Below are 115,343 nucleotides of genomic sequence, written 5' to 3'. Positions count from 1 at the left end.
CGCGCCATCGCGCTGTGCAACATCCGCCAGTTCATTGAAAATCAGGAATAGCTGGAAAGGATTGATACTGCCGGAATCCAGATCATCGTCGCCGTATTTGCTGTCGTTGAAATGGAAGCCACCCAGTTTGCCGAATTGCGCAAGGCGGGCGACGATCATTTCGATGTTCGTATTCGGTGCGTGGTGGCCCAGATCGACCAGACATTTTGCTTGCGGTCCCAACTCGGTGGCGCAGGCAAAGCTGGTGCCCCAGTCCGCGATGGTGGTGGCATAGAATGCCGGCTCAAACAGTTTGTGTTCGATATAGACGGACCAGTCCGCTGGCAACGCGCTGTAGATGTCGCGCATACTTTCCAAATAGCGCTCCAGCGCACCCCGTAGATTATGCTGACCGGGGAAATTCGCACCGTCGCCGATCCAGACCGTCAGCGCCTTCGAACCCAGCGCCTGACCTTGTTCGATGCAATCGATATTGTGCGCCACCGCTTGGGCACGGACTGCTGCGCTCATGGCGGTCAGGCTGCCATTTTTGTACGAAAGCGCTTGCCCCTGCTGATCCTGAAAAGTATTCGAATTAACGGTATCGAACCCCAGCCCGTAGCCGCTGGCGATTTCGCGCAATGCCATCGGATCGGTGGTGCTGTCCCAAGGGAAATGCATTGATACGGTTGGCGTGGCGCGTGTCAGTTGCTGGACTACAGCGCAGTCTTCGAGTTTCTCAAATACATTGCGTGGTTCGCCTATGCCGGGGAAGCGTGCAAAACGTGTGCCGCCGGTTCCTGCGCCCCAGCTTGGCAACGCCACCGCAAAAGTCTGTGCCAATGCCGTCAATTGCTCGATATCCTGACCACGGCGGGCCAGCATGCCGCCCAGTGCTGCGTAGTCGGCTTCAAGATTGGCGTGAAGTTTGGCATTGTGTTCGGCCACCATGCCGCTATCGAGAACTGTGCTCATGTTGTGTCTCCTTTTTCAGCAACATGGCACTATGGCCTGTTGCTGGTTTAATTATATTGTTTGGGTACGTTCTTTTGGTATTAGCTTAACGGGTAAACGCCGCCGCATTGCCTGCATCGACATTGATGATGTTGCCGGTGCTTTTGGCGGATTTATCGCTGGCCAGAAAATACACCGCCTCGGCGATATCTTCCGGCAGCACGCTGCGTTTCAACATGCTGCGTTGGCGATAGAATTCTTCGATATCGTCGGAATCGATTTTGTTCGACGCGGCGCGTTCTTCTTTCCATTTGCCATCCCAGATGCGCGAGCCACGGATTACAGCATCCGGATTGACGACATTGACGCGGATGCCGTGCTCGGCACCTTCTAGTGCAATACAGCGCGCCAGATGAATTTCTGCTGCTTTGGCGGTGCAATAGGCGGAGGCACCGGCGGAGGCGACCAGACCGTTTTTGCTGGCAACGAAGACCATGCTGCCGCCCATTTTTTGCTGCTTCATGATGCGGAAGGCACCGCGACTGACCAGGAAATAACCGGTTACCAGGATCGATTGATTGCGTTCCCAGATTTCCAGCGTGGTGTCTTCCAGTGGTGCAGAAGAGGCAATCCCGGCGTTGGAAATCAGCAGGTCGACGCCGCCAAAGCTTAGCGCCGTCGCGTTCAGGATCGCGTCGACATCTTGTTCGCTGGTGATGTTGGCACGGATGGTGGCGACGTTATCGCGTCCGGCGACTTTGACCAGACTTTGCTGCGCCTGCTCCAGTGCCTCTGCATCGATATCGGTCAGCATCACGCATGCACCTTCTTGCAATAGCTGACGCGCTACCGCTTGACCAATTCCGCCGCCACCGCCGGTGACCAGCGCAATCCGGCCTGCCAGACTTTTCGGTTTTGGCATCCGTTGCAGCTTGGCTTCTTCCAGCAACCAGTATTCGATATCGAAAGCTTCTTGTTCCGGTAAACCGACATAGGTATCGACACCATTGGCACCGCGCATGACGTTGATGGCGTTGACATAGAATTCGCCCGCAATCCGCGCAGTTGCTTTGTCCTTGGCAAACGACAGCATGCCGACGCCGGGAATCAGATAAATGATCGGATTGGCATCGCGCACGGCGGGGCTGTTGTCGCGTTTGCAGCGGGTGTGATAGGCGATGTAGTCGGCACGATAAGCGCTGAGCGCATCGTCCAGAACGGCGATCAGGCGATCAAAATCTGGATTGGCGGGATCGAAATCGATGACGAACGGACGAATTTTTGTGCGCAGAAAGTGATCCGGGCAAGATGTGCCTAATGCGGCCAGCGGCAGTAAGTCGGCGCTGCAAACGAAATCGAGCACCGTGGCGCTATCGTCGAAATGGCCCAGTTTATATTCATCTTTGCTGATTTTTCCACGTAACAGCGGCATCAGACGGGCAGCCAGCGCCGCACGTTCTGGCGCGGGCAGCGGCGTGAATTTGCTGCCGCCAAAGGCTGGTTGACGGCTATTCGCTGCTATCCAGTCTTCTGCGCGTTTGATAATCATCAATGTGATTTCATAGCAGGATTTGGCAGTGTCGCCCCAGGTAAACAGGCCGTGACCTTCGAGGATGATGCCCTTTAATTGCGGTTGCGCTTTTGACAGGGCTTCCAGTTTCAGTCCCAGATCGTAGCCGGGACGTTGCCACGGCAACCAGCCCAGATCGCCTTCAAATACTTTCTGCGTCAGCGCTTCGCTGTTGGCGCAGGCAGCAATCGCGATCACCGCGTCTGGATGCATATGATCGACGTGTTTGCGATCAATATAGGCGTGCAATGGCGTATCGATGCTGGCCGCACGCGGGTTCAGGTTGAAGGTGCAATGCGGCAGATACGCGACCATTTCATCTTCTAGCGCTAATCCGCGATAACGTTTTTTCAGCGATTGCAGCTTGTCCATATACAGTGTCGAAAAGCCATCTATCTTGATGCTGCCGAGATCGCCGCCGGAACCTTTGACCCACAGAACTTCGACTTGCTCGCCGGTCAGGTTGTCGGTCATATCGATCTTGGCTGAGGTATTGCCGCCACCGAAATTGGTAATGCGCATGTCCGAACCCAGCAGGTTAGAGCGGTATAGCAATAACTCTGGCTCACTTAATCTGGCAGCAACGGCATCATCCCACAGCGAGTTGATGGGTTCTTGTTTGGTGTCAATTATTATTGTCATACAGTCTCCGTTATCGATTTCTAAAGCCATTTTGCTCAGTTCGGATCATCTTTGATCAGTTGCGATCAGTCTTCGGCTGGCGCTGGCGGCATCGGATGCGATGGCCTCGCAGCTTTGAGGAAGCTTGACAAGTAGAAAGCAGCCAGCAATGAGTGTCAATCCGAATACGGTCAAAACGCTGACCGAAATGCAAATAATCATCATGTTGATCAGTCTGCGATCAGCTATTTGATTGCAGCGCAAATAATCATCGAGTTGATTGATTGATGATTGACTTCTCTTTCTCAAATGCTTAGTCTGTTTTACCGATATAGAGGTCGTCCGACAAGGATTGCAGGCATGTGCAGCAATCCGAAGAGATGATCCAACGAGGAGACAAAACATGGTGAATGCGTGGTGAATCACAAGCGCCGTAAGGGCTTGCTTAAGTTACTGGCTGAACACACTACGGCGAGTGTGGAGCAAATGGTCGATTGGCTTAATGCCTCACCGGCGACGGTGCGACGCGATATAGCCTGGCTGGCTGAGCGCAATCTGCTGATTCGGACCCGCGGCGGTGCAGAAAATTTGCAGCAAAAAAAACGCACCTTTACGCTCACCGGCGAAACCTTCCAAAACAATATCGAACGCAATGCGACGCAAAAACGCGCCATCGCCAGACAGGCCAGCAGCATGTGCGCGGATGGCGAAACGATCATCATCAATGGCGGTACAACGACCTACATGATGGTGGAGTTTCTGGCTGAAAAGCGCCTGAAAATTCTGACCAATTCTTTCATGATGGCAGAGCGTTTGTTGATGTCTAGCGAGAATGAAATCATCCTGCCCGGCGGCACGGTATATCGCGAGCAAAACGTGATTCTCAGCCCCTTCGACAATGACATTACACAACACCATTACGCCGCCAAGATGTTCATGGGCGTGTTCGGCCTATCGATGCTGGGTTTGATGGAGGCCGATCCCTTGTTGATTCAGGCCGAAAAGCGCTTGATCAGTCAGGCAGAAGAATTAATTGTGCTGGTCGACAGTGCAAAGTTTGCGAAGAAAGCCGGTCTGATTTTGTGTGGCCTGAATCGCGTTTCTTGCGTGATTACCGACACAGGCGTATCGGATGCGGCGGTGCAGATGCTTGAGCAAGCTGGCGTAAAAGTGATCGCGGTCGCGCCGGAAACGCTACCCAAAGACAGGTAACACCACACCTTTTAACAAGGCTGTGGGGCATTCGCTCTACGGTCGCATTCCCTAAGGAGACACCGCAATGAAACTACAAAAAATATTGCTCGCAGCATTGACCGTCAGCATGATCGGCGGCCTGGTGAGCAGCGCACAAGCGGCTGAAAAAATGAAAATTGCGATGGTGGTGAAAAGCCTGGGTAATGGCTTTTTCGATGCTGCCCATCAAGGCGCGAAGGAAGCGGCGAAAGAGCTTGGCGATGTCGATGTGATTTATACCGGCCCGACCACACCGACCGCAGAAGGCCAGATCGAAATCATTAATTCGTTGATTAGTCAAAAAGTGAGCGCGATTGTGATCTCGGCAAATGATGCAAATGCATTAGTGCCGATTACCAAAAAAGCGATGCAGCGTGGCATTAAAGTACTGTCGTTCGATAGCGGCATTGCCAAAGAAGGTCGATTGATGCAACTCAATCCTTCTAATGCGCAACTGATTGGGCTGAAACAAATTCAGATGGCGTCGGATGCGATTTCCGGTACTGGAGAGGTGGCGATTTTGTCTGCGACTGCGCAAGCGACCAATCAGAATATCTGGATCGGTGAAATGAAGAAGGCGTTGCTGAAGCCAGAATTTTCGAAGATGAAATTGGTGGCGACAGTGTACGGCGACGATCAATCCGATAAAAGTTATCGCGAAGCAATCGGCCTGTTGCGCAGCAATCCAAACCTGAAAGTCATCATTGCACCGACCACAGTCGGCATCAACGCCGCCAGCAAAGCGGTGGTGGATGAACATCTGGTCGGCAAGGTCTATGTCACCGGTCTGGGCTTGCCTTCTGAAATGGCGGGGCACGTGAAGAGCGGCGCGGTGAAAAGCTTTGCTATCTGGAATCCGATTGATCTGGGTTACGCCGTGACTTACGCAGCGCATGAATTCGTCAAGGGCAAGGCGACTGGCAAAGCGGGTGAAAGCGTCGCGGTAGGACGGATGGGCAAGATCACATTGGATGCTGATGGTGAAGCGGCATTAGCGCCACCGTTTACGTACAACAAGGATAACGTCGATAAGTTTGCGAAAATTTTCTAAGACGCGATTTAGAGCGATTTAATACTTTAAATGCAGCACTCTTGCAGAGAACACTGGCGATAACGCTGAAGTGGGTTCTCTGCAAGCCAGCGTTGTACCTTTATTTTTTGCAGCCATCGCGCCGCCATAGCAGGTTATTTCCGCACGGGTCAGCCTGTGACTGCCTAACTTTTGCCCATCATCATTGCTTCTAAAACCACCATGTCCCAGCCTACCGCGCCCAGCATTTCCCAAGATTCTCCCCCGGCATTGACGCTGTCTGGCATCTGTAAACGTTTTCAGGGCGTCATCGCGCTGGATGATGTTCACTTGACGGTTCACGCCGGTGAAGTGATGGCATTGATTGGCGAAAACGGTGCAGGAAAATCGACATTGGTGAAGACACTGACCGGCATTTATCAGGCGGATGGCGGCACCATTTATATGGCGGGAAAACAGGTTTCTTTTGCCAGCCCGCAAGCTGCTATGCAGGCTGGGATTACCGCCGTCCATCAAGAAACCGTCATGTTCGATGAGCTGACGGTAGCCGAAAATATCTACATCGGTCGCCAGCCGCAACGCGGTTTTCCACCGCGCATCGACTGGGCCTTTATTGAAGCCGAGGCAGAAAAATTATTTGCCCGGCTAGAAGTGTCGCTGCCGGTGCGCGCCAAGGTCAAAGACCTCAGCGTAGCGCAACGTCATTTTGTTGAAATCGCGCGTGCGCTGTCGCAAAACGCCCGCGTGGTGATCATGGATGAGCCGACCGCATCATTGTCGCAACGCGAAATCCATGAGCTGTATCGCATCATCGGCCAGCTGCGTGCTGCCGGTACGGCGGTGATTTTTATTTCACATAAATTTGATGAGATATTTGCCGTTGCCGATAGTTATACAGTGCTGCGCGATGGTCATTTTGTGGCGACGGGCGCGCTGTCGGATATCACGGAGTTGGATTTGGTATCGCTGATGGTGGGGCGGGCGATTCATCAGGTATTTCCAAAGGTCGAAATTACGCTCGGCCCGACTTTGCTGGAAGTAGAAAACTTTTGTCATCCAACTGAATTCGATGATATTAGTTTTTCTGTGCGACAAGGCGAAATTGTTGGGTTTTATGGTCTGGTCGGTGCTGGTCGCTCGGAAGTGATGCAGGCGCTGTTTGGGCTGACCAGTGAGGTAAGCGGTTCCGTCAAACTGAACGGTAAGCCCATTTCAATTACTTCCGCTAGCGACGCTATCGCGCATGGCATCGCTTACGTGCCGGAAGATCGCCAACATCAGGGCGCGCATTTGTCGCTGCCGATTGTGCATAACATCACGCTGCCGATTCTGGCCAATATCGGTTTTTTCCTGCTCGGGCGCCGTGCCAAAGAAACCGCTATCGCACGTCATTTCAGCGAGCAGCTTGAATTGAAGGCCAGTCACTTTACGCAGATGGTGTCGGAGTTGTCCGGCGGCAATCAGCAAAAGGTGGTGCTGGCGAAATGGCTGGCGACTGACCCCAAAGTCATCATTCTTGATGAGCCGACCAAGGGCATCGATATCGGCTCGAAGGCTGCGGTGCATCGCTTTATCAGCGAACTGGTGGCTAAGGGTTTGTCGGTGATTCTGGTGTCGTCCGAATTGCCGGAAGTGCTGGGCATGTCGGATCGCATCGTGGTGATGCATCAGGGCCACATCAAAAGAATCTTTTCGCGGGCGCAAGCAACCCCTGAAAACGTGGTTGCGGCAGCTTCTGGCAGCGGTGTATCTTTAAAGGAAACTGCATGAATTTTTTGAAACAACGCGAGGCATTGCTGGCCCTGCTAATCGTGCTGTTAATCGGTCTGGTAGGACTGCGGGCACCGGTATTTTTGAGTATGTCGAGCATGTCTAATCTGCTGACCGATAGCACCTTGCTGATCATGCTGGCGCTGACACAAATGTTCGTGATCATCACGCGCGGGATTGATTTGTCGGTGGCGTCTAATCTGGCGTTATCGGGGATGATGTCGGCGTTGCTGGCGGTTAAATTTCCTGCAATACCGGTGGGGGTCATCATTTTGGTGGCGCTTGGCATCGGCCTATTTCTTGGACTGATCAACGGTTGGTTAATCGGCGCGTTGAATTTGCCACCTATTGTTGTAACGCTGGGCACCATGAGTGTGTATCGCGGATTGGTGTTTGTGCTGTCGGGCGGTGCATGGGTATCCTCGCATCAAATGCCGGCGGCGTTCATTGCTTTTCCGCTGACGCGATTGCTGGGTGTGACGTATCTGGTCTGGATTGCGGCGGCTGCGATCTTGGTGACATGGTTTATTGCGCGCTACACCCGTTTCGGCAGGGATTTATATGCGATTGGTAACCAGCCGGTGGCGGCGCGTTACGTCGGCATTCCGACTTTTCAGCGGCTGCTCTGGACGTATGGTCTATCGGGCATGATGGCTGGGCTATGCGGTTATTTATGGGTCGCGCGCTATGCCGTGGCCTACACCGAAATCGCGTATGGATTTGAGTTTACGGTGATCGCTGCCTGCGTCATTGGCGGCATCAGCATTGCCGGTGGCGTCGGGTCGGTGGGTGGCGCAGTGTTGGGTGCATTGTTTCTATCGGTGATTAATAATGCGTTGCCAATCGTGAAGATATCGCCGTTCTGGCAAAGTGCGCTGACCGGCATCGTGATTCTGACCGCTGTGGTGATCAACGCACGCGGGAATAAAAAGAGCGGCAGGCAGATATTGCCGTTGCACCTGGTGAAACCGTCCGCGAAAAGGAGCGCTGCATGAATACGACCTCCCTGACCGCAACAGCCGAGACGATCAAGACTTCTCGCTACATCATCGGTGACCGCGAAGGCTTTCGCATGCGGACCTTAATGGGGCGCTGGGAAACCCTGCTAGCCCTGTTATTTATCGTCGTGTTTGTTGGCAATAGTTTGTTTCTGCCGAATTTCTTTGATTTTTATAATCTTGCCGACAGCACTTTCAATTTCAGTGAAAAGGCGATGATCGCGCTGCCGATGGCGTTGCTGATTATTTGTCGCGAAATCGATATCTCAGTCTCTGGCATTCTTGCGCTGTCTTCCGTGGCGATGGGCATGGCTAATCACTATGGCGTGCCGCCGCAAGGATTGTTGTTTGTGGCGCTGGCGACAGGAACGGCTTGCGGCTTTTTAAATGGGTTTTTGGTGACACGTTTTGCGTTGCCGTCGATTGTAGTGACGATTGGGACCGTGTCGCTATTTCGGGGTTTGTCGAGCGTGATTCTGGGCGATCAGGCATTTACCGGCTATCCACAATTGCTGGTGGATTGGGGCCAGGGTTACTTCTTTGAAGTGATTCCGCGGGAATTTGTGGTGATGATTGTATTTGCTATTCTGTTTGCGTTTTTGTTGCACGGCACCAGTTGGGGCAGACGGATTTATGCGATTGGGAACAATCCGGTAGCAGCACGGTTTTCTGGAATTCCGGTAAATCGTTATCGTCTGGCGTTGTTTATGCTGACCGGCGCAATGGCGGGATTGGCGGGCTATTTTTTGACCGGGCGCATCGGCAGCACACGCCCTAACATCGCCATGGGCTGGGAGCTGGAAGTCATCACGATGGTGATCCTTGGCGGGGTCAGTATTGCAGGCGGCGCGGGCAGCATTGGCGGGGTATTGCTGGCGGTTCTGACGTTGGGCATGGTGACGTATGGATTGGCGCTGGTGAATATCCCCGGCATCATCATGACGATCGTAGTTGGTGTGCTGCTGTTGATCACGATTGCATTGCCGCGATTGTTGCGCGGCAAGTACGCACAAAAATGAGCACTCTCGACTAAGGCAGACAAAAATAATGGAACAAATCGCCTTCAAAATGCAACTCAAAGCAGGTAATGTCGCCAAGTACAAACAGCGCCACGATGCGATCTGGCCGGAGTTGGTCGCGTTGTTACACGATGTGGGTGTAAGCGACTACAGCATTTTTCTTGATGAGACGAACAATGCATTGTTTGCGTTTTTGCGACGCAGCGATGACCATCGCATGGAGGGCTTGTCGCAGCATCCGGTCATGCAACGCTGGTGGACTTCGATGGCAGATATGATGGAAACCGATGCACATCTTGCGCCGCTGACGATGCCGCTGTTGCCGATGTTTCATCTGGATTAACCATGACATCGATGGCATTTACCCCGAATGCAACTGCGGTTCTGGACATCGGTAAAACCAATGTCAAACTGACGTTGCTGGATGCCGACGGCAAGACGTTGGCTGAACAGCGCCGCCCGAACGCGGTCGTCAATCAAGGCCTATATACGCATCACGATACCGAGGGGATTTGGGATTGGTTGCTGGCGACGTTGAAGGCGTTTTCGCAAAAGGCGAATATCGTCGCCATCGTGCCGGTCACGCATGGCGCCACCGCTGCGCTGGTCGATGATGATGGCTTGGTGCTGCCGGTGCTGGATTATGAATCCACGTTGCCGCAAACGCTGGACCGCGCTTATGAAACGCTGCGGCCACCATTTTCTGTCTCTTTTTCGCCGGATTTACCTGCGGGGCTGAACCTCGGTCGCCAATTGCACTGGCTGGCGTATCGCTTCCCAACTGAATTTAGCCGTGCGCGACATATCCTGACTTATCCGCAATACTGGGCCTGGCGACTGTCGGGCATCGCGGCTAGCGAAATAACTTCGCTCGGCTGCCACACTGATTTATGGCAACCGCTTCAAAAGACCTATTCTTCATTAGTCGAACGTATGGGTTGGGAAAGTCTTTTTCCACCGTTGCAGTCGGCCTGGAACGCACTCGGGCCAGTGCGTCCTGCGTTGTTGGTGCAATCTGGCTTATCGCCGGATTGTCAGATTTTATGCGGTATTCATGACAGCAATGCTTCGTTGCTGCGCTATCTCGGCAACGATGCTGATGCGATGCCGCGCACGGTGTTATCGACCGGCACCTGGCTGATCGCTGCGGCGTTTGGGACGCCGCTAGCCCGATTAGATGAGCAGTCCGACATGTTGGCCAACGTGAATGCCCGTGGCGAACCGGTGGCCTGTATGCGCTTTATGGGCGGGCGTGAATTTGCGACCCTTGCCGGTCCTGATCCAAAAGCCTGTGATGCGGCTGACTTGCAACGTTTAATCGATCAAAACACGCTGGCACTGCCTTGTTTTGCGGAGTCCGGTGGGTTTTTTTTTGGACAGGCGGGGACCATTGCAGGACCTGCAACGCAAACCGCAGAAGAGCGCTATGCGCTTGCCACGTTGTACTGCGTATTAATGACCGATTATTGTCTGACGATGCTGGATGCGGTGGGATCGATTGTGGTGGAAGGCAGCTTTACAGACAATCCTTACTTTTCAGGCTTGCTGGCGGCGTTGCGCACGCAGCAGACGGTGGCGATTTCGGATGATGCCAGCGGCACGACTTGCGGCGGCTGGATGCTGCATCACTGGGGCCGAACACCGCCGACCCATTGCAGATCGGCAGTGCCGCTGGTTTTGGACGGATGGGATGCTTACCGGGGTCGTTGGCTTGCGCTGGTTCACCCACGCTAACTGACTTTATTGGCTCAGCGTGGCTGTGGAATGCAAGTATTTATCGCAGTGAGTTGGCGATTTCTGGGCGCAGCGTTTCGCTTATTTGCTGTGCCAGACGATTAACACCTTTCGGGGTGATCTTTTTTTGCTGCCCTTTGATTTCAACCGAATAGATTTCAACTAATTGTTTGGTTTTTGTATTGATCAACTGCGCCTTCAAATAGACAAACAAAAAGCTTGCCTTATGAATCCGGCCAACGACGATCCAGTCGGCGCCGACGCTTTGCCCCAGCTCAGCGGCAACGTCATTGTGGTCATAAAGATAACCAAATGCAGCGTTTGCCTTCTCCTGAGTTTTCAAATCGATATCGATGATTTTGTAACCGCCTTTGGCTTCCAATGCCTTTTGCAGCAGTGCTTTAATCGATGCTGTGCGGTCTACTTCTTCCGGATTGACCGGATTAGCGGTCAGATTCAGCGTCAGGTCATTTAGCTCAAAATCGAGAATGGCGATGGATAGCTCTTCGGCGAAAGCGTGCGTGGCGGGAAGTAACCCCAGCACTATCACCAGCGATATATTTCTGAACCGGGCAAAGATAGAAGGCATAAGTGTTCGTTCTTTCTGCTCAAAAAATCGATTATGGGGGATCGATCGGGACGAATCTATCAACTATTCTACGAATATTACACATTATTTAAAATAAACATTATGCGCGAAGTGGTGATGTGTGATCGATACTGCTATTGGCAGTGCTATTGTTTTCGAGCCGAAAACATGCAAAAGTACGCTACGATTTACAGCCCAAAGGCGCTCGGTCTGAAATATCCAAAGAACAAGATCCAAAGACGACAACCAGTTATTTTAATCGGTCTCACAGTCCCCTCGGATTGACGATCTGACTTGATCACAACACGCATTACTTTACGCAAAAGGACGTCCAGTCTTATGAAAATTCATGCCGCAGTGCTGTATCAACTTAACGCCTCGCGCCCCTTCGCTAGCAGCCAGCCACTGGTTATTGAAGAGCTGGCGCTGGATAATCCCGGACCGGGTGAAGTGCTAATCAAAATGTTGGCAGCGGGTTTGTGCCATTCCGATCTATCGGTCATCACTGGCGTGCGCGCACGTCCAACGCCTATGGCGCTGGGACATGAGGCCTCCGGCAGGGTGGTCGAAGTCGGGCCCGGCGTGACTGATTTAAAGCCGGGCGATTTGGTGGTGATGGTGTTCGTGCCCAGCTGCGGCCATTGCGTGCCGTGCATGGAAGGCCGCCCGGCATTGTGCGAACCGGGTGCGGAAGCGAACGGCAAAGGAACGCTGCTTAGCGGTGAACGGCGGCTGCATCACGGTGCAACATCGATCAATCACCATCTTGGCGTATCCGCATTTGCGGACCATGCCGTGATCTCGCGCCGTTCCTGCGTCAAGGTCGAGGCGGCGATTGATCCGGTGGAGGCGGCGTTATTCGGATGCGCCGTGCTGACCGGCGTTGGTGCGGTCATCAATACTGCGCGGGTGCAGGCCGGGACCACGACCGCCGTGCTCGGTCTGGGCGGCGTCGGTTTGTGCGCGTTGCTGGGTGCGATTGCAGCCGGTGCGCGTGAAGTAATCGCGATCGATTTGCATGACAGCAAATTGGCGATTGCGCGCTCGTTAGGCGCGACGGCGACTTTCAATGCCAACGATCCGGACCTGGTCGAAAAGGTCAAAGCCATGACGCAGGGCGGGGTGGATTACGGGTTTGAAATGGCTGGGTCGGTACAGGCAATGGACGCCGCCTATCGTATGACGCGGCGCGGTGGTACGACGGTGACAGCAGGTCTGCCGCATCCCGACCATAAATGGCCGTTGCAGCAAGTCAGTTTAGTGGCGGAAGAGCGCACCGTTAAAGGCAGCTATGTCGGTTCTTGCGTGCCTAGCCGCGATATCCCGCGCTACATCGGGATGTACCTTGCAGGGAAGTTACCGGTTGATCTGCTGATCGGGGAACGACTGGGGTTGCAAGATATTAATCGTGGCTTTGACCGGTTGGCTACTGGCGAAAGTTTGCGGGATTTGATTGTATTTGACTGATCCGGATTATCATCCAGATTCGCCGCATTCGCGTTATTACGCTGAATGCGGGCGATTGTTTTTAGCCTATTAAGCTATCGTGGATTTCGCATCGCGCATCTGCGTCAACGACACGCGCTGCTTCCCTTCTGCATCGAAATTATCCGCTGCCAGCCATCTTTCAAATGCTGCCCGCAGCGCTGGCCACTCGCCATCAATGATAGAAAACCACGCTGTATCGCGGGTCCGCCCTTTGTAGACGATCGCCTGACGAAATATGCCTTCGAAGTGAAAGCCAAGGCGCGCCGCCGCCGCGCGTGACGGTGCATTCAAACTATCGCATTTCCATTCATAGCGCCGATAGCCGAGTTTTTCAAAAGCATATTTCATCAACAGGTATTGGGCTTCGGTAGACACCGGCGTGCGCTTCAGAAGAGGCGAGAATGCGACGTGGCCGACTTCGATGACACCATTAGCGGGATCGATCCGCATCAGGGATAAGGTGCCGACTGCGCGTCCCGTCTTGCCTTCGATGACTGCGTAGTGCCGTGGATCGGTGCTGGCTGCAGCACGCTCTGCATACTCGCGGTAGCTCGCTGCATCGGAAAATGGGCCGCCCGACATATAGGTCCAGTCGCGGCCATCCGGGGCTTGGCTGTAAGCCGCGTAAAGGTCTGAGGCGTGGCGCTCGGGGTCGAGTGGCTCCAGGTAGCAGTATTGCCCTTCAATTAAGCTCCACGATGGCTGCGGACGGGCGGTCCAGTTGGGCAAAGGTGCGCCAATTGGCTGCTGGTATTGATTCAAAACGTTCGGCATAAATATTTCCTTGCTATCTGGTATTCGATGGGTGATGGGCATATGCTAAAGTATGTTTTTCGTGGCTCTTAAAAAAGTACCACCTATGCTCTATTTGATGGTGCCACGATATCAATTCACCCCATTTTGACTGTTTCATGACGACTAATTCCACCGTTTTGATGCCGCAGATGTTGCTCGAAGCACCTCTAGCGAGAGACGCTGGCGCTGCGCCCATGCAGCGCCAACTGCATAGTCGCATCAAGGACGCGATTTTGAACGGTCGGCTGACGCCCGGTAGCCGTCTGCCGGGTTCCCGCGCATTGGCGGAGTCGCTGTCGATTTCGCGCAACACGGTGACGGCTACCTATGACCTTCTCGCTGCTGAGGGTTATGTGCAACCGGATCGGCAAGGAACCAGAGTGGCGCTGTTAGCTGGCCCGACATCGCCCGGGGTGAACGAGATAGCCGGGGCGAGACCAAGGGGCCGCAAGGTAGACTCTGTGCCGATCATCGCACAACATCTGGCACGCATCCAACCCACTGCGCCACGCTCTGAAGCCAGCGCTCCGTTGCGCCCGGGCATGCCCGCTTTATCTCATTTTCCTCTGACTGCATGGCGGTGCGGCATCGACCGCGCTATCCGTCGGGCGGGCCCATCGGCGTTAGGCTATGGCGATCCTTTGGGTGAGCCAATCTTGCGCACTTCAATTGCGCGGCATTTGAGTATTGCGCGCGGCGTGCGTTGCAATCCAGCGCAGATTGTCATTACCGAAGGCGCGCAAGAAGCGCTCTCGCTATGCGTGCGGTTGTTAAGCAATCCCGGCGACACGGCCTGGATCGAAGATCCCGGCTATCGCGGTGCCAAGGCCGCGATGCACGCAGGCGACTTGCGCGTGGTGCCAATGCGCCTCGACGCCGATGGATTGATCGTCAGCGAAAGTGATTGGCAATCTCAGCCGCCGCGTCTGATTTACACGACCCCTTCGCATCAGTATCCAACCGGCGCAGTGTTGACCGTGGCACGCCGTCTGGCGTTAATTGCGCAAGCGCGGCAACACGGCGCGTGGATTATCGAAGACGACTACGATAGCGAATTCCGCCATGCGGGCGAGTCCATCAGTTCCATGCAAGGATTGGTGGCACAAGCGCCGGTGCTGTACGTTGGCACTTTCAGCAAGACGATGTTTCCATCACTGCGGCTGGGTTTTCTGGTCTTGCCGGAGGCATTGCTTGCAGAGATGAAGACGCCGCTGGAGGAGATGCTGCGCGGCGGCCACCGCTATGAACAGCTGGCGCTGGCAGATTTTATTGAAAGCGGTCAGCTCAGCCGCCATCTGGGCCGCATGCGACGCTTATACCGTGACCGCCAGCATGCGCTGCGGTCGGCGTTGACGCAATATCTGCAAGCGCCTCACGAAATTGAAGGCGGTTATTGTGGCATGCACTTAACTGTGCGACTGCCAGCCTGTTACCCGGATCAAAAGATTGCCGAGATGGCGCTGAGTGCTGGCATCGCGCCTGCCCCGCTATCTGGCTTTGCGCTCAAGCCACTGCCGGAGGACAACGGCTTGGTGTTGGGATACGGAAATACGCCAGCAGAATTGTTCGCGCCGTTAGTGCGTCGGCTGTCAAAATTGATCGAGGCGGCGAAGATTTCCTAACTTTCTTGCGTGTTTGTATTTTAGTAGCAAACAATGCCGTTCCAAACGCCCCCCGCACTCAAAACTACAGTAATTCACGTTCAGACTTCAATTATCGAAAAATCCGTTTTAGCCGGATGGATTTTGCGCGTCAAACTGACATTTTTCCACGATACGGAAATTTGATTCCACATTATGGAATATGCGCCTGAAGAAAATCAGAAAATTCTTACCATTTTTTTGAAAATACGTTTCATATCGCAAAAAATAGTACATAAGTTATTGAAAATAAACAGTTTAATTTAAGTCATATGTCTTATATAAGACATGCTGGATGCAGAAAAAATAGGCTATTATTCTTCCATGCAGTTTTTCTTCTCTTTCCCGCCGGATGTTGGCATGAAGTGAAGAGTGCTCCCAAGATTCAAACGGTTTTCTTAATCTTACTTCACTATTTTTAGGATATTCACATGTCACAATATCAAGACGATATCAACGCTATTGCAGGCCTGAAAGACAAAGAAGGTAGCGCCTGGAACGCAATTAATCCTGAGTCTGCAGCACGTATGCGCGCCCAGAACAAATTCAAAACTGGTCTGGATATCGCAAGATACACCGCCAAAATCATGCGCGATGACATGGCGAACTACGACGCTGATTCGTCTAAGTACACGCAGTCGTTGGGTTGCTGGCACGGTTTTATCGGTCAACAGAAGATGATTTCTATCAAGAAACATTTCAATAACACCGATCGTCGCTATTTGTATTTGTCTGGCTGGATGGTTGCTGCGCTACGTTCGGAGTTTGGCCCGTTGCCGGATCAATCCATGCACGAAAAAACTGCCGTCGCCGATTTGATCAGAGAGCTTTACACTTTCTTGCGTCAAGCTGATGCACGTGAGCTGGGTGGTTTATTCCGTCAATTGGACGGTGCACAAGGCGCTGCCAAGCAAGCGATTCAGGACAAAATCGACGGCCATATCACGCACGTTGTGCCTATCATTGCCGATATCGATGCTGGCTTCGGGAATGCTGAAGCGACTTACCTGATGGCTAAGCAAATGATCGAAGCGGGTGCTTGCTGCATCCAGATCGAAAATCAAGTTTCGGATGAAAAGCAATGCGGCCATCAAGACGGTAAAGTTACTGTGCCGCATGAAGACTTCCTCGCTAAGATCCGCGCTGTCCGTTACGCGTTCCTGGAACTGGGTGTCGACGATGGCGTCATCGTTGCCCGTACCGATTCATTGGGTGCTGGCTTGACCAAGCAAATCGCGGTAACGCGTGAGCCGGGCGATTTGGGCGATCTATACAACTCTTTCCTCGACGTTGAAGAAGTGTCGACTGAATCGATGCGCAACGGTGACGTTGTCATAAAGCGCGACGGAAAATTGGTTCGTCCTATTCGTTTGGCTAGCAACTTGTTCCAGTTCCGCGCTGGTACGGGTGAAGAGCGTTGCGTATTGGATTGCATCACATCGCTGCAAAACGGTGCTGACTTGCTGTGGATCGAAACTGAGAAGCCACATATCGCGCAGATCGGTGGCATGGTCGATGCGATTCGTAAAGTTATTCCAAATGCCAAGCTGGTCTATAACAACAGCCCATCATTCAACTGGACATTGAACTTCCGCCAGCAAATTTTTGACCTGATGAAAAGCGAAGGCAAAGACGTTTCTTCTTACGATCGCGCCGGGCTGATGAGTGTTGAATACGATGCTACTGAATTGGCAATTGCTGCAGACGAAAAAATCCGCACTTTCCAAGCTGATTCAGCGCGCCAAGCAGGTATTTTCCATCACCTGATTACATTGCCGACGTATCACACTGCTGCACTGTCGACTGACAATCTGGCGAAAGATTACTTCGGTGACCAAGGTATGCTGGGTTATGTTGCTGGCGTTCAGCGCAAAGAAATCCGTCAGGGTGTCGCTTGCGTTAAGCATCAAAACATGGCTGGTTCAGACCTCGGCGATGATCACAAAGATTACTTCAGTGGCGAGGCTGCACTGAAAGCATCTGGCAAAGACAACACGATGAATCAGTTTTAATCACTGCGTTTAGTGTGAAAAAAGCGCGCTTCGGCGCGCTTTTTTTCGTTAGCATAAGGGCATGGTGGCTGGCCTTTATGCTCATCATTCCGCCGTCACAGATGAGGCTAAGCGCCGATCATCAGGCGCTAGCAAATTTGAAACCTTATACGTTTTTCGCGCACTGATCAGGCAGGTGCGCGAGCAGGGCATACGCTGTTATGAGTGCTCACCGAGGAACGTGAGTGTGCGGCCGTGTGCCAGTGCCGATGCGTGCTGATTGTACGATGCGCGATCGGTGCAGTTGAAGCCGTGATCAGCACCGGGGTAGCGGTAGAGTTCGGCATCTTTGCCAGCGAAGCGCTGCTCAACTGCATCGACAGCATCGGCAGGGATATGAGCATCGAGTTCGGCGTAATGGAATAGGATCGGAACATTGACCTTGTCGGCCTGATCCAGCTGGGTGTGAATGCCGCCGCCGTAGTAGGCGACCGCGATATCGAGAGCACCTTGCGCGGCAGACAAATACGCGAGCCGACCGCCGAGACAGTATCCGACTGCGGCGACCTTGCCCGTGACTTCGGGCAAACCGCGCAATGCGGCTGCGGCGGCACCGACATCGGCCACTGCGTGCGCCAAATCGAATTTGCCTAACAGTTCCATCGCCTTAGCACGATCCGCATCGTCATAACCGAGCTCTACGCGTGGTTGTAAACGCCAAAATATGTCTGGGGCGAGCGCCACGTAACCGTCGGCGGCGTACTGATCGGCTATAGCACGAATGTGTGAATTTACACCGAAAATTTCCTGAATGATTACGACAGCGGGTCCTTTACCAGACTTAGGTAAAGCGAGGTAGCCCTGGAAGCTGTCGCCGTTGGTGGGAATGTCGATCCATCGTGATGAAACGGTCATATTAAAGCTCCTGACGCAATATGTAATTGGGGAATTTGGAATGAAACGGGAAGTTAGTGTGCCATGAATTAGTGCGGCTTGCTGGCGGCGGTGCTGGCGGGAATGCGTATCGTAAATCAGGTCGACGACAACTGCAGAGGTTCTATTTTTTGATCTGTCGCGGTAATTGAAATCGGTCCGCAGACAGCAGACACTCTTTCTTTACGGCCGGATTTACGGCTGGAAAGAGTCTGAGCATGGCCTCTCAGGGCAACAGCTTACACGTCTCCGCAGTGCTGATGTCGTACACATGCCCGAATGCAGGCGCAATCTTGGCGATGTCACTGGCCGAAACGCCTGAGCACGCGAACGAGACCTTCCATTCGCGCATTACGCGCCAGACTTACCAAGTTGTCAGCAGGCAGCAGCAGCTTGCCCTTTACGGATTCTGGTCCACCGATAGCCAGCCTAACCGGATCAACTTCAGGGCATCGGCGCGATTTTTGGTCAGTATGGGAGAGGTTCTGCAAGTGATGAAGGACTTGGCGAAAGATGGGATGACCATGATGTGCGTCACGCATGAAATGAATTTTGCGCGGGAAGTAGCCGACACGGTATGGTTCATGGATCACGGAAAACTGATTGAGACCGGACGGCCCGAATCATTCTTTGAAAAACCTCAGAGTGATCGTGCTCGGAAATTTCTGACGGACCTTCATTCTCACTAGAGTTCTTATGCGCGCGCTATTGCTGATGTGCGTGATTTATTCGCCGCGTCAGAACGGGCTGAGGATGATGCGGCGCGATTTGGTACGCTAAGAGTTGATCGGCAGCGCAGTTTTGTACTTCACCTGCTTCAATGCGAAGCTGGAGCGGATATTTTTGATGCCCGGAATTTTGGTCAGATGATCCAGAATAAATCGCTCTAGCGCCTGGATATCCGGCACCACGATACGCAGGAGATAATCCTCGTCGCCGGTCATCAGATACACCTCCAACACTTCCTCGAAGCGACTCACCGCTTGCTCAAAACGCGCCAGCGTGGCGGACTCTTGTTTCTCCAGACTGATCTGGATGAATACATTCATTTTGAGGCCGAGCGCTTGCGGATCAACCAGCGCGACGTAACGCGAAATCACTTTTTCGGCTTCCAGGTTCTTGACCCGCGCCAACGTCGGCGAGGCTGATAAATTGATTTTTTTCGCCAAGTCGATATTGCTGATATGGGAATCATCCTGCAGCGCCTTCAGGATACGCAAATCCGTCGAATCCAGTTCCATATGCGGTTTAACTATCTTGTGTGTGAGTAATTACAGCATTTTATGCTGAATTTTTATATTTCAACAGCCAATTTCGGTTACCTATGCTGTCTGGTTGCCGGTAAATTATAGTGTCTTAACGCGCTAGGAATAGGGTCATGGAAATGTCATCTGCCAACAGTTTAAACAGTCAATTCGACAGCGATGTCCAGGAAACGAGTGAATGGATTGATGCGCTGCAAGGCGTGATCCATGCCGCCGGTCCCGAACGCGCGCGTTATCTGCTATCGCGTCTAAGCGCTGCCGCGCAGCAATCTGGCATCAAATGGCGCGATGCACGCAATACGCCCTACATCAATACGATTCGGCTTGAGGACGAACCTGCGTTTCCGGGTGGCTCCGATGCATTGGCGACCGAGCAACATCTGGGCAGTCTGATCCGTTGGAATGCGCTGGCGATGGTGGTGCGAGCGAATCGCGCCTATGGGGAATTGGGTGGTCATATTGCCAGTTATGCCTCGGCGGCGGATTTATTTGAAGTCGGCTTTAACCATTTCTTCCGCGCGCGTACCGATGATTTTGGCGGCGACCTAGTCTACTTTCAGGCCCATTCCGCGCCCGGAATTTATGCCCGCGCATTTCTGGAAGGCACGTTGTCCGAAAAGGAATTATCGTTTTACCGGCAAGAAATTGAAGGTAAGAAACAAGGTGCACAGGGTTTGTCATCGTATCCGCATCCGTGGCTGATGGAGAATTTCTGGCAGTTTCCGACTGGCTCAATGGGACTGGGGCCCATCAGCGCGATTTATCATGCGCGCTTCATGCGCTATATGGAAAATCGTGGCTTGTTGGCACCGCAGGATCGCAAGGTGTGGGGCGTGTTTGGCGATGGCGAGATGGACGAGCCGGAATCGCTGGCCGCGTTGAGTCTTGCTTCGCGGGAAACCTTGGACAATTTGGTATTCGTCGTCAATTGCAATTTGCAACGACTGGACGGGCCGGTGCGCGGCAACGGGCATATCGTCGACGAATTGGAAACGTTGTTTGCCGGCGCAGGCTGGAATGTCATTAAATTACTCTGGGGATCAGACTGGGACCCATTGTTTGCCCGCGATAAATCGGGGGAGTTGGTGAATGCGTTAAACGAAACCGTCGATGGTCAATTACAGACTTTTGCTGCCAACGATGGTGCCTTTAATCGCGCCCATTTCTTTGGTCAAAATCCGGCGTTGCAGGCAATCGGCGCAACGTTGACAGATGACGAAATAGACCGCTTGCGGCGCGGCGGCCACGATATGAAAAAAATCCATGCAGCGTATCAGGCGGCGGCCCGGCATAGCGGGCAGCCGACGGTGATTTTGGCGCAAACAAAAAAAGGGTTTGGCATGGGCACGGCGGGGCAGGGCAAGATGACCACGCATCAGCAGAAGAAACTCGACGCCAGTGATTTAATTGCCTTTCGTGATCGTTTCCGTCTGCCGATTTCGGATGCTGATTGCGAGGCGCTGGCGTTTTACAAGCCTGCCGCAGATAGTGCCGAGATGCGCCATTTGCTGGACCGTCGGGCCGCGTTAGGCGGTTTTATGCCGCGTCGAAATACGACGCAGACCAAGCTGGCAGTACCAGAAATCGGTAGCTATGCGAAATTTGCGCTGGAAGCCGATAACAAAGAGATGTCGACCACGATGGCGCTGGTGCGGATGATGGGCGGTTTGTTGAAAGATGCCGCGATTGGCAAACATATCGTGCCGATTGTGGCCGACGAAGCGCGTACTTTCGGGATGGCAAATCTGTTCCGTCAGGTGGGGATTTATTCGGCGCAGGGGCAGTTGTATGAGCCGGAAGATATCGGTTCGATCCTGTCGTATCGCGAAGCAAAAGACGGGCAGATTCTGGAAGAGGGAATTACCGAAGCGGGCGCGATTTCATCCTGGACGGCTGCGGCAACCAGCTATTCGGTGCATGGTTTGCCGATGCTGCCGTTTTATATTTATTACTCGATGTTCGGCTTTCAGCGTATCGGCGATTTAATCTGGGCGGCGGCGGATCAACGTGCACGCGGCTTCTTGATCGGCGCGACATCGGGACGCACGACGTTGGCCGGAGAAGGCTTGCAGCATCAGGATGGATCCAGCCATGTGATGGCAGCGATGGTGCCGAATTGCGTGTCTTACGATCCGGCGTATGCGTACGAATTGGCGGTAATTGTGCAAGACGGGATGCAGCGCATGCTGGATCAAAATGAGGATGTTTTCTATTACGTCACAGCCACCAACGAGAACGAAGCGCAGCCGAGCATGCCGTCCGGTGCCGAAGAGGGCATCAAACGCGGGATGTATTGCCTGCAAGCACAAAATCATCCGGAGGTGCGTTTGCTCGGCGCTGGCCCGATTCTGAAAGAAGCCATCGGTGCAGCAGCATTGTTGAAAGAGAAATTTGGCATCAGCGCCGAAGTTTGGAGCGTGACCAGTTACACCGAGCTCGCACGCGACGGCATTGCAGCAGAACGCAATCAGCGCCTGTCCAACGCATCCACAGAGGCCTACGTCACGCAACAACTCGGGCACAGCGATGCACCGGTGATTGCGGCCAGCGATTATGTGCGCGGCATCCCCGAAAGTATTCGGGCTTACGTACCAGCAAGTTACGTCACGTTGGGAACGGATGGCTTTGGCCGCAGCGACACCCGTGCCAATTTGCGTGACTTTTTTGAAGTCGATGCTAAGTGGATTGCGTTTGCCGCGTTGCGTGAATTACCGGTCGGAAAGGATCCCTTGCAATTGGCTAGCATTGCCAAGGTGCTGGGACTAGATTTGACCAAGCCTTTATCAACGACGGTTTAAGGGCTGGTTCCGTCGCATTAACCGGTATCCAGTAAATTCTGGGCGAGTGATTTCGCTGGTCGTTGAAACTAGACGGACTTATGCTGCCAGAGCGTAAAATTGTTCCGCAAACGACATCGGATTTTCTTGTGCAACGATCATCTGCCCTTTACGAATCATGTGCATGAGTTCGATGCCGGCCAGGACGTTTTTGGCGGACTGAAATGATTTGAAATTGAGTATTGGCCTGGTCACGCGCTTAATGGCACGATGGTCCTGCTCTACGATGTTGTTGAGATATTTGACCTGACGAACCACGCTCGGGATTTCCCTGCCGGCATTGATCTCATCGATCGCTGCTTTGTTGGGACCGCTTTTATCCATCGTAATTTTTTCAGGGACATCGTTGTCGCGCAAGGCCTTGTCAAAAAATCGCCTGGCAGCAGCCTTGTCGCGCTTCGCCGTCAAGAGAAAGTCGACTGTCTTACCCTCCTTATCAACAGCACGATAGAGATATTTCCAGACGGCTTTCACTTTTATATACGTCTCGTCCATCTGCCAGCTACCGCCAACCGGACGCTTGTGCTTGCGGAAAGCCTTTTCAAGTAACGGCAGAAACCGGATCGCCCAGCGATTGATTGATGAATGATCGACACACACGCCGCGCTCCTCCATGATTTCTTCACGATGTCGGTAACTCAGCGGATATGCTGCATACCAGCGGATGCATACCAGAATCACGTCGATTGGGAATCGCATCCTTTTGCCTTTTGATATCGAGCATCTCATTTCACACCATCACTGAAAAGATGATCAGCATAGATGAACATCCGGCTCGATGGTTAATGCGACATAACCTTCGATTGTCTTATTGATATCTCTTTCAATCGTTGCAGCGCAGGTACGATTTCGTTTGCGACCGATCCTGACTTCGATATCGACGCGCATTTTGTCCTCCAAAACTCGTTCGTTGAATCGAAATCCTGCCACTAATTTGCACGGTCAGCAACCTTAGCTAGCCCCCGATTTCGTCCGCTCTCTCGTGACTTTGTTCGTATTCTCGGTACCACCTCTTGAATGCATTCTTTGTCTGATAGCCCAACTGCCGAATGGTCGGACCGGTGCGCTTTCCGAACTTAATATAAAGCTTGACTGCGCGAATGCGGTCTTCGTATGAGTACATGAACTACCTCCAAGTAGTCCAAGTTTTACGCTACATCCCCCTTCGAAGCATGAATCGCTTAAATATGTTTGCATAATAATTAAATATGTCAACACTTACAAGTTTTAAGTAACTAATTATGTTTACTTTGCTTATTTTGTGTGATTCAATAATCTTGAAGTGCAAACAGTTATAAAATTATTGTTGGCTTTTGATTTTTGCTTATACGTTGCACCATGGGAATTTCCCATGCTAGCAAATAAATTCCTAGAAATCGCTCATCGCAAACTTACGGCCAAAGCAGCCACTTTAATAAATCAAAGGAGACATTGTGAAAAACCTATCCCGTCGCGCTTTCCTGCAAACCGTTGGAACCGTTTCATCTGTTGCCGCCGCCAGCACGGTGTTGCCGCGCTTGGCATTCGCTCAGACAGCGGAATTTACGCTCAAGTACGGAAATAACACCCTGGCTAGCCACCCGACCAATATTCGCGCGAAGGAAGCGGCTGAAGCCATTAGGCGCGATACGAAGGGGAGGGTGGATCTGCAAGTGTTCCCAAATGGGCAACTAGGCGGTGACTCCGACATGTTGTCTCAGGTGCGCTCCGGCGCGCTCGATTTCACCACACAAGGCGGCACCGTGCTTTCGCCGCTGGTTCCAGTCGCCGCGATCAATGGCATCGGCTTTGCGTTCAAAGATTACAACCAGGTATGGGCAGCCATGGACGGCGACCTTGGCAAGCATGTGCGTCAGGCCTTGGCCAAGGTCGGCCTGGTAGCGATGGATAAATGCTGGGACAATGGCTTTCGCCATATCACGAGTTCCGATAAGCCGATCATCACCCCAGCGGATTTGAAAGGCTTCAAGATCAGGGTGCCGATTAGCCCGTTGTGGGTATCGATGTTCAAGGCGTTCGGCGCTGCCCCGACCGGCATCAATTTCAGCGAAGTATATTCGGCGCTCCAGACCAAGGTCGTCAATGGCCAGGAAAATCCGCTCGCGCTGATCAACAATTCGCGCATGTATGAAGTTCAGAAATATTGTTCAATGACGGGTCATATATGGGATGGCCTCTGGTTCATTGCCAGCGCCAAGACCTGGTCGAAGCTGCCTAAGGACTTGCAGGAGATCGTTGCCAAGCATCTCAACGCCGCTGCTATTGCGCAGCGTGAGGATTTGGCTAAACTCAATACCCAGTTGGAAACTGACTTGTCGGCCAAGGGCCTGGTCCTCAATCGACCAGACACCGCGCCGTTCCGCGAGATGCTGAAAAAAAACCGGATTCTACGCAGACTGGCACAAGAAATATGGCGACGAGGCATGGTCTCTCCTGGAGAAATACACTAGCAAGCTGGCCTGACGCGCCAAGCGATTTAGGAAAAACTCATGACTTTTTTGACTGAAACAACAGGCGCTCCGCCGATTTCTTCGTCTTGCGAGATAGCCGGTGCCCAACGATTCGGCTATCTGCTGGAAGGTTGCGTGAAATGGTTCACCGAACTCACCGCTGCTTTTCTGCTGGTGATGGAAATCTGTCTGCTGCTGACGAATGTATTCTTCCGGTATGTGTTGCATGACCCGCTGACCTGGGGGGATGAGCTTGCATCCCTGCTCTTCATCTGGCTCGCGATGCTGGGCGCAGTGATTGCATTACGCCGCAACGAACATATGCGCCTAACCACATTCCTGGCCAATATGCCGACCGAAAAACGCATTTTCTTCGAGACATTCGGCAATGTGGTCATTCTGTCGTTCATGTTTCTCCTGATCGGACCGGCCTGGGAGTACGCCCATGACGAGTGGCTGGTCACTACGCCTGCTTTGGAGATTCATAATTCATTCCGGGTTGGCGCAATCCTGGTGGGCGCTGTATTAATGCTGGTTATCATCGTGTCGCGTCTGATGGAGAAGGCGAAGCTGTCGCATTTCCTCATTTCTGCTATGACGGTCGGAGGCTTAGCCACGCTGCTGTTGCTAGGCAAACCGATGTTCATGCAGATGGGCAACCTGAGCCTGATCTTGTTTTTTGTTATTTGTGTCAGTTTTCTGGTGGCGATTGCGGTGCCCATCATGGTAGCGTTCGGCATGTCGACGATCGCCTACCTTGTGACTATGACGGGCGCTCCACTGGTGATTGTGGTGGGACGCATGGATGAAGGGATGTCGAACCTGATTCTGCTAGCAGTGCCTCTATTCGTGATGCTGGGCGCGCTGATCGAGGCGATGGGCATGGCGGCAGCTATGATTCGTTTCCTGACCACGCTGGTTGGCCATGTGCGCGGCGGACTTTCCTATGTGCTGATTGGCGCAATCTACCTGGTGTCCGGCATTTCCGGCTCGAAGATCGCGGACTTTGCTGCGGTTGCTCCTGCGCTGTTTCCGGAGATGAAAAAACGCGGGGCCGACGAAGGTGAACTGGTAGCGATGCTGAGCGCGTCCGGCGCGATGTCGGAAACGATTCCTCCCAGCCTGGTATTGATCACCATCGGCTCGGTAACGGGCGTATCGATTGCAGCACTGTTTACAGGTGGTTTTATGCCGGCGGTGGTTGGTGCCATTGCGATGGCCTTCGTTATTTTTTTCAAGAGCCGCGGCGAAAACGTGCAAGGCGTGAAGAAAGCATCCCGCCAAGATATCTTCAAGGCGCTGATATATGCGTTGCCGGCGATTGCCTTACCGTTCGTGATCCGCACTGCGGTGGTCGAAGGCGCTGCGACCGCTACCGAAGTCTCGACGATCGGCGTTGCCTACACCTTCATCATAGGGCTCCTGGTTTATCGCAAGTTTGAATGGAGTCGACTGTATCCAATTTTAGTCGAGAGCGCATCACTCTCGGGTGCGATTCTGATTATCATCGGCGCGGCTACCGCTATGGCGTGGGCACTGACCCAGTCCGGTTTCTCCGGTCAGCTTGCCGAATTGATGACGGCGATGCCAGGTGGGAAGGTCGGTTTCATGGCGGTGTCGGTATTGGCCTTCATCCTCCTTGGCAGCTTTTTGGAAGGCATCCCGGCGATCGTGCTGTTCGGACCGTTGCTGTTCCCAATTGCGCGCGCAGTCGGCATCAACGAAGTCCATTACGCAATGGTCGTGATTTTCGCGATGGGACTAGGATTGTTCGCACCACCGTTCGGAGTCGGTTTCTATGCCGCCTGCGCGATTGGTAAGGTGAATCCGGGGCTCGCAGTACGTCGTGTCTGGCCTTATCTCGGCGCGCTTGTCGTGGCACTGGTGGTCATTGCCAGCGTGCCCTGGATTTCGACTGGCTTCCTTTAAAAATAAGCGGCGGCCGAGCGACAGGTTTTGTCGCGATAGCGCAATGAGACGAAACATCTCTACGGAATCGGCGGCGATCAGAATGCCAGTGAGTAGAACTGAGTGGCTGCCGACGAAGTTGGGTCTTTGATGTCTGCGAGTTGACCCTTGCGAATCATATGCATGGATTCAATCCCCGCGATGATAATTCGGGCGCAGCGAAAGGTCTTGAAACCGAGCATCGGTCGCGTGACGCGTTTGACGGCCCGGTGGTCTTGCTCGACGATATTGTTGAGGTACTTTGATTGGCGCGCAGCAGAAAATCAACGGTATCGCCGGTCTTGTCAACGGCCCGGTAAAGGTATTTCCACTGACCCGCGACCTTTATGTAAGTTTCGTCCATTCTCCAGCTCGTGCCGACCGGACGCTTGCGCCGACGGCAAATAGCGGCGAGCACGGGCAGCATTTTGATGGCCCACCGGTGAATGTTCGAATGATCGACCGCTACGCCACGTTCGGCCATCATCTCTTCCAGATGTCGCAAGCTCAGCGGGTACGCCACGTACCAGCGCACGCAAACCAGCATCACTTCAATCGGATAGTGCAGCCGCTTGAAAACACGGCACAGAGTTTAGTTCATCGGTTTTTGATCAGTGCGCATCGAACAAGCCTAACATGGCTGCCGTATTGCGACAAAACCATAGAACCTGCCGGACGGACAAACTCCGTCCACAATTAAAGCATAGCCCCTTGAAACTCTTTTGAAAAGCGGGGCCTTAACTAGAACGATATCCGTGCAACAACACCCCTTTGTTTGCAGATTTACTGCGATTGATGTCAGAGTACGTTTTTCCTGCGCACACGATGGGCGCGTTTTTGGGCATTCAGAATGTGTGCCTTAATGTCACGACTGGCTGCTTCCGGATCTTTTGCCTTTAATGAGACGACAATGGAGCGATGTTCGGCGACGACGGATCGATGGTTCGTCTCCGGAGTATCAAGAAATGCAATGTTTTTGCTCTCGGTCATGACCATGTTAAATGTATCAAGGATTTCCAGCAACAATGGGTTACCTGACAGTTCAGCCAGTTTGCGATGGAATTGACTGTCAGCCTTGATCATCGCTGGCAGGTCACTGTCATCGACCGCAGCTTCGAGTTGATTGACCAGCGTATCTAGGCAATTGATTTTTGCGAGTGGTACTTTTACTGCAATAAGTTGTACCGACAGCGATTCCAGCGCGGTGCGCACTGCATAGACGTCCTCGATTGTGTATTGGGAAGCAAAGCGCCAGCGTGAGCCTGATGCTTCTGGTTCGACTACGAACATGCCTCGCCCCGCTTCCACCGTAAGGTAACCCAATCCTTCCAGTGCTGAGATGGCTTCCCGGATTGCCTGTCTGCCGACTCCTAATTCTTTCGCTAGTACGCGTTGCCCAGGCAGCGCCTGTCCAACCGGATACGTTCCTGTTTTAATACCTTCTTGAATTATTTCTACCGTGTGTTGTGCCACGGTCTGCTTAACGAGTTTCATTATTTTATATTCTGATCGACAGTTGCTGTATTTTAGCTTACGCAAAGGCTGGGTGGCCCCAAATACTAACTGCACCCATGGCAATTGCTCAAACTAAACATGTACGCCAAGCACTTTATTTACGCAACGTTTCTTAAAGGAAGCGAGATCATGTTTCTTTGCCACCGTCAACCTACGTGATGCGGTCACCTTTAACAAATTCATGAGATTTTTTCTGAGGGCGTTGAAACTCCCGGCGGCGTTGCCAGTGCGGAAGCGACAAGCGTCTTCATTGAACGTCACGTCAAGGCACCAATGTAATCGATTTTTTAATGCCAAAGTGAAAGCGAATTGCGTCCGATATTGAACATGAATCGGGCGGCGTCGAACTAAGCTCGCAATACTTTTAAATAAGTGTATATTACTGGTATGACCGGTAGTACCATATGAGAAGAGCGCATGTCAGAATTCTTTAGCATGTTTGAGGTGCCCGGCGGCGTAACGCCTGTGCTTGTCCAATTCGAATTTTTGCTTATTGTAAAAATTGTGGCCAGCGTATCGCCAACAGGACAATTTTATAATTTTAATGGACGAATCATTAATAATGAAACTATGTAGATATGGTCGTATTGGCAAAGAGCAGCCAGGACTGATCGGCCCCGATGGTGAGCTACGCGATTTATCTGGCCTGATCGCAGATTTGACCCCAGACCAACTTGCTGGAGACAAGCTGGCCGTACTGGCTAAACTCGATCCCCGTTCATTGCCTTTAGTCGAGGGCAGGCCACGATTGGGTGCGCCGGTGCGGGATATCCCAAAATTCATCGCGATTGGTCTGAACTATCTTGATCATGCAGAAGAGGCCGGTTTGGCGATTCCTACGGAGCCGATCATCTTTTTGAAGGCTACCAGCTGCATCAGCGGACCCAACGACGATATTGTCGAGCCCCTAGACTCTACCAAGCTCGATTGGGAAGTCGAATTGGGAATCATTATCGGCACGCAGGCACGTAATGTTTTGGAGGCTGAGGCGCTTGATTATGTGGCTGGCTATTGCGTAGTCAACGATGTATCTGAGCGTGCCTTCCAATTCCAGTCATCACAATGGGACAAGGGTAAAGGTTGCGACTCATTTGGGCCGGTCGGTCCGTGGCTGGTCACAAAAGATGAAGTCATAGATCCGCAGAATCTTGATTTGTGGCTGGATGTAAATGGCAAGCGCATGCAAACGGGCAATACATCGAAGATGATTTTTAGTGTTAGACAAATCATCTCCTATTGCAGCCGATACATGACACTGCAGCCGGGCGATGTGATCATTACTGGCACGCCACCGGGTGTTGGAATGGGCATTAAACCGGTGCCAGTCTGGCTCAAACCAAGCGATATCGTGCAACTGGGGATCACTGGCCTTGGTTCACAACGCCAGCGCATCGTGGCAACGGAGGTATCTGTCCATGATTGACACTGCCTGAAAATACAGCCTGTTTAACCGCGCACCGTACATGGGCCGAACTAGCTATGCAATACCTGAGCATACGAGCGGTAACTGTTATGGCATGCACCACAGATTAGTAATAACAATATAAAAATTCGAGACAAAAATGAGCGCTATCCTAGATCTTCCCTTACAAAAGCAATCGCATTATACGACTGACGAAGTTGCGCAGACATACCGCAAGGTAAATTGGCGCTTGATCTTATTCCTGTTCATCTGCTACATGATGGCGTACCTGGATCGGATCAACGTTGGCTTTGCCCAATTGCAGATGAAGGGGGATTTGGGTTTTAGTGATGCCGTCTATGGCCTCGGTGCCGGGATTTTTTTTGCCGGCTATTTTTTATTTGAAGTTCCGAGTAATCTGATTCTGGTCAAAATTGGTGTGCGCAAAACCATGATGCGCATCATGATTTGCTGGGGCCTGATCTCCATGTCGATGCTATTTGTATCGACCCCGATGATTTTCTATATTCTGCGTTTCTTGCTCGGCGCATTCGAAGCAGGATTTTTACCAGGTATTATTTTTTATCTGACGTTGTGGTATCCAGGCTCGCGTCGGGCCCGTATTATTGCGGTCTTCATGAGCGCGGTGCCGGTCGCTGGCGTACTCGGTGGTCCAATTTCTGGCTGGATCATGAATGACATGGAGGGGATGCTTGGAATGCACGGGTGGCAGTGGATGTTCCTGCTGCAAGGAGCACCAACGGTTCTTCTGGGCTTGCTGGTTCCAGTGTTTTTGGTTGACAAACCAGAGAATGCATCGTGGCTGAGCGCTCGTCAAAAGGGAGTCATCAATCACATGCTAGCCTTGGATCGCGTCATCAAGGCAGGGCAGTCCGAACGCTCTTTTAACCAAGCACTTAAGGATCCGCGTGTCTATCTGTTTTCCTTTATTTATTTTACTATCATCTGCGGCGTTTACGCCGTCAGTTTTTGGCTACCTACGATTATCAAGGGCACTGGCGTAACCGACAGCCTTTCGATTGGCCTTTATTCGATGATCCCCTATGGTTTTGGTGCCGCAGGCATGGTCCTCATTGGCCGACATTCTGACTTGAAGATGGAGCGACGTTGGCACCTCGCTTTCTGCACCATTGTAGGTGGCTGCGGTCTGATCATGATCGCCCTCACCACGAACAACTTGATCCTGTCGCTTGCAGCCCTGTCCTTGGCAACCGCCACGATATTTGCCGGCATGCCGGTATTCTGGGCGATTCCGACATCGTATCTTTCCAGTTCAGCCGCCGCCGGCGGCATTGCAATGATCAACAGTCTGGCGCTCCTCGGCGGTTTCGTTAGCCCGACCCTGATGGGATGGGCCAAGACGAGTACTGGCAACTTTACCAGCGGTCTATACCTAATGGCTGGGTTGCTTTTTGCAGGCGGTATTGCAGTGCTAGTCGGCACCTCTAAGTCGATGTTTAATGAGTCTAGGGCAGAAGATTTATTGCTCCAAACAGCCTCCAAATAACCTGTCAAAAAAATGTCAATCATTACCAGCATTGAAGATCTCCGTGTCCTCGCGAAGGAACGTGTGCCACGCATGTTTTATGACTATGTCGATTCCGGTTCCTGGACTGAGTCGACATACCGAGCCAATACGACGGATTTCTCCGGCATTCAATTCCGGCAGCGGGTCGCGGTCAATATCGCCAATCGCTCACTCAAATCGAGCATGGTCGGGCAGGCGGTAACGATGCCGGTTGCCCTGGCGCCAACAGGATTGGCTGGCATGCAGCATGCCGATGGTGAGATTTTGGCAGCAAGGGCGGCAGAGCGTTTCGGGGTTCCGTTCACATTGTCGACGGTCAGTATTTGCTCGATCGAGGAAGTTGCCGCGCACACCAGCAAGCCATTCTGGTTCCAGCTCTACATTATGCGCAATCGTAAATTCATCGTGCAGTTACTTGAACGTGCGAAAGCGGCGCATTGCGCTGCGCTGGTACTGACCCTGGACTTGCAAATACAGGGACAGCGGCACAAAGACTTAAAGAATCAGCTTTCGGCGCCACCCCGGCTAACTGCGGCCAACGTGTGCAACATGATGACCAAGCCCCGTTGGTGCATGGGCATGCTGCGCACCAAGCGTCGCGGCTTTGGAAATATCATCGGCCATGTTGATGGTATTGCAGATATGTCCTCCTTTGCTGCCTGGGTTTCGGATCAATTCGACCCCTCGCTGTCCTGGGACGATGTCAAGTGGCTAAGACGGCTCTGGCATGGAAAACTCATCCTCAAGGGCATTATGGACGTCGATGATGCGCGCATGGCAGCCGATTGCGGTGCCGACGCCGTGATCGTATCCAATCATGGCGGCCGCCAGCTTGATGGTGCGCCATCGGCGATTACGGTATTGCCCGATATCGTGGCATCGGTTGGTCATCGTATTGAAGTACACATGGATAGCGGCATCCGGACAGGCCAGGATATTCTCAAGGCATTGGCCCTTGGCGCAAAGGGTGTTTACGTTGGTCGCTCCTATCTCTATGGCCTGGGTGCAATGGGCGAAAAAGGTGTGGCAAAAAGTCTCTCTATCCTACGCAATGAACTGGATTTGACCATGGCGTTTTGTGGCGTCTCGGATGTGAAAAAAGTTAATCAAGATCTGCTGATGCCAGGTACGTTTCCGGTCAGTAGAAAATTGTAAAATCCAATGGAGAATGCTATGTCAAGCGCCAATATCAGCTTTAATAGTTTCGAGCTACCGGCGGGTCACGCTATAAGTGCTGGCAACATCAGCCCCGAAGAACGGCAAGTTCGTATCGATTTGGCCGCAGCCTATCGCTTGTGTGCGATGTTTGGCTGGGATGATCTGATCTACAGCCATATCTCAGCCCGTGTTCCAGGACCTGAACATCATTTTCTCATTAACCCACTCGGCTTGGCGTTCGATGAGATCACTGCCTCTAATCTAGTCAAGATTGATCTGGACGGTAATTTGATCGGTGAAAGTTTTTATCGACCCAACGCACCTGGTTTTGTCATTCTTGGAGCCATTCATATGGCGCGTGAAGATGCGGGAGCTATCCTGCACCTGCATACCGAGGCAGGAATGGCGCTTTCAATGTGCCAGGATGGTCTGTTGCCAATGACTCAGCATGCAATGCGTTTCCATGGCCGAATTGGTTACCATGATTACGAAGGCATTGCCCTATCGACGGAAGAGCGCAATCGCATCGTCGTCAATCTCAAACAACATGCGGCGCTCATCTTCCGCAATCACGGTACGTTGACAGTCGGAAAGACAGTTGGCCATGCTTTCGTCGAAATGTTTTACCTGGAAAAGTCGGCGCGTAGCCAACTACTGGCACAAGCTAGCGGACAGCGCCTGTCAATTTCCACGGCGGAAGTTGCTATATTAACTAATGCACAATGGGTCAATGATCTTAAAAATCCTGTTGCGCGCGAATGGCCTTCACTGCTACGCAAGTTGGATCGACTTGATCTTTCATATCGCGACTAGTTCTACTGTGTTATTGAAGTTTCATAATTATTTCTGGTTCTGTTGCATTAACACGCGAGAGGTAAGGTTAGGTCGCCGCTGGTTGGCCTTGGCGGGTTAATCGCCTGCATCAAGGTGAACGGGTAGACTTCTGGTCTTTCAATGATGGTCAGCCGACAGGTTTTGTCGCAATACGGCAGCCATGTTAGGCTTGTTCGATGCGCACTGATCAAAAACCGATGAGCCAAACTCTGTGCCGTGTTTTCAAGCGGCTGCACTATCCGATTGAAGTGATGCTGGTTTGCGTGCGCTGGTACGTGGCGTACCCGCTGAGCTTGCGACATCTGGAAGAGATGATGGCCGAACGTGGCGTAGCGGTCGATCATTCGAACACTCACCGGTGGGCCATCAAAATGCTGCCCGTGCTCGCCGCTATTTGCCGTCGGCGCAAGCGTCCGGTCGGCACGAGCTGGAGAATGGACGAAACTTACATAAAGGTCGCGGGTCAGTGGAAATACCTTTACCGGGCCGTTGACAAGACCGGCGATACCGTTGATTTTCTGCTGCGCGCCAATCAAAGTACCTCAACAATATCGTCGAGCAAGACCACCGGGCCGTCAAACGCGTCACGCGACCGATGCTCGGTTTCAAGACCTTTCGCTGCGCCCGAATTATCATCGCGGGGATTGAAACCATGCATATGATTCGCAAGGGTCAACTCGCAGACATCAAAGACGCAACTTCGTCGGCAGCCACTCAGTTCTACTCACTGGCATTCTGATCGCCGCCGATTCCGTAGAGATGTTTCGTCTCATTGCGCTATCGCGACAAAACTACCCCTGCAGCATATGAGTAACGACGTAGTTGAGCCAATTTTGATTCTTCATAACGACTATCACGTTACAGTAAAACTCCTGCGTGCTCTATTCAGAACGGATTGAGCAGGTTCGGTGGTTGCTGTCCGGTCAGAGAGGCAATCAGGTTATCGGCGGCGCAATTGGCCATCGCGCGCCGCGTCGATTCTGAAGCGCTAGCGATATGCGGCGTCAATACCACGTTGGACAACGTCAGGAAGTCTGGATGGAAGGCTGGTTCATTCTCGAACACATCCAGTCCGGCCGCGGCGATCCGGCGATGCTTTAATACATTGATCAACGCCGCGTCATCGACGATGCCGCCGCGTGCGATATTGATTAATGTCGCAGTCGGCTTCATCTGGGCCAACTCCCGAGCGCCTATGGTATGGTGCGACGTCACCGAATGCGGCAGCGCCAGAATCACATGATCAGAGATGCTCAGCAATTCCTCCTTGCTGACATAAAACGCGTTATTTGCACCCTGCTCAAGGTCCGTACTGACGCGGGAGCGATTGTGATAAATCACCTTCATGTTGAAGCCCAGCGATCGTCGCGCAATGGCCTGTCCTATACGTCCCATGCCGATGATGCCGAGCGTCGAGCCGTGCACATCGGTGCCGAGGAAACCGTCGTACTGCCATTTCTTCCACTTGCCGGCCCGCAACCAATGTTCGGACTCGGAGACACGACGCGCGGTCGCCATCAGCAAGGCCCAGGCGAAGTCCGCGGTGGTTTCGTTCAGTACATCAGGAGTATTGGTCACCATCACCCGGGCGGCGCTTGCGGCCGCGATATCTATATTATTGAAGCCGACCGCCATATTGCAGATCGCCTTCAGGTGCGGGCTTGACGCAATAGTGGCGGCCCCGATGCGCTCGCTAGCGGTGGCGATTACCGCCCACTTGTCGCGCATCCTTGCGGCCAGCTCGGCCTCTGAAAAGATAGTATCTTGTTGATTGCTTTCGACTTCGAAATGCTGTGCCAGTTTTTCCAAAACCTCGGGAAACACTGCCCGCGCTACAAGTATTTTTATCATGATGACGATTCAGGTTGGTGATCAGGATTGCTGCCAGCGCGGTGCGCGCTTTTCAAAAAATGCCAGGTTCCCTTCGTGCGCCGCCGGCAATTGATACGCCTGTACAAACAATTCCAGCTCATAGCGCAGATGCACGCGGAAATTTTCCAGATATCGGTGGTCGAGCAAAGTGGAAATTGCACGGATCGAACTGGCAGGCTGGGCCGCCAGTACCCGCGCAAATTCCATTACGCGCCGTTCCAGCAAGTCGGGAGGAACAACCTGATCCAACAGCCCGATTTTCTGCGCCGCCCCGCTGTCGAGCATGTCACCGGTCAGCAGCAGGCGGCGCGCCTGCGAAGAGCCGACCAGACGTTCCAGCAGAAAAATGCCGCCAGTGCCAGGCCAGACGCCGCGCTTGATTTCCGGCAGCGCAAATTTGGCGGCGGATGACGCGATGCGGAAGCCGCACCCAAGCGCAAGCTCCAAGCCGCCACCCATGCAATTTCCTGCGAGTGCTGCGATCGTCGGCTTGGTTAAAGACGCCAAAGCCATTATCATCCGGTGCGCGTTTTCGCCATGGACGCGCGCCACCTGAGGATCGAAACGCAGCGGAAATTCCTTTAAGTCGGCGCCGGCGCAAAAGTGCGTTTCCGTGCTGCCAAAGATCACCACCCTCACCTGCGAATCGTGTTCCAGCTGAAGAAAAAGAGCGCCCAACTCCCGCCGCACGTTCTGCGTCAGCAGATTCAACGGCGGACGCTTGATCTCGACGCGGAAAATGCCTTCCTCCGACTGCTCGCAATTGATATCCTGAAAATCCCCCTGCACTATCAGCTTTGGTCGCTCGAATGCGAGTTATTGCGCGGTTGGCTACCTGTGGTATCCAGCATCCGCTGCTTGCCAGTCAACACATGCTTTTCAAACGCTTCGGCGGCAAATTCAGGCTCACCGCTAACAATAGCTTCCAGGATTTTGCGGTGCTCGAGCTGAGACGTGCGCATCTGAGCTAGGGTATAGACGCCTTGGCGCAGATACAGTTGCAGCTCGGATTCGAGCGCATCGTTGACGCTGACCAAACGCGGGTTCTTGGTGATCTGCATCAGGGTCCGGTGAAACGCCTCGTTAAGTTGATGATATTCGTGGTTATCGCGTTTCTCGACCGCCTTACCCATGCTATCTATTAGTGCGATGAGTTCTCGCTCTTCCTCGGTGGTGATGCGTAATGCAATCAGCCGGCCGCTGGTGCGCGCCAGCCCGGCACGGATATCGTATAAATGCAGCGCATCTTCTAGAGAAACCTTGCGCACTTCAGCGCCACGATTGGGTACGATCGTGACCAATCCGGATTGTTCCAGTGAGCGTAAAGCATCGCGCGCAGCATTCCGGCTGACGCCAAGCTGCCCGGCCAGCGCTTGCTCATTAACGCGTTCGCCGGCTTTAAGTTTTCCACTCTGAATTAGCAGCCGAATTTTGTCCCGTATGTCGTCAAGCCGAAAGGCAATTGCCTCTGGATTGCGCATCAGGGCTTTTGTCATCTCCCGCGCCATAAAATAAGTCCTATAAGCTAATACAGTTGAATTGCACGGCACCATTGACTTTGGCAGCAAATTTAACATCGGTTGCTTCGACAAATGGCAACTATCTTCCGGCCTTGGAGACCCACGCGCAACCGTTCATTTGGGAAACATTTACCCAACACAGTTAAGTGTTCCCTCGCTTCCTGCCAGAATAATCGCAAATTAACCAATATTCAACAATAATTATAATCTTGTTGACACTTATAAAATATATATTCATTAAAAATTTGTAGTTTGCAACGATTTTTACTTAAGTGTTGACACTTAATGTTTTAATGTGTTCACATATACCGACTGCTTGAACAATTTAACCCGCGACATTGAAACTCATCGGAGAATAATGATGTTACAAAGGCATTATGCAGAACATGGTTTATTATTAGGAGGCGCTTGGCGAACTGCGTCCGATGGTGCCACGCTGGCATCGATCAATCCCGCAACTGAAGAGCATCTGGGCGTCATTCCGCAGGCCAGTGCGACCGATGTTTCGGAAGCCATCTCTTGCGCCGCATCGGGTTTCGATAAAATGCGCGCGCTGACAGCTTGGGAGCGTTCTGCGTTACTGCGCCGTGTGGCTAACCTGGTTCGTGACCGCGCCGACATCCTGGGTCGCCTGGTGGCGCTGGAAACCGGCAAGCCGATCGCACAGTCGGTTGGCGAAGCGATCGCCTCGGCCGAATCGCTGGACTGGTTCGCTGATGAGGCGCGCCGCATTTTCGGCCTATCTTATGAGAGCCGGGTCAAGGGTAATCGATATCTAGTACATTTCGAACCGATCGGCGTCGTGGCGGCATTCACCCCATGGAATTTTCCGCTACTTCTGCTGGCCCGCAAGATGGCGCCAGCGCTGGCCGCGGGCAATAGCGTGATCGTCCGTCCGTCTGTGGAAGCGGCCGGAGCGACGATGGCGCTAGTGCGTTGCTTCACCGATGCCGGTTTCCCCGACGGGTCTGTGAATCTGCTGGTCGGCAAGGCCAATACCATCACGCCAGTGATCATGGACGATCGCCGCGTCGCCAAAATCAGCTTTACCGGATCGGTTGCGATCGGCCGGCAAATCGTCGAGCAATCGGCCAAGACGTTGAAGCGGGTGACAATGGAACTCGGCGGACATGCCCCGGTCATCGTGCACAGCGATGCCGATATCGATGCATTTGCAGCTCAGGCCGCGCTAGCGAAATTCCGCAACGCAGGACAGGTGTGCGCATCACCTACCCGTTTTTATATCCATGAATCGATTTTCGACAAGGCGGCGGCGGCATTGGTTGAGCGCACCAAAAGCCTAAAGATGGGTGACCCGATGAACCAGGCAACTGACCTTGGCCCGCTGACCACCGGCCGCCGGCGTGAAGCGATCGAGCGCCTGATCGACGAAGCGGTCGGCGACGGCGCAAAAATTCTGACCGGCGGCATGCGCTCAACATCGCTGCCTCGCGGTTATTACTACGAACCGACGCTGGTAGCAAATCCAGGCGCGCATACCGGTCTGATGAATGATGAGCCGTTCGGTCCGGTCGGTACCCTGACGCCGTTCTCGACCATGGATGAAGTGATCACCGAAGCCAATCGCCTGCCGTTCGCGCTGGCCGCTTATGTGTTCACCCGTTCGCTGCGTAAGACGCATGAAACCACCGAACGGCTGCAGGCCGGTGTGATCGGCGTCAACACTTTCGTCGCCGCGACCGCGGAAACCCCATTCGGCGGCAGCAAGGACAGCGGTTTCGGACGCGAAGGCGGACCGACTGCGATTCGCGAGTACCTCGATACCAAATTTCTGAACATCGCCCTACCCGACGAAAATTAATGCTAGCAGGTCCCAGGACCAGAGGAGAACACACAATGCAAGTTACCAAAAATCATGCCAAAATCCGGCTAGAAAATGGCGAGCTGGCGCTCGGTATGGGCATCCGCCAAGCCCGCACTGTCGATATCGTGCATATCGCCAAAACCGCTGGTTTCGACTGGCTGTTCATCGATATGGAACATAATTCGATGAGTGTTGATACTGCGGCCCAGCTTTGCGCCGCCGCGCTGACTGCCGGCATTGCACCGATGATCCGGGTGCCCGGCCACGAGCCCTTTCATGCGACCCGGCTGCTGGATGCCGGTGCCACCGGTATCGTGGTACCGCATGTAAGCACCAAGGAAGAGGCGGAAAACGTGGTGCGCTCATGCCGCTTCCCGCCGCTGGGAAAACGCTCGATTCCCGGTTTGTTGCCGCAGGTGATGTTTGAAAGCTATCCGGTGGCGGACGTGGTGGAAGCGATTAATCGCGAAACCTTGCTGGTAGCAATGATCGAAACTGAGGAAGGTTTGCGAAATGTCGATGAGATCGCAGCGGTGCCGGGCATCGATGCGCTGCTGGTTGGTTGCACCGATCTGGCCGCTGAGCTCGGGGTCACCGGCCAGCTCGGCCATTCGCGCGTCGCAGAAGCGATCGACGCGGTGTGCGCTGCTTGCAAGAAACATGGCAAATTCGCCGGCATAGGCGGCGTCTATGATGAAGCCATCATGGCCGCGTATGTGCAAAAAGGCGCGCGGCTGATTCTGAGCGGATCCGACCTGGCCTTCCTGATGGCAGGTGGCCGCGCCCGCACCAGCATGCTGCGTTCGGTGTCGCTGAGCCCCGCATTACCATCGATAACCGCTTAATCAAGGAAAGAATTGTGAATCCTGAATACGCTGCCAATCTCGTCAACCGCCGAGACCTAAAACCTTATCTGTCTGCCGACCAGTTTGAATTCCGCGACTCGGTGCACCGCACGCTGGCGCGACATGCGCCGCCCGAATACTGGCGCGAAGCCGATGAACACAAACGTTTTCCGGCGGAAATCATCGAGATCGGTGGGAAGCAGGGCTGGTTTGGCCTGACCTTGCCGGAGCAGTATGGCGGTATCGGCGGTTATCTGGACATGGCGGCGTTTCTTGAAATCGCTGCCTACCATAGCATTGCGCTGTCGCGCTTCTGGAATGCTAATGTCAACATGGTCGGCGGCGCAATCGCCCGCTTCGCTTCCGAAGAGATCAAGCAAATGACTCTGCCTGCGCTGGCCGAAGGCAAAAGCTGGCTGGCGTTCGCGCTGAGCGAAAACGGTTCTGGGTCGGATGCCGCGTCGCTCGCTACCCGCGCGGTCGCCGACGGCGATGACTACGTGATCGATGGAACCAAGATGTGGATCACCGGCGCAGTCCAGGCCTCGTATATCTTGACGGCCGTACGCACCGACCCGACCGCCAAGAAGCATGACGGCATCAGCCTGTTCCTGGTGCCCAAGGACAGCGCGGGCGTGCAAGTCAATCCGATCGACATGCTGGGCGGCCATGCGATCCGCACCTGCGAAGTCAATTATCAGGGCGTTCATGTGCCGAAAAACCTGATGGTGGGCGACCTGCATGTCGGCTGGAAACGCCTTACCACGGTGCTGTCCAAGGAACGGATTGCTCTGGCGGCAATGTGCACCGGCGCCGCCCAAGCCGCGGTCGATCTGGCGCGCTGGTATGCGCATGACCGGCGCCAGTTTGGCCAGCCCATCAGCGACTTTCAGGCAGTATCCCACATGCTGGTCGAAATGCAGACCAAGGTCGATGCCTCCCGCATGATGGCGTTCCGTGCCGCCAAGCTGCTGGACGATGGTGAAAACTGCGACATGGAATCGTCGCAAGCCAAATACTTTGCGTCGGATGCGTATGTACAGATCGCCACTGACGGCGTGCAGATCATGGGCGCCAACGGCTATTCGATGGAATACGCAATGCAGCGCCATTTCCGCGAAGCAAAGATGTTCCAGATTTTCGGCGGCACCAATCAAATTCAGCGCAACATCATCGGCCGCGCATTGCGGTCATAAGCAGGAGACATTGATGGATTTAGTAAAAACGCTCGAACGGCTTGGCTTTCAGGTCGATGTCGCGCACACAGACGTGGTGGTGGTCGGCGGCGGCGGCGCCGCCAGTCGAGCGGCGGTATCTGCAGCACAGGCAGGCGCCAAGGTGTTGGTGCTGGCCAAGATGCCAGTTGGCAAAGGCGGAAGCACTGTCCACGGCGCAAGCGAAATCATGAGCATGGGATCGTCGGGTTACGGCAGCCCACAAGACAGCGCGGATGTGCATTACCGTGACACCATGCAGGCAGCCGCCGGCTTCATCGACCCGGCACTGGTACGGGTGTTGGCGGAAGATGCGCCAGCCCGCATCCGGGATTTGATCAACCTCGGCGTACCCTTTGATCGCACCATACAGGATCAATACAAGCTGATTCAAAGCGATTTCGGCAGTTATCCGCGCGCTTTGGGCGTGGCCGGCAAGACCGGCAAAGCGTTCGTGCATGCGTTGGCGGATCAGGCGCAGGCGCTGGCCGTAGAGACCCGCACCCCGGTAGCGCTGGTTGATCTGCTGCGCAACCAGGCTGGCGAAGTCAACGGCGTGATCGGCATTGACCTCGATACCAAACGCCTGCTGATCGTGCATGCGCGTGCAGTGGTGTTGGGCACCGGCGGCGCACACGGCCTATTCTCGCAGCAGGTGTCGACCGCCGAAATGATCGGCGACGGCCAAGCGATCTGCTTCCGCCATGGCGCGGAACTGGTCAACATGGAATTCCACCAGTTCGGACCGGCACTGATCCATCCATATGTGCAGCTGTTCAGCAAATCCTGTTTTGTGCTACATCCGAAGATGACCAACCGGTTCGGCCAGGAATTCCTTCAGAACTACCTGCCGGCAGGCGTTTCGCAGAAAGAAGTGATGAATGAAAAAGTATTCCCTTTCACCATTTCGAACCCGTCACGCTACATCGATATTTCGATGGCGTCCGAGATCGCGCAAGGCCGCGGCAGCGAGCGTGGCGCGGTCTATTTTTCATTCGAGCATGTGTCGCCGGAAAAGCTGGCCGCGACCATTCCCAACACCATGCGCTGGATGGCGGCCAAGGGCATTGACCCGCGCCGCGACCCGCTGGAAGTGGGCATCGCGTTCCAGTGCCTGAACGGCGGCGTACGCATGACCGATACAGATGCGAGTGCCACCATTCCCGGCCTGTTTGTGATAGGCGAACTCGCCGGCGGCGTGCGCGGTCCGGATCGTCCGGGGGGCAACTCGCTAGCGGAGGGTCAAGTCTTCGGGCATCGCGCCGGCAGTGGCGCCGCCCGTTATGCAGCATCGCGCGCCGACATAGGCACACCTGACGGCGAACCGTTCGCTGAGCGCCTAGTGCAGGCGCTTCGCCCCGGCGTCAGCATCGCCGTAACCGCGCTGGCGAACGACTTGCGGCGCGCAATGCAGACACACTGCCTTGTAGAAAAAAATGCGACTGGCATGACGCAGGCGCTGACCACCGTGCGCCAGATCCGTGCGCAGCTGGCGCACGGCGGCGGCGCTACTCCGGCGAACGTGCTGGACACGCTGTCGCTGGACAATATGGCGACCACCGCCGACCTTATCCTGGCCGCCTGCCTGCGGCGCCAGGAATCGCGCAGCAGCCACTACCGGACCGACTTCCCGCAGGGCGATGACGTCGGCAGCGCCCATTCGGTCGTGCAGCAACGCGACGGTGACGGAATTCGCTTTTCCGCGCTCGACTATCCCCACTCGGACAAACTACATTAAAGGCAGATTGATCATGAACAGCAGAACACTTCCTCTTACCGGTTATCGTGTACTTGACTTGAGCGTAATGACTGCGGGACCGGTGGGTACCGTGCTTCTCGGCGATCTTGGAGCCGACGTGATTAAGATCGAAGAGCCGAAACAAGGCGATCTCGCGCGTAACCTGGGCAATCAGTTTGTCAGCGGCGAAAGCGTGCAATTCCTTTCGCAAAACCGCAACAAGCGAAGCATGCGCCTGGACCTGAAATCCAAGTCCGGACAGGAAGTATTTTTGCGCATGGTTGAGCAGGCCGATGTGGTGGTCGAGAATTTTCGGCCGGGCACGGTCGATCGGCTCGGGATCGGGTACGACGCGGCGAAAGCGCGCAACCCCAAGATTATCTATGCCAGCGTGTCGGCCTTTGGCCAGAGCGGTCCATACTCCGGCTGGCCTGCAAATGACCCGATCGTGCAGGCGGTCACCGGATTAATGGACATGACCGGCGAAAGCGACGGCGATCCGGTGCGTGTCGGTGCGCCGCTGCCGGACTTCGGCGCGGCAGCGCTGATTGCGTTCGGCATCGTCACCGCGCTACTGCACCGCGAGCGCCATGGCGAGGGACAGAAGATCGACACCTCGTTGCTGTCGGCTGCCCTGCTCAGCACGATTCCGCGCGATGGTGAGACCCTACGCAGCGGCCGGTCGCCCCAGCGCCTTGGCAGCGGCCATCCGACTATGGTTCCTTACCGAAATTATAAAGGCGCTGACGGTAAGTATTTTTTCACCGCCTGCTTCACTGAAAAATTTTGGCGCAATCTGTGCAATACATTAGGCCGTCCGGAGCTGTTGACTGATCCGCGCTTTGTCGACAATACCGCGCGCACCGCCAACCGTGAGGCGCTGGACGCAATCCTGGAGCAGGAATTCGTGCTCCATCCGACCGACCACTGGGTCGGCATCCTGACCTCGGCCGACGTACCTTGCGCCAAGGTGCAGGACTATTACACCGCACTGACAACCGACCCGCAGATCTGCCATGTCGGCTCGGTGATCAAACTCGACCATCCTTCGGTCGGCTCGATGACCAATATCGCTAGCCCGGTCAATTTCCATGGCAGCCCGGTTGCGTATAACCGTCCGCCCCCGCTGCTGGGCGAGCACACGATCGAAGTTCTGGGCGAGTTCGGCTTCTCGGACTGCGAGGTCAGCGAACTCATCGGTAGCGGCACTGTTTTGCCGGTCGGGGAGAAACAATGAGCGCTTTCACCGCGGATTACATCATCATCGGCGCCGGCACTGCGGGCTGCGTGTTGGCCAACCGGCTTTCGGCCGACCCATCTGTATCGGTGCTGCTGATTGAGGCCGGCGGAGCAGACCGCCATCCGATGATTCATGTGCCGGCCGGCTTCGTTCGGCTGCTCGACCATCCCGATATCACTTGGCAGTACAAGACCAAGGCCGAGTCCGGTACCGCCTTGCGCGAGATCCTGTTCCCGCGGGGCCGGGTGTTGGGCGGCTCCAGCTCGATCAATGGCTTGCTGTATGTGCGTCCGTTCAGGGAAGACCTGGACGAATGGGCGCGACTATCTGACGATTCATGGCGCTACGATAAGGTACTGCCGTTTTACAAAAAGTCCGAAACCTGGATGGGCGAATCGTCGCCGGAGCGCGGCACTGACGGTTATATCCGGGTAGACAGGATTAAGGAACCGCCTGAGATCTGTCATGCGGCGGTGCAGGCCGGCATCCAAGCGGGGCTGCAGTTCGAGGATGATCCGAATCAAGCGCATGAGCATGGTTCGATCTGGTACTACCAACAGACCCGTGACGGCCGGGTGCGATCCAGCGCGGCGCGCGCATATCTATATCCGGCACGGAAGCGTCCGAACCTGACCGTATGGACCGATTGCCAGATCGCACGCCTGCTGGTGCAAAACGGCGAATGCCGCGGCGCGGTGGTGAATTTAGCCAACGGCCAACAAAAAGAAGTGCATGTAAAGCGCGAAGTGATTCTGTCGGCCGGCGTGATCGGTACGCCGCAAGTGCTGCAATTGTCAGGTATCGGCCCCGCCGACGTGCTGGAAGAACTCGGCATTCGCCAGGAGGCTCGACTGGAGGGCGTCGGCCGCAACTTCCAGGACCATTATGTCGCACGCCTATGCTATCGTCTGAAGGATACGGTGACCGCCAACGAGCGCAGCCAGGGTATGCGCCTGATGCGCGAATTGATGAGTTATGCATTGCAGGGCAAGGGTTTGCTTACCTATAGCGCGGCACTGGTCGGCGCTTTTTATCAAACCAAACATTCGAGCCAGCCCGATGTGCAATACGTCATTGCGCCCGGCAGCTTCAAGGAAGGACGGATCGGCCAGTTGGAAGCGGAACCTGGTATCTCGGTCGGCTGCTGGCAGATGCGCCCGAAAAGCCGTGGCCGGGTGCGTATCCTCAGCACCGACGCCAAGGTAGCGCCGGAAATTGCACCAGGATTCCTGTCGGAACCGGACGATGCGGCAATACTATTGGAAGGCCTGAAATTCGGCCGCGAACTAATGAAACATTCGTCGCTGTCGAAATACGTGGTTCGGGAAACCGTGCCCGGCCCCGAGCATGCGGATGACGCCGCCCTGCTCGACTATGCGCGCCGCAATGGCTCGACCGTGTATCACTCAGTCGGCACCTGTGCGATGGGCAATGATGAGCAATCGGTGGTCGATCCGCAACTGCGTGTAAAGGGCATCAAGCATTTACGGATTGTCGATGGCTCGATCATGCCGCGTATTACCTCGACCAATACCAATGCGACTGTACTGATGATCGCGGAAAAAGCTGCGGCGATGATCATCGGCGAACGGCTCCCATGACAAGCATCGTAATCGCCCCGGATTCTTTCAAGGGATCCTTGTCGGCTTCAGAAGTCGCGCTCGCGATTGAAAGCGGCATCCGGCGTGTGCTGCCAAATGCGGAGATCCGTCGTTTTCCAATGGCCGACGGCGGCGAAGGCACGCTCGATGCGATGCTCGCTGCTACCGATGGCCAACTGCAGACGGCCAGCATGGTCGGAGATACGCTTGTAAAAAAATCAGTGCGTTTCGCAGTTCTCGATAAGACTGCGGTGATCGAAGTCGCCGAAATTATTGGCTTGCCGAATGCGCAAGGTCATGTAGCGCAACGCTCGTCTTACGGTGTAGGAGCGCTGCTGCGCCACTGCATGGATCTGGGCATCCGGAAATTCATGGTCGGGCTGGGCGGCAGTAGTACCAATGACGGCGGCGCCGGTGTGCTGGCCGCGCTTGGCGTCGGCCTGATCGATGCAGACGGCAGTCCACTGCCGCCGACACTCGGAAGCCTGGAACGGCTGTCTAGCCTAGACTTCTCGCAGCTGGACCCGAGAATCGCCACGTGCGAAATTATGCTGCTGGCCGATGTGAACAATCCGCTTTGTGGAGAAAAAGGCGCCACCGCAGTCTTTGGTCCGCAAAAAGGGATAGAGCCTGAACTCGTGCAGATGTATGACGACTGGATCGCCAATTTTGCGCGGTCGGCAGATCAATGGGCGGGACGACCGGTCTCGTTAGCGGCGGGCGCCGGCGCCGCAGGCGGCATTGGCTACGCATTGCAACTGCTGGGCGCAACGCCCCATCGCGGCGCTGAAATGATTTGCCGGCTGTTGCAGATTGATGCCGCTATTAAGCAGGCAGACTGGATTCTGACTGGCGAAGGCCGTACCGATACGCAGACGCTAATGGGCAAAGTACCTTTTGAAATCGCCGGTCGGGCCAAGGGGTTCAGAAAGCCGGTGTCGCTGCTGTCGGGATCAATACCGACAGCCGAGATGGCGCTGGTGGCGCCGCATTTCAGCGGCTGTTTTTCAATCATCTCCGAGCCGATGCCGATACAAACCGCAATAGCTGGTGCCAGAACAATGCTCGCCAACGCGGCCGAACAGATGGCGCGAATCCGCTTCGTGACCGTTGGATAAGAGAGCGGACGAAATCGGGGGCTAGCTAAGGTTGCTGATCGAGCAAATTAGTGGCAGGATTTCGATTCCACGAACGAGTTTTGGAGGACAAAATGCGCGTCGATATCGAAGTCAGGATCGGTCGCAAACGAAATCGTACCTGCGCTGCAACAATTGAAAGAGATGTCAATAAGACAATCGAATTAGGAGTCGGTCTGCAGCTGGTTCCGTCGCATTAACCGGTATCCAGTAAATTCTGGGCGAGTGATTTCGCTGGCCGTTGAAACTAGACGGACTTATGCTGCCAGAGCGTAAAATTGTTCCGCAAACGACATCGGATTTTCTTGTGCAACGATCATCTGCCCTTTACGAATCATGTGCATGAGTTCGATGCCGGCCAGGACGTTTTTGGCGGACTGAAATGATTTGAAATTGAGCATTGGCCTGGTCACGCGCTTAATGGCACGATGGTCCTGCTCTACGATGTTGTTGAGATATTTGACCTGACGAACCACGCTCGGGATTTCCCTGCCGGCATTGATCTCATCGATCGCTGCTTTGTTGGGACCGCTTTTATCCATCGTAATTTTTTCAGGGACATCGTTGTCGCGCAAGGCCTTGTCAAAAAATCGCCTGGCAGCAGCCTTGTCGCGCTTCGCCGTCAAGAGAAAGTCGACTGTCTTACCCTCCTTATCAACAGCACGATAGAGATATTTCCAGACGGCTTTCACTTTTATATACGTCTCGTCCATCCGCCAGCTACCGCCAACCGGACGCTTGTGCTTACGGAAAGCCTTTTCAAGTAACGGCAGAAACGGGATCGCCCAGCGATTGATTGATGAATGATCGACACACACGCCGCGCTCCTCCATGATTTCTTCAAGATGTCGGTAACTCAGCGGATATGCTGCATACCAGTGGATGCATACCAGAATCACGTCGATTGGGAATCGCATCCTTTTGATATCGAGAATCTCATTTCACACCATCACTGAAAAGATGATCAGCATAGATGAACATCCGGCTCGATGGTTAATGCGACATAACCTCAGAGCGTAGGGCCGTGTTCTGGAGACGCCCAAACATCTGGCGATCTTCCTTTTCGATGTAAATCCTCCGTTCCCAGAGTTCTCATTTCACTCAGTGAAACGACGATGATAATGTGTTGTTGCTCGCGCAAACAGCTCCTATTATCCTCAATGAATTCTGCAACCAAAAAGAAAATAACGGAGGAACAATGATGTTGAAGTCAACTTTATATATGGTATGTGCAATGTCCCTTGCGCTGGGCGGTCTTCGCTCTTCATGGGCCGACGGGATTCCAGTTTCTGAAAAAGTCAAAAAGAGCGGGAGCTTGGTGATTGCCAGCGGCCTTGATTATCCGCCTATGCAATTTATCGATGCGGAGGGGCGTCCCGCTGGCATGAATATCGAGATGGCGCAAGCGGTCGCCAAAAAACTTGGCGTCAAACTTAATATTGTGACTATTCCATTTAAGGCGCAGATTCCTGCGTTGATTTCTGAGCGGGCAGATATTGGCTGGGCGGGTTACACCATTCTGCCAGAGCGTCTGAAGCAAGTTGATTTTGTCAGCTTCTCTAAGACGGGAGTCGTCATCGCCGTGCTGCCTGAAAACAAAGCAGTATTTGCAAAAAAACTCGGTATCTGTGGCAAGAAGGTGGCGGTTCCCAATGGGAATGCCGCTGACGGCGTTGCCGATCAATTAAGCAAGGATTGCGTAGCCGCCGGTCTTTCCCCGCTCGACAAGCAAATCTTTCCTGATCAAAAAGACACTATTCAGGCTGTCTTAACAGGGCGCGTGGATGCACGTCTTGATGATGCCACTGCGGCCGGTTATTACCAAACCACCACGAAGGGCAAAAACGTCGTCGTCGGTGATCCACTCAGTCCCTCGCCGCTGGGATTGGCGATTCGCAAAGGCGATAAAGCCACAGGCCAAATGCTGTCTGCCGCACTCAATGCGGTGATCGCCGACGGTACGTATAAGAGCATCCTTGATAAATACGGAATGAGTTTGGCGAGTATTCCCAAATCGGTCGTCTACACGGATGAGTCTCAAGTCAAGAATTGAAGTGATTTGCGATGCTGGACATGGTTCGGATAGCGCGGTTTGCTATCCGAACGCTTAATAATATTGACAGGTGAATATTGTGCGTACAGAGGCTTCATTGGTTGAGAGCGAAGATCGACACCCTGCGGAAATGCTAACGGTCGTTCCGCTGCGCCATCCGGTGCGCAACGCCGCCGTAGTTGTAGTGTTGATTCTCACTGCAGTGCTGCTGTACTTGGTAGCAGAAAATCCCGAATTTCAATGGCCAATTGTTGGTCATTACCTTTTCAATCCGATGATCTTGAAGGGCGCAGGTATGACGCTGGCGCTGATGATCATTGTCATGTTTCTGTCATGCATTGGCGGAACATTAGTAGCATTGATGCTGCTTTCGCCGAGTAAATTACTAGCTGTGCCCGCGCAGGTGTTCGTATGGTTCTTTCGTGGCACTCCCGCGTTGGTGCAGCTGTTATTTTGGTACAACCTCGCGCTGATTTTTAAGAACATTACGTTGTATCTTCCGGGTTATGGCACCGTGTTCTCTGTGAATACCAACGACGTGGTCACGCCTTTCGTCGCCGCCATCATTGCCCTTTCACTGCAGGAATCAGGCTATATGGCCGAAATCGTGCGCAACGGACTCAAGTCTGTCAATCGCGGCCAGACCGAGGCTGCCCTGTGCCTTGGGATGAAGCCCAGCTTGCTCCTGCGGAGAATCGTATTGCCGCAAGCGATGCGCGTCATCATTCCGCCTACCGGAAATGAAACAATCAGCCTGCTGAAGACGACGTCACTAGTGAGCACCATCGCGGTCGGGGATTTACTGTACTCCGCACAATCGATCTATGCGCGCACGTTTGAGACAATCCCGCTTCTTTTAGTCGCGAGTGTTTGGTATCTCGCTGCAGTGACAATTTTGTCGATAGGACAAGGCTACCTGGAACGGATTTTTTCACCCGAAGAGGCGCGTCTTAAACGTTCTACGCTGTCTGTCGTCAGCGCGTATCTGTTCAGCTTTCGTAAGAGGTCACCACTATGAATCATTTTCAGCGGTTTGGCGTATCGCCGGACATCATGGTATTTGCCTCCGGCGTGCGCAAAAGCTACGGCGCACTTGAAGTGTTAAAAGGCATCGACATCACCGTTAAAAAAGGGCGCGTCGCTTGCATTATTGGCCCGTCAGGATCAGGCAAGAGCACATTTTTGCGCTGTATCAACCATCTGGAGGAGATCAACCAAGGCCTGCTGCTGGTGGATGGCGCTTTCGTTGGTTACCGTCTTAAAGGCAATAAGTTGTTCGAACGGCCTGCATCCGAGATTTGCGAGCGTCGCGCCGAGATTGGCATGGTTTTTCAGAGTTTCAATTTGTTTCCCCACATGACCGTGCTCGAAAATCTCATTGAAGCACCGGTCAGGGTCAACGGTGAGCCAATTTCCAAGGCTAAAGAGCGCGCGATGGCACTGCTAAAGCAAGTGGGGTTGGTAGAAAAGCGCGACACTTATCCGAGCAACTTGTCAGGCGGCCAGCAGCAGCGTGTAGCCATTGCGCGCGCACTGGCAATGAACCCGAAAGTATTGCTGTTTGACGAGCCAACTTCGGCACTTGATCCAGAATTGGTAGGTGAAGTGCTAGAGGTTATGAAGGATCTCGCCAGAGCTGGAATGACGATGGTGGTTGTCACGCATGAAATCGGCTTTGCCCGCGAAGTCGCTGATGAACTCATCTTCATGGATGGCGGGGTTGTCATCGAAAAGGGAGATCCCAAACAGATGATCGCTAATCCTACTTCGCAACGCACAAGAGATTTCTTGACGAGAGTGCGTTGAAAGTCTCACCGCACGAAGCGAAGCGAACTAGAACAAACCAGAACGAACTCAAAAAACTATCGGGAATACATTTTGCAGCCACTAGAACACACCTTCATCGATATCGCCACCGACGCGTTTAAACGTGGAATTTTCAATGCGATTATTGCGCCACGACCAATCGGATGGATGAGTACCGTTGATGCGCAGGGGCGCGCAAACCTTGCGCCTTTTTCATATTTCAATATCGTTTCCAATGATCCGCCGATTCTTGTCTTTTCATGTAATACGCCAGAGGATCGACCAGCTAAAGACACGCTGAAAAATGTGCGAGAAACCAATGAGTTTGTGTTTAATCTGGCGACTGCTTCCCTCGTCCACGAGATGAATATGACCTCTATGCCGATTGCTGCGGGTTTGGATGAGTTTGAGTACGCGGGACTTGAGAAGGCGGCCTGTCATTTCGTGAAAGCGCCCAGAGTTGCGCGCTCTCCGGCATCGCTCGAATGCAAGGTTTTCAAAGTGATAAAAATCGACAACGAAACCGGCGGGCCAGAAGTAAACGTTATTTTTGGCAAGGTCGTCGGCATGCACATTCATCCCGACTTTCTCGACGATCACGGTCATTTTCGTACGGCTCTGGCCCAACCCGTAACGCGTTTGGGAGGTGCAGAGTATGCGATTTCGCAGCCGACATTTGAACTCGAGCGGCAATTCACCAGAGCCAACGAAAGCACCTACTGAAAGTTTGCCATGACATTACGTCCAGCATCGTTGACTTATTTTAGTCAAGCCAAGCATAGTGTAGCCCCGGTACGCGGCCAGAATTTCACAGTACATCGATTTGATCATGCTTCGCAAGAAACGCATTCCGTCACCAGCAGCGAGGAGACCTTATTTATTTTTCCAGAAGCTGGGGGAGAGCTTGTCAGCGCTAGCGGAACACGTCAAATCCCGCCGCGCGCATTTGTCATTACATCGCCCGGTAAAGTCGATGTCCGTCTGGAAGGTCCGGGTAGCGTCTACGCTCTGACCACCGGTGCTACACAGCTCTGTAAGGAACTTGCTGTTAATGCTGCTGATTACCAAAGCCCCGATCAGCGCGTGAAGCCTGTCGATTCATCGCACGCTTCAACGGCGAATCAGCGTGAAGATTTGCGCATTTATCTGATCGATCAAATGCCGTTTCCGGCCGAAAATTCGCGGTTGAAATTTCTTCGAACCACGACCATGAGCATTAATTGGGTCGAATATGAAGGCCCACGAAATCGTGCAAAGCTGTCGCCACACGCGCATACCGATTTCGAGCAAGGCTCGTTAGCCATCGCTGGTAATTTCATCCATCACATTCGCACACCTTGGGCCCCAGATGCCAATCAATGGCAGGAGGACAAGCATATTGCGGCATCGGCGGATAGCGTACTGATTATTCCGCCAGAACTTATTCACACCACCGAAGGAGTGGGGGATGGCAGGCATGTCTTGATCGATATCTTCGCACCACCTCGAGAAGATTTCATCGCCAAGGGCTGGGTTCATAACGCCGATGAATACTCCGCCTGGTAAGAAAAAAGCGTAATTATTTTAAGTGTTTGTTACTACGTCCAAAACTGGACGTTGGATGCGTGCACCCTAACGAAACGTTAATAAGCACCAAGTGAGGAAATCTTGAGTCTAGCCGCATTGAATATGGAGGCTGTAGGGAGCGCTGCAATCACCGATTGTCATGTCCATGTATTCGAAGACACAAAACGGTATCCGCTGCAGGTTGTGTCAACTTACGAGCCACCGCTATCGCCTGTAGGAACATTGCTTGAAGTCGCTGAGGCGGCGGGAGTGGCACGATTTGTTCTGGTGCAGCCCACAGCCTATGGTGACGATCTTTCGGTTTTGAAAATGGCGTTGTTGGCCTTAAACGGGCGTGCCCGGGGTGTCGGGGTCGCACAAGCGTCCACGACCCGGGAAGAACTATTGCGAATGCGCGATGCTGGCGTGGTTGCACTTCGTTTTGTTGGGACGAAACTTCCTGACGGATCGGCAATGCCAGGAACTGTCTCGCTTGATGCTCTTTGTAGCGGTCTTGGTCAACGTCTGCGTGAGCTTGGCATGCATGCCGAGTTGTGGGCGCCATTGCCGGAAATTCTGACGCGTTGGAACCAGTTGGAAAGCGTTGGGATTCCTATCGTACTCGATCACATGGGCGGCTTCGATCCTGGCCTCGGCAGAGATCACAAGGATTTTCAACGCCTGCTGGCATTGCTTCGGGAAGGGAAAGTGTGGGTGAAGCTCGCAATTTGCCGTCGTGTGAGCGGATCAAATTTCGATCCTCTGCGCCCTTTTCATGACGACATGATCGCAGCGAACCGCGACCGTTTGTTGTGGGCAAGTGATTTTCCGTTTGTGCGGTATCAGGGGCCCACACCAACGACATCCGGCCTGTTAGCGCAGTTTCACAGTTGGGTGCCGGATAAGGAAGTTGCACATCGCATACTGACTCAAAACCCGGCGCGGCTATATCAATTTACTCGGCATTAAATTACAACTCAATAGGGGACAAATAATGAAAAAATCAATGATAAAAAAATCAATTTTCGTACTTGCATCGCTTGGCGTTTGCGCAGGTTCCGCTTCTGCGCAAAGCTCCGTCACGATTTACGGCGTGGTGGACATGTCTATCCAGCATGAAAACGATGGTGTTCGCTCTAAGACGGCGCTCGACAGCGGTCAATTTTACGGCTCTCGCATCGGTTTCAAAGGTAGTGAAGATCTCGGTGGAGGGCTGAAAGCGAACTTCGTGCTGGAGAACGGTTTTAACGCTGATGATGGCAGTTTGGGGCAGGGAAGCCGCCTTTTCGGTCGTGCTTCCTGGGTAGGTTTGTCGGGCGATTTCGGCGCGGTCAGAGTCGGCAGAATGTCGTCACCGATCTTCATCGTTGCTGATGCCATCGATCCGTTCGATGCCGGGCTAACGAGCGGCAAGGCAGGGCAAAGCACCTCCACTAACGGCATGCTGGGTATCTTCCGTACTGCTTTCCGCACCGACAATACGTTGACTTATAACAGCAATAACATATACGGCTTCTCGGGTGCGGCGGCATACACCTTCGGCGAAACGGCTGGTAATACGTCTGCCAACAGGCAGATCGGTTTGTCGCTCGCGTACGACAAAGGCCCGGTTTACACAGGGATTGCCTACCAAAGTGTCAACGATATCTTTGGCAATTCGACCAAGCAAAAGCTTATTGGCGGCACCTACAATTTCGGTATCGCCAAGGCTGCATTGGCGTATCAGAAAAATTCGAGCGATTTGCAAACGGTCAACAACAAAAACTGGATGGTCGGCGTCACGGTTCCGGTCGGTCCCGCGAGTAAGGTCCTGGCTTCGTACATCCGTTCCACCGACAACACCATCGCCACCGCCAATTCGGGCTCGCAATGGGCGCTTGGCTATACTTACGACATGTCGAAGCGCACCACCTTGTACACCTCGTATTCAGGCAATAGCAATCAAGCCCGGTCTAACATCGGCGGTCTGGCCGCTGCCAACGGCCTGACCGATACGCTGTTCAACGCCGGTATCCGCCATAAGTTTTAAAGCGGAAGGACATCATCGCGGAAGTATTCGCGATGATGTCCTTCAATGGCTAGCTACTTTGGGATTCAAAGATTATTTTCTTTGAAGCGGAAGCGGGATATCAACTCTGATACGCAATTAACTGGCAAGCTCGGATTCGATCTGGGCGACTACGGAACGCAGGGCCTCAATAAGGGCCATGCGATCAACGCTTTGCGGTGGAAAAAATCCAGAGTTCACCGGCTGTATTGGTTCAATATGCGCTGTACTTCGGGAGTTTGGTTTCAAGGCAGATTTGAAATAGGTAATGCCAATGGTCGCTAATACGCGATCCCCTGATTTGATCGGCATGGCAATTGTGCCGGAGGTCCGAGGTTCAAGTTCTGGGCTACGCTCCGCGAAACCATCGGCTTGCGCGCGAGCAAGAATGGCCTCGAAAGTGTTGTCGTCCATTCGATTGTTTTCCGGATCATCGGATGCTCTCATCAAATTTCGCAAAATGATCTGTTCGCTTGGCGGACAGAAGCATAGGTATGCCAGTCCGAGTGCTCTTCCGGCCAAACTCAGGCGCCGTCCCAGCGACGCATGGAACGGTGAGATCGGGCTATCCGGTATCGTGCTGTAATTGATTACCACTGCGTCGAAATCGAGCGTGCAAATCGCGGCAGGCCACAAAAGCTCTTTCGTCAATTTGTCTGCAAATGGCCGGGCAATTTCAATGACTTTGGGCGCACCGTGAAACCCGGAGCTCAATTGTTTGGTGGCGGAAGTGACATGATACCCGCGCAATTTCTTATCCTGATTCACATAACCGGCAGCAATGAGTGTCTGCAATAAACGCACGATGGTTGGCTTCGGAATGCCGGTTTTGGCGTGCAGTCCGCCAACGGTTTCCAGTCCGCCGCGATTGAGTTCAACCAAGATGTTAAGCGCCTTGATGACCGCTTCGACTGGGGTGAATGCCATGATTCAAGGGTTCCGAATGATAATTTTGCGCGGCTGACGGTATTGTCGTAAACGCTGCAAAGTCTACACGTTTCAGCTCATCATTCCAGCCAATGAAACAGTGTGGATTTCGGCTTGTTGTTCCCGCGCCGCTACGATACTCTCATTTTCCAAGCTAGTCAGCTGGCGGCTATGCCGTGTGCAGCGCTTAATCTAGTGTCACGGTTCAGATTTACAAGAATGAGAAAGGCATGCAAATGTTCATTGATTCCATAGGGGCAATTGTCGAGATTACCGGTTTCAACATGACGTTGAACGAGATCGTCGCGGTAGCGAGGCAAGGGAGCAAGGTTGCCATCAATCCTCAGACAGTTGAAAGAATGCAACTTGGACGCCAGGTTCTGGAAGCCGCCATTGCGCGTGGTGAACGGATCTACGGTGCGACCACCAGCGTTGGCCCGAAAACGTCGTCAAACATTAGTCAAGCCGATGCGGCGGAATTCAATCGGCGCTTGCTACAAGTTCACAATGCGGGGCATGGTCCGCTTGCAAGCCATGAAGTCGTGCGGGCGACCATGTTGGTGTTACTCAATTCGCTCGCTAGCGGACGAACGGGCGTGCGGCCATTGTTGGCGCAGGTAATCGTCGACGCGCTCAATTCAAACAGGTCCGTTGCGATGCATGTTTGGGGATCAATGGGCCAAAGCGACATGTCGTCTATGTCGGATCTTGCTTTAGCCTTGTTTGGGGAAGTAGAACTCCTGGCGGGAGAAGCACTGGCTCTGCTCAACTCCAGCGCAATGTCGACGGCATTGGCAGCGTTGGCTGCAATGGACCTTGATCATTTGCTGCGGTTTTCCACCCTTGTCAGCGCTCTGAGCATGGAAGCCTATGCCGCAAATCCTTCCATCGTGTCGACGATCGCTCTGGATTCTCGTCCACAGGAAGGCTTGCGCGCCCAAGGCCGTGCTATCCGGCAGTATCTGGAAGGTAGCTACATTTTGGAAAAAGGCGGGCCGCGAAATCATCAGGATCCGTTGTGCTTCCGTTCTTTACCGATGGTGCAGGGCACCGCGCACGATAATTTAAAGTTCGCTCTGAAGCAAATCTCATTAGAGCTTAACGCCAGTCAGGGCAACCCGGTTTTTTCTATTGAGGACAATGACTTAGCTGCCGTTGCTAATTTCGATATGGTGGCGCTGTGCATGGCGCTCGATGTGGCGCGGTTGGTATTCGCCCCCCTTGTCACTAGCTCGACCGAACGGGTTGCCAAGTTGGTGGATGTCACTTGGTCCGGCTTGGCAGCAGGTCTGATCGAAGAAGATGGTGTGGGTACTCCCGGTTTTAATGGTGTCGCCCTGTTCCATAAAGCGATCACCTCCGAAGCGCGCCTTCTCACGGCGCCCGTTACGGGTGAACTTGCAAGTTCCAGTCACTCCAATGGGGTAATGGATCGCGCATCTTTGGCCGCCCTCGGCGCCCGAAAAGCGGCTGAGCTTTGTTTGCTTGGCAGATCAATCATCACGATGGAATTAATGGTCGCGGCGCAGGCGGTCGAACTACGGGGCGGTGCGCCACTTGGATCCAGCACGGGAAAACTCTTCAGCTTTGTCCGCCAAGTCATTCCATTTGCAGCAGCGGGACAACGTCCTCCAAATGTTCAGCCCTTGATGGATCATATTGAGAAATATGGCGATCAAATCGACCTTCTGATGGTTCAAGAGGATTAGCAAGTTGAGGATTATGTCAGCAATTGCAGTAATACTCGCGCGGGCGTAACGCCATGAGATATGTTTCAGCGGAATCAGATGTGGCTCAGAATATAAAGGGCGCACTGTAACGTTGGCATGATGGCTTACCTCTCGTGAGACGAGTAAACTTGAGAATTCGGAGAAAAACCTATGTCAGCACAAGCCCGCGTATCCAGTCTTCGCGAACGTGTTAACCGACACGATTTAATGAGAGGCAGCTTCGTGAAATTCACGGATCCGTCCTCGGTCGAAATCTTCGGCGGTGTTGGATTTGATTTTGTTGTGATCGACCAGGAACACGGTGTCTTCGACAGGGCGGCCATCAATATGAGCTTGCTCGCATCCCGTGCCGCTAACATTCCCGGAATCGTGCGTGTACCGCAACTGCGATCGGACGCGATTCTTTCAGCGCTAGATTGTGGGGCCGCAGGAATACTCGCGCCGCATGTCAACACTGCTGAGGATGCTCGCGCACTCGTGGCTGCATGCAGATATCGAAATGGTCACCGTGGTTTTTCAGGGGTCACGCGCGCGGGTGGATATGGTGCCAATGCGATGTGGAGCCAAATCGACGCCTCGGACGCCAGCATCGCCGTAATTGCGATGATCGAAGACCCCGCCGCCTTGGATAACGTTGCTGACATCTTGGCTGTAGACGGGCTGGACGCGGTCTTTATCGGTAGGGGCGACCTGACCGTAGCATTCAACGCCCCCAGCCGCAATGATCAAATCGTCGTCCAGGCAGTTGATCGCATTTTCGATGCCGCACGTCGACAAAACAAACCCGTTTGGGTGATGATCGATAGTCCCGAGGAAGTCGCACCATTTCTTGCACGCGGAGCGACCGCGTTCATCGTTTCGTCTGATCAAAGTCTGCTGAGGAAGGCTGCGGCCGATATTGCACTTAAGGTTCGCTTTTCAGGCGGGTAGATGGCGCGAGGTGGATTGGAAGTGTGCGGGGGCAAGCGTTTGGCGTGCAAGTCAATCAAGCCGAGCGCATCGGCACCGGCGGTTAAAAGTCGGCTACAACGATATGCCCGCCGACATAGCGCTTAACGATTGATAGTGCGCCGATGGCCTGATTAGGCGGAAGATGGCCGCCGTAATTTTGCGCAGCTCTTGCGCTCGATGCCGAGGGCATTTTGCTAAACTTTCCTGCAGCCTACAGGCTTGGGGGAAAGGAAGTCATGCAGCGATAGTTTGATAGGTGTCTAGACGATGTTACGCTGCAGACGGTCACCTTACAACTCTGTAATTCAATCCCCTTGAAAGCTGATTTAGCGCTGAGGAAGCCCCAAATAATGATGTAGGATAACTGACTGCATAAATAACTATATTCAGAGGGAATCAACGTGGATCTAATTCTATTGCAGCCAGGAAGCCCGGAAATATTCGGTGGTGACAACAGTTGGAACAATGGTGGCAGTTTGATCGATAACGTATGGCGTGATTCTGTTCTCAAGCTTGGCCCATGCCTGGAGTTGGTCTCGATGCATCAAGGCATTAAGCAGCAGACTACCACCGACGTCAACAACTCGGCACGTACCTCGGGCCGGCCGGAGGTCACTGAATTCACCTTAGTGAAATACGTCGACAAGACGTCGATCAAATTTTACGAATATTGCCTGCGCGCTGAACCACTGGGTAAAGGCAAAGATAACCCAACCAAACTGTATATTGCGCGCAACTCGGGGGATAAAACCGCCAATATCATTACCATTTCGCTGCGCGACGCCATCGTCACTGAAATTCAGTTGCAGTCACATCCAGATGACATGCCGACCGAGCAATTTAGACTAAATTTCACTGAAATTTTATGGACCTACACAGTACAAAGAGCAGACACCGGCACCGCTGAAAATCTGTCTACAGGATGGAGTCTTGCGCGTAACCGGCCGATAGAGCAATTTACCTGATTGTCTGCCGCAGTTCCGACGGCTGTCATGGATACGTAACTGCTCGTAATCGCTAGTGGATTGCAGACGTCCAAGGAGCCTACTTTGTCTGGCAGGACTTGGGCAGGCCCGGTCTCCCAAAGTTTGAAAACCGGCTATTAAAAAAGCGACACCCAAGTATGAATTGTTTGAATCTGCGAACGGCAGCTACGTGAAGCGAAGCCGCCGCTTAGAATTACATCTGAGGAATACCAGTACCGTCGACATCAATGTTAAGGGGCGATGCTGGTCTCATGTTTTCGACTTTAATTGCAAGGAATAGCAATCGTGTTGGTGATCAATAAAGTTTTATCCTAAAGGGGGATCTAAGTCATTGATTCATATCGCTAGCCATTTTGCACAAAAAAAATGAAGTTGTATCTTGAAAATAGTAGCCAAAGCAGAACGCACACTGAGAACACAAAATAAAGTTCTATCCTAATTGCTTGTTCTTCCAATGTAACGTAATTTTACGTCACCTATGGAATACTAAACTTCAGGGGGAAGTTCAGGCAGCCATATAAAAATTATGGATAGAAGGAAGAGAATGGATGAAAGGTTGAACCCGATACCACGCTACATGAAGATCGACCATATCGTGCTCAGCTTTAGCGATAAGATCAATGTGTTCGAGAGTAATACGCTCTATCTCTTGATTCGGTCTAGCGTCGTTGACTGGGACCGACCAATATTGGCGACGCCTTTTTATATAGGTGAGGCAGGTGAATCCGTGCTCTTACATAAGGTCTGGCTGGAAATATGGGCGTCTGACGACATGCCGCGTGAAAATATGCTGGCACCAATCATAGCCGCTTATGCCGGAAAAACACAGATACCGCTGCCGGCAGACGTTCCCTTCATTACGCAATTTGTAATAGAGGAGGACTTTTTCCGTCTAATAGCCCTTGGCCACCTCAACGCGGTTCATGTGTATGAGAAACTTAACGAATTCACTTGGATGCAAAGTGTAGGATATCGCCCCATATGGTACTCAGACGACCAGCATGCGCAAACGTTCGATCCGGAAAACGAGTACAGTCTGGTCGAATATGACCACTGGAATATTAAAAATATTAATCGATCGAACAGCATAATTTGTCCGCAGCGAAAAGGAAAATCATGTCGTCCACTCTAAATTTGAAGACTCGTCAACTGAGCACGTTTCTTCAACAGTATGTGCTCGAGAAAAAAACTTTAATTTTGGCGAACAAAAAGGGTGGCGCCTCGCTAAGAGCAGGGACGGACAATGACGATATTCCTGTTTTAATAAAAACATGGCCGAGAGTTCCAGGGACTGATGACTCCGATGTTCGCGATATATGGCGAAACGAGATTCGGCAACTGCATCGCTTGACTGGGCATCCCGGTGCATCTGATTACATTGTTGAACTTCGAACTACTCATGAAGATGAGACTGGCTTCTATCTCGTATTAAACCCCGATCAGCGTCGTCCCCTTGATAAGTTATTAGGAGATGAGGAATCCAATGGTCGCCGATCGATACCGGCTGTCTTACGTGACCGTCGCGTCCTGTGGAGAAATTTAAGGCGGATTGCACTCGGCCTGGAAATACTTCATTCTCAAGGTCTGCTGCATAGGAATTTATCGACTTGGTCAGTATTGACGGCAGCGACAAATGAACCGGACTTCCAACTGACGGGATTCGAATGGTCCATGCGACTTGTTTCGTCCGATGATAAACCTGGATCGCGCAAAGCTGATGCACAACGTCTTGAAGGTCACTCCTTTATCCGAGATTGGCAAGATTTTGGACAGCTTGCGGTCCTCCTTTTAGGTCTCAACGCAAAAATAAAGAACCGAGCGATCCCAAATCATGAGGTTACAGCGACCGTTACAATCGAAGAAATTAAGTTTGTAAGACAGCTTCTCCAAATCACTCCTACCGAATTGGTAGATGGTCATTTTGTAGTAATGCGAATAGACGAGATATTGACGGTGCTCGACGCACACACCAGAAATAAAGAGCCAAGGTTTAGTCTAGTTGTATCTCTCGGCCAACAAAGTCCACTTGCACGAAAAATTCGAGAAGCGTCTGGAGGCGAGATAGAGCTCGATGATTCGGTTTCTCAAAGGGAATTTGTTGAAGCGGATCTGTTCAATCCAATTTTGATTTCCGAGCGAGTTATTGGATTCCCCGATCAATTTAACTTGGTACTACGCGGTCAGCACCTTAGTTATCAATTGCAAGATTACACTTTCGGCCCTGAGAAAACATCGTCAAATTGGGATGCAGCAGCATGTTTCCGTGCCGATCTCACTATGCCATTGTTTTTCAAAATCATCAAAACCATGCCGCTTTCCTTCAAAGCCATTAATTTGATGACCCCGTCGGAAATGAAAGCGAACACGCATCGAATACGTGAACGGTTTACATCCTGGGACGAACTCCGTAAGCATTTGCATCCTGTCACCCCGAGCGCAGGTAAGGAAAAATTACTTCGCAAATCCTTCGCGTTGACGCAAATGCTTGAGTATCTGTTTTCAGCTTCGGAGTTGTTTCGCGTGGAGATCGTCAAGCTACCCGCCAATTTTGTTATAGATCAAGCTCACCAAAACATTCTGGCGGTAAGGCCGCGACCAGATGAAAATCGTGACCGGCTTTCGCTGGCGCTAGGGCTGCGCGACGTTTTGGCTGTGAGATTAGAGCGCGCTCTTCTTGAAGATCGAACTGAACACGACGAAAGTCGAATACAAAGTTGGAGACTTACGGATTCCTCTATTTTGGGAGGCCGTTCAGAATCTAAGACTGAATGGAAATTTCATACTACGGTAACCGCTTCAACGGGCGAGACGCTCTATATCTTTTTTGGAGACCAGCCTGCGCCAACTGTTGCAGAGGCCTTCTTGATTTCCGAGGACTCCGTGGGCACACACGAACAGTTCCTGCGACGAATGAAGAGCTTTAAGGCATTAGCAGAGCACGGGGAATTGGCACGAATGTTGGTTGACCCGAGATCGCGGGTGATGCACATTGTTGAAGCCTCGCCATCGTCAGCGCAATTTCTAGAGCTTGACGCTTCCAAACAAGATGCGTTTAAGGCGACCATAGAAACGATGCCCCTGTTTCTCATTCAAGGCCCACCTGGCGTGGGAAAGACCCGTCTCGTCCGTGAGCTGGTTCGCTACTCCATTTCAGAGGACAGCTCTGCGCGTATCTTGCTTTCCGCCCAAAGTAACCATGCGGTTGATCACCTCCTTCATGAAATGGAGGAGTTTGTCGATCAGCCGGCCGACGTGAAGCCACTGGTTGTTCGTTGTCGAGCCGGAGGAAAGAAAGACGAGCTTAGTCCGTTTGACATCGGTCAACAGACAAAGCGTTTCGTATCAGATTTAATGAAAAGCGATTTGTATGCTGAGTCGTCTTCTCAAATAAGGCGTCAAATTGATCAACTTGGTACGTCATATGGTTTGGACGGATCCGAGGAAAACTGGGACTCTCTTCCTCCAATATCGAAATCATCCCGTCGCGCGCTGGAGGGTTTAGTGCTAAGGGCGGCCAACATGGTGTTTGCGACCACAAATTCCAGCGACCTTGGAAGGTTGATCGAGGAAAAAGGACAGTTCGACTGGTCAATCGTCGAGGAAGCTGGAAAGGCAACCGGCGGTGAACTGATTTCACCGCTTCTCTTATCACATCGTCGCCTCATGATTGGAGACCATAAGCAACTTCCTCCATTCGGTGCCGAGCGTCTCTTAGCTTTGCTTGCAAAACCAAAGGGTGTCAAGAGTGCACTGAAGCTAGGAGACCCCTTGATTGGCCGAATGTTCAGAGATACGACGATTGATGAGATTTTCTCTGACGTCGAGGCCGATGAATCCCCCGCCGGCGAACAGTCTTTCGCGGAACTTTGCAATAAAGCGAGTAGGGCGTTCTCACTATTCGAGACAATTATCGAGGATGAGTTTGAACGCCAAGAGCTACGCAAATCCGGTAGGCCGATCGCATTACCGCTAATTGCTCAGCATCGAATGCACCCCGCAATTGCAACAGTCGTTTCCAATGCATTCTATGAAACGAGGCTTTATACTGATAAGGACAGCGCCGAAAAATTTCGAACCGAAGAGGCACCAATAATTTCTCTCGACCCCGGAAAGCTGCCTGATTGTCCAATCGTTTGGATCGATATGCCTTTTGTTCAGGGTACGATGCATATGAAATTTGGCGAGGCCCTCCCAAAATATAGTAATGATCTTGAGCTCGAAGCCGTTGAGGCGGTTCTGAAGCTGCTGGCCGCAAGTCCAGGTGTCAAGAAGCCACCATCATTGGCAATTCTCTCGCCATATAGTCGCCAAGTTTCTAAGTTAAATGGAATTACTGAGGCTGGATCCCAATTGCCTGCGGCACTAAGGCAGTTCACACGTGCCGCAAAGCAGAAGACGTTCTGTAGTACCGTTGATTCCTTTCAAGGTAGCGAGGCAGATTGCGTCGTCATATCGCTTGTTAGAAATAACAATCTTGGCAATGTATCTTCTGGGCTGGGATTCCTTGCCGATCCTCGTCGGATGAATGTGCTATTGAGCCGAGCACGATGGAAATTGATTATAGTTGGCAGTCTTTCGTTTCTAAAGAAGATTGACAAAACTCCTAAATCTGCTGAGGAGGCCATACGTACAAAGTTTCTTGAAATATTATTGAGTGTTGTCACGCCTTCAACCCCGAACGAAAACATACGAGTTGTTTCTTACTCTGACCTTATTGGGAAGTTGATATGAGCGTGATTCAGGTTGCAATTCCTGTCCTCAAGGGGCGATCAAGTATTGTGGTGGACAAAGGACGGCCGTGGAGTGTCGTCGAGCATATGATTCTTGAGGCACTTGCCAAGTGCAATTGGACGGCAATTGAGTTATCCAAGGCGGCAAAGATGCCGAGGCGCGTAGTTATCGAGGCGATCATTCGACTTATGAGGGCTGGCTGGGTAGATCTTTCAGAGGCAAGAGGTACCATCACATTTCATGCTAATTCCTTTGGACTTGCTAACGCCAGTAAATCTGAACTGCCAAAGAATTTTGAGCGAATACGCCGACAAATTAATTTCACGATTGATCTGGTGGAGGGCGGAGTATTCAGAAATCATGAATGGTATGTCTTTGACGAATATTCACTGCGTGAACGAGAAAAAACGGAGGTGATTGTTTGGATCCAGCCTGAGGCGGTGGCCGAGGTTTGTGATCGAGGTGAGTTTTACGAAACTCTCCTTGATTACGACGAGGCACTTGTCAGTGCCGAACCATCGGGATTTTCTAGAAAATATATTCTTGTCGCAGTCCGGAATGGGATTATGGGCCGGCTACCTGATCGCGAAATGCCGGCTCTGCGTGCGGCAATAGTTGAGGCGGCCAGATCAGTTAGCCTCAATGAGATTGCTAAGAAAAACATCTACCCAGTTCCAGGATTGGTATTCGCATCAAGGTCTGACGTACCCGAAGTACGCCAGGTTCATTTTGATATTACTGATTTAGTGCTTGATGGTGAAGCTCATCGAGTTGCCTTGAGTCATGTCTTTGAAAATGCTAAAAAGAGCATTTTTATTCATTCAACTTTTATTAATGAAGCAAAAGTTTTGGCTTGGTTGCCCGAAATCACTTCAGCGGCTAAACGTGGCGTGAAGACCCATGTATTCTGGGGGCAAAGCGAAGATACTCCGTATGTTGTGTCTAGTCGTACCAGTATATCTAATTTGACAAAGAATCGCGACGTGCAGAATCTTGGTGAAGCGTTGGTAATCTATCCATTTTCGACAAAGTCACATGCAAAATTAATCGTGGCTGACTCCGGGAAAGGCGGAAGTTTCATTGCAGTCGTCGGATCGTGCAATTGGTTTACGTCCGGATTTGATAGCTACGAAGCATCCGTACTGCTTCGCGATCCCCATATTGTTCGGGATGTAGTAAGGTATTTTGCTGAGCTATCAGTCGCACACAATGGGGTCTGGTCACCGGTCGCGACAGAACTTATAAATATAAGCAAGGCACTTCAGGACACACCAACATCGCCACGCGCAAATGCAAAGGCAAGTATTGTGATAGGCGCGCAGCATGGTCATTTTGTGCTGGAGGCACGGGACACCGCAAAACGCCGCATTTTTGCAGCAAGTCATCGACTTGGGCCGGTTTCCGATTCGTCAGTAATTACACCAATAATGACTGGTGCACGCGCAAACAACTTGAAAGCAAATGTCTATTTTGGCCGCACGACCGGTGCAATGTGGGGAAACAGGCCGGATGGCCTGATCGACGAAGCAGCGAAGTCTGGCGTATCTATCGAAACGATTGAAACGCCACGACTTCACGCCAAAATGTTGGCATGGGACGACGATTTCGTTTTGGTGACGAGCTTGAACTGGCTATCAGCCGTATCAAACGACCTTGGATCACCGAAAGAGATAGGAGTTTATATCGAGGCCAAGGGAGTTGCGGAAACATTGATTGCAAATTTCGAGGGCGCGCGTGGAGCTATCTATGCAGACGGGGTATAGGTGCATATGTAACGTCGACCGAAAACGAGAAAAGCCGTCCAAAAGCAGCTGAGTGAAAAAAACAATAACCATATCAGCGGCGTTTGCCGAGCGCGGTGTACCCGACGACCGACAGCTTATTGTTTCCTGTATCGAACTGATTGAACATTTTTTGAGGAAACTTGCCAATGCCGCTCGCTGATTGGTGGCTACTTTGGGACGCAAATCGGTGGCTGTTTTAATGCGAATTTGCAGTTAAGTCTTAACGAATACGATTTAAGTGACACAAGGGACTGACGCTTTCATTACTGTTCTAGCGCGGCTGTTTTTACCAGCACTTCGAATTCCGATAATGGTTTTGGAAATTTCTGCGCTAGGCATCGTGCTATCGTTGGATTCTCCAGCAATTTCATCAGATACCCACGGGCAAGTACAAGATTGAGGACGTCCTGTCCGTATGTCTGCTCTATAAGCTCGCTTTTGGCGGCATGATGAAAGAAGTAGAAAAAACGGGCCAGCCTTTGATTAACAAGGCTTTGTGCGACGGCGACATAATTCTGCAAATTTTTTATAGATTCATTTTACTGGTTCATCAAATCCAGTTTTTAAAATAGGACTTTATTTTGTAGGTTAGTACTTTATTCGTTGGGGTAGGACTTTATTTGTTCGCGACAAATCGATTCCCTTATCCCCCAAATCACTCCACAGTCACAGACTTAGCCAGATTCCGCGGCTTATCCACATCTGTCCCCCGCGCTAACGCAGTGTGATACGCCAGCAATTGCAAAGGCACTACATGCAAAATCGGTGACAGCAAACCGTAGTTTTCTGGCAGGCGAATTACGTGTACGCCTTCGCTGGAGTTGATGCGGGAGTCGGCGTCGGCGAAGACGTATAGCTGACCGCCTCGGGCGCGGACTTCTTGCATGTTGGATTTGAGTTTTTCGATCAGGGTGTCGTTGGGGGCTACCGTGACGACGGGCATTTCTTCGGTGACTAGTGCTAACGGGCCGTGTTTGAGTTCTCCGGCGGCGTAGGCTTCGGCGTGGATGTAAGTAATTTCTTTTAGTTTTAATGCGCCTTCAAGCGCGATCGGGTAGTGCATGCCGCGACCGAGAAAAAGTGCGTTTTCTTTGCGGGCGAAGGCTTCTGCCCAGGCGACGATGTGTGGTTCTAGCGCTAGTACGCTTTGCAGCGCTGCCGGGAGGTGGCGCAGGGCTTTTAATTGGGTTTGTTCTTGCTCGTCGCTGAGGCGGCCTTTGGATTGGGCGAGTGCTAGCGTGAGCAGGAACAGGCCGACTAGTTGCGTGGTGAAGGCTTTGGTTGACGCAACGCCGACCTCGACCCCAGCGCGGGTGATGTAGGCTAGCGCGCATTCACGCACCATGGCGCTGGTGGCGACATTGCAGATGGTGAGGGTGTGCAGCATGCCTAGCGCGCGTGCGTGTTTAAGTGCGGCTAGTGTGTCGGCGGTTTCGCCGCTTTGGGTGATGGTGACGACTAATGCGTTAGGGTTGGGGACGCTATCGCGGTAGCGGTATTCGCTGGCGATTTCGACGTTGACCGGGATTTTTGCGACGGATTCGATCCAGTATTTTGCGGTCAGACCGGCGTAATAGCTGGTGCCGCAGGCCAGGATCAGGACGGAATCAATTTGCTTGAAAATGTTAAAGGCTTTGTCGCCGAATAGCTCCGGCATGATGGCGGTGACGCCTTCTAGCGTGTCGGAAATAGCGCGTGGCTGCTCAAAAATTTCCTTTTGCATGTAGTGCTGATACGGGCCGAGTTCTACCGCGCTGCTGTAGGCGTGGACGGTTTTAACTTCGCGCTCAACTTGTTTGCCGTCGATGTCGACGATCCAGACGCGTTGCAGTTGCAAATCGACTACGTCACCTTCTTCGAGATAGATAATCTGATCGGTCGTGCCAGCGATTGCCATCGCGTCGGAGGCGACAAAATTTTGTCCTTCGCCGATGCCGACGATCAATGGCGAGCCTTGGCGGGCGGCGACGACGCGATGCGGTTCATCGACGCTGAAGACGGCAATTGCGTAAGCACCGGTGAGGCGTTTGACGGCTTGTTGCACGGTCTCGAACAGGTCGCCGGTGTACATGTGATCGACCAGATGGGCGATCACTTCGGTGTCGGTCTGGCTTTCGAAGATATAGCCGGCAGCTTGCAATTCTGTGCGCAGGTCGTCGTGATTTTCGATGATGCCGTTGTGGACTAGCGCAATGCGGTCGCGAGAAAAATGCGGATGGGCATTATGCGTGGCGGGCGCGCCGTGGGTGGCCCAGCGGGTGTGGGCGATGCCGGTGAAACCAGCTAATCCCGAAATGTTGATTTGACTTTCCAGATCGGCGACGCGGGAGGTGCTGCGCGAGCGTTGCAATTTGCCATTGACGTGCAGCGCGATGCCGCAAGAGTCGTATCCACGGTATTCGAGGCGTTTCAGGCCTTCTAACAAGATCGGGGTGACATTATTTTGCGCAACTGCGCCGACGATACCGCACATGGATAGCCTCACATGAAAGATGGATGATGCATTATCTTATGCTTAAGGCTATGAAATAAAATAACTCATTGATGACTTTTTTGATTTATTATTTCTTAGTTATTTGTTGATGAAATATATCATCATATATATTAAATTTTTGTTTATTTATTTCAATTGGTGCTATGGATATCGTATTGGATGGGCTGGATCGTCGCATTTTGAATGCGCTGCAAACCGATGCCTCGCAAACTAACCAAGAGTTGGCGGCGCACGTTCATGCGTCCGCGCCAACTTGTTTGCGGCGGGTGAAGCGTTTAACTGATCTTGGTGTGATTGTGCGCCAGGTCGCGATTGTTGCGCCAGAAAAGGTGGGCGCGGGTTTGACGGCGTTGGTGGAGGTGACGCTGGACCATCAGGGCGATGAGCATCAATTGGCATTTGAGGCGCTGGTGGCAAAAGTGGCGTCAGTGTTGCAATGCTATCGGGTCTCGCCGGGGCCGGATTTTGTGTTGGTGGTGCAGGTGGCAGATATGTCGGCGTATCACGCGTTGGCGCATCAGTTATTTGCTGCGCAGAAGAATGTCCGTAACGTGAAGGCGTATTTTTCGATTTTACGCAGCAAGTTTGAGACCTGTATCGCGGTGTGATTTATTGCGGTGTAATTTAACTAGGTGTTGAAACTGCCCGGTGCATGGTCAGCGCTGCTAACCATGCACACAGCAGAGTGTTTAACGCATAATTTATTTCTTGATTTTTACCGGACGGACCCAGCCTTCTATCGTGACTTGTCGGCTGCGCGAGACGGTGAGTGTACCGGGTGGGGCATTTTTGGTTAATGTGGTTCCCGCGCCGAGCGTCGCGCCTTTGCCGATGGTGACCGGTGCGACCAGTTGGCTATCGCTGCCGATAAAGACGTCATCTTCAATGATGGTACGGGATTTATTTGCGCCGTCGTAGTTGCAGGTGATCGTGCCTGCACCAATGTTAACGCGCGAGCCGACTGTGGCGTCGCCGACGTAGGCTAAATGATTCGCCTTGCTGTGCGCGGCGATCTGGCTATTTTTGACTTCCACAAAGTTGCCGATATGTACGTCTTCGCCAAGTGTCGTGCCGGGACGCAGACGCGCATAGGGGCCGATTTGCGACGCTGCGCCGACTGTTGCGTCTTCGATGTGACAGAACGGTTTGATACTGGCGCTGTTGCCGATATGGGCATTTTTGATGACGCAATTGGCGCTGATGGTGACGCCGTCTTCTAGCGTGACGATGCCTTCGAAAACACAACCGACATCAATCGTGACATCGCGACCGCAAGTCAGCGTGCCGCGTACATCCAGCCGTGCCGGATCTAATAGCGTGACGCCTTGTTCTAGCAGGCGATTGGCGATGCTGCGCTGATGGATGCGTTCTAGTTCGGCTAGCTGAACTTTGCTGTTGACGCCTAGTGTTTCCCATACGGCGTCAGGCTGGGCGGAGACGACGGGCGTGCCAGCGGCGACCGCACTGGCGACGATATCGGTCAGATAATATTCGCCCTGGGCGTTGTTGTTCGATAAACCAGCTAGCCATTGCTTGAGATGCGCGGTCGGCGCGACCATGATGCCGGTGTTGCATTCGGTGATGGCGCGCTCGGCTGGGGTGGCGTCTTTTTGTTCAACGATACTGACAATATCGCCTTTGCCATCATTGTCGCGGACGATGCGGCCGTAGCCGGTCGGGTCGTCTAGCTCGACAGTCAAAATAGCGAGTTTGTCTTGGCCTGCGGCGCTGACCAGACGCTGCAATGCGGCGCTGGATGTCAGCGGTACGTCGCCGTAGAGCACTAGCGTTGGGACGGCATCATCGAGCTGTGGTACTGCTTGCATGACGGCGTGGCCGGTGCCAAGTTGCGGTTCTTGCTTGGCAAAGACCAGGTCACTGGCAGTAAATTGGCTGAGAACGGCATCGCCGCCATGGCCGTAAATGACGCATAAACGCGTGGGCGATAGGGTGCGGGCGGTATCGATAACGTGCGCTAATAGTGATTTTCCGGCAAGCGGATGGAGCACTTTAGGCAGTGCCGATTGCATGCGTTTGCCCATTCCAGCGGCGAGGATGACGACGTTCATAGACTGCACTTTGCTTAAAAAGAGGTGGAAAATTCTAGCACGCAGCTTCTAGTGCGAATAAAGCTGTGACTAAAAAGATACAGATGAAAAGGGCGCTTTGGCTGCCGGGCGATTTTTTTGTATTACGCACGATCTTGGGAAAAATCAGGGCAAAACCGGGGCGCAAGAGAATTAGGGTGCCGGCAGAAAGGTAGCACTCTCTGCGCTGTATTGCATGTTTTTTGTACACTTAAATTATTAACCTCCCATCGTATGCAGGACACGATGAGAGGTTAGGTAAGACGGCAGGACTATAAAAAGTTAATTGCGTTGCCAGTAGCCGCCGGAGAAGGTCCAGGTGTTGCCGCTTCTGTACCAATGGCCCGGCGCGTAAAAATAGCCGTCCCGACGTGCTTCCCAATGACCGCTGACCCAGACATGCTGGCCGTTGTTCCAGCGCCAGAATCCGCCTATCCAGACATGGTTAGGGGTAGGTGCCGGGCCGATGATTTCGACGCGCGGAGGTGGCGGCGCGACGTTTGCAACGATCACCTGAGTGTTATTTTCCGGGGCAAGCGCTACCCAGCGGCCGGGATGGTAGATCCATTCGAAGCCGTTATTACTCCAATACGCATGTTGGAAAACTTGATTTTGGCGGGCTTGTTCCCAATGGCCGTTATTCCAGACGTAACGATTGCCTTCCCATTTCCAATGTCCGGCAACCCAGTAAGAGTCTGGATAAGGTGCTGGCGGGATGACTTCGGAGAGTGGTGCTGGCGGTGACTGAACGATGTGGGTTACTGCGTGTTGCGGCGGCGGTGCGACTACGCATCCGGCAAGCGTGAGGGTCGCCGCGGCGGTCAGGGCGAGCACGGATAAACGATGGACATAACGGCGATTCATGGAGGCTCCTCATAGATGTTGTGGGTCTAGAACGGGCTACTCCGGGAAAAAGATTACTTAGCTTACAAAGAGTTGCAATTTGAAATTGTTTTTTTAATATTTATGCATTCGAAAAGGGCATAAAGCTGGTTTTTTTGTCTTATGTAGCCCCGTAGTGCTGTTGCAATCGCTGCCGCCAATGGCCTCTTAAGCTTGAACGTCAGGTTTCGTTAATAACGGTATTGGTGGGGCCATTTTTTTTGACCGAGGAAATGGCAACGTCACGCGCGACGGTGGTGCTGTACATCAGACTGTGGCCGATGACCTGATGGTTGGCGGCTTTCAGATTGAAGTAAAACTTGCCGTTGGCTGCTTGATTCCGACTATAACGATCATCTTGCGAACTATTGGTTTGTACTGAGGCGATGCCGTTTTCTGCGGAGGCCTTTGCTGCGTAAGTTTCACTGGTTAACACTACTTCACCGTTAGCGGCGTACAACACGAAATAAAATTGTCCGTCGCTGTCCCTCTTGAGGGTATAGGAAGCGGGCATATGTTTCTTCTCCGATATTCAGTAGCAAATCTTGCAATAAAGCCAATGCTGCGTCATCGCTGACAATGGGCAACTTTCAGCAGGACGATTCTGATTATATAGCGCTGTATGACATCTTCAATTGAAAATTTACGTTAAGTAAGGATGTGGCCATTCACCGTCTAAAAAGGACTAAACGGTGAAAAGCCGGGCACAGCCATGGTTGGGGCAAGTGGAGGGCTGATTAGTCCACCATTTGCAAAGGAATCATGCTGGAGATGGTGGACGTGGGGACCGCACAAGGCTCGTCATCAAAGGCGATATCGCCGTTGGGGTCGGCGATGCCGGTGGCTTTGAGGCCGATGAAGTCGAACAGGTTACGATCCATCAAATGCGAAGGCGCGGCGGTGGAGAGCGAGGCGAAGATGTTATCGACCCGTCCTGGATGCTTCTTTTCCCACTCGCGCAGCATGTTTTTGATTTGTTTGCGTTGCAGGTTTTCTTGGCTGCCGCACAGGTCGCAAGGGATGATGGGAAACTGTTTGACCTCTGCGTAGCGGCTGAGATCTTCTTCTTTGACGTAAGCTAACGGGCGGATGACGATTTGCTTGCCATCGTCCGATTGTAATTTGGCGGGCATGCTTTTTAGCTTGCCACCAAAGAACATGTTGAGAAAGAAGGTTTCCATGATGTCGTCACGGTGATGGCCGAGGGCGACTTTGGTTGCGCCGAGTTCTGTGGCGACGCGGTAAAGAATGCCCCGGCGCAGGCGTGAGCATAGCGAGCAGGTGGTTTTGCCTTCAGGGATGACGCGTTTGACGATGCTGTAAGTGTCCTGATTTTCGATATGAAAAGCCACGCCGAGCTTGGTCAGGTATTCCGGCAAGATGTGCGCGGGAAAATTCGGTTGCTTTTGGTCGAGATTGACCGCGATGATGTCGAAATTGATCGGCGCGCGCTGACGCAGCGTGATCAGGATATCCAGCAGCGCATAACTATCCTTGCCGCCGGACAAACACACCATGATTTTGTCGCCGTCTTCAATCATATTGAAATCGCCGATGGCCTGGCCGACCTGACGGCATAGCCGTTTGTGGAGTTTGTTGTTCTCGTGGGCGATTTTTTCAACCTGTTTCAGGCTCGGCGGAACCACTTCCGGGCTAGCTTGCGGCGCGGGCGATGCTGGCGTCAGATCGAGCAAATTCGGGTCGAGAAAACTTTTTAAGATGGAATTCATGCTGGCTCCAACGGGGTTGGCGGTTTGATGCGAAATACTTCGACGCCGACTGATTCACAGTCGCTATAGGCGTCCGGTTTTTCAGTGGTGACGCGTACTGCACGTACTTTTGGGTGGGCTAGCAGGGCGCTGGCAAGGTCGTCGCAGAGTGTCTCTTGCAGGTGAATATGGCCTTGCTCCATGCGTCTGGCGACGGTATTACGCATGAAATCATAATCTACGACTTCATCCATTTGGTCATTCGTGGGCGTGGAAAGTGCCAGCGGGATGAACAGATCGACGTTGATCAGCGCCCGCTGCTCGCCTTTTTTCTCAAATTCAAAGACGCCGATATTGATCTGCACTTCGTAGTTGCGCAGAAATAGGCGGCGGCAGTCGCTAAGGTCAGGATGGATGAGTGCGGATGGCATGGTTTCGGTCAGTAAGAAAAAAGGTTATGGATGCTGATTGTTATAGCGGTTCGGCGGCTCGGATTGCCGCTAGATCAGCGGCAGGGGCGATGGCATTGCCGGAACGGGCTCGCAAATGTTGGCCGCTATCCATCAGCAATGTGGTGCCGGTAATCGCGGTGGCGCCAGCAATAAAACAGATGCTGGCGGCGAGATCTTCGGCGCTTGTGCTGGCTGGCAATGGGCTGCGTCCTGTCTCGGTTGGATCGGAATCAAGCTCGCGTAGGGTGGCAACCCCGACTATCCGTAATTTTGGAGCATATGCCAGCGCCAGCATCTGGGTCGCGCTTTGCAGCGCAGCTTTGGATAGGGTATAGGACAAAAAATCCGGCTCTGGGCTGAATAATTTCTGATCGAGCAGGTTAATGACCACCGCTTGTTTGCCCTCGGGCGTGGCGGCGTGCAGGGCCTTTGTCAGCAAAAGCGGTGCCGATAAGTTGCGGCGCATGTGTTGTTCTAGTTGTGCTGCGGAAAAATCGGCGGCGCTATCTTGCTCAACTATAGCTGCGTTGTTGATTACGCAGGACAAGCTGCCTAAGGCCGCAATTGCCTGCGGTATAAGCGCTGTGGCTGCGATTTCGTTATCCAGATCGGCTGGGATGGCGCAGGCGCGGCGGCCTAAGGATTCGTATTCTTTGACTAACGTTTGTGCCGATGCTTGTGCAGTTGTTGCATCCTTTGCATCGATGGCGCTCGTGGCTGGCTGATAATGCAGCGCGAGGTCCCATCCTTGCGTTGCCAGCGCGCCGGAAATCAGGCGACCGCGCGCACTGATGGCGTCGGTAACCAGCGCTACTTTGCTAACGGTGGTCGGACGATTGGGGGATGAACTCATAAACTTCGCATTCGTTGTGGTTTGTTTGTTACGTCGCTTGTGGTGCTTTTGCTGCGATTTATCGGATTAAAACTGCCACATTGCCGAACATTTCGTCGCAGAATAGATGGCCGCATGCTGATTTACGTCAAAAATTGCATCGGCGCTGCGATCAAAGCGGTGATATCTCCTACAATATCGCCATGCAACTGCAACTACCTGAAGCTTCTATCGAAGCGCAGCACGCCTCAGGCCTGCTGCACAATCTTATCGCTACCGAGATTCGCCAACATCATGGCTGGATTTCATTCGCGCATTATATGGACTTGGCGCTATACGCGCCTAACCTCGGCTATTACAGCGGCGGCGCAGCAAAATTGGGTAAAGACGGTGATTTTACAACCGCGCCCGAGATTACGCCGCTTTTTGGCGCAACACTCGCGCAATTGGCAACAGAACTGATCACGGCACCGGATGCGCCGTTGGCTGCGCAAATACTGGAATTTGGTGCCGGTACGGGGCAATTGGCCTTTGATATCCTGACTGAGTTGCAAGCTAGCGGGTCTAGTCTGGACGCCTATTACATCGTTGAGTTGTCGGCCGAATTACGCGCCAGGCAAGAGCTAAAACTGCGTGACTTTGCGCATGTGCAATGGCTGGACCGTTTGCCCGCCGCTTTTTCTGGCGTGGTGATCGGTAATGAGGTGTTGGATGCGATGCCGGTAGAGTTGGTGGTTCGGGGCGAATCGGACTGGCTACAACGCGGCGTGGGATTGGCGGACGCGACGCATCCTGATGCTGCGCCACAATTTATCTATGCGGATCGGCCTGCGGACCCTGTTTTAATCATGCAGATTCCTGATGCCGACCAATTGAGCGTCGGTTATTTGACCGAGGTCCATCCGGTCGCGATTGGATTTATGCATTCCTTGGCGACGATGCTGGCAGCCGGATCTGGTGGTGTCGCGTTGTTGTTGGACTATGGATTTCCCGCCTCGGAATATTATTTGGGGCAGCGCGATCAGGGCACGTTGATGTGCCATTATCGCCATCACTCGCATCCCGATCCATTTTATTGGCCGGGTTTGCAAGATGTGACCGCGCATGTTGATTTCAGTGCGATGGCGGTAGCGGCGATTAATGGGGGTGTCGACGTGCTGGGATATACCTGTCAGGCGGCATTTTTGCTGGATGCGGGAATTGCGGAGTTGTTGCTACGTACACCGCCAGAAAATGCGTTGGCCTATCTGCCGCAAGCCAATGCAGTGCAAAAATTGTTATCCCCGGCTGAAATGGGCGAGTTGTTTAAAGTGTTGGCGGTAGGAAAAAACGCGACTTTGCCTGCACGTTTTGCGAGAAATGACCGCTGTCATCGGCTTTAATGGTTGGTCAACAATGACATCAATATGCGAGCGGTATAACGATGCGGCTGATTTGACGTATTTGATGTCGCTTCACTCATCTTAGCTTCCATTGAAAGAACAAAATGATACGCTGGGTTTTGGTGATTTTTATTGCTGTAATTGTTTTTTCAAGCGCTTTACCGTGGCTGGAAAAGCTAGGGATAGGGCGCTTGCCGGGAGACTTCCGTTTTAAGCTTTTTGGCAGAATATTTTCATTGCCATTTGCTTCGACGATCCTGATTTCGACGGTGGTATTCTTGCTTGCGCGGTTTCTTTAGGACCGCGATGCCAGAAGATTTATTCTAGTGAATTACTTAGACCTAGGCTGGCCTGCTGTGCACATTTTTTGCCGATTCCAGGATTCTGGCGGCATTCAGGCCCACGTTATTTCAAAATAATGTCTCAACTAAATCCGCTGGCTTAGCCATAACAGCACGATTTTGGTAAACCACAATGGGGCGTTGCAGCAGATGTGGATAGTCAACTATTGCTTGCAATATAACCGTATTTTTAGCTTCGGATAGCTTCAAATTTCTGTATTTTGGGTCGTTAATACGAATGATTTGCGCCGCTGATTTACCTAATTTCTTTTGTAGCGAACGTAGCTGCGGAAGGGTCAGTTGATAATCGATAATTTGCATCAAAAGGTGTTTGGCAGCGCATATGGCTTCAACTTTATATAGCGCTTTACGGGAATAAGAACAGCGGGAATTGTGAAAGATCGTCATCATATTTGGCGGGCACCTTGTGTTAATTTTGTTGCCAAGTGGCAATATATTGCCGCCAAAGTGTAATCCCGCAAAGTACGTCTGTCGAGGCCAAGAATTTGCGACCTTCCCAATGACGCAACTGATTTTAGGTGCGTTTTATACCCGTTTTACACCTGTTTTAATGTCATGCAGATTTTGACGCTTCATCTTCCTGCGCTGCATCGCCCCAGCCGTCCGGCGCATCTTCATCGCGTAACATTTGATCATGCGCAAACATTTCTTCTAGCTCCTGCCGCGCTTGTTTTGCCAGCGATACCATTTGCTGTTGATCCTTGTGATGGGGATAAATATCGTGGACCGTTTGCAGATTGTGCGTGCGAAACTTCATCGCTGCCTGACGTGCCTGATACGCGCCAAAGCCAAGTTGCCGCAAAGCTTGTCGACCAAGCTGCAATGCCGAATCGAAGGTCTCACGTTCGATGACCGTCACGCCCAAATCCATTAAATCGTAGTAGTGCGTGATGTTGCGTGCGCGGGCAGCGATGGTCAGCAATGGATAGGCATGGCGGACCGCGGCGATCAATCGCAGACTGCCCTCAATGTCATCAATGGCGACGACGAGCAGGCGTGCCTTGGCGATGCCAGCAGCGCGTAATAAATCGATTCGGGTCGCATCGCCGTAGAATACTTTGAGGCCGAATTTGCGCAGTAAATCGATTTGATCGGGGTCATGATCAAGCACAGTCAGGCCAATTTTGTTGGCAAGCAGCAGCCGTCCGATAATCTGGCCGAAGCGGCCAAAACCGGCGATGATGACCGGGTTCTCGTTGTCGTCGATGACGTCATCCGGGCGTTTGCGCGCGGCAGCAAAATAGGGGGCAATAACCTTGTCATAAAAAATCAGCAGCAACGGCGTGGTGACCATCGATAGCGCAACGACGACGACCAGAATGGAGGATGTTTCAGGCGTAAATATTTTAGCCGCCGCCGCCGCGCCAAACACGACGAACGCAAATTCACCGCCTTGAGACAATAGGACTGCGAACAGAAATTGTTGCGGGCGAGGAATGTTGAACAACTTGCCCAACACGTATAGCGTCGTTATTTTGATCAACAAAAAACCTCCGACTAACGCCAGCACCAAACCTGGTTGTGCAAGAAATACGCCGAAGTCGACCGACATGCCGACGGCAATAAAAAACAAGCCTAGCAGCAAGCCTTTAAATGGTTCCAGATCGGTTTCCAGCGCGTGGCGATATTCCGAGTCGGCCAGCAAAACACCGGCTAAAAATGCGCCCAGCGCCATCGACATGCCGATCCATTCCATCAGTAAACCAGTCGCAATGACGAGCAGCAATGCAAAGGCAGTGAAGATTTCTCGCAATCCGGTTTTGGCGATCATGCGGATTAATGGGCGCACCAGAAAACGGCCTCCGAAAATCAGCGTGGCGATCACGGCGACGGCTTTGCCCGCATCCAGCCAGCCCTCGCTGCTGCCTTTTACCGCAGCCACTCCTAATAATGGCACGATCGCAATCATAGGGATCGCGGCAATATCCTGAAATAGCAGCATCGCAAAACTGGCCGATCCGGCAGGCGTTGCAGTTAGTTTGCGCTCAGCCAGCGTTGCCAGAACGATGGCGGTGGATGATAAAGACAGGCCTAGCGCGGCGATGAGCGCGGTTTTCCAATCGACCCCGAAGCCGACAGCTGCACCGAATAACGCCAGCGTTACAACGCCGACCTGCGTGCCACCCCAACCAAAAATAGGCCGTCTGAGTGACCATAGGCGCTTTGGCTCCAGTTCTAGTCCGATCAGAAAGAGCAGCAGAACTACGCCGAATTCGGAGAAGTGCAAGATGTTTTCGACGCCGTCAATTAGCCGCAGGCCCCAAGGCCCAATCGCCATTCCCGCGAGCAAGTAGCCAAGGACCGCGCCTAGCCCGAATCGCTTCGCAATTGGAACCACGGCAACGGCGGCAGCCAGATAAATTAATACGTTAAATAACAGGCTTTTTTCCATGGGGTTTTGGCTTATGTATGCTGTGGTGCATCGTGTATGCGGGCTGCTTTATATTGCGACTTTTTGATCTTGCCGGGTCACCGATTTCTATCCGACGTCGCCATTTCTGGCCAGTGCGGATAGGTTGTCAGTCGTTCCTGATATAACGCCAGATGCGCATCGAGCGTGGTCTCGTCTACGCTGTGCGCGCCATGCAAAATATGCGGCGCTCGCCAGTGCATCCCACATAGTTGCGCAGTTTGTTGAAACGGCGGCAAAAACGCAGAAAATGGCCATTGATGGGCGCCCTTTTCTTGATACGCATCTTCGCTGGCCCCGGTGGTGGCGACCAGCCAGTAATCTTTACCGCGCAATGCGTCGCCGCCAGGACCGAAGGCCCAGCCTTGGGTGAGCACGGTGTCAACCCACAGTTTGAGCAGAGCGGGCATGCTGTACCACTGAATCGGATGCTGAAAGATCACCAGATCGGCGTCTTTCAACAATGCCTGCTCATGGCGCACATTGATGTGGAAGTCAGGATAGGTTTCGTAGAGATCGTGGAGGTGTACATTCGGCAAGACGCTGGCGGCCTGCACAAGTCGTCGATTGACGCGTGACCGATGCGGCCTGGGATGTGCATACAGGATCAGAATGTTGGGTTTGGCGTTGGTCATGGGGGTGCGTTGCGTAAAGGCGAGAACAGGCTTGACGCGCTTAATCGCTTCGATGGTTGAGCGGCCAGACATTTGACGGAGTTATTCATGGAGCTGATTCAAAAAACAAATGATGGGCGGGGCGAGATCGGCAAAGGCTATCAACAGGAACACTAAATGTAGGAAGTAAGCCTATACTTTGACAAGCAATTTTATCCTTATCGGATAAACGCTAGTGTGATGCCGTGCATTTCGTGACATTGCCAAAGGTGCTCGTATGCAATAACGTAATGACGCATTAGCGCGATGCAGATACGACACAATACAATGACGATGATGAGCGAATTTCAGTTGCTGCGGATAGTTTTGTCTTGGCAACAGTCTACCTATATTCCTTCTTAAATTTTCGACATCATGCCCGATATAAAAAATTCAGATACCGTTCCAACTCCCCCAATTATCTCCGAGGTTACCCCAGTTCCATCGCCTGAAGCGGTGATTCCGCCTCCTGAGCCGCCACCAGCGCCACCTCAAACACCAAAGCCGCCAGAGCAGCCGACGGTCTATACCAGTTTAGGTCATCCGGGGGGCAAAACGCCTGGGGCAGGCGCAGATGACAAGCCATGGGCGCAAACCTGGAAGCTGCTAGCTGCACGGTTCAGGGCAATATCCGACAAAGCCGGGCGTAGGATGATGCAGAGAACGCTGAAAATAGGCGTCTCTGCGCGTATTTTTCATCCGGAAGAGGGTGCAAAAGGCCTGCGTGGGCGCACCTTGCAATATCTTGAAGAATCGATCGCGCAATGGGTGATGTCGCGTGATGTGCTGGTTTTCATGATCCCGACGGTGAACACCAATGGCTTGGTTCATCCCAGCAGCATCCGTCTGCGTGACTATGCCAAGCATTTGGATGGTCTGGTGTTGCAAGGTGGCGCTGATGTCTCGCCGCAGAGCTACGCAGAAGCTGCAACGCGTCCTGAATGGGGAGGGGACCGGGTCCGCGATATGTATGAGCTCGAATTGCTGCATGAATTTATCGAAGCTGGCAAACCGGTTTTGGGTATTTGCCGAGGTTGTCAATTGATTAACGTGGCTTTGGGCGGTACGTTATATCAAGACATTGCGACCGATGTGCCCAGTTCAATCGCCCACGTTAACGATGAGTACGATCGCTTGCATCACGCGATTCAATTTCCTCCGGGTTCGTCGCTGGCGGGTTTGTTTCCGTCCTCCAATACAGATACGGGCAAAGAATGGGTGGTGAACTCGATACATCATCAGGCGGTGAAGGACTTGGGCCGCGATCTATCTGTCGAGGCAGTGTCAGGTGTTGACAACATCACCGAAGCGATCCGTTATCGCAAGGCACCGTTCGTGATGGGCTTGCAATGGCATCCGGAATTTCATCGGGCTGGCGGGCCAGAATTGCTGGATTGCACACCGATTCTCGACGGCTTCCTAAGAGCAGCGCGCGAAACCCGCTTCTAAATTGCTACTTGCAAATATTTTTAATTAATTTTGCGCAAGTGCTTGTCTATCTGAAAATCTTTGTAGTATAGTAGCGGGCTTGCTTCCGCTATAGCTCTGTCTAATTGATTCTGATCCTTATTTTCAGAAAATTTAGCGAAAATAGTTGACAAGTAGAAGGTGTTTCACTATAGTTTTGGGTTCCGTGCGGAGGGGTGGTCGAGTGGTTAATGGCAGCAGACTGTAAATCTGCCCTCTTGCGAGTACGCTGGTTCGAATCCAGCCCCCTCCACCACAGTCAAAAGTAGTGTTGCATGTAGTAAATGTTGCGGATGAAGAAGTGATCTCGCGGGTGTAGCTCAATGGTAGAGCAGAAGCCTTCCAAGCTTATGACGAGGGTTCGATTCCCTTCACCCGCTCCAGTTTTAGTTATACATGAGTTGCAAGTGAAATTGTTTCGCAAGTTTATAGGTTGAGCGTGTTGCTGGGAGTTGTCGGTACACGAGCAGCATAGCCCTTGTAGCTCAGTGGTAGAGCACTCCCTTGGTAAGGGAGAGGCCACGTGTTCGATCCACGTCAAGGGCACCAAGTATTCAGTCCGTTCGCAGTGCCCGATTCGGCGCGGAGCCAGCGCTGTAATTTCTTGATTAGTCAATCAGTAGTATTCAATGTAATGCAGTCGGGCGCGTGCCTGAACATTCTCATCAAATCTTTAGGAGTTCCAAGATGGCAAAGAGCAAATTTGAGCGGACCAAGCCGCACGTGAATGTGGGCACGATTGGCCACGTTGATCATGGCAAAACCACACTGACTGCAGCAATTGCGACGGTGTTGTCGAAGAAATTTGGCGGCGAAGCTAAAGGCTACGCGCAAATTGATGCGGCACCGGAAGAAAAAGCGCGTGGTATTACGATCAACACAGCGCACGTAGAATACGAAACGGCGAATCGCCACTACGCGCACGTTGACTGCCCAGGCCATGCTGACTATGTTAAAAACATGATCACTGGCGCGGCGCAAATGGACGGTGCGATTCTGGTGTGTTCGGCTGCTGATGGTCCGATGCCACAAACGCGTGAGCACATCTTGCTGGCGCGTCAAGTTGGTGTGCCATACATCATTGTGTACCTGAACAAATGCGACATGGTTGACGATGCTGAGTTGCTTGAGCTGGTCGAAATGGAAGTGCGTGAGTTATTGAGCAAGTATGAATTCCCAGGCGACGACCTGCCGATCATCCAGGGTTCAGCGAAGCTGGCACTGGAAGGCGACACAGGTCCATTGGGCGAAGAGTCGATCATGAAGTTGGCTGACGCACTGGACAGCTACATCCCGACACCAGAGCGTGCAGTTGATGGCGCGTTCTTGCTGCCAGTGGAAGATGTGTTCTCGATCTCAGGTCGCGGTACAGTGGTAACTGGTCGTATCGAGCGCGGTATTGTTAAAGTTGGCGAAGAACTGGAAATCATTGGTATTCGCGATACACAAAAAACGACTTGTACTGGCGTTGAAATGTTCCGTAAGTTGCTGGACCAAGGTCAAGCTGGCGATAACGTTGGTGTTCTGTTGCGCGGTACGAAGCGTGAAGATGTTGAGCGGGGTCAAGTTCTGGCGAAACCAGGTACGATCAAGCCACACAAGCATTTCACAGGCGAGATCTATGTTCTGTCGAAAGACGAAGGCGGCCGTCATACACCTTTCTTCAACAACTATCGTCCACAGTTCTACTTCCGTACGACGGATGTAACTGGTTCGATCGCGTTGCCAGAAGGTAAAGAAATGGTGATGCCAGGCGATAACGTTTCGATCACAGTGATGCTGATCAACCCAATCGCGATGGAAGAAGGCTTGCGCTTCGCTATTCGTGAAGGTGGTCGTACTGTTGGCGCGGGTGTTGTTGCTAAAATCCTGCCTGACGCGTAATTTATTGGTTTTACACGCCGCAATTTTGGATTTATCCTGATTGCGGCGTTGATGTCTGAGTGGTAGTAGAAGTGAAGTAGTTAATAAAAGTGTTGTTTCGAGTTAAATAAGCCAAGTAACTTGATTAAGTCTTAAGCGTTAGGGGTGTAGCTCAATTGGCAGAGCGCCGGTCTCCAAAACCGGAGGTTGGGGGTTCGATGCCCTCCGCCCCTGCCACCGATTCAGGTGTAGGGTACTGAAAGTATAAATCCACGTATGTCTAACCACCCTGTGCAAACTGTCAGCCCGTCAGGCGACAAGCTCAAAGTAGTATTGGCAGTTTTAGCTGTCGTTGCCGGCATAGTCGGCTTTTATTTTTTGTCGGACAAGCCAAGCTTGGTACGTGCAAGTGTTCTAGTCGCCGGTTTGATCGTTGCGATTGCATTAGCGTGGACCTCGACTCAAGGCAGAGAATTTCTAAGTTTCGCCAAGGAAGCTATCCGCGAAACTAAAAAGGTGGTCTGGCCTACCCGCAAAGAAGCGATGCAAATTACTGCCATTGTTTTTGTCTTTGTGTTGGTAATGGCGATTTTCCTGTGGGGAACCGACAAGCTCCTTGAAGTTTTATTGTACGACGTGATTTTGGGTTGGAAATAATAATGAGCGAAAGCACACAAGACGACGCACAAGCAACGCCGGTCGAAGTAACGACGCCGGCGTCTGCGCCTATGGGCAAGAAGCGCTGGTATGTTGTGCACGCCTATTCTGGCATGGAAAAAAGCGTGATGCGTGCGCTCACCGAGCGTGCTGAACGTGCCGGTATGCAAGATCAGTTTGGTCAAATTTTAGTCCCTACTGAAGAAGTGATTGAAGTTAAGAATGGTCAAAAGTCAGTAACTGAGCGTCGTTTCTTCCCAGGCTATGTTCTGGTTGAGATGGAAATGACGGATGAAACATGGCATCTGGTCAAAAATACAAATAAAGTCACCGGTTTCATCGGCGGCAAGTCAAATAAGCCTACGCCGATTCCGCAGCATGAAGTCGATAAAATCATGCAGCAAATGCAAGATGGTGTCGAGAAGCCGCGTCCGAAAGTATTGTACGAAGTGGGTGAATTGGTCCGCATCAAAGATGGTCCTTTCACCGATTTCAACGGTAACGTCGAAGAAGTGAACTACGAAAAATCGCGCGTGCGCGTGACGGTAACCATCTTCGGTCGTGCAACACCGGTTGAGTTGGAATTTGGCCAGGTTGAAAAAGTCTAAATTTTTCGTTATCAGGTTGTATTTAGATAACGCGATTTTTTGTAATAAAGCGCCCGGCGGAGCGCGGTAGGTTCGAAGAACTTATTAATTCGCTGTTATTAGTAAGAGAGGAGCCCAATTAACTCAGCAATGAGTGAACAGGCGCTAACACTCAATCAACGTAGGAGCCATCATGGCAAAGAAAATCATTGGTTTTATCAAGCTGCAAGTTCCAGCAGGTAAAGCAAACCCATCCCCTCCGATCGGTCCAGCACTGGGTCAACGCGGTCTTAACATCATGGAATTCTGTAAGGCATTTAATGCCCAGACTCAAGGCGTTGAGCCAGGTCTGCCAATTCCAGTTGTGATTACTGCATTTGCAGATAAGTCTTTCACTTTTGTGATGAAGACTCCTCCTGCAACTATTTTGATCAAAAAAGCTGCTGGTATCACTAAGGGTTCGGCTAAGCCGCATACCGATAAAGTCGGTTCGATCACTCGCCAACAAGCAGAAGATATCGCTACACAGAAGAAGCCCGACCTTACTGGTGCTGATCTGGAAGCTGCCGTGCGTACCATCGCCGGTTCCGCTCGTTCAATGGGCATCACGGTGGAGGGTCTGTAATGGCTAAGTTAACAAAACGCGTAAAAGCAATTAAAGCAAAAGTTGATCGTACTAAGGCTTATCCATTCGATAACGCTATTGTATTGATCAAAGAATGCGCAACTGCCAAGTTCAATGAGTCTATCGATGTGTCCGTTCAATTGGGCGTAGATGCTAAGAAATCGGATCAAGTTGTTCGTGGCTCGGTAGTGTTGCCAGCTGGTACAGGTAAGAGCGTCCGTGTTGCAGTTTTTGCATCAGGTGAAAAAGCTGAACAGGCAAAAGCAGCTGGTGCAGATGTCGTGGGTATGGAAGATCTGGCTGAGCAAATTAAAGCCGGTAACATGCCTTTTGATATCGTTATCGCGTCGCCAGATACTATGCGTATCGTTGGTACTCTGGGTCAAATCCTGGGACCACGTGGTTTGATGCCTAACCCGAAGGTCGGAACTGTTACCCCTGACGTTGCTACTGCAGTTAAAAATGCAAAAGCTGGTCAAGTGCAATACCGTACTGACAAAGGCGGTATTATTCACGCCACTATCGGTCGTAAATCGTTCAGCGATGCTGAATTGAAATCGAATTTGTTGGCACTTATCGATGCGCTGAGCAAAGCTAAACCAGCAACCAGCAAAGGTGTTTACCTGCGCAAGGTCTCGCTGTCTTCAACAATGGGTGCTGGCATCCGTGTTGAGCAAGCAAGCTTGGTTGCTTAATATTTGAATTAAGTCCTGAGGCGTCGCGACAGTACGTAACTATGTACTAACGCTGGCGACTCAGGCGAATCTTTGGGCTGGACCGGCATAAGCAATTATGTCGATCCAGACAATCAAAGACCGTTGGGCAGCGTGCACGCAGGTTGGTGCACAAAGTTAAATCCCAAGCGAGAAATTGAAGCGCCTGGTACCCAACGCAGATGGTGCACCCGAACAAGTTTTGTAGTCTCAACACTGTTGCGTGAATAGCGTGCTAGTACTGAACTCCTAACTTCGGACGCCGTGTTCGAACCGATGTGAGGTGAATAGCCAATTGCGGCTATGTCATTACCGAGCATCATTTATGGAGGTTGATCTTGAGTCTCAATCTGAATGACAAAAAGGCCGTTGTAGCCGAAGTTTCTGCAAAAGTGAAAGCTGCGCAGACTATCGTACTGGCCGAATACCGTGGCATCCAGGTTGGTCACTTGACGCAACTGCGCGCCAATGCGCGTACCCAAGGTGTGTACCTGCGTGTATTGAAAAATACATTAGCTCGTCGCGCTGTTGAAGGTACCGCTTTTGCTGAACTCGCCAAAGAAATGACTGGTCCGTTGATCTATTCGATCTCGGTCGATGCCGTTGCTGCTGCTAAAGTCTTAGCTGACTTTGCAAAAACCAACGACAAACTAGTCCTGAAAGCGGGTAACTACGCTGGCAAGACGCTTGATAAAGCGGCTGTCGTAGCGTTGGCAAGTATTCCGAGCCGTGAAGTCTTGCTGGCCCAAGTTGTGGGCATGATGCAAGTTCCTATCTCTGGATTTGTGCGTGGTTTGGCTGCCTTGGCAGCGAAAAAAGAAGCCGAAACCGGTGTCGTCGCTACTGAAGTTGTAGCGGATGCTGAAGTCGCTGCTTAATTAAAAGCAGTGTTTCAGCGCTTTTTTCAGCGTTAGTACCAATTAGATGTAGTTATCAATAAAATTAGGAGTTTCACATGGCACTTGACAAAGACGCAATCCTGGACGCAGTTGGCGCCCTGACCGTTTTGGAATTGAATGACCTGGTTAAGGCATTCGAAGAAAAATTTGGCGTATCGGCTGCAGCTGTTGCTGTTGCTGGCGGCGCTGGCGGCGGCGCTGCTGCTGCTGCTGAAGAGCAAACTGAATTCACAGTTAATCTGCTTGAATTCGGCGCGAACAAAGTTGGCGTAATTAAAGCTGTTCGTGAAATCACTGGCTTGGGCTTGAAAGAAGCTAAAGACTTGGTTGACGGTGCACCGAAGCCAGTTAAAGAAGCAGTCTCTAAAGCAGACGCTGAAGCAGCCAAGAAGAAATTGGAAGACGCTGGCGCGAAAGCTGAAATCAAGTAATTCTGATTTCACAGTGCGTCGCCGTCAAGGTGACGCAGGAGTCAAAGTGCAGAATCCCCCGAAAGTGGGCATTCGGCTTTGGCTCCTTTGTCGTTTTCGATTTTATTGTTCTGGGTCTTCTTTATTCGACCTAGTTAACTCTTGATCGGGTTATAGCGTTCCTTTTGCAGCCGAGCTTGAAGGGCTGAGACTTGAGGTTTCGTAGCTGTTGGGTTGTGGGTTTTATCTAGTAGCTAACAGCGTTGGTAGCATTGGTTAGTTGCCCGATATGGCTACATTACTTATCGAATCCTGAATTCTCTATCCTTCCTGTCACTCACGGAGTGTCCATGCATTACTCATTTACTGAGAAAAAACGCATTCGCAAATCTTTTGCGAAACGTGCAAACGTTCATCAAGTTCCGTTCCTGCTGGCGACCCAGCTCGAGTCATATCTGGGCTTTTTGCAAGCAGACAAAGTACCGTCTCAACGTAAAAATGAAGGTTTGCAATCTGCCTTCTCGTCCATTTTTCCTATCGTTTCGCACAATGGTTTTGCGCGTCTCGAATTCCTGTCATATGTCCTCGGTGATCCACCGTTCGACGTCAAGGAATGTCAACAACGTGGATTGACGTTCGCGTCGCCTCTGCGTGCCAAAGTGCGACTGGTTATTCTTGATAAAGAATCTCCAACAAAGCCTGTCGTTAAAGAAATGAAAGAGCAAGAAGTCTACATGGGCGAATTGCCTTTGATGACAACTACTGGCTCGTTCGTCATTAACGGTACAGAGCGCGTCATCGTGTCTCAGCTGCATCGTTCGCCTGGCGTATTTTTTGAGCATGACCGAGGCAAGACCCACTCATCAGGCAAACTGCTATTCTCGGCGCGGATTATTCCTTACCGTGGTTCGTGGCTTGATTTTGAGTTTGATCCGAAAGACATTTTGTTCTTCCGTGTCGATCGTCGTCGGAAAATGCCAGTCACGATTCTGTTAAAAGCGATCGGCATGTCGGTCGAGCAGATTCTGGCTAATTTCTTCGTATTCGATAATTTCGCTTTGCGCAATGATGGCGCGGAGATGGAATTTGTAGCAGAGCGCCTGCGCGGCGAAGTTGCACGTTTTGACATTACTGACAAGTCTGGCAATGCATTGGTCGCCAAAGACAAGCGGATCAATTCAAAGCATGTACGCGACATCGAAGCGGCTGGTATCAAGCACATTTCGGTACCGGAAGACTATTTGCTAGGCCGTGTATTGGCGCGCAACATCGTCGATGAAGACACCGGTGAAGTGGTTGCCAACGCGAACGACGAATTGACCGAAGAGCTGTTGGCCAAATTGCGTGAAGCGGATATTGCCACAATTCAGACTTTGTATACCAATGATCTGGATCAAGGTGGTTACATATCGCAAACATTGCGCAGTGATGACACCAACGATCAGATGGCGGCTAAAGTTGCAATCTATCGCATGATGCGTCCTGGCGAACCGCCGACCGAAGATTCGGTAGAGGCTTTGTTCAATGGCCTCTTCTACAACGAAGATCGCTACGATTTGTCAGCTGTTGGTCGCATGAAATTCAATCGCCGTATCGGTCGCGATGAGTTGACTGGTGCGATGACGTTGTCAAACGAAGATGTGTTGGCTGTTATCAAGATTTTGGTTGAGTTGCGCAATGGTCGCGGCGAAGTCGATGATATCGATCACTTGGGTAATCGTCGTGTACGTTGTGTCGGTGAATTAGCTGAAAATCAATTCCGTGCCGGTCTGGTCAGAGTTGAGCGTGCAGTTAAAGAGCGTCTGGGACAAGCTGAAGCTGACAACCTGATGCCGCATGATCTGATTAACTCTAAGCCTATCTCTGCAGCTATTCGTGAGTTTTTCGGTTCGTCACAATTGTCGCAGTTTATGGATCAAACCAATCCATTGTCCGAAATTACTCACAAGCGTCGTATTTCGGCCTTGGGACCTGGTGGATTGACCCGGGAACGTGCTGGTTTTGAAGTACGTGACGTGCATCCAACTCACTATGGCCGCGTATGCCCGATTGAGACACCGGAAGGTCCAAACATTGGACTGATCAACTCGTTGGCGCTATATGCACGCCTCAATGAATATGGTTTCCTGGAAACGCCGTACCGTAAAGTAGTCGATAGCAAAATTACCGAACAGGTCGATTTCCTGTCCGCGATTGAAGAAGGCCGTTACATCATCGCTCAGGCGAATGCGACCATCGACAAGTCCGGCAAACTATCGGATGAATTGGTTTCGGCGCGTGAAGCGGGTGAAACAATTTTGGTATCACCAGAGCGTGTTCAGTACATGGACGTTGCTACTGGACAGGTCGTTTCAGTTGCTGCATCGCTGATTCCGTTCCTCGAACACGATGATGCGAACCGCGCGTTGATGGGTGCGAATATGCAGCGTCAGGCAGTTCCTTGCTTGCGTCCTGAGACAGCGTTGGTTGGTACTGGTATTGAACGTACTGTTGCGATTGACTCGGGCACTACTGTGCAGGCGCTACGCGGCGGTATTGTTGATTACGTTGATGCCGGTCGTGTGGTTATTCGTGTTAATGATGAAGAGGCGTTGGCTGGTGAAGTCGGTGTTGATATTTATAACCTGATTAAATACACCCGCTCGAACCAGAACACCAATATCAATCAACGTCCGATTGTCGAAGTGGGTGATCGTGTTGCTAAACTTGACGTGATCGCTGATGGCGCATCGACTGACTTGGGCGAATTGGCCCTTGGTCAGAACATGCTAGTAGCCTTTATGCCATGGAACGGCTACAACTTCGAAGATTCGATTCTGATCTCCGAAAAAGTGGTAGCTGATGATCGTTACACTTCGATTCATATCGAAGAGTTATCGGTTGTTGCACGTGACACCAAGTTAGGTGCCGAAGAAATTACTCGCGATATCTCGAACCTGGCTGAAAATCAGCTGGCACGTCTTGATGAAGCTGGGATCGTGTACATCGGTGCAGAAGTTGAAGCTGGCGATACATTGGTTGGTAAAGTAACGCCTAAGGGCGAAACCCAGCTGACACCAGAAGAAAAGTTGCTGCGTGCGATTTTCGGTGAAAAAGCTTCAGATGTTAAAGACACTTCGTTGCGTGTGCCATCGGGCATGGTCGGTACGGTTATTGATGTGCAAGTGTTTACCCGCGAAGGTATTGTCCGCGACAAACGTGCGCAACAAATTATCGATGACGAACTGAAACGCTATCGTCTTGATCTGAACGATCAGCTGCGGATTGTTGAAGGCGATGCCTTTGAACGTCTGGAGCGGATGTTGATCGGCAAGGTTGTCAACGGCGGTCCGAAGAAGCTGGCTAAGGGTGCCAAATTGACCAAGGAATACTTGGCCGATCTGGATAAATACCATTGGTTTGATATTCGCCCATCGGATGATCCGACCGCAATCGCTTTAGAAGCGATTAAAGAGTCGATCGCTGAAAAGCGCCATCAGTTCGATTTGGCCTTTGAAGAAAAACGTAAGAAGCTGACCCAAGGCGATGAGTTGCAGCCTGGCGTGCAAAAAATGGTCAAGGTTTATCTGGCTGTTAAGCGTCGTCTGCAACCAGGTGACAAGATGGCGGGTCGTCACGGTAACAAGGGTGTTGTTTCACGCATTCTGCCTATCGAAGACATGCCGCACATGGCCGATGGTACGCCAGCTGATATCGTGTTGAATCCGCTTGGTGTTCCATCGCGGATGAACATTGGTCAGGTTTTGGAAGTGCATTTGGGTTGGGCTGCAAAGGGTCTGGGTCTGCGTATCGGCGAAATGCTGAAAGCACAAACCAAGATTGCCGAGCTGCGTCAGTTCCTCAATACGATTTATAACGAATCGGGCAAAGTTGAAGATCTGGACAACATGAGTGACGACGAAATCATGCGTCTGGCGTCTAACCTGAAAAAAGGTGTGACATTTGCAACACCGGTATTTGATGGCGCCAATGAGGCTGAAATCAACCGTATGTTGAATCTGGCTTATCCTGATCCGATTGCTAAACAACTTGGCATGACGCCATCGAAGAACCAGGTAACGATGTACGACGGTCGTACTGGTGAAGCGTTTGAGCGTAGCGTTACCGTCGGCTATATGCATTACCTGAAACTGCACCATCTGGTTGATGACAAGATGCATGCGCGTTCTACTGGTCCTTACTCGCTGGTAACACAGCAGCCATTGGGTGGTAAGGCGCAGTTCGGTGGTCAGCGCTTCGGTGAGATGGAAGTCTGGGCATTGGAAGCGTATGGCGCATCCTATGTCCTGCAAGAAATGCTGACAGTAAAATCAGATGATGTGAACGGTCGTACCAAAGTGTATGAAAATCTGGTCAAGGGCGATCACGTGATCGAAGCTGGTATGCCAGAATCTTTCAACGTATTGTTGAAAGAAATTCGTTCGCTAGGTATCGATATGGATCTAGATCGGGACTAAACCGATTCGATTTGATCCATTGTGGGACAACGTTGATGCGGCTCCGAAAGGCGCCGGAGGACGCTGTCCCACAACTGATTCAGCTAGCAGTTAAAAGGTCGGTGAAAGTTGTTTCTTCATTTGTGAATGATGCGTGAAACGCCCACTGTACTAACAAAAGAATTTAGTTTTTTCACGCCAACCTGGAGTGATACATGAAAGCACTGCTCGATTTATTCAAGCAAGTTCAGCAAAATGAACAGTTCGACGCGATCAAAATTGGCCTCGCGTCGCCAGATAAAATCCGTTCGTGGTCTTATGGCGAAGTCAAGAAGCCTGAGACTATCAACTATCGTACCTTTAAGCCTGAGCGCGATGGTCTGTTCTGCGCCAAAATCTTTGGCCCTATTAAAGACTACGAATGCTTGTGCGGTAAGTACAAGCGTCTGAAGCATCGCGGTGTAATCTGCGAAAAATGTGGCGTTGAAGTTACCTTGGCAAAAGTGCGTCGTGAACGCATGGGCCACATTGAATTGGCGTCGCCGACTGCGCACATCTGGTTCCTGAAATCTCTGCCGTCACGTCTGGGTATGGTCCTCGACATGACTTTGCGGGATATCGAACGCGTTCTTTACTTCGAAGCCTACGTTATCACTGATCCAGGCATGACACCGCTGAAGCGTTGCCAGATCATGTCCGAAGACGACTACGCAGCGAAGTACGAAGAATACGGCGATGATTTCACCGCATTCATGGGTGCCGAAGGTATCCGTGAGTTGCTGCGCGCAATCGACATCGATCGCGAAGCCGAGACCTTACGTCAAGACTTAAAAGACTCGAAATCAGAAGCCAAGATCAAGAAATATTCCAAGCGCTTGAAGGTGCTGGAAGCATTCCAACGTTCGGGAATTAAGCCGGACTGGATGATCATGGAAGTATTGCCAGTGCTGCCGCCTGAATTGCGTCCGCTGGTACCGCTGGATGGTGGTCGTTTTGCAACTTCCGATTTGAATGACCTGTATCGTCGCGTCATTAACCGTAATAACCGTTTAAAGCGTCTGATGGAATTGCGCGCACCGGAAATCATTACGCGTAATGAAAAGCGGATGTTGCAGGAAGCAGTGGATTCGTTGCTAGACAATGGTCGTCGCGGTAAAGCAATGACTGGCGCTAACAAGCGTCCATTGAAGTCGTTGGCTGAGATGATCAAGGGTAAAGGCGGCCGTTTCCGTCAAAACTTGTTGGGTAAGCGCGTCGATTACTCCGGTCGTTCGGTGATCGTGGTGGGTCCACAACTTAAATTACATCAATGCGGTTTGCCAAAATTGATGGCCTTGGAGTTGTTCAAGCCATTTATTTTCAACAAGCTCGAAGTGATGGGCATCGCCAGCACCATCAAGGCAGCCAAGAAAGAAGTTGAAAATCAGACTTCGGTCGTGTGGGACATTCTGGAAGAAGTGATCCGTGAACATCCGGTCATGCTGAACCGTGCACCTACATTGCATCGTTTGGGCATTCAGGCGTTTGAGCCGGTCCTGATCGAAGGTAAAGCTATTCAGTTGCACCCGTTGGTTTGCGCCGCATTTAACGCCGACTTTGACGGTGACCAAATGGCGGTCCACGTGCCTCTGTCGATTGAAGCACAAATGGAAGCGCGTACGCTGATGCTGGCGTCGAACAACATTTTGTTCCCATCGAACGGCGAACCGTCGATCGTACCTTCGCAAGATATCGTGTTGGGTCTGTACTACGCAACGCGTGAACAGATCAACGGTAAGAACGAAGGCATGATGTTCCCGGATGTCTCGGAAGCTATCCGTGCGTATGACAACAAGGAAGTCGAACTGACAACCCGTGTCACCGTGCGTATTACCGAATATCCGAAAGATCTGGTCACTGGCGAATTCGTCAAGACTATCAAGCGTTACGAAACCACTGTTGGCCGTGCGATCCTGTCAGAAATTCTGCCTAAGGGTCTGCCGTTCACCGTGTTGAATCGTGCGTTGAAGAAGAAAGAAATTTCTAAGCTGATCAACACGTCGTTCCGTAAGTGCGGTTTGCGTGCGACAGTTGTTTTCGCTGATCAATTGATGCAGTCCGGTTTCCGTTTGGCGACACGTGCTGGTATCTCGATCTGTGTTGATGACATGCTGGTACCGCCGCAAAAAGTCACACTGATCGCTACTGCAGAACAAGAAGTTAAACAGATCGAACAGCAATACTCGTCCGGTCTGGTTACTGCTGGCGAACGTTATAACAAAGTGGTTGATATCTGGGGCAAGGCCGGTGATGACGTCGGTAAGGCCATGATGGAACAGCTCAAGGTTGAAGACGTCGTTCGCCGTGACGGCACCAAAGGTACACAAGAATCGTTCAATGCCATTTACATGATGGCCGACTCCGGTGCGCGTGGTTCTGCGGCGCAGATTCGTCAGTTGGCCGGTATGCGTGGTCTGATGGCGAAACCGGATGGTTCGATTATCGAAACGCCGATTACCGCGAACTTCCGCGAAGGTCTGAACGTTTTGCAGTACTTTATTTCCACCCACGGTGCGCGTAAAGGTCTGGCAGATACCGCGTTAAAGACAGCGAACTCAGGTTACCTGACGCGTCGTCTGGTTGACGTTACCCAAGATTTGGTTGTGATCGAAGATGATTGCGGCACGTCGAACGGTGCAGTTATGAAGGCAATGGTTGAGGGTGGTGAAGTGATCGAAGCATTGCGTGACCGTATTCTTGGTCGCGTTGCTGCTAACGACATCGTTAATCCTGAAACCCAGGGCACGCTGTATGAATCCGGGACATTGCTGGACGAAGATGCCGTTGAAGAAATCGAACGCCTCGGTATCGATGAAGTAAAAGTTCGCACACCGCTGACTTGTGACACACGCTATGGCCTGTGCGCACAATGTTACGGTCGTGATCTGGGACGTGGTTCTCTGGTCAACGCCGGTGAAGCTGTCGGCGTGATCGCGGCACAATCGATTGGTGAGCCAGGTACTCAGCTGACTATGCGTACGTTCCACATTGGTGGTGCGGCGTCGCGAGCAGCAGTGGCATCTAGCGTTGAAGCCAAGTCGAACGGCGTAGTGCGCTTTACGGCAACGATGCGTTACGTCACGAATGGTAAAGGCGAGCTGATCGTTATTTCCCGTTCAGGCGAAGTACTGATCACTGATGATCACGGTCGTGAACGTGAGCGCCATAAGGTGCCGTATGGTGCGACCATGATTGTCAACGATGGTATGACGATCAAGGCTGGCGCAACATTAGCAACATGGGATCCGCTGACACGTCCGATCATTACCGAGTACACCGGTACTGTGAAGTTCGAAAACGTTGAAGAAGGTTCGACCGTTGCGCGTCAGATCGATGAAGTGACCGGTCTGTCGACATTGGTTGTTATCGATGCCAAGCGTCGTGGTTCTGTGACCAAAACTGTTCGTCCTCAGGTCAAACTGTTGAATGAACAAGATCAGGAAGTCAAGATCTCCGGTACAGAACATGCTGTGACGATCGGTTTCCAGGTCGGTGCACTGATTACCGTGAAAGACGGACAGCAAGTCCACGTTGGTGAAGTGTTGGCGCGTATCCCGACTGAATCGCAGAAAACGCGTGACATTACCGGTGGTTTGCCGCGTGTTGCTGAGTTGTTTGAAGCGCGTTCGCCGAAGGATGCCGGTATGCTGGCTGAGGTTACCGGAACCGTTGCATTTGGTAAGGAAACCAAAGGTAAGCAACGTCTGGAAATCACAGACATGGACGGCAATAAGCATGAGTTCTTGATCACCAAAGATAAACAAGTATTGGTCCATGACGGCCAAGTGGTGAATAAGGGCGAAATGATTGTTGACGGCCCAGCCGATCCACAAGATATTCTGCGTCTGTTGGGTATCGAAGCGTTGGCCCGTTACATCGTTGACGAAGTACAAGATGTGTATCGTTTGCAAGGCGTGAAAATCAATGACAAGCACATTGAAGTTATCGTCCGTCAAATGTTGCGCCGTGTACAAATCGTTGATGCTGGCGATGCTAACTACATCACTGGTGAACAGGTTGAGCGTTCCGAGTTGCTGGACGAAAATGATCGCGTGATCGCCGCAGGAAAGATTCCTGCAACATACGAAAACGTATTGTTGGGTATTACCAAAGCATCGCTGTCGACTGACTCGTTCATATCTGCTGCGTCGTTCCAGGAAACTACCCGAGTCTTGACGGAAGCTGCAATCATGGGCAAACGTGATGGCCTGCGTGGTCTGAAAGAAAACGTCATTGTTGGACGTTTGATTCCAGCTGGAACTGGCTTGGCATTCCATCGCGCACGTAAAGAAAAAGATACGTGGGAAGCGGAAGAACGGACTGCTTTGCTGCAATCGGAGCAACAAGCACGTAACCTGCAAGCTGAAGCGGAAGTACAACCAGCTGAAACGTTGGGAACAACTGGCGACGAAGCTTAATTCGTAAGCGTTGTTAAAAAAACGGCACCGGAGAATTCTCCGGTGCCGTTTTTGTTTGTGCGGTTCTAACTATATTTAGACGCGAATAAGACAGTTGAGGTAGAAGTTCTGAGAATGGCTTCTGTATGGCCTACGATAAGCCATGTGCGAATCCGAGCTTTTGTATCCGTATAACGGCTCTGGTGACGACTCCGATTGCTGCTGTCGTGATAAAAGGGGTGATGACTCATATACGAGAAGGGGAAATAACCTTTAAATCCGGCTATTTCCCCTTATTTGAGCCGCTTAACTTGATGCCGTAGCGTTAGTCCTTCAGTTGCAGCAACGGTTTCGCGTTATCTTTTACTTCTCGACAATCGCCTTTAAAGGTCGAGTTATCGTAATCGCTCCAGCCATAGCTATCTACATACCGCTTATGCGGACGGAGTTTATTGCTTAAAAAGCTCTTCTCCAAGTGCTCATCCGGATAGCGAATATCAGATAGATCCAACAACGAATGAAATACGTTTTCGGTATTAATACGCGCTCGCTTATGACGTATTAGCTGCTCTACTTTTTCTGGATAGGCGGTTTTGTATTGATCCGAATACCACATTAATGCTGGAATATGGAATTCAAACTGCGTGTTGTGGCCATGAAAAGCTATTTTGCAGCTGCCGTCGTACAAGGTTTCTCCATGATCGGAGAAGTACATCATGGCGCTCAACTTATTCGAAGACTTTAATGTCTTGATGACTTGCTCCAAAAACCAGTCGGTGTAAAGGATCGAGTTATCGTAACTATTATTTAACGCGGGTTTATTCGCCAGATTGGTGTACGCCGGATTCGCGATGCCGAAGAGCGACGGCTGCCATTTGTCGAATCCCTGAGGGTAACGATGGCTGTAGTTCCAGTGGCTGCCTAAGCTATGGAGCACAATGAGTTTTTTCGGATGCGGGTCGGCCATCGCCGTTTTTAAGGGGGCCAGCAGAGCTTCATCAAAACTCGACGCGTCCGTAAAGCCACCAAGATTCAGGAATTGGGTCACATCTGCTTCATTTGCAAACACAGAAATAGGTGTATCGAATTTACCGAAGGACATCTGATTTGACATCCAGTAAGTTTTAAAGCCCGCTTCTTTATAGGCAGTAATGAAGGATTTCTCAGAGAAACCCGCACGCAGGCTCTGCGTGATCGGTTTGCGTGAAACCATTACAGGAACCGATAAGCGCGTCGCTGCGACACCCGTGAGCGCATCCGAAAAACTGACAAGATTAGGCTCTTGTTCCAATAGCGGATTGGTCTCACGCGCGTAGCCGTTCAGGCTCCATCGATCAGCGCGTGAAGACTCGCCTATGACCATGACAACAATTTGGGGCGTATCTTTCTGACTAACTTGTTGGGCGCGGAACGAGAAGCGGCGGTTCTCGCGTTGTAAATCTTCCAGGTATTTCCGCTCTTTCCAAAAATCGTAACCACGCACGGCAAGACCAAAAGGCCAGGTACGACCAAACGGCTCGGCTTCAAATGGAATTTCGGCCCAACTTGGCAGTTTGCCGAACTTAATTGACGACATCGCGCTCGTGGTAAAGGATGAGGGCGGCGGAGTGACAGGCGACGCGATTCTTGGGTTCACAATGGCAGCAAGTGTAGCTGGCTGACTCATCGTTGCCGAGCTTGCCTGACTAGCTGAGCCTGCTGTTACTAGCTTAGCCGTCGCAGAGGGGTGTGGTGGTGGGCTGACGCCCATTTCTTCGCCATACAGCCAGAGACCGAAAGAGGCAATCATCGCCGCGCAGATCAACCAGCGCGTATTGCCACGCCAATCAAGATCGCGGGTTGTGGCGGCTGCATACCAGCTTAATCCCCACCAAATGATAATGCAGACAAAAATTACCGCCAGCAGCCAGATTTTATCGCCTAAGAACTCTATTGCTTCTGCCGGTGAGGTTTCCGCAATGATCCCTAGGTGATGGGTTGAGATTCCCTGTCCATAGAATTTGCGCAGATACAGTTCTGTCGGTAACGCAATAAATGCGGGCAACAACAACCAATGAAAACGTGCCGGTCGTTTGAACAATGCCCAAATAACTAGCCACGCCACAAATTCCATTGCTACGACGCGGGCAGGACGCACAACAACTTGACCAAAAAGCAACGGGGAAAATGGCACCAGCGACAAGATCAAATAAGTGATCAGTACAAATAAGTTATTTCGGCGCAGCAAGTAAGGCATTGTCATCAATAAAAATAGGGAAAACGCATTATCCCGTAACGATGCGGACTTACACACTAGATAAAGTGTAAGAGCCATACCTCTTTTTTATAGCACTGTAGCTGCCTATTTCCGGTCGATGAAATCAATGGTGTTCTAAGGTCGTCAGTCAGGATTTGCCGTGCTTTAATCTAATCGGCCCACTGCCGCCGAAGCGCATCTACCAATTTGTTGCATCTTTTGAACAGTCGTGCATATATTAATCGCCGAGTTGACCTAATGGCGTGATGCCGATATACTCGCGGGTTCTCGATTCCAAGTTTTACTGGTCTTGAACGTTCTCCAGCGTGTTCTCATTTGCTGCAGTTCGTCCCCACCTTTATTGCCAAATCGAACTGCGCGGGATTTTCGTGCAAGTATCTGTCCAATCCCGGACAACCGATTTCGGGATTGTTGTTATTAACGTCGTAATTTTGTTGGATAGAAAACGATGCCAACCATCAATCAATTGATTCGCCAGCCACGCGTATCTGCTGTTGTTAAAAGCAAATCGCCGGCGCTGGAAAACAGCCCTCAAAAACGCGGAGTATGTACCCGTGTTTATACGACAACTCCAAAGAAGCCAAACTCGGCTTTGCGTAAAGTTGCCAAGGTACGCTTGACTAACGGTTTCGAAGTTATTTCGTACATCGGTGGTGAAGGCCATAACCTGCAAGAGCATAGCGTCGTGTTGTTACGTGGCGGTCGTGTAAAAGATTTGCCGGGTGTGCGTTACCACATGGTTCGCGGTGCATTGGATACTCAAGGCGTCAAGGATCGTAAGCAAGCACGTTCGAAATACGGTACTAAGCGCGCTAAAGCTGCAAAGAAATAATTTTTCGTCTGGCTCAGGCCAAATGAAACAGGTGTCGGTCCCCAATGGGCCGAGTAAGTGGGTAGCTATGATGGCTGTCCGCGAGGGTGAAGGAGCAAGGCTCCGCACACTCAACTGAAGATTGAAAGGAATCGAAATGCCACGTCGTCGTGAAGTTCCCAAGCGGGACATATTGCCGGATCCTAAATTCGGTAACATTGATGTTGCGAAATTCGTCAACGTCTTAATGCTGTCCGGTAAAAAATCGGTAGCTGAAAATATTATTTACGGTGCTTTTGAGCACATCCAAACTAAATCCGGCAAAGATCCGCTGGAAGTGTTTGCGTTGGCAATCGGCAACTGCAAACCATTGGTTGAAGTTAAATCGCGTCGCGTTGGTGGTGCAAACTACCAGGTGCCAGTTGAAGTTCGTCCTATCCGTCGTATGGCTTTGTCGATGCGTTGGTTGCGTGAAGCAGCTAATAAGCGTAGCGAAAAATCAATGCCGCAACGCCTTGGCGGTGAATTGCTCGAAGCTGCAGAAGGTCGCGGCGGCGCAATGAAAAAGCGCGATGAAGTACACCGTATGGCTGAAGCGAACAAGGCGTTCTCGCACTTCCGCTTCTAATAGAATGAGCGGCTGCTTCCATTGCGGAATCAGCTACTCGCATCTGAAATTTGTTCGAACCGAGCGTATATTTTCCTGGAAAAATAGCGCTCGGTTTCGTGCATTAAAAGACTTAGGAATAAATCATGGCTCGCAAGACCCCCATTGAGCGCTATCGCAATATCGGTATTTCCGCTCACATTGATGCTGGTAAAACCACGACCACTGAACGTGTGTTGTTTTACACCGGCGTGAATCACAAGATTGGTGAAGTGCATGATGGCGCAGCCACCATGGACTGGATGGAACAAGAACAAGAGCGCGGAATCACAATTACTTCTGCTGCTACCACTTGTTTCTGGAAAGGTATGGCGGGTAATTTCCCTCCACACCACATCAACATCATTGATACTCCGGGTCACGTTGACTTCACTATTGAAGTTGAGCGTTCGATGCGTGTATTGGATGGTGCTTGCATGGTTTACTGCGCAGTCGGCGGTGTGCAACCACAATCTGAAACAGTATGGCGTCAGGCTAATAAGTACAAAGTTCCACGTTTGGCGTTTGTCAATAAAATGGATCGTACTGGTGCTAATTTCTTCAAAGTTTACGAGCAAATGCGCGCACGCTTGAAGGCAAATCCAGTTCCTATGCAAGTGCCAATCGGTGCCGAAGAAAATTTCGAAGGCGTAATCGATCTGGTCAAAATGAAGGCGATCTATTGGGATGATTCAACCCAAGGTATGAAGTTTGACTACCGTGAGATTCCTGAGAATTTGGCAGCTGAAGCAGCAAAATGGCGCGAGAATATGGTTGAAGCCGCCGCTGAAGCGTCAGAAGAACTGATGAATAAGTACCTGGAAGAAGGCGATTTGACAGAAGCGGAAATTAAAGCTGCTATTCGTCAACGTACTATTGCTAGTGAAATCGTCCCGATGATGTGCGGTACAGCCTTCAAAAACAAGGGTGTGCAGGCAATGTTGGATGGCGTGGTTGAGTACTTGCCATCACCAGTGGATATTCCGCCAGTCCCAGGTATGGACGAAGATGATGAGCCAGTGGTGCGTAAAGCAGAAGACACTGAAAAATTCTCAGCATTGGCATTTAAAATCGCAACTGATCCGTTTGTTGGTCAATTGTGCTTTATCCGTTGCTACTCAGGCACGCTGAACTCGGGCGATACAGTTTATAACTCTGTTAAAGAGAAAAAAGAGCGTATCGGACGTATCGTTCAGATGCACGCGAATCAGCGCGAAGAAATTAAAGAAATGCTGGCGGGTGATATCGCTGCGGTAGTTGGTTTGAAAGATACAACGACCGGCGATACATTGTGTGATGACAAAGCCATTGTCGTTCTTGAGCGTATGGTCTTCCCAGAGCCGGTTATTTCGCAGGCTGTGGAACCTAAGACTAAGCAAGATCAAGAAAAAATGGGCCTGGCGTTGAATCGTTTGGCTGCTGAAGATCCTTCTTTCCGCGTACGTACTGACGAAGAATCGGGTCAAACGATTATCGCCGGTATGGGTGAGTTGCATCTGGACATTATTGTCGATCGTATGCGCCGTGAATTTAACGTCGAAGCGACCGTCGGTAAGCCACAAGTTGCCTATCGTGAAACGATTCGCAAGACTTGCGAAGAAATCGAAGGCAAGTTCGTTAAGCAATCTGGTGGTCGTGGTCAATATGGTCACGTGGTTCTGAAGATTGAGCCGCAAGCACCAGGTACTGGTTTTGAGTTTGTTGATGCGATCAAGGGCGGTACAGTGCCACGCGAATACATCCCTGCAGTTGAGAAGGGTGTTCGTGAAACATTGACTGCTGGTGTATTGGCCGGTTATCCGGTTGTTGACGTCAAGGTCACGCTGTTCTTTGGTTCGTACCATGATGTTGACTCGAACGAAAACGCATTCCGTATGGCTGCTTCGATGGCATTCAAAGACGGTTGCCGTAAGGCTAGCCCAGTCATTCTGGAGCCAATGATGGCGGTTGAAGTTGAGACGCCAGAAGACTACGCCGGTACAGTGATGGGCGATCTGTCGTCACGTCGCGGTATGGTCCAGGGTATGGATGAAATTGCTGGCGGTGGCGGCAAAATCATCAAGGCCGAAGTGCCATTGTCGGAAATGTTTGGTTACTCGACTTCATTGCGTTCGGCCACACAAGGTCGTGCAACATATTCGATGGAATTTAAGCACTACTCCGAAGCGCCGAAGAATGTTATCGACGCAATCGTGACATCGAAGACCAAGTAATACGGTTTATGCCTGCTCCGAAAGGGGAGGGCATTTATCTTAATAATTTCAGTAACTTGTTGAATAATCGCTCTTTTTGAAGGAAGAATAAAATGGCAAAAAGTAAATTTGAACGGACCAAGCCGCACGTGAACGTTGGCACGATTGGTCACGTTGATCATGGCAAAACCACACTGACTGCAGCAATTGCGACGGTGTTGTCGAAGAAATTTGGCGGCGAAGCTAAAGGCTACGCGCAAATTGATGCGGCACCGGAAGAAAAAGCGCGTGGTATTACGATCAACACAGCGCACGTAGAATACGAAACGGCGAATCGCCACTACGCGCACGTTGACTGCCCAGGCCATGCTGACTATGTTAAAAACATGATCACTGGCGCGGCGCAAATGGACGGTGCGATTCTGGTGTGTTCGGCTGCTGATGGTCCGATGCCACAAACGCGTGAGCACATCTTGCTGGCGCGTCAAGTTGGTGTGCCATACATCATTGTGTACCTGAACAAATGCGACATGGTTGACGATGCTGAGTTGCTTGAGCTGGTCGAAATGGAAGTGCGTGAGTTATTGAGCAAGTATGAATTCCCAGGCGACGACCTGCCGATCATCCAGGGTTCAGCGAAGCTGGCACTGGAAGGCGACACAGGTCCATTGGGCGAAGAGTCGATCATGAAGTTGGCTGACGCACTGGACAGCTACATCCCGACACCGGAGCGTGCAGTTGATGGCGCGTTCTTGCTGCCAGTGGAAGATGTGTTCTCGATCTCAGGTCGCGGTACAGTGGTAACTGGTCGTATCGAGCGCGGTATTGTTAAAGTTGGCGAAGAACTGGAAATCATTGGTATTCGCGATACACAAAAAACAACTTGTACTGGCGTTGAAATGTTCCGTAAGTTGCTGGACCAAGGTCAAGCTGGCGATAACGTTGGTGTTCTGCTGCGCGGTACGAAGCGTGAAGATGTTGAGCGGGGTCAAGTTCTGGCGAAGCCAGGTACGATCAAGCCACACAAGCATTTCACAGGCGAGATCTATGTTCTGTCGAAAGACGAAGGCGGCCGTCATACACCTTTCTTCAACAACTATCGTCCACAGTTCTACTTCCGTACGACGGATGTAACTGGTTCGATCGCGTTGCCAGAAGGTAAAGAAATGGTGATGCCAGGCGATAACGTTTCGATCACAGTGATGCTGATCAACCCAATCGCGATGGAAGAAGGCTTGCGCTTCGCTATTCGTGAAGGTGGTCGTACTGTTGGTGCGGGTGTTGTTGCTAAAATCCTGCCTGACGCGTAATTTAGATGTGCCTATCTGACGAATGGTTTGTTAGATAGGTTGTATTCAAATATACCCTGAATGACTATCCATTCAGGGTTCGTTCTTTAAAGGAAAATCATGTCTGCTCCAAATCAAAAAATCCGGATTCGTCTGAAAGCATTTGACTATCGTTTGATCGACCAATCGGCACAAGAAATCGTCGATACAGCGAAACGCACTGGTGCAGTTGTTAAGGGACCGGTCCCTTTGCCAACACGTATTCAGCGTTTTGACGTTTTGCGCTCGCCGCACGTCAACAAGACTTCACGTGATCAGTTCGAAATCCGTACGCATCAACGTTTGATGGATATCGTTGATCCAACAGACAAGACTGTTGATGCATTGATGAAGCTGGATCTGCCAGCTGGTGTTGATGTAGAAATTAAGTTGCAATAATTTCTTTAATCCAGAAATCGCAGCGTAAGTGTTGTAAATAAAGGTTGGTCGGGATAATTGACATACCATGATCAACTTGGTGTTGCAAATAAAATTTATCCCGGCTATACTCGTCGGCTTCGGTGAGGTTGTGTATTGCACGATCTCACGTATTTAGTAGTACAAACATCAGCCCCGCCCAATCGTAGGTGGGAATGGAGAAAACAATGAGCCTAGGCCTTGTTGGTCGCAAGGTTGGAATGATGCGCATATTTACGGATGATGGGGAATCAATTCCTGTTACCGTGGTAGATGTATCGAACAACCGTGTGACTCAAATCAAAACGCCTGAAACAGACGGTTATACCGCTGTTCAAGTTGCATTCGGTCAGCGTCGCGCATCACGCGTGAATAAAGCTGCAGCCGGCCACTACGCTAAAGCAGGTGTAGAAGCTGGTACCATCCTCAGAGAATTCCGTATCGATTCTGCTAAAGCTTCTGAATTGAAAGCTGGCGACGTTGTCGCTGCTAGCTTGTTCGAAGCTGGTCAAAAAGTCGATGTGCAGGGTACTTCGATCGGTAAGGGTTACGCTGGTGTTATCAAGCGTTACAACTTCTCATCTGGTCGTGCTACCCACGGTAACTCCCGTTCGCATAATGTTCCAGGTTCCATCGGTATGGCGCAGGATCCAGGTCGTGTTTTCCCTGGTAAGCGTATGACCGGTCACATGGGTGACGTTACTGTAACTACGCAAAACCTCGAAATCGCACGTGTTGACGCTGAGCGCCAACTACTGATGGTCAAGGGCGCGGTTCCAGGTGCAAAGAACGGTCAAGTTGTCGTGATGCCTGCTGTTAAAGTCAAAGCAAAGAAGGGAGCCTAATTCATGGAACTCAAGCTCCTGAATGACCAAGGTCAAGCTGCTTCGAATGTCGCTGCTCCGGATACTATTTTCGGCCGTGACTACAATGAAGCGCTGATTCACCAAGTCGTCGTTGCTTATCAGGCTAACGCTCGCAGCGGTAACCGTAAGCAAAAAGATCGTGAAGAAGTACATCACACTACCAAAAAACCATGGCGTCAAAAAGGTACGGGCCGTGCTCGTGCTGGTATGTCGTCATCGCCTTTGTGGCGTGGTGGTGGTCGTATTTTCCCGAACTCGCCTGATGAAAATTTCTCGCATAAAGTCAATAAAAAGATGTATCGCGCAGGTATCTGCTCGATTCTGTCTCAGTTGGCGCGTGAAGGTCGTTTGTCGGTTGTCGAGAATTTCTCGGTAGAAGCGCCAAAGACTAAACTGCTGTCGCAAAAGCTAAAGAATATGGGCTTGGATTCTGTATTGGTCATTACTGACAATTTGGAAGAAAACCTGTTGTTGGCGGCGCGTAACTTGCCAGGCGTACTGGTATGTGAGCCACGTCATGCTGATCCGGTTTCTCTGGTGTTCTACAAGAAGATCTTGATCACCAAGCTGGCATTGGCCAAGATTGAGGAGATGCTGGCATGAACGCATTAGTTAAACATAGCGAAGAGCGCTTGATGAAAGTGTTGCTAGCGCCAGTTATTTCTGAGAAGGCAACGTTTGTTGCGGAAAAAAACGAGCAAGTCGTTTTTCGTATCGCACCAGACGCTACCAAATTGGAAGTTAAGGCTGCTGTCGAATTGCTTTTCAAAGTGCAGGTTGAGTCGGTGCAAGTCGCCAACCGTATTGGTAAGCAAAAGCGCTCCGGTAAATTCAATGGCCGGCGTAATCATACCCGTCGCGCATTCGTGTGCTTGAAACCGGGTCAAGAGATCAACTTCACCGAGGAGGCTAAATAATGGCACTCGTTAAAGTTAAACCGACCTCGCCGGGTCGCCGTGGTATGGTCAAGGTCGTTAATCCCGACCTGTATAAAGGCCGTCCATTTGCTGCCCTGATCGAAAAGAAATCGAAAACAGCGGGTCGTAATAACAACGGTCATATCACTACTCGTCACATCGGTGGTGGACATAAGCAACACTATCGCGTTATTGACTTTAAGCGTAACAAAGATGGTATTCCAGCGAAAGTGGAGCGGATCGAATACGATCCAAACCGTACTGCGAATATCGCGTTGTTATGTTATGCAGATGGTGAGCGTCATTACATCATTGCAGCTAAAGGCATGGCAGTTGGCGATCAAGTGATGAATGGTTCGCAAGCGACGATTAAGTCGGGTAATTGCCTTCCAATTCGTAACATTCCTGTCGGTACGATCATGCATTGCGTTGAGATGCTTCCAGGTAAAGGCGCTCAAATGGCGCGTACCGCTGGTGCTGGCGTTGTGTTGATGGCACGCGAAGGAATCTACGCTCAGGTTCGTCTGCGTTCTGGTGAAGTCCGTCGTGTGCACATTGAATGTCGTGCAACGGTTGGTGAAGTCGGTAATGCTGAACACAGCCTGCGTAAGATTGGTAAAGCGGGTGCGATGCGTTGGCGTGGTGTTCGTCCTACCGTTCGCGGTGTGGTAATGAATCCGGTTGACCATCCTCACGGTGGTGGTGAAGGTAAGACTGCAGCTGGTCGTCATCCAGTTTCGCCATGGGGTCAGCAGACAAAAGGGAAGAAGACACGCCGCAATAAGCGTACTACTTCAATGATCGTCTCGCGCCGTGGCAAGAAATAAGGGGTAACACATGACACGTTCATTGAAAAAAGGGCCGTTCTGCGACGCCCATCTGGTGAAAAAAGTTGAGGCTGCTCAGGCAATCAAAGACAAAAAGCCAATTAAGACTTGGTCGCGCCGGTCGACTATCATGCCGGACTTTATCGGTTTGACGATTGCCGTGCATAACGGTAAACAACACGTCCCGGTTTATGTTTCCGAAAATATGGTCGGTCACAAACTCGGCGAATTCGCATTGACCCGTACGTTCAAAGGTCATGCTGCCGATAAAAAGGCTAAGAGATAAGGTCCGATGATGGAAACTAAAGCTACCCTCCGCGGTGTGCGTCTGTCGGCCCAAAAGGGCCGTCTGGTCGCAGACCTGATTCGCGGCAAAAAAGTTGATCAAGCTCTTCATATTCTGACGTTTAGTCCGAAGAAGGGTGCGGCTATCATCAAACGTGTTTTGGAGTCCGCAATTGCGAACGCCGAGCACAATGATGGTGCAGATATCGACGAACTGAAAATCACGACGATTTATGTCGAAAAAGGTTCGGTCCTAAAGCGCTTCACAGCGCGTGCAAAAGGCCGTGGTGATCGTATCTCGAAGCAATCCTGTCACATTTACGTGACTGTCGGAAACTAAGGAGTCACGATGGGACAGAAGATTCATCCAACCGGTTTTCGACTTGCGGTAACGCGTAACTGGGGTTCACGTTGGTATGCTGGCAATAGTAATTTTGCCACTATGCTGAACGAAGATCTTAAAGTTCGTGCTTACCTCAAGAAAAAACTGAAGAACGCCTCCGTTGGCCGTGTTGTTATCGAGCGCCCTGCAAAGAACGCACGTATTACAATTTACAGCTCACGTCCAGGTGTTGTTATCGGTAAAAAAGGCGAAGACATCGAAGTATTGAAGTCTGCGTTGACAAAACTGATGGGCGTACCAGTTCACGTTAATATCGAAGAAATTCGTAAGCCTGAAACTGACGCCCAACTGATTGCTGATTCGATTGCTCAGCAGCTCGAGAAGCGTATTATGTTCCGTCGTGCGATGAAACGTGCGATGCAGAATGCAATGCGTTTGGGCGCGCAAGGTATTAAGATCATGTCGTCTGGTCGTCTGAATGGTATTGAAATTGCTCGTACAGAATGGTATCGCGAAGGTCGTGTGCCACTGCACACTCTGCGCGCTGACATTGATTACGGTTTTGGCGAAGCTGAAACTACGTACGGCATTATTGGTATTAAAGTCTGGGTTTATAAAGGCGATCGTTTGCCTAACGGTGAAACGCCGGTAGTTGACATCCCTAATGACGATGACAAAAAGCGTCGTGGTCCACGTCGTGACGATGGTAAGCCATCTAGCCGTCCACGTCCTAAAACTACTACGGCAGGTCCAGGTGCGCCAGTTGCGCGTCCAGCCCGTGCCAAAAAGCCGGATGGCGCTGCTGAAGGTGCTCCTGTTGCGCCGGCTGAGAAAGCAGGAGAATAATCATGCTGCAACCAGCACGCAGAAAATATCGTAAAGAGCAAAAAGGCCGCAATAAAGGCATTTCGCATTCACGCGGCACTGCCGTGTCGTTTGGCGAATTTGGCCTGAAGGCGGTTGGACGTGGTCGTATCACTGCGCGTCAGATCGAAGCGGCACGTCGCGCAATGACTCGTCATATCAAACGGGGTGGTCGGATCTGGATTCGTATTTTCCCAGACAAACCAATTTCGCAAAAGCCTGCCGAAGTCCGTATGGGTAACGGTAAAGGTAATCCTGAGTACTACGTGGCTGAAATTCAGCCAGGTAAAGTGCTGTACGAGATGGATGGCGTCGATGAAACACTCGCGCGTGAAGCATTCCGTTTGGCTGCAGCTAAATTGCCGCTATTGACCACGTTTGTCGTGCGTCAAGTCGGCCAATAATTGGAGTGAATCATGAAAGCATCTGAACTCCGCGACAAAGATCAAGCGGCATTGACTAAAGAGCTGAAAGAATTGTTGAAGGCGCAGTTTAGCCTTCGTATGCAAATCGGTACTCAGCAATTGAACAATACGTCGCAATTGAAGAAAGTTCGTCGCGATATCGCACGGGTAAAGACCGTCATCAATTTGAAGGGCGCCCAGTAATGAACGATCAAGTGAAACAAGCGCTGAAGCGCACGCTGGTTGGTAAGGTCGTGTCCGACAAAATGGATAAGACTGTTACCGTCCTGATCGAACGCCACGTAAAGCATCCTCTGTATGGCAAAATCATCGTACGTACTAACAAGTACCATGCGCATGATGAAGCTAATCAGGCTAAGGAAGGCGACGTAGTTGAAATTCAGGAAGGCCGTCCTATTTCCAAGACTAAAGCTTGGAGCGTGACGCGTGTGGTACAAGTAGCACAAGTTCTATAAATATTTGTTGCGAGCCAGGCATTTTGATGTAATAATGCTTGGCTTCGCTCTTCTTGGTTTCCGATAAGAGCGAAATAAACACCCTGCAGTTAATAAGTAGAATTAGCAAGAAGTTTTGGAAGTCGTCCACCTAAGCAGTACATCCATCAGGGTGTTTCTGACAGGACCAAGACTGACCGTAAATCCGCATAGGCGGCCACGAGTTAAGTTGGGAAAGAAAATATTATGATTCAAACGGAAAGCCGGCTCGAAGTGGCCGACAACACTGGTGCGCGTGAAGTAATGTGCATCAAGGTTCTGGGTGGTTCCAAGCGTCGTTACGCCAGCATTGGCGATGTTATCAAGGTAACAGTCAAAGTTGCTGCGCCGCGTGGCCGCGTTAAAAAGGGCGAGATCTACAACGCCGTGGTTGTTCGCACTGCAAAAGGTGTGCGTCGCCCGGATGGTTCGTTGGTTAAGTTCGATGGTAATGCAGCTGTGTTGTTGAATGCAAAGCTGGAGCCAATTGGTACGCGTATTTTTGGACCAGTCACTCGTGAATTGCGCACAGAGCGCTTCATGAAGATTGTTTCACTCGCGCCTGAAGTGCTGTAAGGAGTCGAGATGGATAAGATTCGGAAAAGTGACGAGGTAATCGTCCTGACTGGTAAAGACAAGGGCAAGCGCGGAGTTGTAAAGCAACGCGTTGATGCTAACTTTGTTGTCGTTGATGGTATTAACGTCGCTAAAAAAGCGACTAAGCCAAATCCGATGACTGGTGAAACTGGTGGCATCGTTGATAAGCTGATGCCAATTCATGTGTCAAATGTTGCGTTGTTTAACGCAGCAACTGGCAAGGCAGATCGCGTTGGTTTTAAAGACGTGGACGGTAAGAAGGTTCGCGTTTTCAAGTCCAGCGGCGAAGTTGTTAAGGTTTAAGAGATCATGGCCCGTCTCCAAGAGTTCTATAAAGAAAAGGTCGTTGCTGATCTGACAGCGAAATACGCTTACAAGTCGGCAATGGAAGTTCCGCGCATTTTGAAGATCACCCTTAACATGGGTCTGTCGGAAGCGATCGCGGACAAGAAAATCATTGAACACGCTGTTGGCGATTTGACTAAGATTGCAGGTCAAAAGCCGGTTGTGACCAAGGCGCGTAAAGCGATTGCGGGTTTTAAAATCCGTGAAGGCTACCCAATTGGTTGTATGGTCACTCTGCGTGGTGCTCATATGTACGAATTTCTGGATCGTCTGGTTACTGTCGCGCTTCCACGCGTTCGTGACTTCCGTGGCGTATCTGGTCGTGCATTTGACGGTCGTGGTAACTACAATATCGGTGTTAAAGAGCAAATCATTTTCCCCGAAATTGAATACGACAAAATTGATGCATTGCGTGGTCTGAATATCAGTATCACGACGACTGCCAAGACCGACGATGAAGCAAAATCGCTTCTCGCCGCATTTAAATTTCCGTTCAGAAACTGAGGTTGCCATGGCAAAACTGGCACTGATTAACCGTGAACAAAAGCGTGCTGACCTGGTAAAGAAATTTGCCGGTAAGCGTGCCGAGTTAAAGGCAATCATTGATGACCAATCGAAGTCGGAAGAAGAGCGCTACGAAGCTCGCTTGAAATTGCAAGCGTTGCCACGTAACTCAAATCCGACTCGTCAACGTAATCGTTGCGCCTTGACTGGTCGTCCACGTGGCACTTTCCGCAAGTTCGGTCTGGGCCGTATTAAGCTCCGTGAAATCGCCATGCGTGGTGAGATTCCGGGTATGACTAAAGCTAGCTGGTAATAGGAGAATAAGCAATGAGTATGAGCGATCCTATCGCCGATATGCTGACCCGTATCCGCAATGCGCAAGTAGTTCAAAAGACCGCCGTGGCAATGCCATCGTCGAAGGTCAAAATTGCGATTGCTAACGTCCTTAAGGACGAGGGTTACATCGAAGATTTTGCTGTTGCTGAAGCAGGTGGCAAAGCAGAATTGAAAATCGGTTTGAAGTATTATGCCGGCCGTCCAGTTATTGAGCGTATTGAGCGCGTATCCCGTCCAGGATTACGTGTCTACAAAGGCAAAGATGACATTCCAAATGTGATGAACGGCTTGGGTGTGGCAATTATTTCGACACCACAAGGTGTCATGACGGACCGCAAAGCGCGCGCAACCGGTGTCGGTGGCGAAGTTATTTGCTACGTCGCCTAAGGAGCCCAACATGTCACGTGTAGGTAAAATGCCGATTGCACTGCCAGCTGGCGCGGAAGCGACCATCACTGCAGAGCAGATCGTAGTAAAAGGCCCATTGGGCACACTGTTCCAATCCTTAACAGGATTGGTGACTATCGAAAACAACAACGGCACACTTAATTTCGCTGCGGCGAATGATAGTCGCGAAGCCAATGCGATGTCCGGCACATTACGTGCGCTGGTCAACAATATGGTTACCGGTGTTACTAAGGGCTTCGAAAAGAAGCTGAACTTGGTAGGCGTTGGTTTTCGTGCGCAAGCGCAAGGCGATAAGTTGAATTTGTCGCTCGGTTTCTCGCATCCTGTTGCTCACCAAATGCCTGAAGGCGTGAAGTGCGAAACACCGACGCAAACCGAGATCCTGATCAAGGGTATCGACAAGCAACGTGTTGGTCAGGTTGCTGCAGAAGTTCGTGCTTACCGCAAACCTGAGCCATATAAAGGCAAGGGCGTTCGTTACTCGGACGAAGTGGTAATCCTTAAAGAAACCAAGAAGAAGTAATAGGGGTTGACGATGGATAAGAAACAATCACGTCTGCGCCGCTCACGCCAAACGCGTGCCAAGATCGCAGAGTTAAAGGTGACACGCCTAGCAGTGCATCGTACTAACTTGCATATCTACGCTAGCATCATTGGCCCTGACGCAAAAGTGCTGGCTTCGGCCTCGACACTAGAAGCTGAAGTGCGCCAAGAGTTGGCTGGTCAGTCTGGCAAAGGCGGGAATACTTCTGCTGCATCGCTGGTTGGCAAGCGCGTCGCTGAGAAGGCATTGAAAGCAGGGGTTACCGAAGTTGCGTTTGATCGCTCCGGTTTCCGTTATCATGGCCGCGTCAAAGTGTTGGCAGATGCCGCACGTGAAGCTGGTCTGAAGTTCTAAGGGAAAATCGTCATGGCAAAAATGCAATCGAAAATGCAAAGCGATAAGCCAGATGATGGCATGCGCGAAAAAATGATTGCGGTCAACCGTGTAACCAAAGTGGTTAAGGGTGGTCGTATCATGGGATTCGCAGCATTGGCTGTTGTTGGTGATGGCGATGGCCGTATTGGCATGGGCAAGGGCAAATCGAAAGAAGTGCCAGTTGCAGTGCAAAAGGCTATGGAAGAAGCCCGTCGCAAGATGATTAAAGTAACGCTTAAGAACGGTACTTTACAGCACACTTTGACCGGCAAGCATGGCGCCTCATCAGTTCTGATGGCTCCAGCTAAAGAAGGTACTGGTGTTATCGCTGGCGGTCCTATGCGCGCTATTTTTGAAGTGATGGGTATCACGAACGTTGTGGCTAAGTCCAACGGTTCCACCAATCCTTACAACCTGGTTCGCGCCACGTTGAATGGTCTGGCAAAAATGAACACTCCATCGGAAATCGCTGCTAAACGCGGCAAATCCGTTGAAGATATTCTCGGCTAAGGTGATCATGATGACAAAGACTGTAAAAGTACAATTGATCAAAGGTTTGATCGGCACGCGTGAAACACATCGTGCGACAGTTCGCGGGTTGGGTTTGCGTCGTGTTAATTCGGTTTCCGAATTGCAAGACACTCCATCTGTGCGTGGCATGATCAATAAAGTGTCCTATCTTGTGAAAGTGGTTTCGTAAGCTTCGGCTTACGAACGGAGCAAATTATGGAATTGAATACTATCCAACCAGCAGATGGCGCTAAGCATTACAAGCGTCGTGTAGGTCGCGGTATCGGCTCGGGTATAGGTAAAACTGCAGGTCGTGGCCATAAAGGTCAGAAATCTCGTTCAGGCGGTTTTCATAAAGTGGGTTTTGAGGGCGGTCAGATGCCTTTGCAACGCCGCTTGCCTAAGCGTGGTTTTAAATCAATGGCAACTCCGTATAAAGCAGAAGTCCGCTTGTCGGAATTGGAACTATTGCCTGTTAATGAAATCGATATTTTGGTTCTCAAGCAAGCCGGCGTTATCGGTGAGCTAGCACGCGTGGTACGGGTTATTCTGTCCGGCGAGCTGACCAGAAAAGTGACATTGAAGGGCTTGATCGCAACTAAAGGCGCTAAAGCTGCTATCGAAGCCGTTGGCGGCACTGTTGCTTAATTTGGTTTACTGACTCGGAGCGACAATTGGCGACTACTCCCCAACTTGCAAAGAGCGCTGCTAGCGGCTTCCCTTGGGGACGTTTGTGGTTCTTGCTTGCAGCACTGGTTGTTTACCGGATTGGCGCACATATTCCTGTACCGGGTATTGATCCGACACAGTTGGCCCAGTTGTTTAAGCAGAACCAAGGCGGTATTCTTGGTATGTTTAACATGTTTTCCGGCGGTGCGTTATCGCGGTTTACCGTTTTTGCATTAGGGATCATGCCGTATATTTCGGCGTCGATCATTATGCAACTGATGTCAATCGTGTCACCCCAACTCGAGGCCTTGAAAAAGGAAGGCGAGTCTGGGCGACGTAAGATTACGCAATATACACGTTACGGCACATTGCTTTTGGCGACGTTCCAGGCGTTAGGTATTGCTGTAGCACTTGAATCACAGGCAGGTTTGGTACTTGATCCAGGTTTGGCTTTCCGTTTTACGACGGTTGTGACGCTGGTGACTGGCACAATGTTCTTGATGTGGCTAGGCGAGCAAATTACTGAGCGTGGTCTTGGTAACGGCATCTCTATCATTATCTTTGCTGGTATCGCTGCGGGCTTGCCTAATGCGGTCGGTGGATTATTTGAGTTGGTGCGTACAGGCTCAATGGCAGCGTTGTCAGCGATTTTAATCTGTCTAATAGTTGCAGCTGTAACGTTCGTGGTGGTGTTTATCGAACGTGGACAACGCAAGATATTGGTGAATTACGCAAAGCGGCAAGTTGGTAACAAGATTTATGGTGGTCAAAGTAGTCATTTGCCACTGAAGTTGAATATGGCAGGTGTGATTCCTCCAATTTTTGCTTCTTCAATTATCTTGTTCCCAGCGACGATTACTAGCTGGTTTATTTCAGGGGACACTACTAATCCTGTAGTGCGGTTTCTGAAAGATCTGGCAGCATCGTTGGCACCAGGCGAACCGATTCATGCTTTGTTGTACGCAGTTGCGATCGTATTCTTTTGCTTCTTTTATACCGCATTGGTATTTAACAGCAAAGAAACTGCAGACAACTTGAAGAAGAGCGGGGCGTTTGTTCCAGGAATTCGACCAGGTGATCAGACTGCACGTTATATCGATAAGATCTTGATGCGTTTGACATTAGCAGGTGCAGTTTATATTACCTTGGTATGTTTGTTGCCAGAGTTCTTGATTGCGCGTTGGAAGGTGCCATTTTATTTTGGTGGCACATCGCTGTTGATTATCGTTGTGGTCACCATGGACTTCATGGCGCAAGTACAAAATTATGTGATGTCGCAGCAATATGAATCGCTGCTTCGTAAAGCAAATTTCAAGGGCGGAATTCCTACGCGTTAAGTTGGATTGAGCGCCCAGAGGAACCAGTAGACCGAATGGCAAAAGACGACGTTATCCAGATGCAAGGCGAGATTCTAGAGAATCTCCCCAATGCTACATTTAGAGTCAAGTTGGAAAACGGACATATCGTCCTCGGTCATATTTCTGGCAAGATGCGGATGAACTATATTCGTATCCTTCCAGGAGATAAGGTGACGGTAGAATTGACACCTTATGATTTAAGCCGGGCACGGATTGTTTTCCGTACCAAATAAACAGTATTTAGAACCTTAAGCTGAAAGAAAGAGGGCCACCATGAAAGTGCTCGCATCAGTTAAGCGGATTTGCCGCAACTGTAAGATCATTAAGCGCAAAGGCGTTCTTCGCGTCATTTGCACAGAACCGCGCCATAAACAGCGCCAAGGTTAACTAACGTTATTGATCGAGGAATAACGAATGGCACGTATTGCAGGGGTAAATATCCCAAACCATCAACACACTGTTATTGGCTTAACCGCCATCTATGGTGTTGGCCGCCCACGTTCGCAGAAGATTTGCGATGCTACGGGTATTTCGACCAGTAAAAAGGTCAAAGATCTAGACGATAGCGAATTAGAAAAGCTACGCGATGAAATTGCAAAATTCATCGTCGAAGGTGATCTACGTCGCGAATTGTCGATGAACATCAAGCGTCTGATGGATCTGGGTTGCTACCGTGGTATGCGTCACCGTAAGGGTCTACCTTGCCGTGGTCAACGTACCCGTACCAATGCTCGTACCCGTAAGGGGCCGCGTAAAGCCGCTCAATCGCTGAAGAAATAATTAACTGCGCGTTGATTTGTAGTCGGATTCAAGGAAATTATTATGGCAAAGTCCCCCAATAACGCCGCAGCAGCACGTGTGCGTAAAAAAGTTAAAAAGAACGTTGCAGAAGGTATCGCGCATATTCACGCGTCCTTTAACAACACCATCATCACGATTACCGATCGTCAAGGTAACGCGTTGTCATGGGCGACATCTGGTGGCGCTGGCTTTAAAGGCTCCCGCAAGTCGACTCCATTTGCAGCGCAGGTTGCAGCAGAAGCGGCCGGTAAAGTGGCTGTTGAATGTGGTGTTAAGAATCTGGAAGTTCGCATCAAGGGCCCTGGCCCTGGTCGTGAGTCTGCAGTTCGCGCTTTGAATAATTTGGGTATTAAAATTACTCAAATTCAAGACGTGACACCAGTTCCGCACAACGGTTGCCGCCCTCCAAAGCGTCGTCGTATCTAAGTAATTGTTGCGCTGTTAATTCTCGAATTAGCAGCTTGCAAGTGACCCGCCAATGACCTTGGCGGGTTTTGTTCTTAAGCCCACCGTCTGTTTGTAGGCAAAGCAGACTAGCGTCATGTAACCAGACTGTTATAAGTCATGGGTCTTGACGTCACTCACTAAAGGAAACATCGTGGCACGTTATATTGGACCTAAAGCAAAACTCTCACGCCGTGAAGGTACGGATCTTTTCCTGAAAAGCGCACGTCGCTCTTTGGACTCTAAGTGCAAACTAGATTCAAAGCCAGGTCAACATGGTCGTACTTCTGGTGCGCGTACTTCGGACTACGGTAACCAATTGCGCGAAAAGCAAAAAGTTAAGCGTATGTACGGTATTTTGGAACGCCAATTCCGTCGTTACTTCGCTGAAGCAGATCGTCGCAAGGGTAACACCGGCGAAACTCTGCTGAGATTGCTAGAAGCACGTCTCGATAACGTTGTTTATCGTATGGGTTTTGGTTCTACTCGTGCTGAAGGCCGTCAATTGGTCTCGCACAAAGCGTTCACCGTAAATGGTAACGTTGTGAATATCGCTTCGTACCAAGTTAAAGCTGGTGACGTTGTTGCTGTTCGCGAAAAATCGAAAAAACAAGTACGTATCGTTGAAGCGTTGTCGCTCGCAGAGCAAATCGGTATGCCTTCATGGGTATCTGTTGATGCTAAGAAAATGGAAGGTACTTTCAAGTCCATGCCAGATCGTAGCGAAATTGCCGCTGACGTCAACGAATCGCTGATCGTCGAACTGTACTCGCGTTAATTTGTAAATATTTTTCTCGCCCATCCTCGGATGGGCTTTTTTCGTAATGCCATCAGCCTTATCGGTGTAATGAGCCGAGGGTATTGAAAAGGACATTTCATGCAAAACAGTTTGTTGAAGCCACGTATTATCGAAGTAGAAGCACTCGGCGCAGGTCACGCTAAAGTAGTGATGGAGCCGTTTGAACGTGGTTACGGCCACACTTTGGGTAATGCGTTGCGTCGCGTCCTGCTGTCGTCAATGGTAGGCTACGCACCGACTGAAGTTACTATCGCTGGCGTTGTTCACGAGTATTCTTCGTTAGATGGCGTCCAAGAAGATGTTGTTGATATTCTGCTGAATTTGAAAGGTGTAGTTTTTAAACTGCACAATCGTGATGAGGTCACATTGACCTTGAAAAAAGGCGGCGAAGGCGCAGTATTGGCGTCCGATATCGATCTGCCGCACGACGTTGAGTTAGTTAATCCGGACCACGTAATCGCGCATTTAACTGGCGGCGGTGAACTGGACATGCAGATCAAAGTCGAAAAAGGCCGTGGTTATGTACCGGGTAATGTTCGTCGTCTGTCGGAAGATACCAACAAGACTATCGGTCGCATTATTCTGGATGCATCGTTTTCACCAGTGCGTCGTGTTTCATACGCGGTTGAGTCGGCACGTGTCGAACAGCGTACGGATTTGGATAAATTGGTCATTAACATTGAAACCAATGGTGTGATTACACCAGAAGAAGCCATTCGCCAGTCGGCGCGTGTACTGGTTGACCAGCTGAATGTGTTCGCGGCACTGGAAGGCACTGAAGCTGCTGCTGAAGC

Annotated in this window: 106 protein-coding genes, 4 tRNA genes and 5 pseudogenes (2 of these 115 cut by a window edge); 88 read left to right on the top strand and 27 right to left on the bottom strand. The window is 51.5% G+C overall.

Going from position 1 to position 115,343, the window contains the following annotated elements; genetic code table 11:
* Both rhaI and C7W93_RS17580 read right to left on the bottom strand, forming a co-directional pair.
* Window positions 1-954, bottom strand: the 5' portion of a protein-coding gene (rhaI, locus tag C7W93_RS17585) for an L-rhamnose catabolism isomerase (RefSeq protein ID WP_108441561.1). Its footprint begins 342 nt before the window's first position; 954 of the gene's 1,296 nt are visible here — the first part of the coding sequence; its start codon is at window positions 952-954; its stop codon lies off the left edge, out of view.
* A gap of 85 nt (window positions 955-1,039) precedes the next feature.
* The gene (locus C7W93_RS17580) at window positions 1,040-3,145 is read right to left on the bottom strand and encodes a bifunctional rhamnulose-1-phosphate aldolase/short-chain dehydrogenase (RefSeq protein ID WP_108441560.1); all 2,106 of its coding nucleotides are present in this window, start codon (window positions 3,143-3,145) and stop codon (window positions 1,040-1,042) included.
* Window positions 3,146-3,541: 396 nt separating this feature from the next.
* Here C7W93_RS17580 and C7W93_RS17575 point away from each other — a divergent pair, with 396 nt between their 5' ends.
* The 7 genes from C7W93_RS17575 (at window position 3,542) to C7W93_RS17545 (ending at window position 10,908) form a co-directional block, all read left to right on the top strand.
* Window positions 3,542-4,336: a DeoR/GlpR family DNA-binding transcription regulator gene (locus C7W93_RS17575; RefSeq protein ID WP_225869924.1), complete on the top strand. Its 795-nt coding sequence runs from the start codon at window positions 3,542-3,544 to the stop codon at window positions 4,334-4,336.
* 67 nt (window positions 4,337-4,403) lie between these two features.
* The gene (gene rhaS / locus C7W93_RS17570) at window positions 4,404-5,408 is read left to right on the top strand and encodes a rhamnose ABC transporter substrate-binding protein (protein WP_108441558.1); all 1,005 of its coding nucleotides are present in this window, start codon (window positions 4,404-4,406) and stop codon (window positions 5,406-5,408) included.
* A 201-nt stretch (window positions 5,409-5,609) separates the two neighbouring features.
* The gene (locus C7W93_RS17565; protein WP_108442195.1) at window positions 5,610-7,157 is read left to right on the top strand and encodes a sugar ABC transporter ATP-binding protein; all 1,548 of its coding nucleotides are present in this window, start codon (window positions 5,610-5,612) and stop codon (window positions 7,155-7,157) included.
* Window positions 7,154-8,152, top strand: a complete 999-nt coding sequence (locus C7W93_RS17560; protein ID WP_108441557.1) for an ABC transporter permease — start codon at window positions 7,154-7,156, stop codon at window positions 8,150-8,152. Before C7W93_RS17565 ends, C7W93_RS17560 begins: the two co-directional genes overlap by 4 nt.
* Window positions 8,149-9,174, top strand: coding sequence for an ABC transporter permease (locus tag C7W93_RS17555; protein WP_108441556.1), 1,026 nt, complete (start codon window positions 8,149-8,151; stop codon window positions 9,172-9,174). Before C7W93_RS17560 ends, C7W93_RS17555 begins: the two co-directional genes overlap by 4 nt.
* Before the next feature lie 28 nt (window positions 9,175-9,202).
* Window positions 9,203-9,517: an L-rhamnose mutarotase gene (locus C7W93_RS17550; RefSeq protein WP_108441555.1), complete on the top strand. Its 315-nt coding sequence runs from the start codon at window positions 9,203-9,205 to the stop codon at window positions 9,515-9,517.
* Window positions 9,518-9,519: 2 nt separating this feature from the next.
* Window positions 9,520-10,908, top strand: coding sequence for an FGGY-family carbohydrate kinase (locus C7W93_RS17545; protein ID WP_225869923.1), 1,389 nt, complete (start codon window positions 9,520-9,522; stop codon window positions 10,906-10,908).
* 40 nt (window positions 10,909-10,948) lie between these two features.
* On the opposite strand, the gene C7W93_RS17540 is transcribed toward C7W93_RS17545, so the two are convergent.
* On the bottom strand, window positions 10,949-11,497 hold the full coding sequence (locus C7W93_RS17540; protein WP_108441554.1) for a DUF2380 domain-containing protein: 549 nt from the start codon (window positions 11,495-11,497) through the stop codon (window positions 10,949-10,951).
* Between the two features lie 339 nt (window positions 11,498-11,836).
* Here C7W93_RS17540 and C7W93_RS25315 point away from each other — a divergent pair, with 339 nt between their 5' ends.
* Window positions 11,837-12,964, top strand: coding sequence for a zinc-dependent alcohol dehydrogenase family protein (locus C7W93_RS25315; RefSeq protein WP_108441553.1), 1,128 nt, complete (start codon window positions 11,837-11,839; stop codon window positions 12,962-12,964).
* An 81-nt stretch (window positions 12,965-13,045) separates the two neighbouring features.
* Here the strand turns inward: C7W93_RS25315 and C7W93_RS17530 are convergent.
* A pseudogene (locus C7W93_RS17530) lies at window positions 13,046-13,759 on the bottom strand (GNAT family N-acetyltransferase); the annotation flags it as partial.
* Between the two features lie 137 nt (window positions 13,760-13,896).
* On the opposite strand from C7W93_RS17530, the gene C7W93_RS17525 reads away from it, so the two are divergent.
* Together C7W93_RS17525 and C7W93_RS17520 are read left to right on the top strand one after the other, a co-directional pair.
* Window positions 13,897-15,402 carry a PLP-dependent aminotransferase family protein gene (locus tag C7W93_RS17525; protein ID WP_108441551.1) on the top strand — a complete coding sequence of 502 codons (1,506 nt, stop codon included), beginning with the start codon at window positions 13,897-13,899 and terminating at the stop codon, window positions 15,400-15,402.
* Between the two features lie 449 nt (window positions 15,403-15,851).
* Entirely contained in the window at window positions 15,852-17,432 is a 1,581-nt protein-coding gene (locus C7W93_RS17520; RefSeq protein WP_108441550.1) for an isocitrate lyase, read from the top strand.
* Window positions 17,433-17,630: 198 nt separating this feature from the next.
* Here the strand turns inward: C7W93_RS17520 and C7W93_RS17515 are convergent, their stop codons facing one another.
* The gene (locus tag C7W93_RS17515; protein WP_108441549.1) at window positions 17,631-18,326 is read right to left on the bottom strand and encodes a dienelactone hydrolase family protein; all 696 of its coding nucleotides are present in this window, start codon (window positions 18,324-18,326) and stop codon (window positions 17,631-17,633) included.
* Window positions 18,327-18,817: 491 nt separating this feature from the next.
* Between C7W93_RS17515 and C7W93_RS17510 the strand changes: the two are divergent.
* Window positions 18,818-19,033: pseudogene (locus C7W93_RS17510) on the top strand (amino acid ABC transporter ATP-binding protein); the annotation flags it as partial.
* Window positions 19,034-19,120: 87 nt separating this feature from the next.
* Here the strand turns inward: C7W93_RS17510 and C7W93_RS17505 are convergent.
* The gene (locus C7W93_RS17505; RefSeq protein WP_108441548.1) at window positions 19,121-19,585 is read right to left on the bottom strand and encodes an Lrp/AsnC family transcriptional regulator; all 465 of its coding nucleotides are present in this window, start codon (window positions 19,583-19,585) and stop codon (window positions 19,121-19,123) included.
* A gap of 137 nt (window positions 19,586-19,722) precedes the next feature.
* On the opposite strand from C7W93_RS17505, the gene mdeB reads away from it, so the two are divergent.
* Window positions 19,723-22,407 carry an alpha-ketoglutarate dehydrogenase gene (mdeB, locus tag C7W93_RS17500; protein ID WP_108441547.1) on the top strand — a complete coding sequence of 895 codons (2,685 nt, stop codon included), beginning with the start codon at window positions 19,723-19,725 and terminating at the stop codon, window positions 22,405-22,407.
* Window positions 22,408-22,485: 78 nt separating this feature from the next.
* Here mdeB and C7W93_RS17495 read toward each other — a convergent pair whose 3' ends face one another.
* Window positions 22,486-23,175 carry an IS6 family transposase gene (locus tag C7W93_RS17495; RefSeq protein WP_108441546.1) on the bottom strand — a complete coding sequence of 230 codons (690 nt, stop codon included), beginning with the start codon at window positions 23,173-23,175 and terminating at the stop codon, window positions 22,486-22,488.
* 24 nt (window positions 23,176-23,199) lie between these two features.
* Window positions 23,200-23,334, bottom strand: a complete 135-nt coding sequence (locus tag C7W93_RS25310) for a hypothetical protein (RefSeq protein ID WP_255419197.1) — start codon at window positions 23,332-23,334, stop codon at window positions 23,200-23,202.
* Window positions 23,335-23,879: 545 nt separating this feature from the next.
* Here C7W93_RS25310 and C7W93_RS17490 point away from each other — a divergent pair.
* Together C7W93_RS17490 and C7W93_RS17485 are read left to right on the top strand one after the other, a co-directional pair.
* Window positions 23,880-24,909, top strand: a pseudogene (locus C7W93_RS17490) (TRAP transporter substrate-binding protein).
* Between the two features lie 26 nt (window positions 24,910-24,935).
* Complete coding sequence (locus C7W93_RS17485) at window positions 24,936-26,825, top strand: TRAP transporter large permease subunit (RefSeq protein WP_108441545.1); 1,890 nt, start codon at window positions 24,936-24,938, stop codon at window positions 26,823-26,825.
* Window positions 26,826-26,902: 77 nt separating this feature from the next.
* Here the strand turns inward: C7W93_RS17485 and C7W93_RS17480 are convergent.
* Both C7W93_RS17480 and C7W93_RS17475 read right to left on the bottom strand, forming a co-directional pair.
* Window positions 26,903-27,390, bottom strand: a pseudogene (locus C7W93_RS17480) (IS6 family transposase).
* 251 nt (window positions 27,391-27,641) lie between these two features.
* On the bottom strand, window positions 27,642-28,337 hold the full coding sequence (locus C7W93_RS17475) for a FadR/GntR family transcriptional regulator (protein ID WP_108441544.1): 696 nt from the start codon (window positions 28,335-28,337) through the stop codon (window positions 27,642-27,644).
* A gap of 583 nt (window positions 28,338-28,920) precedes the next feature.
* Between C7W93_RS17475 and C7W93_RS17470 the strand changes: the two genes are divergently transcribed.
* From C7W93_RS17470 to C7W93_RS17450, 5 genes and pseudogenes are all read left to right on the top strand, one after another.
* A complete protein-coding gene (locus C7W93_RS17470) occupies window positions 28,921-29,781 on the top strand; it encodes a fumarylacetoacetate hydrolase family protein (protein WP_108441543.1) in 861 nt (286 codons plus the stop codon).
* A 139-nt stretch (window positions 29,782-29,920) separates the two neighbouring features.
* Window positions 29,921-31,288, top strand: coding sequence for an MFS transporter (locus tag C7W93_RS17465; protein ID WP_108441542.1), 1,368 nt, complete (start codon window positions 29,921-29,923; stop codon window positions 31,286-31,288).
* Window positions 31,289-31,300: 12 nt separating this feature from the next.
* Window positions 31,301-32,464, top strand: coding sequence for an alpha-hydroxy acid oxidase (locus tag C7W93_RS17460; RefSeq protein WP_108441541.1), 1,164 nt, complete (start codon window positions 31,301-31,303; stop codon window positions 32,462-32,464).
* 18 nt (window positions 32,465-32,482) lie between these two features.
* The gene (locus C7W93_RS17455; protein WP_108441540.1) at window positions 32,483-33,280 is read left to right on the top strand and encodes a class II aldolase/adducin family protein; all 798 of its coding nucleotides are present in this window, start codon (window positions 32,483-32,485) and stop codon (window positions 33,278-33,280) included.
* Window positions 33,281-33,477: 197 nt separating this feature from the next.
* Window positions 33,478-34,040, top strand: a pseudogene (locus C7W93_RS17450) (IS6 family transposase).
* A 146-nt stretch (window positions 34,041-34,186) separates the two neighbouring features.
* On the opposite strand, the gene C7W93_RS17445 reads toward C7W93_RS17450, so the two are convergent.
* From C7W93_RS17445 to C7W93_RS17435, 3 genes are read right to left on the bottom strand one after another with little or no spacing between them, the layout of a single operon-like run.
* Window positions 34,187-35,155, bottom strand: a complete 969-nt coding sequence (locus C7W93_RS17445; protein ID WP_108441539.1) for a D-glycerate dehydrogenase — start codon at window positions 35,153-35,155, stop codon at window positions 34,187-34,189.
* 18 nt (window positions 35,156-35,173) lie between these two features.
* Window positions 35,174-35,962 carry an enoyl-CoA hydratase/isomerase family protein gene (locus C7W93_RS17440; protein WP_161539957.1) on the bottom strand — a complete coding sequence of 263 codons (789 nt, stop codon included), beginning with the start codon at window positions 35,960-35,962 and terminating at the stop codon, window positions 35,174-35,176.
* A gap of 2 nt (window positions 35,963-35,964) precedes the next feature.
* Entirely contained in the window at window positions 35,965-36,669 is a 705-nt protein-coding gene (locus C7W93_RS17435; protein WP_225869922.1) for a GntR family transcriptional regulator, read from the bottom strand.
* Window positions 36,670-37,051: 382 nt separating this feature from the next.
* Between C7W93_RS17435 and C7W93_RS17430 the strand changes: the two genes are divergently transcribed.
* The 7 genes from C7W93_RS17430 to C7W93_RS17400 are packed head-to-tail and all read left to right on the top strand — an operon-like array spanning window position 37,052 to window position 46,274.
* Window positions 37,052-38,515, top strand: a complete 1,464-nt coding sequence (locus tag C7W93_RS17430) for an NAD-dependent succinate-semialdehyde dehydrogenase (RefSeq protein WP_108441536.1) — start codon at window positions 37,052-37,054, stop codon at window positions 38,513-38,515.
* Window positions 38,516-38,550: 35 nt separating this feature from the next.
* The gene (locus C7W93_RS17425; protein ID WP_108441535.1) at window positions 38,551-39,363 is read left to right on the top strand and encodes an HpcH/HpaI aldolase/citrate lyase family protein; all 813 of its coding nucleotides are present in this window, start codon (window positions 38,551-38,553) and stop codon (window positions 39,361-39,363) included.
* A 14-nt stretch (window positions 39,364-39,377) separates the two neighbouring features.
* Window positions 39,378-40,559 (top strand): acyl-CoA dehydrogenase family protein, encoded by a 1,182-nt coding sequence (locus C7W93_RS17420; RefSeq protein WP_108441534.1) that lies wholly within the window; start codon window positions 39,378-39,380, stop codon window positions 40,557-40,559.
* A gap of 13 nt (window positions 40,560-40,572) precedes the next feature.
* The gene (locus C7W93_RS17415) at window positions 40,573-42,315 is read left to right on the top strand and encodes an FAD-binding protein (protein WP_108441533.1); all 1,743 of its coding nucleotides are present in this window, start codon (window positions 40,573-40,575) and stop codon (window positions 42,313-42,315) included.
* A gap of 13 nt (window positions 42,316-42,328) precedes the next feature.
* Window positions 42,329-43,552 (top strand): CaiB/BaiF CoA-transferase family protein, encoded by a 1,224-nt coding sequence (locus C7W93_RS17410; protein ID WP_108441532.1) that lies wholly within the window; start codon window positions 42,329-42,331, stop codon window positions 43,550-43,552.
* Window positions 43,549-45,156, top strand: a complete 1,608-nt coding sequence (locus C7W93_RS17405) for a GMC family oxidoreductase (protein ID WP_108441531.1) — start codon at window positions 43,549-43,551, stop codon at window positions 45,154-45,156. The genes C7W93_RS17410 and C7W93_RS17405 overlap by 4 nt, the downstream gene beginning before the upstream one ends.
* Complete coding sequence (locus C7W93_RS17400) at window positions 45,153-46,274, top strand: glycerate kinase (RefSeq protein WP_108441530.1); 1,122 nt, start codon at window positions 45,153-45,155, stop codon at window positions 46,272-46,274. The genes C7W93_RS17405 and C7W93_RS17400 overlap by 4 nt, the downstream gene beginning before the upstream one ends.
* A 275-nt stretch (window positions 46,275-46,549) precedes the next feature.
* Here C7W93_RS17400 and C7W93_RS17395 read toward each other — a convergent pair whose 3' ends face one another.
* Window positions 46,550-47,209, bottom strand: coding sequence for an IS6 family transposase (locus tag C7W93_RS17395; RefSeq protein WP_108441529.1), 660 nt, complete (start codon window positions 47,207-47,209; stop codon window positions 46,550-46,552).
* Between the two features lie 317 nt (window positions 47,210-47,526).
* Here C7W93_RS17395 and C7W93_RS17390 point away from each other — a divergent pair, with 317 nt between their 5' ends.
* From C7W93_RS17390 to C7W93_RS17360, 7 genes are all read left to right on the top strand, one after another.
* On the top strand, window positions 47,527-48,345 hold the full coding sequence (locus C7W93_RS17390; protein ID WP_201747280.1) for an ABC transporter substrate-binding protein: 819 nt from the start codon (window positions 47,527-47,529) through the stop codon (window positions 48,343-48,345).
* A gap of 79 nt (window positions 48,346-48,424) precedes the next feature.
* Entirely contained in the window at window positions 48,425-49,363 is a 939-nt protein-coding gene (locus C7W93_RS17385; protein WP_225869921.1) for an amino acid ABC transporter permease, read from the top strand.
* Window positions 49,360-50,151 carry an amino acid ABC transporter ATP-binding protein gene (locus C7W93_RS17380; RefSeq protein ID WP_304598576.1) on the top strand — a complete coding sequence of 264 codons (792 nt, stop codon included), beginning with the start codon at window positions 49,360-49,362 and terminating at the stop codon, window positions 50,149-50,151. The genes C7W93_RS17385 and C7W93_RS17380 overlap by 4 nt, the downstream gene beginning before the upstream one ends.
* A 72-nt stretch (window positions 50,152-50,223) precedes the next feature.
* Complete coding sequence (locus tag C7W93_RS17375) at window positions 50,224-50,874, top strand: flavin reductase family protein (RefSeq protein ID WP_225869920.1); 651 nt, start codon at window positions 50,224-50,226, stop codon at window positions 50,872-50,874.
* A 9-nt stretch (window positions 50,875-50,883) separates the two neighbouring features.
* On the top strand, window positions 50,884-51,696 hold the full coding sequence (locus C7W93_RS17370; protein ID WP_108441526.1) for a hypothetical protein: 813 nt from the start codon (window positions 50,884-50,886) through the stop codon (window positions 51,694-51,696).
* Window positions 51,697-51,798: 102 nt separating this feature from the next.
* A complete protein-coding gene (locus C7W93_RS17365) occupies window positions 51,799-52,665 on the top strand; it encodes an amidohydrolase (RefSeq protein ID WP_146177576.1) in 867 nt (288 codons plus the stop codon).
* A 37-nt stretch (window positions 52,666-52,702) separates the two neighbouring features.
* On the top strand, window positions 52,703-53,725 hold the full coding sequence (locus C7W93_RS17360; protein ID WP_161539956.1) for a porin: 1,023 nt from the start codon (window positions 52,703-52,705) through the stop codon (window positions 53,723-53,725).
* A 117-nt stretch (window positions 53,726-53,842) separates the two neighbouring features.
* On the opposite strand, the gene C7W93_RS17355 is transcribed toward C7W93_RS17360, so the two are convergent.
* Complete coding sequence (locus tag C7W93_RS17355; protein ID WP_108441523.1) at window positions 53,843-54,670, bottom strand: helix-turn-helix domain-containing protein; 828 nt, start codon at window positions 54,668-54,670, stop codon at window positions 53,843-53,845.
* Between the two features lie 230 nt (window positions 54,671-54,900).
* On the opposite strand from C7W93_RS17355, the gene C7W93_RS17350 reads away from it, so the two are divergent.
* On the top strand, window positions 54,901-56,379 hold the full coding sequence (locus C7W93_RS17350; RefSeq protein WP_108441522.1) for an aromatic amino acid ammonia-lyase: 1,479 nt from the start codon (window positions 54,901-54,903) through the stop codon (window positions 56,377-56,379).
* A gap of 171 nt (window positions 56,380-56,550) precedes the next feature.
* A complete protein-coding gene (locus tag C7W93_RS17345; RefSeq protein WP_108441521.1) occupies window positions 56,551-57,330 on the top strand; it encodes an HpcH/HpaI aldolase/citrate lyase family protein in 780 nt (259 codons plus the stop codon).
* Between the two features lie 82 nt (window positions 57,331-57,412).
* On the opposite strand, the gene C7W93_RS25305 is transcribed toward C7W93_RS17345, so the two are convergent.
* The gene (locus tag C7W93_RS25305) at window positions 57,413-57,541 is read right to left on the bottom strand and encodes a hypothetical protein (RefSeq protein WP_255419196.1); all 129 of its coding nucleotides are present in this window, start codon (window positions 57,539-57,541) and stop codon (window positions 57,413-57,415) included.
* A 211-nt stretch (window positions 57,542-57,752) separates the two neighbouring features.
* Here C7W93_RS25305 and C7W93_RS17340 point away from each other — a divergent pair, with 211 nt between their 5' ends.
* The 4 genes from C7W93_RS17340 to C7W93_RS17325 all read left to right on the top strand — a co-directional run bounded on the left by C7W93_RS17340 (window position 57,753) and on the right by C7W93_RS17325 (window position 64,831).
* Window positions 57,753-58,316, top strand: a complete 564-nt coding sequence (locus C7W93_RS17340; protein WP_225869919.1) for a type VI secretion system tube protein Hcp — start codon at window positions 57,753-57,755, stop codon at window positions 58,314-58,316.
* Window positions 58,317-58,881: 565 nt separating this feature from the next.
* Complete coding sequence (locus C7W93_RS17335) at window positions 58,882-59,469, top strand: hypothetical protein (RefSeq protein ID WP_108441520.1); 588 nt, start codon at window positions 58,882-58,884, stop codon at window positions 59,467-59,469.
* Window positions 59,454-63,068: an AAA domain-containing protein gene (locus C7W93_RS17330; protein ID WP_108441519.1), complete on the top strand. Its 3,615-nt coding sequence runs from the start codon at window positions 59,454-59,456 to the stop codon at window positions 63,066-63,068. Before C7W93_RS17335 ends, C7W93_RS17330 begins: the two co-directional genes overlap by 16 nt.
* Window positions 63,065-64,831 carry a phospholipase D-like domain-containing protein gene (locus C7W93_RS17325; protein ID WP_108441518.1) on the top strand — a complete coding sequence of 589 codons (1,767 nt, stop codon included), beginning with the start codon at window positions 63,065-63,067 and terminating at the stop codon, window positions 64,829-64,831. The genes C7W93_RS17330 and C7W93_RS17325 overlap by 4 nt, the downstream gene beginning before the upstream one ends.
* Window positions 64,832-65,507: 676 nt before the next feature.
* Here C7W93_RS17325 and glmS read toward each other — a convergent pair.
* Window positions 65,508-67,325, bottom strand: coding sequence for a glutamine--fructose-6-phosphate transaminase (isomerizing) (gene glmS, locus C7W93_RS17320; RefSeq protein WP_108441517.1), 1,818 nt, complete (start codon window positions 67,323-67,325; stop codon window positions 65,508-65,510).
* Between the two features lie 164 nt (window positions 67,326-67,489).
* Here glmS and C7W93_RS17315 point away from each other — a divergent pair, with 164 nt between their 5' ends.
* Window positions 67,490-67,954: an Lrp/AsnC family transcriptional regulator gene (locus C7W93_RS17315; RefSeq protein WP_108441516.1), complete on the top strand. Its 465-nt coding sequence runs from the start codon at window positions 67,490-67,492 to the stop codon at window positions 67,952-67,954.
* Between the two features lie 93 nt (window positions 67,955-68,047).
* Here C7W93_RS17315 and glmU read toward each other — a convergent pair whose 3' ends face one another.
* The 6 genes from glmU to C7W93_RS17285 all read right to left on the bottom strand — a co-directional run bounded on the left by glmU (window position 68,048) and on the right by C7W93_RS17285 (window position 73,329).
* A complete protein-coding gene (gene glmU / locus C7W93_RS17310) occupies window positions 68,048-69,415 on the bottom strand; it encodes a bifunctional UDP-N-acetylglucosamine diphosphorylase/glucosamine-1-phosphate N-acetyltransferase GlmU (RefSeq protein WP_108441515.1) in 1,368 nt (455 codons plus the stop codon).
* A 300-nt stretch (window positions 69,416-69,715) separates the two neighbouring features.
* Window positions 69,716-70,297 carry a YXWGXW repeat-containing protein gene (locus tag C7W93_RS17305; protein ID WP_108441514.1) on the bottom strand — a complete coding sequence of 194 codons (582 nt, stop codon included), beginning with the start codon at window positions 70,295-70,297 and terminating at the stop codon, window positions 69,716-69,718.
* Between the two features lie 199 nt (window positions 70,298-70,496).
* Window positions 70,497-70,829: a YegP family protein gene (locus tag C7W93_RS17300; protein WP_108441513.1), complete on the bottom strand. Its 333-nt coding sequence runs from the start codon at window positions 70,827-70,829 to the stop codon at window positions 70,497-70,499.
* A 223-nt stretch (window positions 70,830-71,052) separates the two neighbouring features.
* Window positions 71,053-72,045 (bottom strand): tRNA 2-thiocytidine(32) synthetase TtcA, encoded by a 993-nt coding sequence (gene ttcA / locus C7W93_RS17295; RefSeq protein WP_108441512.1) that lies wholly within the window; start codon window positions 72,043-72,045, stop codon window positions 71,053-71,055.
* Window positions 72,042-72,455, bottom strand: coding sequence for a dihydroneopterin aldolase (locus tag C7W93_RS17290; protein ID WP_108441511.1), 414 nt, complete (start codon window positions 72,453-72,455; stop codon window positions 72,042-72,044). Before C7W93_RS17290 ends, ttcA begins: the two co-directional genes overlap by 4 nt.
* A 40-nt stretch (window positions 72,456-72,495) precedes the next feature.
* Complete coding sequence (locus C7W93_RS17285; protein ID WP_108441510.1) at window positions 72,496-73,329, bottom strand: SDR family NAD(P)-dependent oxidoreductase; 834 nt, start codon at window positions 73,327-73,329, stop codon at window positions 72,496-72,498.
* 182 nt (window positions 73,330-73,511) lie between these two features.
* On the opposite strand from C7W93_RS17285, the gene C7W93_RS17280 reads away from it, so the two are divergent.
* Complete coding sequence (locus C7W93_RS17280; protein ID WP_108442190.1) at window positions 73,512-74,690, top strand: class I SAM-dependent methyltransferase; 1,179 nt, start codon at window positions 73,512-73,514, stop codon at window positions 74,688-74,690.
* A gap of 104 nt (window positions 74,691-74,794) precedes the next feature.
* Window positions 74,795-74,989 (top strand): DUF2905 domain-containing protein, encoded by a 195-nt coding sequence (locus C7W93_RS17275; protein WP_108441509.1) that lies wholly within the window; start codon window positions 74,795-74,797, stop codon window positions 74,987-74,989.
* Window positions 74,990-75,100: 111 nt separating this feature from the next.
* On the opposite strand, the gene C7W93_RS17270 is transcribed toward C7W93_RS17275, so the two are convergent.
* The 3 genes from C7W93_RS17270 to C7W93_RS17260 form a co-directional block, all read right to left on the bottom strand.
* Window positions 75,101-75,442, bottom strand: a complete 342-nt coding sequence (locus tag C7W93_RS17270; RefSeq protein ID WP_108441508.1) for an ArsC/Spx/MgsR family protein — start codon at window positions 75,440-75,442, stop codon at window positions 75,101-75,103.
* A 163-nt stretch (window positions 75,443-75,605) separates the two neighbouring features.
* Complete coding sequence (gene kefC / locus C7W93_RS17265; protein ID WP_108441507.1) at window positions 75,606-77,444, bottom strand: glutathione-regulated potassium-efflux system protein KefC; 1,839 nt, start codon at window positions 77,442-77,444, stop codon at window positions 75,606-75,608.
* A 77-nt stretch (window positions 77,445-77,521) separates the two neighbouring features.
* A complete protein-coding gene (locus tag C7W93_RS17260) occupies window positions 77,522-78,169 on the bottom strand; it encodes an NAD(P)H-dependent oxidoreductase (RefSeq protein ID WP_225869918.1) in 648 nt (215 codons plus the stop codon).
* Window positions 78,170-78,490: 321 nt separating this feature from the next.
* On the opposite strand from C7W93_RS17260, the gene C7W93_RS17255 reads away from it, so the two are divergent.
* The 14 genes from C7W93_RS17255 to rpoC all read left to right on the top strand — a co-directional run bounded on the left by C7W93_RS17255 (window position 78,491) and on the right by rpoC (window position 94,229).
* On the top strand, window positions 78,491-79,564 hold the full coding sequence (locus C7W93_RS17255; RefSeq protein WP_108441506.1) for a gamma-glutamyl-gamma-aminobutyrate hydrolase family protein: 1,074 nt from the start codon (window positions 78,491-78,493) through the stop codon (window positions 79,562-79,564).
* A gap of 188 nt (window positions 79,565-79,752) precedes the next feature.
* A tRNA-Tyr gene (locus C7W93_RS17250) sits at window positions 79,753-79,838 on the top strand.
* 53 nt (window positions 79,839-79,891) lie between these two features.
* Window positions 79,892-79,965: transfer RNA gene (locus C7W93_RS17245), tRNA-Gly, on the top strand.
* Window positions 79,966-80,056: 91 nt separating this feature from the next.
* Window positions 80,057-80,131, top strand: a tRNA-Thr gene (locus tag C7W93_RS17240).
* Window positions 80,132-80,269: 138 nt separating this feature from the next.
* Window positions 80,270-81,466 (top strand): elongation factor Tu, encoded by a 1,197-nt coding sequence (gene tuf, locus C7W93_RS17235; RefSeq protein WP_108441494.1) that lies wholly within the window; start codon window positions 80,270-80,272, stop codon window positions 81,464-81,466.
* A gap of 140 nt (window positions 81,467-81,606) precedes the next feature.
* A tRNA-Trp gene (locus tag C7W93_RS17230) sits at window positions 81,607-81,682 on the top strand.
* Between the two features lie 39 nt (window positions 81,683-81,721).
* The gene (gene secE / locus C7W93_RS17225) at window positions 81,722-82,102 is read left to right on the top strand and encodes a preprotein translocase subunit SecE (RefSeq protein ID WP_108441505.1); all 381 of its coding nucleotides are present in this window, start codon (window positions 81,722-81,724) and stop codon (window positions 82,100-82,102) included.
* Between the two features lie 71 nt (window positions 82,103-82,173).
* Window positions 82,174-82,710 carry a transcription termination/antitermination protein NusG gene (gene nusG / locus C7W93_RS17220; RefSeq protein ID WP_370446503.1) on the top strand — a complete coding sequence of 179 codons (537 nt, stop codon included), beginning with the start codon at window positions 82,174-82,176 and terminating at the stop codon, window positions 82,708-82,710.
* A gap of 172 nt (window positions 82,711-82,882) precedes the next feature.
* Complete coding sequence (rplK, locus tag C7W93_RS17215; RefSeq protein ID WP_108441503.1) at window positions 82,883-83,314, top strand: 50S ribosomal protein L11; 432 nt, start codon at window positions 82,883-82,885, stop codon at window positions 83,312-83,314.
* A complete protein-coding gene (gene rplA / locus C7W93_RS17210; protein WP_108441502.1) occupies window positions 83,314-84,009 on the top strand; it encodes a 50S ribosomal protein L1 in 696 nt (231 codons plus the stop codon). The genes rplK and rplA overlap by 1 nt, the downstream gene beginning before the upstream one ends.
* 356 nt (window positions 84,010-84,365) lie before the next feature.
* A complete protein-coding gene (rplJ, locus tag C7W93_RS17205) occupies window positions 84,366-84,905 on the top strand; it encodes a 50S ribosomal protein L10 (RefSeq protein WP_108441501.1) in 540 nt (179 codons plus the stop codon).
* A 77-nt stretch (window positions 84,906-84,982) separates the two neighbouring features.
* Window positions 84,983-85,357: a 50S ribosomal protein L7/L12 gene (gene rplL / locus C7W93_RS17200; protein ID WP_108441500.1), complete on the top strand. Its 375-nt coding sequence runs from the start codon at window positions 84,983-84,985 to the stop codon at window positions 85,355-85,357.
* A 329-nt stretch (window positions 85,358-85,686) separates the two neighbouring features.
* Window positions 85,687-89,793 (top strand): DNA-directed RNA polymerase subunit beta, encoded by a 4,107-nt coding sequence (gene rpoB / locus C7W93_RS17195; RefSeq protein WP_108441499.1) that lies wholly within the window; start codon window positions 85,687-85,689, stop codon window positions 89,791-89,793.
* A 194-nt stretch (window positions 89,794-89,987) separates the two neighbouring features.
* Window positions 89,988-94,229, top strand: coding sequence for a DNA-directed RNA polymerase subunit beta' (gene rpoC / locus C7W93_RS17190; RefSeq protein ID WP_108441498.1), 4,242 nt, complete (start codon window positions 89,988-89,990; stop codon window positions 94,227-94,229).
* Between the two features lie 304 nt (window positions 94,230-94,533).
* Here rpoC and C7W93_RS17185 read toward each other — a convergent pair whose 3' ends face one another.
* Entirely contained in the window at window positions 94,534-96,522 is a 1,989-nt protein-coding gene (locus tag C7W93_RS17185; protein WP_370446480.1) for a phosphoethanolamine transferase, read from the bottom strand.
* Between the two features lie 391 nt (window positions 96,523-96,913).
* Between C7W93_RS17185 and rpsL the strand changes: the two genes are divergently transcribed.
* The 32 genes from rpsL to rpoA all read left to right on the top strand — a co-directional run.
* Window positions 96,914-97,297: a 30S ribosomal protein S12 gene (gene rpsL / locus C7W93_RS17180; protein WP_108441497.1), complete on the top strand. Its 384-nt coding sequence runs from the start codon at window positions 96,914-96,916 to the stop codon at window positions 97,295-97,297.
* Window positions 97,298-97,433: 136 nt separating this feature from the next.
* Entirely contained in the window at window positions 97,434-97,904 is a 471-nt protein-coding gene (rpsG, locus tag C7W93_RS17175) for a 30S ribosomal protein S7 (protein WP_108441496.1), read from the top strand.
* A gap of 125 nt (window positions 97,905-98,029) precedes the next feature.
* Window positions 98,030-100,135 carry an elongation factor G gene (gene fusA / locus C7W93_RS17170; RefSeq protein WP_108441495.1) on the top strand — a complete coding sequence of 702 codons (2,106 nt, stop codon included), beginning with the start codon at window positions 98,030-98,032 and terminating at the stop codon, window positions 100,133-100,135.
* A 92-nt stretch (window positions 100,136-100,227) separates the two neighbouring features.
* Window positions 100,228-101,424 (top strand): elongation factor Tu, encoded by a 1,197-nt coding sequence (gene tuf, locus C7W93_RS17165; protein ID WP_108441494.1) that lies wholly within the window; start codon window positions 100,228-100,230, stop codon window positions 101,422-101,424.
* 99 nt (window positions 101,425-101,523) lie between these two features.
* On the top strand, window positions 101,524-101,841 hold the full coding sequence (gene rpsJ, locus C7W93_RS17160) for a 30S ribosomal protein S10 (protein ID WP_108441493.1): 318 nt from the start codon (window positions 101,524-101,526) through the stop codon (window positions 101,839-101,841).
* 194 nt (window positions 101,842-102,035) lie between these two features.
* Window positions 102,036-102,704 (top strand): 50S ribosomal protein L3, encoded by a 669-nt coding sequence (rplC, locus tag C7W93_RS17155; RefSeq protein ID WP_225869917.1) that lies wholly within the window; start codon window positions 102,036-102,038, stop codon window positions 102,702-102,704.
* Window positions 102,705-102,707: 3 nt separating this feature from the next.
* A complete protein-coding gene (rplD, locus tag C7W93_RS17150; RefSeq protein ID WP_108441491.1) occupies window positions 102,708-103,328 on the top strand; it encodes a 50S ribosomal protein L4 in 621 nt (206 codons plus the stop codon).
* On the top strand, window positions 103,325-103,642 hold the full coding sequence (rplW, locus tag C7W93_RS17145) for a 50S ribosomal protein L23 (protein WP_108441490.1): 318 nt from the start codon (window positions 103,325-103,327) through the stop codon (window positions 103,640-103,642). Before rplD ends, rplW begins: the two co-directional genes overlap by 4 nt.
* A complete protein-coding gene (gene rplB, locus C7W93_RS17140; protein WP_108441489.1) occupies window positions 103,642-104,469 on the top strand; it encodes a 50S ribosomal protein L2 in 828 nt (275 codons plus the stop codon). The genes rplW and rplB overlap by 1 nt, the downstream gene beginning before the upstream one ends.
* A gap of 10 nt (window positions 104,470-104,479) precedes the next feature.
* Entirely contained in the window at window positions 104,480-104,755 is a 276-nt protein-coding gene (gene rpsS, locus C7W93_RS17135; RefSeq protein WP_108441488.1) for a 30S ribosomal protein S19, read from the top strand.
* Window positions 104,756-104,761: 6 nt separating this feature from the next.
* Window positions 104,762-105,094 (top strand): 50S ribosomal protein L22, encoded by a 333-nt coding sequence (gene rplV, locus C7W93_RS17130; protein WP_184013448.1) that lies wholly within the window; start codon window positions 104,762-104,764, stop codon window positions 105,092-105,094.
* Window positions 105,095-105,103: 9 nt separating this feature from the next.
* Entirely contained in the window at window positions 105,104-105,943 is an 840-nt protein-coding gene (rpsC, locus tag C7W93_RS17125; RefSeq protein ID WP_108441487.1) for a 30S ribosomal protein S3, read from the top strand.
* A 2-nt stretch (window positions 105,944-105,945) separates the two neighbouring features.
* Entirely contained in the window at window positions 105,946-106,365 is a 420-nt protein-coding gene (rplP, locus tag C7W93_RS17120) for a 50S ribosomal protein L16 (RefSeq protein ID WP_108441486.1), read from the top strand.
* Window positions 106,366-106,377: 12 nt separating this feature from the next.
* Window positions 106,378-106,569 (top strand): 50S ribosomal protein L29, encoded by a 192-nt coding sequence (rpmC, locus tag C7W93_RS17115; protein WP_108441485.1) that lies wholly within the window; start codon window positions 106,378-106,380, stop codon window positions 106,567-106,569.
* A complete protein-coding gene (gene rpsQ / locus C7W93_RS17110) occupies window positions 106,569-106,841 on the top strand; it encodes a 30S ribosomal protein S17 (protein WP_108441484.1) in 273 nt (90 codons plus the stop codon). Before rpmC ends, rpsQ begins: the two co-directional genes overlap by 1 nt.
* Window positions 106,842-107,066: 225 nt before the next feature.
* Window positions 107,067-107,435: a 50S ribosomal protein L14 gene (gene rplN / locus C7W93_RS17105; RefSeq protein WP_108441483.1), complete on the top strand. Its 369-nt coding sequence runs from the start codon at window positions 107,067-107,069 to the stop codon at window positions 107,433-107,435.
* 9 nt (window positions 107,436-107,444) lie between these two features.
* Complete coding sequence (gene rplX / locus C7W93_RS17100) at window positions 107,445-107,759, top strand: 50S ribosomal protein L24 (RefSeq protein WP_108441482.1); 315 nt, start codon at window positions 107,445-107,447, stop codon at window positions 107,757-107,759.
* Between the two features lie 6 nt (window positions 107,760-107,765).
* A complete protein-coding gene (rplE, locus tag C7W93_RS17095) occupies window positions 107,766-108,305 on the top strand; it encodes a 50S ribosomal protein L5 (protein WP_108441481.1) in 540 nt (179 codons plus the stop codon).
* A 7-nt stretch (window positions 108,306-108,312) separates the two neighbouring features.
* Window positions 108,313-108,618: a 30S ribosomal protein S14 gene (gene rpsN / locus C7W93_RS17090; RefSeq protein WP_108441480.1), complete on the top strand. Its 306-nt coding sequence runs from the start codon at window positions 108,313-108,315 to the stop codon at window positions 108,616-108,618.
* Between the two features lie 14 nt (window positions 108,619-108,632).
* Window positions 108,633-109,028: a 30S ribosomal protein S8 gene (gene rpsH, locus C7W93_RS17085; protein WP_108441479.1), complete on the top strand. Its 396-nt coding sequence runs from the start codon at window positions 108,633-108,635 to the stop codon at window positions 109,026-109,028.
* 10 nt (window positions 109,029-109,038) lie between these two features.
* A complete protein-coding gene (rplF, locus tag C7W93_RS17080; RefSeq protein WP_108441478.1) occupies window positions 109,039-109,572 on the top strand; it encodes a 50S ribosomal protein L6 in 534 nt (177 codons plus the stop codon).
* Between the two features lie 12 nt (window positions 109,573-109,584).
* Complete coding sequence (rplR, locus tag C7W93_RS17075) at window positions 109,585-109,947, top strand: 50S ribosomal protein L18 (protein WP_108441477.1); 363 nt, start codon at window positions 109,585-109,587, stop codon at window positions 109,945-109,947.
* Window positions 109,948-109,959: 12 nt separating this feature from the next.
* Window positions 109,960-110,478, top strand: a complete 519-nt coding sequence (rpsE, locus tag C7W93_RS17070; protein WP_108441476.1) for a 30S ribosomal protein S5 — start codon at window positions 109,960-109,962, stop codon at window positions 110,476-110,478.
* 7 nt (window positions 110,479-110,485) lie between these two features.
* Window positions 110,486-110,668, top strand: coding sequence for a 50S ribosomal protein L30 (gene rpmD / locus C7W93_RS17065; protein ID WP_108441475.1), 183 nt, complete (start codon window positions 110,486-110,488; stop codon window positions 110,666-110,668).
* A 26-nt stretch (window positions 110,669-110,694) separates the two neighbouring features.
* Window positions 110,695-111,126: a 50S ribosomal protein L15 gene (rplO, locus tag C7W93_RS17060; RefSeq protein ID WP_108441474.1), complete on the top strand. Its 432-nt coding sequence runs from the start codon at window positions 110,695-110,697 to the stop codon at window positions 111,124-111,126.
* Window positions 111,127-111,152: 26 nt separating this feature from the next.
* Entirely contained in the window at window positions 111,153-112,484 is a 1,332-nt protein-coding gene (gene secY / locus C7W93_RS17055; protein WP_108441473.1) for a preprotein translocase subunit SecY, read from the top strand.
* 35 nt (window positions 112,485-112,519) lie between these two features.
* Complete coding sequence (infA, locus tag C7W93_RS17050; protein ID WP_014004414.1) at window positions 112,520-112,738, top strand: translation initiation factor IF-1; 219 nt, start codon at window positions 112,520-112,522, stop codon at window positions 112,736-112,738.
* A gap of 40 nt (window positions 112,739-112,778) precedes the next feature.
* Entirely contained in the window at window positions 112,779-112,892 is a 114-nt protein-coding gene (gene rpmJ, locus C7W93_RS17045) for a 50S ribosomal protein L36 (RefSeq protein WP_108441472.1), read from the top strand.
* Window positions 112,893-112,919: 27 nt separating this feature from the next.
* Window positions 112,920-113,285 (top strand): 30S ribosomal protein S13, encoded by a 366-nt coding sequence (gene rpsM, locus C7W93_RS17040; protein ID WP_108441471.1) that lies wholly within the window; start codon window positions 112,920-112,922, stop codon window positions 113,283-113,285.
* 42 nt (window positions 113,286-113,327) lie between these two features.
* Window positions 113,328-113,732, top strand: a complete 405-nt coding sequence (rpsK, locus tag C7W93_RS17035; protein WP_014004417.1) for a 30S ribosomal protein S11 — start codon at window positions 113,328-113,330, stop codon at window positions 113,730-113,732.
* A gap of 172 nt (window positions 113,733-113,904) precedes the next feature.
* The gene (gene rpsD / locus C7W93_RS17030; RefSeq protein WP_108441470.1) at window positions 113,905-114,528 is read left to right on the top strand and encodes a 30S ribosomal protein S4; all 624 of its coding nucleotides are present in this window, start codon (window positions 113,905-113,907) and stop codon (window positions 114,526-114,528) included.
* Window positions 114,529-114,627: 99 nt separating this feature from the next.
* Window positions 114,628-115,343, top strand: the 5' portion of a protein-coding gene (rpoA, locus tag C7W93_RS17025; protein WP_108441469.1) for a DNA-directed RNA polymerase subunit alpha. The gene runs 262 nt beyond the window's last position; the window shows 716 of its 978 coding nt (coding positions 1-716); the start codon lies at window positions 114,628-114,630; its stop codon lies beyond the right edge, outside the window.

It is taken from the genome of Glaciimonas sp. PCH181 (assembly GCF_003056055.1).
Classification (GTDB): Bacteria; Pseudomonadota; Gammaproteobacteria; order Burkholderiales; family Burkholderiaceae_D; genus Glaciimonas.
This window is presented reverse-complemented; position numbering and strand designations above follow the sequence as displayed.

Excerpts from the sequence above, each read along its gene's own strand:
- C7W93_RS17565 (WP_108442195.1), top strand. The coding sequence starts at position 5,610 with ATGTCCCAGCCTACCGCGCCCAGCATTTCCCAAGATTCTCCCCCGGCA.
- rhaS (WP_108441558.1), top strand. The coding sequence starts at position 4,404 with ATGAAACTACAAAAAATATTGCTCGCAGCATTGACCGTCAGCATGATC.
- C7W93_RS17505 (WP_108441548.1), bottom strand. The coding sequence starts at position 19,585 with ATGGAACTGGATTCGACGGATTTGCGTATCCTGAAGGCGCTGCAGGAT.
- C7W93_RS17370 (WP_108441526.1), top strand. The coding sequence starts at position 50,884 with ATGACATTACGTCCAGCATCGTTGACTTATTTTAGTCAAGCCAAGCAT.
- infA (WP_014004414.1), top strand. The coding sequence starts at position 112,520 with ATGGCAAAAGACGACGTTATCCAGATGCAAGGCGAGATTCTAGAGAAT.
- C7W93_RS17330 (WP_108441519.1), top strand. The coding sequence starts at position 59,454 with ATGTCGTCCACTCTAAATTTGAAGACTCGTCAACTGAGCACGTTTCTT.
- C7W93_RS25315 (WP_108441553.1), top strand. The coding sequence starts at position 11,837 with ATGAAAATTCATGCCGCAGTGCTGTATCAACTTAACGCCTCGCGCCCC.
- C7W93_RS17270 (WP_108441508.1), bottom strand. The coding sequence starts at position 75,442 with ATGATGACGATCTTTCACAATTCCCGCTGTTCTTATTCCCGTAAAGCG.
- rplL (WP_108441500.1), top strand. The coding sequence starts at position 84,983 with ATGGCACTTGACAAAGACGCAATCCTGGACGCAGTTGGCGCCCTGACC.
- rpsJ (WP_108441493.1), top strand. The coding sequence starts at position 101,524 with ATGTCTGCTCCAAATCAAAAAATCCGGATTCGTCTGAAAGCATTTGAC.
- C7W93_RS17405 (WP_108441531.1), top strand. The coding sequence starts at position 43,549 with ATGAGCGCTTTCACCGCGGATTACATCATCATCGGCGCCGGCACTGCG.
- rpsG (WP_108441496.1), top strand. The coding sequence starts at position 97,434 with ATGCCACGTCGTCGTGAAGTTCCCAAGCGGGACATATTGCCGGATCCT.
- C7W93_RS17430 (WP_108441536.1), top strand. The coding sequence starts at position 37,052 with ATGATGTTACAAAGGCATTATGCAGAACATGGTTTATTATTAGGAGGC.
- C7W93_RS17345 (WP_108441521.1), top strand. The coding sequence starts at position 56,551 with ATGTCAGCACAAGCCCGCGTATCCAGTCTTCGCGAACGTGTTAACCGA.
- C7W93_RS17425 (WP_108441535.1), top strand. The coding sequence starts at position 38,551 with ATGCAAGTTACCAAAAATCATGCCAAAATCCGGCTAGAAAATGGCGAG.
- rplK (WP_108441503.1), top strand. The coding sequence starts at position 82,883 with ATGGCAAAGAAAATCATTGGTTTTATCAAGCTGCAAGTTCCAGCAGGT.
- C7W93_RS17465 (WP_108441542.1), top strand. The coding sequence starts at position 29,921 with ATGAGCGCTATCCTAGATCTTCCCTTACAAAAGCAATCGCATTATACG.
- mdeB (WP_108441547.1), top strand. The coding sequence starts at position 19,723 with ATGGAAATGTCATCTGCCAACAGTTTAAACAGTCAATTCGACAGCGAT.
- rplX (WP_108441482.1), top strand. The coding sequence starts at position 107,445 with ATGGATAAGATTCGGAAAAGTGACGAGGTAATCGTCCTGACTGGTAAA.
- rplW (WP_108441490.1), top strand. The coding sequence starts at position 103,325 with ATGAACGCATTAGTTAAACATAGCGAAGAGCGCTTGATGAAAGTGTTG.
- C7W93_RS17460 (WP_108441541.1), top strand. The coding sequence starts at position 31,301 with ATGTCAATCATTACCAGCATTGAAGATCTCCGTGTCCTCGCGAAGGAA.
- C7W93_RS17275 (WP_108441509.1), top strand. The coding sequence starts at position 74,795 with ATGATACGCTGGGTTTTGGTGATTTTTATTGCTGTAATTGTTTTTTCA.
- rplO (WP_108441474.1), top strand. The coding sequence starts at position 110,695 with ATGGAATTGAATACTATCCAACCAGCAGATGGCGCTAAGCATTACAAG.
- C7W93_RS17555 (WP_108441556.1), top strand. The coding sequence starts at position 8,149 with ATGAATACGACCTCCCTGACCGCAACAGCCGAGACGATCAAGACTTCT.
- C7W93_RS17380 (WP_304598576.1), top strand. The coding sequence starts at position 49,360 with ATGAATCATTTTCAGCGGTTTGGCGTATCGCCGGACATCATGGTATTT.
- rpsN (WP_108441480.1), top strand. The coding sequence starts at position 108,313 with ATGGCAAAACTGGCACTGATTAACCGTGAACAAAAGCGTGCTGACCTG.
- C7W93_RS17350 (WP_108441522.1), top strand. The coding sequence starts at position 54,901 with ATGCAAATGTTCATTGATTCCATAGGGGCAATTGTCGAGATTACCGGT.
- C7W93_RS17285 (WP_108441510.1), bottom strand. The coding sequence starts at position 73,329 with ATGAGTTCATCCCCCAATCGTCCGACCACCGTTAGCAAAGTAGCGCTG.
- rpsQ (WP_108441484.1), top strand. The coding sequence starts at position 106,569 with ATGAACGATCAAGTGAAACAAGCGCTGAAGCGCACGCTGGTTGGTAAG.
- C7W93_RS25310 (WP_255419197.1), bottom strand. The coding sequence starts at position 23,334 with ATGCGCGTCGATATCGAAGTCAGGATCGGTCGCAAACGAAATCGTACC.
- C7W93_RS17495 (WP_108441546.1), bottom strand. The coding sequence starts at position 23,175 with ATGAGATGCTCGATATCAAAAGGCAAAAGGATGCGATTCCCAATCGAC.
- rpmJ (WP_108441472.1), top strand. The coding sequence starts at position 112,779 with ATGAAAGTGCTCGCATCAGTTAAGCGGATTTGCCGCAACTGTAAGATC.
- rpsE (WP_108441476.1), top strand. The coding sequence starts at position 109,960 with ATGGCAAAAATGCAATCGAAAATGCAAAGCGATAAGCCAGATGATGGC.
- C7W93_RS17260 (WP_225869918.1), bottom strand. The coding sequence starts at position 78,169 with ATGTCTGGCCGCTCAACCATCGAAGCGATTAAGCGCGTCAAGCCTGTT.
- rplV (WP_184013448.1), top strand. The coding sequence starts at position 104,762 with ATGATGGAAACTAAAGCTACCCTCCGCGGTGTGCGTCTGTCGGCCCAA.
- C7W93_RS17185 (WP_370446480.1), bottom strand. The coding sequence starts at position 96,522 with ATGGCTCTTACACTTTATCTAGTGTGTAAGTCCGCATCGTTACGGGAT.
- rpmC (WP_108441485.1), top strand. The coding sequence starts at position 106,378 with ATGAAAGCATCTGAACTCCGCGACAAAGATCAAGCGGCATTGACTAAA.
- glmS (WP_108441517.1), bottom strand. The coding sequence starts at position 67,325 with ATGTGCGGTATCGTCGGCGCAGTTGCGCAAAATAATGTCACCCCGATC.
- rplC (WP_225869917.1), top strand. The coding sequence starts at position 102,036 with ATGGAGAAAACAATGAGCCTAGGCCTTGTTGGTCGCAAGGTTGGAATG.
- rplD (WP_108441491.1), top strand. The coding sequence starts at position 102,708 with ATGGAACTCAAGCTCCTGAATGACCAAGGTCAAGCTGCTTCGAATGTC.
- C7W93_RS17410 (WP_108441532.1), top strand. The coding sequence starts at position 42,329 with ATGAACAGCAGAACACTTCCTCTTACCGGTTATCGTGTACTTGACTTG.
- rplP (WP_108441486.1), top strand. The coding sequence starts at position 105,946 with ATGCTGCAACCAGCACGCAGAAAATATCGTAAAGAGCAAAAAGGCCGC.
- rpsM (WP_108441471.1), top strand. The coding sequence starts at position 112,920 with ATGGCACGTATTGCAGGGGTAAATATCCCAAACCATCAACACACTGTT.
- C7W93_RS17580 (WP_108441560.1), bottom strand. The coding sequence starts at position 3,145 with ATGACAATAATAATTGACACCAAACAAGAACCCATCAACTCGCTGTGG.
- C7W93_RS17545 (WP_225869923.1), top strand. The coding sequence starts at position 9,520 with ATGACATCGATGGCATTTACCCCGAATGCAACTGCGGTTCTGGACATC.
- C7W93_RS17315 (WP_108441516.1), top strand. The coding sequence starts at position 67,490 with ATGGATATCGTATTGGATGGGCTGGATCGTCGCATTTTGAATGCGCTG.
- C7W93_RS17280 (WP_108442190.1), top strand. The coding sequence starts at position 73,512 with ATGCAACTGCAACTACCTGAAGCTTCTATCGAAGCGCAGCACGCCTCA.
- glmU (WP_108441515.1), bottom strand. The coding sequence starts at position 69,415 with ATGAACGTCGTCATCCTCGCCGCTGGAATGGGCAAACGCATGCAATCG.
- C7W93_RS17395 (WP_108441529.1), bottom strand. The coding sequence starts at position 47,209 with ATGCGATTCCCAATCGACGTGATTCTGGTATGCATCCACTGGTATGCA.
- ttcA (WP_108441512.1), bottom strand. The coding sequence starts at position 72,045 with ATGAATTCCATCTTAAAAAGTTTTCTCGACCCGAATTTGCTCGATCTG.
- C7W93_RS17525 (WP_108441551.1), top strand. The coding sequence starts at position 13,897 with ATGACGACTAATTCCACCGTTTTGATGCCGCAGATGTTGCTCGAAGCA.
- C7W93_RS17305 (WP_108441514.1), bottom strand. The coding sequence starts at position 70,297 with ATGAATCGCCGTTATGTCCATCGTTTATCCGTGCTCGCCCTGACCGCC.
- rpsC (WP_108441487.1), top strand. The coding sequence starts at position 105,104 with ATGGGACAGAAGATTCATCCAACCGGTTTTCGACTTGCGGTAACGCGT.
- C7W93_RS17400 (WP_108441530.1), top strand. The coding sequence starts at position 45,153 with ATGACAAGCATCGTAATCGCCCCGGATTCTTTCAAGGGATCCTTGTCG.
- rplF (WP_108441478.1), top strand. The coding sequence starts at position 109,039 with ATGTCACGTGTAGGTAAAATGCCGATTGCACTGCCAGCTGGCGCGGAA.
- rpoB (WP_108441499.1), top strand. The coding sequence starts at position 85,687 with ATGCATTACTCATTTACTGAGAAAAAACGCATTCGCAAATCTTTTGCG.
- kefC (WP_108441507.1), bottom strand. The coding sequence starts at position 77,444 with ATGGAAAAAAGCCTGTTATTTAACGTATTAATTTATCTGGCTGCCGCC.
- C7W93_RS17470 (WP_108441543.1), top strand. The coding sequence starts at position 28,921 with ATGAAACTATGTAGATATGGTCGTATTGGCAAAGAGCAGCCAGGACTG.
- C7W93_RS17415 (WP_108441533.1), top strand. The coding sequence starts at position 40,573 with ATGGATTTAGTAAAAACGCTCGAACGGCTTGGCTTTCAGGTCGATGTC.
- nusG (WP_370446503.1), top strand. The coding sequence starts at position 82,174 with ATGGGCAAGAAGCGCTGGTATGTTGTGCACGCCTATTCTGGCATGGAA.
- C7W93_RS17325 (WP_108441518.1), top strand. The coding sequence starts at position 63,065 with ATGAGCGTGATTCAGGTTGCAATTCCTGTCCTCAAGGGGCGATCAAGT.
- C7W93_RS17540 (WP_108441554.1), bottom strand. The coding sequence starts at position 11,497 with ATGCCTTCTATCTTTGCCCGGTTCAGAAATATATCGCTGGTGATAGTG.
- rpsH (WP_108441479.1), top strand. The coding sequence starts at position 108,633 with ATGAGTATGAGCGATCCTATCGCCGATATGCTGACCCGTATCCGCAAT.
- C7W93_RS17485 (WP_108441545.1), top strand. The coding sequence starts at position 24,936 with ATGACTTTTTTGACTGAAACAACAGGCGCTCCGCCGATTTCTTCGTCT.
- C7W93_RS17435 (WP_225869922.1), bottom strand. The coding sequence starts at position 36,669 with ATGACAAAAGCCCTGATGCGCAATCCAGAGGCAATTGCCTTTCGGCTT.
- C7W93_RS17255 (WP_108441506.1), top strand. The coding sequence starts at position 78,491 with ATGCCCGATATAAAAAATTCAGATACCGTTCCAACTCCCCCAATTATC.
- rplN (WP_108441483.1), top strand. The coding sequence starts at position 107,067 with ATGATTCAAACGGAAAGCCGGCTCGAAGTGGCCGACAACACTGGTGCG.
- rpsL (WP_108441497.1), top strand. The coding sequence starts at position 96,914 with ATGCCAACCATCAATCAATTGATTCGCCAGCCACGCGTATCTGCTGTT.
- tuf (WP_108441494.1), top strand. The coding sequence starts at position 100,228 with ATGGCAAAAAGTAAATTTGAACGGACCAAGCCGCACGTGAACGTTGGC.
- C7W93_RS17515 (WP_108441549.1), bottom strand. The coding sequence starts at position 18,326 with ATGACCGTTTCATCACGATGGATCGACATTCCCACCAACGGCGACAGC.
- rpoC (WP_108441498.1), top strand. The coding sequence starts at position 89,988 with ATGAAAGCACTGCTCGATTTATTCAAGCAAGTTCAGCAAAATGAACAG.
- rplR (WP_108441477.1), top strand. The coding sequence starts at position 109,585 with ATGGATAAGAAACAATCACGTCTGCGCCGCTCACGCCAAACGCGTGCC.
- C7W93_RS17355 (WP_108441523.1), bottom strand. The coding sequence starts at position 54,670 with ATGGCATTCACCCCAGTCGAAGCGGTCATCAAGGCGCTTAACATCTTG.
- rplA (WP_108441502.1), top strand. The coding sequence starts at position 83,314 with ATGGCTAAGTTAACAAAACGCGTAAAAGCAATTAAAGCAAAAGTTGAT.
- C7W93_RS17390 (WP_201747280.1), top strand. The coding sequence starts at position 47,527 with ATGTCCCTTGCGCTGGGCGGTCTTCGCTCTTCATGGGCCGACGGGATT.
- C7W93_RS17360 (WP_161539956.1), top strand. The coding sequence starts at position 52,703 with ATGATAAAAAAATCAATTTTCGTACTTGCATCGCTTGGCGTTTGCGCA.
- C7W93_RS17560 (WP_108441557.1), top strand. The coding sequence starts at position 7,154 with ATGAATTTTTTGAAACAACGCGAGGCATTGCTGGCCCTGCTAATCGTG.
- C7W93_RS17300 (WP_108441513.1), bottom strand. The coding sequence starts at position 70,829 with ATGCCCGCTTCCTATACCCTCAAGAGGGACAGCGACGGACAATTTTAT.
- C7W93_RS17455 (WP_108441540.1), top strand. The coding sequence starts at position 32,483 with ATGTCAAGCGCCAATATCAGCTTTAATAGTTTCGAGCTACCGGCGGGT.
- C7W93_RS17550 (WP_108441555.1), top strand. The coding sequence starts at position 9,203 with ATGGAACAAATCGCCTTCAAAATGCAACTCAAAGCAGGTAATGTCGCC.
- tuf (WP_108441494.1), top strand. The coding sequence starts at position 80,270 with ATGGCAAAGAGCAAATTTGAGCGGACCAAGCCGCACGTGAATGTGGGC.
- C7W93_RS17335 (WP_108441520.1), top strand. The coding sequence starts at position 58,882 with ATGGATGAAAGGTTGAACCCGATACCACGCTACATGAAGATCGACCAT.
- rplE (WP_108441481.1), top strand. The coding sequence starts at position 107,766 with ATGGCCCGTCTCCAAGAGTTCTATAAAGAAAAGGTCGTTGCTGATCTG.
- fusA (WP_108441495.1), top strand. The coding sequence starts at position 98,030 with ATGGCTCGCAAGACCCCCATTGAGCGCTATCGCAATATCGGTATTTCC.
- C7W93_RS17290 (WP_108441511.1), bottom strand. The coding sequence starts at position 72,455 with ATGCCATCCGCACTCATCCATCCTGACCTTAGCGACTGCCGCCGCCTA.
- C7W93_RS25305 (WP_255419196.1), bottom strand. The coding sequence starts at position 57,541 with ATGCCCTCGGCATCGAGCGCAAGAGCTGCGCAAAATTACGGCGGCCAT.
- C7W93_RS17475 (WP_108441544.1), bottom strand. The coding sequence starts at position 28,337 with ATGAAACTCGTTAAGCAGACCGTGGCACAACACACGGTAGAAATAATT.
- rpsS (WP_108441488.1), top strand. The coding sequence starts at position 104,480 with ATGACACGTTCATTGAAAAAAGGGCCGTTCTGCGACGCCCATCTGGTG.
- rpmD (WP_108441475.1), top strand. The coding sequence starts at position 110,486 with ATGATGACAAAGACTGTAAAAGTACAATTGATCAAAGGTTTGATCGGC.
- secE (WP_108441505.1), top strand. The coding sequence starts at position 81,722 with ATGTCTAACCACCCTGTGCAAACTGTCAGCCCGTCAGGCGACAAGCTC.
- rpsK (WP_014004417.1), top strand. The coding sequence starts at position 113,328 with ATGGCAAAGTCCCCCAATAACGCCGCAGCAGCACGTGTGCGTAAAAAA.
- rplB (WP_108441489.1), top strand. The coding sequence starts at position 103,642 with ATGGCACTCGTTAAAGTTAAACCGACCTCGCCGGGTCGCCGTGGTATG.
- C7W93_RS17520 (WP_108441550.1), top strand. The coding sequence starts at position 15,852 with ATGTCACAATATCAAGACGATATCAACGCTATTGCAGGCCTGAAAGAC.